Source organism: Paenibacillus sp. AK002, assembly GCF_053903045.1.
Genome location: NZ_CP096377.1, coordinates 2,379,216 through 2,494,558, shown reverse-complemented (window position 1 = coordinate 2,494,558; position 115,343 = coordinate 2,379,216). Strand labels below are relative to the sequence as shown.

Annotated in this window: 111 protein-coding genes and 1 other annotated feature (1 of these 112 only partly in view); of the genes, 17 read left to right on the top strand and 94 right to left on the bottom strand. The window is 52.0% G+C overall.

The window, feature by feature from the left end; all coding sequences use genetic code 11:
* Position 1: 1 nt before the first annotated feature.
* The gene (locus M1D70_RS10965; protein WP_009595101.1) at positions 2 to 583 is read right to left on the bottom strand and encodes an NUDIX domain-containing protein; all 582 of its coding nucleotides are present in this window, start codon (positions 581 to 583) and stop codon (positions 2 to 4) included.
* A gap of 94 nt (positions 584 to 677) precedes the next feature.
* On the opposite strand from M1D70_RS10965, the gene mciZ reads away from it, so the two are divergent.
* Positions 678 to 842 carry a Z-ring formation inhibitor MciZ gene (gene mciZ, locus M1D70_RS10960; RefSeq protein WP_090910954.1) on the top strand — a complete coding sequence of 55 codons (165 nt, stop codon included), beginning with the start codon at positions 678 to 680 and terminating at the stop codon, positions 840 to 842.
* A 99-nt stretch (positions 843 to 941) separates the two neighbouring features.
* Positions 942 to 2,153, top strand: coding sequence for a tetratricopeptide repeat protein (locus tag M1D70_RS10955; RefSeq protein ID WP_456289859.1), 1,212 nt, complete (start codon positions 942 to 944; stop codon positions 2,151 to 2,153).
* A gap of 70 nt (positions 2,154 to 2,223) precedes the next feature.
* Here M1D70_RS10955 and M1D70_RS10950 read toward each other — a convergent pair whose 3' ends face one another.
* Positions 2,224 to 3,354 carry a tripeptidase T gene (locus M1D70_RS10950; protein WP_456289858.1) on the bottom strand — a complete coding sequence of 377 codons (1,131 nt, stop codon included), beginning with the start codon at positions 3,352 to 3,354 and terminating at the stop codon, positions 2,224 to 2,226.
* A gap of 113 nt (positions 3,355 to 3,467) precedes the next feature.
* Here M1D70_RS10950 and prli42 point away from each other — a divergent pair, with 113 nt between their 5' ends.
* Entirely contained in the window at positions 3,468 to 3,569 is a 102-nt protein-coding gene (prli42, locus tag M1D70_RS10945) for a stressosome-associated protein Prli42 (protein ID WP_015734477.1), read from the top strand.
* A 28-nt stretch (positions 3,570 to 3,597) separates the two neighbouring features.
* Here the strand turns inward: prli42 and lipB are convergent, their stop codons facing one another.
* From lipB to lpdA, 5 genes are all read right to left on the bottom strand, one after another.
* A complete protein-coding gene (gene lipB, locus M1D70_RS10940) occupies positions 3,598 to 4,281 on the bottom strand; it encodes a lipoyl(octanoyl) transferase LipB (RefSeq protein WP_456289857.1) in 684 nt (227 codons plus the stop codon).
* A gap of 127 nt (positions 4,282 to 4,408) precedes the next feature.
* Complete coding sequence (locus tag M1D70_RS10935; RefSeq protein ID WP_456289856.1) at positions 4,409 to 5,821, bottom strand: dihydrolipoamide acetyltransferase family protein; 1,413 nt, start codon at positions 5,819 to 5,821, stop codon at positions 4,409 to 4,411.
* Between the two features lie 18 nt (positions 5,822 to 5,839).
* Positions 5,840 to 6,826: an alpha-ketoacid dehydrogenase subunit beta gene (locus tag M1D70_RS10930; protein WP_456289855.1), complete on the bottom strand. Its 987-nt coding sequence runs from the start codon at positions 6,824 to 6,826 to the stop codon at positions 5,840 to 5,842.
* Positions 6,827 to 6,829: 3 nt separating this feature from the next.
* Positions 6,830 to 7,858 carry a thiamine pyrophosphate-dependent dehydrogenase E1 component subunit alpha gene (locus M1D70_RS10925; RefSeq protein WP_009595196.1) on the bottom strand — a complete coding sequence of 343 codons (1,029 nt, stop codon included), beginning with the start codon at positions 7,856 to 7,858 and terminating at the stop codon, positions 6,830 to 6,832.
* Between the two features lie 174 nt (positions 7,859 to 8,032).
* Positions 8,033 to 9,454, bottom strand: coding sequence for a dihydrolipoyl dehydrogenase (lpdA, locus tag M1D70_RS10920; RefSeq protein WP_456289854.1), 1,422 nt, complete (start codon positions 9,452 to 9,454; stop codon positions 8,033 to 8,035).
* Positions 9,455 to 9,611: 157 nt separating this feature from the next.
* Between lpdA and M1D70_RS10915 the strand changes: the two genes are divergently transcribed.
* Complete coding sequence (locus M1D70_RS10915) at positions 9,612 to 9,917, top strand: DUF2627 domain-containing protein (protein ID WP_009595214.1); 306 nt, start codon at positions 9,612 to 9,614, stop codon at positions 9,915 to 9,917.
* A gap of 64 nt (positions 9,918 to 9,981) precedes the next feature.
* On the opposite strand, the gene M1D70_RS10910 is transcribed toward M1D70_RS10915, so the two are convergent.
* The 6 genes from M1D70_RS10910 to M1D70_RS10885 form a co-directional block, all read right to left on the bottom strand.
* Positions 9,982 to 10,194, bottom strand: coding sequence for a hypothetical protein (locus tag M1D70_RS10910; RefSeq protein WP_009595096.1), 213 nt, complete (start codon positions 10,192 to 10,194; stop codon positions 9,982 to 9,984).
* A 68-nt stretch (positions 10,195 to 10,262) separates the two neighbouring features.
* Positions 10,263 to 11,150, bottom strand: coding sequence for an NAD-dependent epimerase/dehydratase family protein (locus tag M1D70_RS10905; RefSeq protein WP_456289853.1), 888 nt, complete (start codon positions 11,148 to 11,150; stop codon positions 10,263 to 10,265).
* Between the two features lie 202 nt (positions 11,151 to 11,352).
* On the bottom strand, positions 11,353 to 12,327 hold the full coding sequence (locus M1D70_RS10900) for a glycoside hydrolase family 43 protein (RefSeq protein ID WP_456289852.1): 975 nt from the start codon (positions 12,325 to 12,327) through the stop codon (positions 11,353 to 11,355).
* Positions 12,328 to 12,405: 78 nt separating this feature from the next.
* Entirely contained in the window at positions 12,406 to 13,317 is a 912-nt protein-coding gene (locus M1D70_RS10895) for a carbohydrate ABC transporter permease (RefSeq protein WP_009591243.1), read from the bottom strand.
* Positions 13,318 to 13,371: 54 nt separating this feature from the next.
* Positions 13,372 to 14,247, bottom strand: coding sequence for a carbohydrate ABC transporter permease (locus M1D70_RS10890; RefSeq protein WP_009591261.1), 876 nt, complete (start codon positions 14,245 to 14,247; stop codon positions 13,372 to 13,374).
* 81 nt (positions 14,248 to 14,328) lie between these two features.
* Entirely contained in the window at positions 14,329 to 15,570 is a 1,242-nt protein-coding gene (locus M1D70_RS10885) for an extracellular solute-binding protein (RefSeq protein ID WP_009591260.1), read from the bottom strand.
* Positions 15,571 to 15,845: 275 nt separating this feature from the next.
* Between M1D70_RS10885 and M1D70_RS10880 the strand changes: the two genes are divergently transcribed.
* Entirely contained in the window at positions 15,846 to 16,748 is a 903-nt protein-coding gene (locus M1D70_RS10880) for an ArsR/SmtB family transcription factor (protein ID WP_456289851.1), read from the top strand.
* Positions 16,749 to 16,998: 250 nt separating this feature from the next.
* Here M1D70_RS10880 and spo0A read toward each other — a convergent pair whose 3' ends face one another.
* From spo0A to M1D70_RS10725, 31 genes are all read right to left on the bottom strand, one after another.
* Positions 16,999 to 17,802 carry a sporulation transcription factor Spo0A gene (gene spo0A / locus M1D70_RS10875; RefSeq protein ID WP_009591253.1) on the bottom strand — a complete coding sequence of 268 codons (804 nt, stop codon included), beginning with the start codon at positions 17,800 to 17,802 and terminating at the stop codon, positions 16,999 to 17,001.
* A 195-nt stretch (positions 17,803 to 17,997) separates the two neighbouring features.
* On the bottom strand, positions 17,998 to 19,332 hold the full coding sequence (spoIVB, locus tag M1D70_RS10870) for a SpoIVB peptidase (protein WP_009591266.1): 1,335 nt from the start codon (positions 19,330 to 19,332) through the stop codon (positions 17,998 to 18,000).
* Positions 19,333 to 19,432: 100 nt separating this feature from the next.
* Positions 19,433 to 21,172 carry a DNA repair protein RecN gene (gene recN, locus M1D70_RS10865; protein ID WP_015734463.1) on the bottom strand — a complete coding sequence of 580 codons (1,740 nt, stop codon included), beginning with the start codon at positions 21,170 to 21,172 and terminating at the stop codon, positions 19,433 to 19,435.
* 52 nt (positions 21,173 to 21,224) lie between these two features.
* Entirely contained in the window at positions 21,225 to 21,674 is a 450-nt protein-coding gene (gene ahrC / locus M1D70_RS10860; protein WP_009591236.1) for a transcriptional regulator AhrC/ArgR, read from the bottom strand.
* 17 nt (positions 21,675 to 21,691) lie between these two features.
* A complete protein-coding gene (locus tag M1D70_RS10855; RefSeq protein WP_009591238.1) occupies positions 21,692 to 22,183 on the bottom strand; it encodes a hypothetical protein in 492 nt (163 codons plus the stop codon).
* A 68-nt stretch (positions 22,184 to 22,251) separates the two neighbouring features.
* Positions 22,252 to 23,124: a TlyA family RNA methyltransferase gene (locus M1D70_RS10850; RefSeq protein WP_456289850.1), complete on the bottom strand. Its 873-nt coding sequence runs from the start codon at positions 23,122 to 23,124 to the stop codon at positions 22,252 to 22,254.
* A 19-nt stretch (positions 23,125 to 23,143) separates the two neighbouring features.
* Positions 23,144 to 25,051 (bottom strand): 1-deoxy-D-xylulose-5-phosphate synthase, encoded by a 1,908-nt coding sequence (dxs, locus tag M1D70_RS10845; RefSeq protein ID WP_009591234.1) that lies wholly within the window; start codon positions 25,049 to 25,051, stop codon positions 23,144 to 23,146.
* A gap of 108 nt (positions 25,052 to 25,159) precedes the next feature.
* Positions 25,160 to 26,035 (bottom strand): farnesyl diphosphate synthase, encoded by an 876-nt coding sequence (locus tag M1D70_RS10840; RefSeq protein ID WP_433939214.1) that lies wholly within the window; start codon positions 26,033 to 26,035, stop codon positions 25,160 to 25,162.
* A 22-nt stretch (positions 26,036 to 26,057) separates the two neighbouring features.
* Entirely contained in the window at positions 26,058 to 26,318 is a 261-nt protein-coding gene (gene xseB, locus M1D70_RS10835; protein ID WP_009591232.1) for an exodeoxyribonuclease VII small subunit, read from the bottom strand.
* Positions 26,308 to 27,678, bottom strand: coding sequence for an exodeoxyribonuclease VII large subunit (gene xseA, locus M1D70_RS10830; protein ID WP_456290414.1), 1,371 nt, complete (start codon positions 27,676 to 27,678; stop codon positions 26,308 to 26,310). Before xseA ends, xseB begins: the two co-directional genes overlap by 11 nt.
* A 1-nt stretch (position 27,679) precedes the next feature.
* The gene (gene folD, locus M1D70_RS10825; protein ID WP_015734456.1) at positions 27,680 to 28,540 is read right to left on the bottom strand and encodes a bifunctional methylenetetrahydrofolate dehydrogenase/methenyltetrahydrofolate cyclohydrolase FolD; all 861 of its coding nucleotides are present in this window, start codon (positions 28,538 to 28,540) and stop codon (positions 27,680 to 27,682) included.
* 66 nt (positions 28,541 to 28,606) lie between these two features.
* A complete protein-coding gene (nusB, locus tag M1D70_RS10820; protein ID WP_009591251.1) occupies positions 28,607 to 29,065 on the bottom strand; it encodes a transcription antitermination factor NusB in 459 nt (152 codons plus the stop codon).
* Positions 29,066 to 29,240: 175 nt separating this feature from the next.
* A complete protein-coding gene (locus tag M1D70_RS10815; protein ID WP_009591264.1) occupies positions 29,241 to 29,474 on the bottom strand; it encodes a DUF2273 domain-containing protein in 234 nt (77 codons plus the stop codon).
* Between the two features lie 15 nt (positions 29,475 to 29,489).
* On the bottom strand, positions 29,490 to 30,029 hold the full coding sequence (gene amaP, locus M1D70_RS10810; RefSeq protein WP_100536239.1) for an alkaline shock response membrane anchor protein AmaP: 540 nt from the start codon (positions 30,027 to 30,029) through the stop codon (positions 29,490 to 29,492).
* Positions 30,030 to 30,100: 71 nt separating this feature from the next.
* Positions 30,101 to 30,514, bottom strand: a complete 414-nt coding sequence (locus M1D70_RS10805; RefSeq protein WP_009591235.1) for an Asp23/Gls24 family envelope stress response protein — start codon at positions 30,512 to 30,514, stop codon at positions 30,101 to 30,103.
* 118 nt (positions 30,515 to 30,632) lie between these two features.
* Positions 30,633 to 31,976, bottom strand: coding sequence for an acetyl-CoA carboxylase biotin carboxylase subunit (gene accC / locus M1D70_RS10800; RefSeq protein WP_009591252.1), 1,344 nt, complete (start codon positions 31,974 to 31,976; stop codon positions 30,633 to 30,635).
* A 54-nt stretch (positions 31,977 to 32,030) separates the two neighbouring features.
* The gene (gene accB, locus M1D70_RS10795) at positions 32,031 to 32,534 is read right to left on the bottom strand and encodes an acetyl-CoA carboxylase biotin carboxyl carrier protein (protein WP_009591273.1); all 504 of its coding nucleotides are present in this window, start codon (positions 32,532 to 32,534) and stop codon (positions 32,031 to 32,033) included.
* A gap of 169 nt (positions 32,535 to 32,703) precedes the next feature.
* On the bottom strand, positions 32,704 to 33,567 hold the full coding sequence (locus M1D70_RS10790) for a SpoIIIAH-like family protein (RefSeq protein WP_456289849.1): 864 nt from the start codon (positions 33,565 to 33,567) through the stop codon (positions 32,704 to 32,706).
* A gap of 67 nt (positions 33,568 to 33,634) precedes the next feature.
* Positions 33,635 to 34,279, bottom strand: a complete 645-nt coding sequence (gene spoIIIAG, locus M1D70_RS10785; RefSeq protein WP_090910975.1) for a stage III sporulation protein AG — start codon at positions 34,277 to 34,279, stop codon at positions 33,635 to 33,637.
* A gap of 14 nt (positions 34,280 to 34,293) precedes the next feature.
* Complete coding sequence (spoIIIAF, locus tag M1D70_RS10780; protein ID WP_456289848.1) at positions 34,294 to 35,013, bottom strand: stage III sporulation protein AF; 720 nt, start codon at positions 35,011 to 35,013, stop codon at positions 34,294 to 34,296.
* 41 nt (positions 35,014 to 35,054) lie between these two features.
* Entirely contained in the window at positions 35,055 to 36,263 is a 1,209-nt protein-coding gene (gene spoIIIAE / locus M1D70_RS10775; protein ID WP_456289847.1) for a stage III sporulation protein AE, read from the bottom strand.
* Between the two features lie 15 nt (positions 36,264 to 36,278).
* Complete coding sequence (gene spoIIIAD, locus M1D70_RS10770; RefSeq protein ID WP_009591272.1) at positions 36,279 to 36,668, bottom strand: stage III sporulation protein AD; 390 nt, start codon at positions 36,666 to 36,668, stop codon at positions 36,279 to 36,281.
* 10 nt (positions 36,669 to 36,678) lie between these two features.
* Complete coding sequence (gene spoIIIAC / locus M1D70_RS10765) at positions 36,679 to 36,882, bottom strand: stage III sporulation protein AC (RefSeq protein ID WP_007129715.1); 204 nt, start codon at positions 36,880 to 36,882, stop codon at positions 36,679 to 36,681.
* A 16-nt stretch (positions 36,883 to 36,898) separates the two neighbouring features.
* Positions 36,899 to 37,417, bottom strand: coding sequence for a stage III sporulation protein SpoIIIAB (gene spoIIIAB / locus M1D70_RS10760; RefSeq protein ID WP_009591254.1), 519 nt, complete (start codon positions 37,415 to 37,417; stop codon positions 36,899 to 36,901).
* A complete protein-coding gene (spoIIIAA, locus tag M1D70_RS10755; RefSeq protein WP_009591247.1) occupies positions 37,410 to 38,408 on the bottom strand; it encodes a stage III sporulation protein AA in 999 nt (332 codons plus the stop codon). Before spoIIIAA ends, spoIIIAB begins: the two co-directional genes overlap by 8 nt.
* Before the next feature lie 98 nt (positions 38,409 to 38,506).
* The gene (locus M1D70_RS10750; protein ID WP_015734448.1) at positions 38,507 to 38,773 is read right to left on the bottom strand and encodes a YqhV family protein; all 267 of its coding nucleotides are present in this window, start codon (positions 38,771 to 38,773) and stop codon (positions 38,507 to 38,509) included.
* A gap of 187 nt (positions 38,774 to 38,960) precedes the next feature.
* On the bottom strand, positions 38,961 to 40,214 hold the full coding sequence (locus M1D70_RS10745) for an aspartate kinase (RefSeq protein WP_015734447.1): 1,254 nt from the start codon (positions 40,212 to 40,214) through the stop codon (positions 38,961 to 38,963).
* Positions 40,215 to 40,453: 239 nt separating this feature from the next.
* Positions 40,454 to 41,011, bottom strand: a complete 558-nt coding sequence (gene efp / locus M1D70_RS10740; RefSeq protein ID WP_009591242.1) for an elongation factor P — start codon at positions 41,009 to 41,011, stop codon at positions 40,454 to 40,456.
* An 89-nt stretch (positions 41,012 to 41,100) separates the two neighbouring features.
* Positions 41,101 to 42,171 (bottom strand): M24 family metallopeptidase, encoded by a 1,071-nt coding sequence (locus M1D70_RS10735; RefSeq protein ID WP_456289846.1) that lies wholly within the window; start codon positions 42,169 to 42,171, stop codon positions 41,101 to 41,103.
* A gap of 39 nt (positions 42,172 to 42,210) precedes the next feature.
* Positions 42,211 to 42,657: a type II 3-dehydroquinate dehydratase gene (gene aroQ / locus M1D70_RS10730; RefSeq protein WP_119849077.1), complete on the bottom strand. Its 447-nt coding sequence runs from the start codon at positions 42,655 to 42,657 to the stop codon at positions 42,211 to 42,213.
* 77 nt (positions 42,658 to 42,734) lie between these two features.
* Positions 42,735 to 43,232, bottom strand: a complete 498-nt coding sequence (locus M1D70_RS10725; protein WP_009591249.1) for a YqhR family membrane protein — start codon at positions 43,230 to 43,232, stop codon at positions 42,735 to 42,737.
* 167 nt (positions 43,233 to 43,399) lie between these two features.
* Here M1D70_RS10725 and M1D70_RS10720 point away from each other — a divergent pair, with 167 nt between their 5' ends.
* Together M1D70_RS10720 and M1D70_RS10715 are read left to right on the top strand one after the other, a co-directional pair.
* A complete protein-coding gene (locus M1D70_RS10720) occupies positions 43,400 to 44,392 on the top strand; it encodes a DUF1385 domain-containing protein (RefSeq protein WP_009591233.1) in 993 nt (330 codons plus the stop codon).
* Between the two features lie 6 nt (positions 44,393 to 44,398).
* A complete protein-coding gene (locus tag M1D70_RS10715) occupies positions 44,399 to 44,734 on the top strand; it encodes a hypothetical protein (protein ID WP_009591231.1) in 336 nt (111 codons plus the stop codon).
* Between the two features lie 49 nt (positions 44,735 to 44,783).
* On the opposite strand, the gene M1D70_RS10710 is transcribed toward M1D70_RS10715, so the two are convergent.
* From M1D70_RS10710 to adhE, 20 genes are all read right to left on the bottom strand, one after another.
* Entirely contained in the window at positions 44,784 to 45,707 is a 924-nt protein-coding gene (locus M1D70_RS10710; protein ID WP_433939202.1) for a patatin-like phospholipase family protein, read from the bottom strand.
* 79 nt (positions 45,708 to 45,786) lie between these two features.
* The gene (locus M1D70_RS10705; RefSeq protein ID WP_456289845.1) at positions 45,787 to 47,343 is read right to left on the bottom strand and encodes a family 10 glycosylhydrolase; all 1,557 of its coding nucleotides are present in this window, start codon (positions 47,341 to 47,343) and stop codon (positions 45,787 to 45,789) included.
* A gap of 115 nt (positions 47,344 to 47,458) precedes the next feature.
* Positions 47,459 to 47,884, bottom strand: coding sequence for a transcriptional regulator MntR (gene mntR / locus M1D70_RS10700; RefSeq protein ID WP_009591262.1), 426 nt, complete (start codon positions 47,882 to 47,884; stop codon positions 47,459 to 47,461).
* Positions 47,885 to 48,055: 171 nt separating this feature from the next.
* Positions 48,056 to 48,769 carry a cytochrome c biogenesis CcdA family protein gene (locus M1D70_RS10695; protein WP_009591263.1) on the bottom strand — a complete coding sequence of 238 codons (714 nt, stop codon included), beginning with the start codon at positions 48,767 to 48,769 and terminating at the stop codon, positions 48,056 to 48,058.
* 17 nt (positions 48,770 to 48,786) lie between these two features.
* Positions 48,787 to 49,617, bottom strand: a complete 831-nt coding sequence (locus M1D70_RS10690; RefSeq protein ID WP_175495141.1) for a metal ABC transporter permease — start codon at positions 49,615 to 49,617, stop codon at positions 48,787 to 48,789.
* A 20-nt stretch (positions 49,618 to 49,637) separates the two neighbouring features.
* Positions 49,638 to 50,387, bottom strand: coding sequence for a metal ABC transporter ATP-binding protein (locus M1D70_RS10685; protein WP_119849082.1), 750 nt, complete (start codon positions 50,385 to 50,387; stop codon positions 49,638 to 49,640).
* Between the two features lie 101 nt (positions 50,388 to 50,488).
* A complete protein-coding gene (locus M1D70_RS10680; protein ID WP_456289844.1) occupies positions 50,489 to 51,580 on the bottom strand; it encodes a metal ABC transporter solute-binding protein, Zn/Mn family in 1,092 nt (363 codons plus the stop codon).
* 212 nt (positions 51,581 to 51,792) lie between these two features.
* On the bottom strand, positions 51,793 to 53,781 hold the full coding sequence (metG, locus tag M1D70_RS10675) for a methionine--tRNA ligase (RefSeq protein ID WP_456289843.1): 1,989 nt from the start codon (positions 53,779 to 53,781) through the stop codon (positions 51,793 to 51,795).
* Between the two features lie 86 nt (positions 53,782 to 53,867).
* Positions 53,868 to 54,119, bottom strand: a binding site (T-box leader).
* A 127-nt stretch (positions 54,120 to 54,246) separates the two neighbouring features.
* Positions 54,247 to 54,504, bottom strand: a complete 258-nt coding sequence (gene yidD, locus M1D70_RS10670) for a membrane protein insertion efficiency factor YidD (protein WP_009595020.1) — start codon at positions 54,502 to 54,504, stop codon at positions 54,247 to 54,249.
* Positions 54,501 to 54,971 carry a Fur family transcriptional regulator gene (locus tag M1D70_RS10665; RefSeq protein ID WP_009595022.1) on the bottom strand — a complete coding sequence of 157 codons (471 nt, stop codon included), beginning with the start codon at positions 54,969 to 54,971 and terminating at the stop codon, positions 54,501 to 54,503. Before M1D70_RS10665 ends, yidD begins: the two co-directional genes overlap by 4 nt.
* Before the next feature lie 234 nt (positions 54,972 to 55,205).
* Complete coding sequence (locus tag M1D70_RS10660) at positions 55,206 to 57,938, bottom strand: stalk domain-containing protein (protein WP_456289842.1); 2,733 nt, start codon at positions 57,936 to 57,938, stop codon at positions 55,206 to 55,208.
* A gap of 155 nt (positions 57,939 to 58,093) precedes the next feature.
* Positions 58,094 to 59,734 carry a glycoside hydrolase family 3 protein gene (locus tag M1D70_RS10655; protein WP_456289841.1) on the bottom strand — a complete coding sequence of 547 codons (1,641 nt, stop codon included), beginning with the start codon at positions 59,732 to 59,734 and terminating at the stop codon, positions 58,094 to 58,096.
* Between the two features lie 96 nt (positions 59,735 to 59,830).
* Positions 59,831 to 60,616 carry a response regulator transcription factor gene (locus tag M1D70_RS10650; RefSeq protein ID WP_009595006.1) on the bottom strand — a complete coding sequence of 262 codons (786 nt, stop codon included), beginning with the start codon at positions 60,614 to 60,616 and terminating at the stop codon, positions 59,831 to 59,833.
* Positions 60,594 to 62,450, bottom strand: coding sequence for a cache domain-containing sensor histidine kinase (locus M1D70_RS10645; protein WP_009595018.1), 1,857 nt, complete (start codon positions 62,448 to 62,450; stop codon positions 60,594 to 60,596). The genes M1D70_RS10650 and M1D70_RS10645 overlap by 23 nt, the downstream gene beginning before the upstream one ends.
* Before the next feature lie 22 nt (positions 62,451 to 62,472).
* A complete protein-coding gene (locus M1D70_RS10640; RefSeq protein ID WP_015734433.1) occupies positions 62,473 to 63,300 on the bottom strand; it encodes a carbohydrate ABC transporter permease in 828 nt (275 codons plus the stop codon).
* Complete coding sequence (locus tag M1D70_RS10635) at positions 63,300 to 64,184, bottom strand: carbohydrate ABC transporter permease (protein WP_456289840.1); 885 nt, start codon at positions 64,182 to 64,184, stop codon at positions 63,300 to 63,302. The genes M1D70_RS10640 and M1D70_RS10635 overlap by 1 nt, the downstream gene beginning before the upstream one ends.
* Positions 64,185 to 64,276: 92 nt before the next feature.
* On the bottom strand, positions 64,277 to 65,635 hold the full coding sequence (locus M1D70_RS10630) for an ABC transporter substrate-binding protein (RefSeq protein ID WP_015734431.1): 1,359 nt from the start codon (positions 65,633 to 65,635) through the stop codon (positions 64,277 to 64,279).
* Positions 65,636 to 65,858: 223 nt separating this feature from the next.
* Entirely contained in the window at positions 65,859 to 66,584 is a 726-nt protein-coding gene (pflA, locus tag M1D70_RS10625) for a pyruvate formate-lyase-activating protein (RefSeq protein ID WP_009595005.1), read from the bottom strand.
* Positions 66,585 to 66,627: 43 nt separating this feature from the next.
* Positions 66,628 to 68,874: a formate C-acetyltransferase gene (gene pflB, locus M1D70_RS10620; protein ID WP_456289839.1), complete on the bottom strand. Its 2,247-nt coding sequence runs from the start codon at positions 68,872 to 68,874 to the stop codon at positions 66,628 to 66,630.
* A 319-nt stretch (positions 68,875 to 69,193) separates the two neighbouring features.
* Positions 69,194 to 71,806, bottom strand: a complete 2,613-nt coding sequence (adhE, locus tag M1D70_RS10615; RefSeq protein WP_456289838.1) for a bifunctional acetaldehyde-CoA/alcohol dehydrogenase — start codon at positions 71,804 to 71,806, stop codon at positions 69,194 to 69,196.
* Positions 71,807 to 72,080: 274 nt separating this feature from the next.
* Between adhE and M1D70_RS10610 the strand changes: the two genes are divergently transcribed.
* The gene (locus tag M1D70_RS10610; protein WP_456289837.1) at positions 72,081 to 72,806 is read left to right on the top strand and encodes a Crp/Fnr family transcriptional regulator; all 726 of its coding nucleotides are present in this window, start codon (positions 72,081 to 72,083) and stop codon (positions 72,804 to 72,806) included.
* Between the two features lie 90 nt (positions 72,807 to 72,896).
* Positions 72,897 to 73,055, top strand: coding sequence for a hypothetical protein (locus M1D70_RS10605; protein ID WP_009595014.1), 159 nt, complete (start codon positions 72,897 to 72,899; stop codon positions 73,053 to 73,055).
* Positions 73,056 to 73,293: 238 nt separating this feature from the next.
* Here the strand turns inward: M1D70_RS10605 and M1D70_RS10600 are convergent, their stop codons facing one another.
* The 10 genes from M1D70_RS10600 to M1D70_RS10555 all read right to left on the bottom strand — a co-directional run bounded on the left by M1D70_RS10600 (position 73,294) and on the right by M1D70_RS10555 (position 83,468).
* Positions 73,294 to 74,082 carry a formate/nitrite transporter family protein gene (locus M1D70_RS10600; RefSeq protein WP_009595013.1) on the bottom strand — a complete coding sequence of 263 codons (789 nt, stop codon included), beginning with the start codon at positions 74,080 to 74,082 and terminating at the stop codon, positions 73,294 to 73,296.
* 44 nt (positions 74,083 to 74,126) lie between these two features.
* Entirely contained in the window at positions 74,127 to 74,444 is a 318-nt protein-coding gene (nirD, locus tag M1D70_RS10595; protein WP_009595012.1) for a nitrite reductase small subunit NirD, read from the bottom strand.
* A gap of 94 nt (positions 74,445 to 74,538) precedes the next feature.
* Entirely contained in the window at positions 74,539 to 76,977 is a 2,439-nt protein-coding gene (gene nirB, locus M1D70_RS10590) for a nitrite reductase large subunit NirB (protein WP_456289836.1), read from the bottom strand.
* Positions 76,978 to 77,156: 179 nt separating this feature from the next.
* Positions 77,157 to 77,834: a hypothetical protein gene (locus tag M1D70_RS10585; protein WP_009592828.1), complete on the bottom strand. Its 678-nt coding sequence runs from the start codon at positions 77,832 to 77,834 to the stop codon at positions 77,157 to 77,159.
* Positions 77,835 to 78,017: 183 nt separating this feature from the next.
* Positions 78,018 to 78,338 carry a winged helix-turn-helix transcriptional regulator gene (locus M1D70_RS10580; RefSeq protein WP_009592832.1) on the bottom strand — a complete coding sequence of 107 codons (321 nt, stop codon included), beginning with the start codon at positions 78,336 to 78,338 and terminating at the stop codon, positions 78,018 to 78,020.
* Positions 78,339 to 78,492: 154 nt separating this feature from the next.
* Entirely contained in the window at positions 78,493 to 79,155 is a 663-nt protein-coding gene (locus M1D70_RS10575) for a uracil-DNA glycosylase (protein WP_015734424.1), read from the bottom strand.
* A 177-nt stretch (positions 79,156 to 79,332) separates the two neighbouring features.
* Positions 79,333 to 80,055 (bottom strand): ThuA domain-containing protein, encoded by a 723-nt coding sequence (locus tag M1D70_RS10570; protein WP_009592827.1) that lies wholly within the window; start codon positions 80,053 to 80,055, stop codon positions 79,333 to 79,335.
* 43 nt (positions 80,056 to 80,098) lie between these two features.
* Positions 80,099 to 81,067 carry a sugar phosphate isomerase/epimerase family protein gene (locus M1D70_RS10565; protein ID WP_009592834.1) on the bottom strand — a complete coding sequence of 323 codons (969 nt, stop codon included), beginning with the start codon at positions 81,065 to 81,067 and terminating at the stop codon, positions 80,099 to 80,101.
* A 44-nt stretch (positions 81,068 to 81,111) separates the two neighbouring features.
* The gene (locus tag M1D70_RS10560; protein WP_015734422.1) at positions 81,112 to 82,197 is read right to left on the bottom strand and encodes a Gfo/Idh/MocA family protein; all 1,086 of its coding nucleotides are present in this window, start codon (positions 82,195 to 82,197) and stop codon (positions 81,112 to 81,114) included.
* Between the two features lie 170 nt (positions 82,198 to 82,367).
* Entirely contained in the window at positions 82,368 to 83,468 is a 1,101-nt protein-coding gene (locus tag M1D70_RS10555) for a Gfo/Idh/MocA family protein (RefSeq protein ID WP_456289835.1), read from the bottom strand.
* Positions 83,469 to 83,608: 140 nt separating this feature from the next.
* Here M1D70_RS10555 and M1D70_RS10550 point away from each other — a divergent pair, with 140 nt between their 5' ends.
* Entirely contained in the window at positions 83,609 to 84,427 is an 819-nt protein-coding gene (locus M1D70_RS10550; RefSeq protein WP_009592826.1) for an AraC family transcriptional regulator, read from the top strand.
* A 98-nt stretch (positions 84,428 to 84,525) separates the two neighbouring features.
* Here the strand turns inward: M1D70_RS10550 and M1D70_RS10545 are convergent, their stop codons facing one another.
* A complete protein-coding gene (locus M1D70_RS10545; protein WP_009592829.1) occupies positions 84,526 to 84,840 on the bottom strand; it encodes a hypothetical protein in 315 nt (104 codons plus the stop codon).
* A 95-nt stretch (positions 84,841 to 84,935) separates the two neighbouring features.
* Positions 84,936 to 85,637, bottom strand: coding sequence for a TerC family protein (locus M1D70_RS10540; protein WP_015734420.1), 702 nt, complete (start codon positions 85,635 to 85,637; stop codon positions 84,936 to 84,938).
* 515 nt (positions 85,638 to 86,152) lie between these two features.
* Here M1D70_RS10540 and M1D70_RS10535 point away from each other — a divergent pair.
* The 3 genes from M1D70_RS10535 to M1D70_RS10525 all read left to right on the top strand — a co-directional run bounded on the left by M1D70_RS10535 (position 86,153) and on the right by M1D70_RS10525 (position 88,142).
* Positions 86,153 to 86,764, top strand: coding sequence for a TVP38/TMEM64 family protein (locus M1D70_RS10535; RefSeq protein WP_456289834.1), 612 nt, complete (start codon positions 86,153 to 86,155; stop codon positions 86,762 to 86,764).
* A gap of 91 nt (positions 86,765 to 86,855) precedes the next feature.
* Complete coding sequence (gene msrA, locus M1D70_RS10530; protein ID WP_456289833.1) at positions 86,856 to 87,821, top strand: peptide-methionine (S)-S-oxide reductase MsrA; 966 nt, start codon at positions 86,856 to 86,858, stop codon at positions 87,819 to 87,821.
* A 138-nt stretch (positions 87,822 to 87,959) separates the two neighbouring features.
* Positions 87,960 to 88,142, top strand: coding sequence for a DUF2188 domain-containing protein (locus M1D70_RS10525; RefSeq protein ID WP_009592922.1), 183 nt, complete (start codon positions 87,960 to 87,962; stop codon positions 88,140 to 88,142).
* 66 nt (positions 88,143 to 88,208) lie between these two features.
* On the opposite strand, the gene M1D70_RS10520 is transcribed toward M1D70_RS10525, so the two are convergent.
* The gene (locus tag M1D70_RS10520) at positions 88,209 to 88,901 is read right to left on the bottom strand and encodes a YitT family protein (protein ID WP_009592920.1); all 693 of its coding nucleotides are present in this window, start codon (positions 88,899 to 88,901) and stop codon (positions 88,209 to 88,211) included.
* Positions 88,902 to 89,392: 491 nt separating this feature from the next.
* Here M1D70_RS10520 and hmpA point away from each other — a divergent pair, with 491 nt between their 5' ends.
* Positions 89,393 to 90,598, top strand: a complete 1,206-nt coding sequence (hmpA, locus tag M1D70_RS10515; RefSeq protein WP_456289832.1) for an NO-inducible flavohemoprotein — start codon at positions 89,393 to 89,395, stop codon at positions 90,596 to 90,598.
* Between the two features lie 140 nt (positions 90,599 to 90,738).
* Here hmpA and M1D70_RS10510 read toward each other — a convergent pair whose 3' ends face one another.
* Entirely contained in the window at positions 90,739 to 91,248 is a 510-nt protein-coding gene (locus M1D70_RS10510) for a cyclic nucleotide-binding domain-containing protein (RefSeq protein ID WP_433939185.1), read from the bottom strand.
* A 181-nt stretch (positions 91,249 to 91,429) separates the two neighbouring features.
* Here M1D70_RS10510 and M1D70_RS10505 point away from each other — a divergent pair, with 181 nt between their 5' ends.
* Complete coding sequence (locus M1D70_RS10505) at positions 91,430 to 91,816, top strand: hypothetical protein (protein ID WP_009592061.1); 387 nt, start codon at positions 91,430 to 91,432, stop codon at positions 91,814 to 91,816.
* A gap of 29 nt (positions 91,817 to 91,845) precedes the next feature.
* A complete protein-coding gene (locus M1D70_RS10500; protein ID WP_456289830.1) occupies positions 91,846 to 93,993 on the top strand; it encodes a YhgE/Pip family protein in 2,148 nt (715 codons plus the stop codon).
* Positions 93,994 to 94,118: 125 nt separating this feature from the next.
* Here the strand turns inward: M1D70_RS10500 and M1D70_RS10495 are convergent, their stop codons facing one another.
* The 12 genes from M1D70_RS10495 to M1D70_RS10440 form a co-directional block, all read right to left on the bottom strand.
* Entirely contained in the window at positions 94,119 to 95,204 is a 1,086-nt protein-coding gene (locus tag M1D70_RS10495; protein WP_456289829.1) for a glycosyl hydrolase family 18 protein, read from the bottom strand.
* Between the two features lie 30 nt (positions 95,205 to 95,234).
* On the bottom strand, positions 95,235 to 96,992 hold the full coding sequence (locus M1D70_RS10490) for a polysaccharide deacetylase (protein ID WP_456289828.1): 1,758 nt from the start codon (positions 96,990 to 96,992) through the stop codon (positions 95,235 to 95,237).
* Between the two features lie 44 nt (positions 96,993 to 97,036).
* Positions 97,037 to 98,908, bottom strand: a complete 1,872-nt coding sequence (locus M1D70_RS10485) for a glycosyltransferase (RefSeq protein WP_456289827.1) — start codon at positions 98,906 to 98,908, stop codon at positions 97,037 to 97,039.
* A 20-nt stretch (positions 98,909 to 98,928) separates the two neighbouring features.
* Positions 98,929 to 100,242, bottom strand: coding sequence for a nucleotide sugar dehydrogenase (locus tag M1D70_RS10480; protein ID WP_456289826.1), 1,314 nt, complete (start codon positions 100,240 to 100,242; stop codon positions 98,929 to 98,931).
* A 22-nt stretch (positions 100,243 to 100,264) separates the two neighbouring features.
* A complete protein-coding gene (locus M1D70_RS10475) occupies positions 100,265 to 101,683 on the bottom strand; it encodes a polysaccharide deacetylase family protein (protein WP_456289825.1) in 1,419 nt (472 codons plus the stop codon).
* Positions 101,684 to 102,152: 469 nt separating this feature from the next.
* Positions 102,153 to 103,079, bottom strand: coding sequence for a hypothetical protein (locus M1D70_RS10470; protein WP_456289824.1), 927 nt, complete (start codon positions 103,077 to 103,079; stop codon positions 102,153 to 102,155).
* The gene (locus tag M1D70_RS10465; RefSeq protein ID WP_009592070.1) at positions 103,079 to 104,440 is read right to left on the bottom strand and encodes a nucleotide sugar dehydrogenase; all 1,362 of its coding nucleotides are present in this window, start codon (positions 104,438 to 104,440) and stop codon (positions 103,079 to 103,081) included. The genes M1D70_RS10470 and M1D70_RS10465 overlap by 1 nt, the downstream gene beginning before the upstream one ends.
* A 175-nt stretch (positions 104,441 to 104,615) precedes the next feature.
* Positions 104,616 to 105,422 (bottom strand): response regulator transcription factor, encoded by an 807-nt coding sequence (locus M1D70_RS10460; RefSeq protein ID WP_009592069.1) that lies wholly within the window; start codon positions 105,420 to 105,422, stop codon positions 104,616 to 104,618.
* A gap of 58 nt (positions 105,423 to 105,480) precedes the next feature.
* Positions 105,481 to 106,869: a glycosyltransferase family 2 protein gene (locus M1D70_RS10455; RefSeq protein WP_015734403.1), complete on the bottom strand. Its 1,389-nt coding sequence runs from the start codon at positions 106,867 to 106,869 to the stop codon at positions 105,481 to 105,483.
* Between the two features lie 22 nt (positions 106,870 to 106,891).
* Complete coding sequence (locus tag M1D70_RS10450; protein ID WP_009593076.1) at positions 106,892 to 108,085, bottom strand: HEAT repeat domain-containing protein; 1,194 nt, start codon at positions 108,083 to 108,085, stop codon at positions 106,892 to 106,894.
* An 18-nt stretch (positions 108,086 to 108,103) separates the two neighbouring features.
* Positions 108,104 to 110,362, bottom strand: coding sequence for a hypothetical protein (locus M1D70_RS10445; protein WP_456289823.1), 2,259 nt, complete (start codon positions 110,360 to 110,362; stop codon positions 108,104 to 108,106).
* A gap of 771 nt (positions 110,363 to 111,133) precedes the next feature.
* On the bottom strand, positions 111,134 to 111,655 hold the full coding sequence (locus M1D70_RS10440) for an HPP family protein (protein WP_009593077.1): 522 nt from the start codon (positions 111,653 to 111,655) through the stop codon (positions 111,134 to 111,136).
* 148 nt (positions 111,656 to 111,803) lie between these two features.
* On the opposite strand from M1D70_RS10440, the gene M1D70_RS10435 reads away from it, so the two are divergent.
* Complete coding sequence (locus M1D70_RS10435) at positions 111,804 to 112,760, top strand: GntR family transcriptional regulator (RefSeq protein ID WP_456289822.1); 957 nt, start codon at positions 111,804 to 111,806, stop codon at positions 112,758 to 112,760.
* Positions 112,761 to 113,098: 338 nt separating this feature from the next.
* Here M1D70_RS10435 and M1D70_RS10430 read toward each other — a convergent pair whose 3' ends face one another.
* The 4 genes in view from M1D70_RS10430 to M1D70_RS10415 are tightly spaced (at most 34 nt apart) and all read right to left on the bottom strand, a layout consistent with a single transcriptional unit that may run on beyond the window.
* Entirely contained in the window at positions 113,099 to 114,121 is a 1,023-nt protein-coding gene (locus tag M1D70_RS10430) for an ion channel (protein ID WP_456289821.1), read from the bottom strand.
* Between the two features lie 34 nt (positions 114,122 to 114,155).
* Entirely contained in the window at positions 114,156 to 114,548 is a 393-nt protein-coding gene (locus M1D70_RS10425) for a DUF350 domain-containing protein (protein ID WP_009592598.1), read from the bottom strand.
* Positions 114,545 to 115,219, bottom strand: a complete 675-nt coding sequence (locus tag M1D70_RS10420) for a signal peptide protein (RefSeq protein WP_456289820.1) — start codon at positions 115,217 to 115,219, stop codon at positions 114,545 to 114,547. The genes M1D70_RS10425 and M1D70_RS10420 overlap by 4 nt, the downstream gene beginning before the upstream one ends.
* A protein-coding gene (locus M1D70_RS10415) for a glutathionylspermidine synthase family protein (protein WP_456289819.1) crosses the window boundary here: on the bottom strand, positions 115,220 to 115,343 show its 3' end. 1,076 nt of this gene lie beyond the right edge of the window; the window shows 124 of its 1,200 coding nt (coding positions 1,077–1,200); its start codon lies beyond the right edge, outside the window; it ends in the stop codon at positions 115,220 to 115,222.

Here is a 115,343-nt window from a genome sequence, read left to right as displayed (position 1 = left end):
GTCAGATCTTACCCGTCAGGCTGTACATATTCCAAGCATAGACGGCGAGAATGGTTTTGGCATCGCTGATTCTCTCCTCTTGGATGAGTGAGTACGCTTCTTCCAGCGAAATTTCCATCATCTCTATGAACTCGTCCTCATCGGGATTCATGTCGCCTCCGACCAGATCCTCTGCCAGGTACAAGTGAATGATCTCATCGGCAAACCCCGGAGATGTATAGAAGGAATGCAGTTTTCGGATCGAACCGCATGTATAACCGGTTTCCTCCTGCAGTTCACGCTTGGCCGCTTCAAGCGGATCTTCCCCCCGCTCCAGCTTGCCGGCAGGGATTTCAACCTCACAGCGCCCAAGGGGCTGACGAAATTGATTGACGGCCAGCATTTTATCGTCTTTTAACGCAAGCACCGCTACGGCGCCGGGATGTCTGACAACCTCACGGGTTGCCGTCTGCCCATCGGGCAGTGTCACCGTATCGACCTGCAGCGATATGATTTTCCCTTCAAAAATAGATTGGGTGGACAAGGTGGTTTCTTCCAGCAATTTATCCGATGCTTCACGGGTCTTACTGCCGATATCGCTCACAAAATGACCTCCTTTGTTTAAAAACGGCATGGCGGACCATGCTAGTGCATAAGGTGTATTATATCAAAATTACCAAGAAAGAAGGAAGCCGCCCATGAAAAGCTACAAAGGTGACCATTCGATACATTTGGTAGGACAGGCCTGGCAGATCCGGATTATGCTGAAGCAATGGCAGCAGCAATGGGGATCGGAAACGAAGATTATGGATATTATTTCTAAGTCTTCTAAAAATATTTACGAAAACAGATCGGAAAATTAGTTCTTGAGACCTGTTTTTCGACTTTTTTCTATTTTTTTCGAATACGGACCATGACCTTTTCGCCTATTAGGGTGTTATATATCATTGGGAGGCTTCGACATGCGACATATACCTATTATTGAAACCGATCCGATTACAAATCCACCTTCAACTGAATATGAGCGCGGAAAATGGTACAAAAAACGCGGGTATCTTGAGAAGGCTCTGAAGAGCTTCAAGGATGCTGCACAATCCGCAACAACCGATACGACGAGCTCGGGATGGAAGGAAGTAGATTTAAGCTGGCTTGAGTACGGGCTATTAAGCATGCGAATGCGTTCCTACGGCAAAGCCGAGGAGGCTTTCAGAACCGTCGTGCTACATTCCGGTGCCCACGCCCAAGAGGCGCTGAATCAATGGGCCGCACTCCTGCTTCTGCAAGGAATCCCGGATCAAACCATATGCGAACGGCTCTTGAACGAAACAAGCAGCTTTCCGGCATCCAATATCATGGTTGGCAGGTCTTTATATTATATCGGGGCTTACCCGTTTGCCTCCCGCTGCTTTGCTGAGCAGGGAAGTTTATATTCCGATACCTGTATCATGTACGTGACTTGCCTCATCATGACAGGTCAAACCTCTGAAGCCATGCACTTCATTGACAGTTACCTTCGGGATTCCATCCGTCAGCCGCGGGAACTGCCGCGTCCGCAAGGATCCGAGATGGCTCAGCTAAGCCGAATCCGGCAGCTCTGCGAGTGGAGCGTCCAACATTCGCTGCCTGACCGATTCATCGCCATGTCGGAGGCTTTGGAATTAGCTCGCACCGCCATATCGCTCAAAATGATCTCCATCGCCGAACATCTGCTTGCCGATAGCGGCGAACGTGCTTATTATGCTCTTATCTGTTTTCTTTATGAGGAAGGCTACAGGGGGCAGGCAATTTCAAAGTTGCATCAATTGGAAGCGCTGCCTCTCCAGGATCAAGACAGCTACAGCTTCAAGGTATGTTTCATAGCGGCTGAGCATTTGTATGATCTGGGTAATTATGACGAGGCCGCATCCATGCTTGAGCAGCTCAGGCTTGCTTCTCCCGGGCATACGGAGGCTCGCTTCGGCGAAGCCGCTTGTTATTTGCAGTCCGCGTTGATTTCCCTTTCCGCCCGTCTGGAGGAGAGTTATTCCTCTGCATCGGCAAGGAAGGAAATCGAGTTATACCTTGACAACATTAATGCCGCATTGCATGTTGTCGAGAGTACGAACTGGCATACCACCTGGACGCCTGCCCAAAAAAGGGTAGAGACCTCCCCGACGATGTCATTCCTGAATTAGCTGCATATAAAAAAAGCCCGCTGCGGACATCCAGCATCCGCAGCGGGCTTTATTTCATCCTCATCATCGACTACGCTTTGGCCGTTTCCTGGATAATTCCAACCACGATCTGCGCCGCCTTTACCAAATCAGAAGCTTGAATGCGCTCCTGCGTGGTATGAATGTCTTGATATCCAATCGCCAGATTGACGGTTGGAATGCCGAGGCCGTTAAAAATATTGGCATCACTGCCGCCGCCGGACCGGAATGTGCGGGTCGGCAAACCCAATCCGCCGATGGCCCGCTGCGCAAGCTGAACGACCTCGTCATGCTCATTGAAGCTGAAGGCCGGATAAACGATCTCGCTAATGAACTCGCAATTGGCATTGTATTCACGAACCGTGGTTTCAAGCGCTTCACGCATATCATTCACTTGCTTATCGACCTTTTCCTGAACGATGCTGCGTGCTTCGGCATCGATCTGAACAAAGTCGCACACGATATTCGTAGCGCCTCCGCCCTGGAATTTGCCGATGTTAGCCGTGGTCTCCTTATCGATGCGTCCGAGCTTCATTTTGGCGATGGCTTTGGACGCGACTTGAATGGCACTGATGCCGTCCTCCGGATTTACGCCGGCATGGGCAGACTTGCCTTTAATAATCATTTTGATCTTCGCCTGGGTCGGGGCGGCAACTGCGATCGAACCCAGCTCCCCGTTGGAATCCAGCGCAAAGCCGATATCCGCATCCAAAACATCCGGATTCAACGCCCGCGCTCCGACCAGCCCCGATTCCTCGCCTACCGTAATGACAAACTGGACTTGCCCGTGCGGAATGTTATTTTCCTGAATGACCCGAATGCCTTCCAGCAAAGCGGCGATGCCGGCTTTGTCGTCCGCCCCGAGGATGGTCGTTCCGTCGCTTCGGATCCAACCGTCATCGCCTAGAGTCGGCTTGATGCCTTTCCCGGGTGTTACGGTATCCATATGGCAGGTAAAAAGCAGCTTAGGCGCATGCTGGGCCGCCTCGTCCGCTTTCCAGGTAATAATCAGATTGCCTGCTCCGTGCCCCGTCTTTTCCTTGGCATCGTCTTCTATGATTTCGAAGCCGAGACCGGAAAATTTGTGCTGGAGAACTTTCGAGATCTCTTCTTCATGTTGGGTTTCGCTATCCACTTGAACCAGTTCCATAAACTCTTGAATGATACGCTCTTCTGAGATCACTGGACTTCCCTCTCTTTCGCAGATACGATACAATGTCTGTATATCCATATCTCAACTAAATGATGCTGCTGCATGTATGTTCATCATTAAACTTATTCTAAAGGAGTTACACAATGCAACGTAAAAAGTGGTTTCGAATTGTGATCTATCTCATGCTGATTGCCATGGTAGGATCAACGCTTCTGGTTATCCTGGAGCCTTTGTTCCTTCGCTAACGCCAATACGCTACGCTAGTCAGCGAAGTTATGACAGCCAGTGAGCCTCATATGGAAATACCCGGGTGAAGTAAGGCACGATCTCCCGGGCTACTTCCTCTACCTCGAACTTCCGCCCCGTGCAATCCTCCAGTGAAGTGACGCCGAATTCCTGAATGCCGCATGGAATAATGCCCGAGAATCCCGCATCCGCGATCCCGGATTTAATGTTAAACGCAAAGCCGTGGCTTGTCACAAACCCGCGATGCCGGCGGCATTTGTTGAATTTCACGCCGATGGCGCAGATCTTCGAATCGCCTACCCATACACCGGTGTACTCGGGTTTTCGGCCTGCTTCGATGTCGTAGGATGCCAAGTAATCGATGATGACCTGCTCCACGTCGCGCAGAAACCCGTGGAGGTTCAAATTCTTGCCGCCATCCAGCAGCAACAGCGGATACCCGACAAGCTGTCCGGGACCGTGATATGTAATATCTCCGCCGCGATCGATTTCAAACAGTCCGATGCCCTGTTTCTCCAATTCCTCTTTGCTTAGCAGCAGGTGCTCCGGATGCCGCTGTGACCCCATCGTATAGGTCGGAGGATGTTGGAGGAGCATCAGACTCTCGTGACGCTCTCCCTGATCGATGGCGGAAACATGGTTTTTTTGAAGCTCCCAAGCCATGCCGTAATCCACAATCGGCGTATACGATACATCTAACGGTTTTTTCATGTGCTAACGCCTTCTTTCATAGGGTTCAAAGCCAACCGATGAATCCCCTTCGATTGACTTGATATGAATAACGTCTGCGAACTTCTTCGAAAAGAAACAGTCCGCAGATCATGCTAGCAGACGTTGATTAATAGAGCTTCGTATCCAGGGTGTAGCCTTCCAGATTGTCTTTGACGCGCTGGAGGAATCGCCCGCAGATCACCCCGTCCAAAATCCGATGATCCAGGGACAAACACAGGTTTGCCATGGAGCGAACCGCGATCATGTCATTGATGACCACCGGCTTTTTCACGATGGATTCAAATGTCAGAATCGCAGCCTGCGGATAATTGATGATCGGATAGGACAGTATCGAGCCGAAGGACCCCGTATTGTTAACCGTAAAGGTACCGCCCTGCATATCGTCCAGCTTCAGCTTGCCTTCACGTGTCTTGCGCGCTAGATCCTCGATCTCTCTCGCAAGGCCCGCAATATTCTTTTGATCGGCACGATGGATGACCGGCGTCAACACGGAATCCTCCGTTCCGACGGCCAAGGACAGATTGATATCCCGCTTCACCACGATTTTATCCACGGCCCAGAACGAATTCATGATCGGATAATCTTTAATGGCGTTCACAACGGCTTTTAGCAAAAAGGCCAGATAGGTTAAATTAACCCCTTCCTTGCGCTTGAACTCATCCTTCAATTGATTGCGCAGCAGCACGATGTTGGTCACGTCGACTTCGATCATCGTCCAGGCATGCGGTATTTCCGTAACGCTTTGACGCATGTTTCGGGCAATGGCATTCCGCATCGGCGTTACATCAATGAAGTATTCCGATCTTCCGCCTTCCATGCCCTCCACTTCAATGGTCGGAATTTTCGGCGATTCCGTCAAATGCAGCCCCGAATGGCGCACATCCGGAATGGCTGTGCCCAGAGGAGGCGACGGTTCCGCAGGCGTCTGATGCTGCAGACCTTGAAACGGCGAAGTCCCGCTCGGCTGCACTGCTTCTCTTTGCGCTTGCGCGCTAGGGAAAGACGCCGATCCGGCAGGAGCGCCTTGGCCTTGGCCTTGGGCTGCTCCCCCTTTTTCGATATAAGCCAATACGTCCTTACGGGTTATTCTTCCGCCCATGCCAGATCCCTGCACCTTCGAAAGATCGATCTGATGTTCCGCAGCCAGCGTCTGCACGGCAGGCGAGTAACGGAAACGCATCGAGCCTTCCTCGCTGCCTGCACCCTGCTGCGGACTCGCCGAAGCTGCTGCAGCCGGCTGTGGCGAAGGCGCAGTCCCTTCTCCTGAAGCGACCGCGATCCGGCAAATAATATCGCCAACATTGACGGTTTGGCCTTCCTGGGCAAGAATATCGCCCATGACGCCGTCCAGGGTGGATGGAATCTCGGCATTGACTTTATCGGTGATCACTTCACAGATCGGTTCGTATTGCTCAATGAAATCCCCGGGCTTCTTCAGCCACTTGGCAATGGTCGCCGAAACAAGGGATTCTGCCAGCTGAGGCATCGTAACATCGGTCAATTTCTGATTTTCGGACATGCTCACAACTCCCTGTTCTTAATAAAGCGCCAATTGACGCATGGATTCTTTGACTTTGTCCTTGTTAAGCATAAAGAATTTCTCCATCGGCGGACTGATTGGCATAGCCGGCACGTCCGGACCGCATAGGCGCATGATCGGAGCATCCAAATCGTACAAGCAGTGCTCCGCTATGATCGCGGATACTTCCCCGCCAACCCCGCCGGTCTTGTTATCCTCGTGCACGATCAGCACTTTCCCCGTTGCCCGGGCTGCGGCGATAATCGCGTCCCGGTCCAGCGGCTGTATGGTACGCAGGTCCAGCACATGCGCGCTGATGCCTTCTTCCTTCTCAAGCTCTTCAGCAGCCTGCATGACGAAATGCAGCGGCAGGCTGTAGCTGATCACCGTAATATCCGAGCCTTCGCGCAGCAGGTTCGCTTTACCGATCGGGACAACGTAATCGTCGTCCGGCACATCGCCGGTAATCAGCTTATAGCATTTCTTGTTCTCGAAGAACAGAACCGGATCCGGGTCGCGGATCGCCGCTTTCAGCAGCCCTTTTGCATCATAGGCCGAGTACGGCGCAACGATTTTCAATCCCGGCGTTCCGAAGAACACCGATTCCGGGCACTGGGAATGATACAAGCCTCCGAATATTCCGCCTCCGATCGGCGCGCGGATCACGACGGGGCAGCTCCAATCGTTATTGGAACGATAGCGGATTTTCGCCGCTTCGCTAATAATCTGGTTGGTTGCCGGGAACATGAAGTCCGAATATTGCATCTCGGCAATCGGCTTCATGCCGTACATGGCTGCACCAATAGCCACGCCGGCAATCGCGGATTCCGCGAGCGGGGTATCGAGCACCCTCATTTCGCCGAATTGATCCATCAAGCCCTTGGTGGTAGTAAACACGCCGCCTTTGACGCCCACGTCCTCGCCTAACACGAATACGGAGTCGTCACGCTCCATTTCTTCCTTCATGGCCAGGCGTATTGCATCGATATATTCCATTACCGCCATCTCTTACGCGCCTCCTTCAGCATCGGCATATACGTGAAGAAGCGTATCTTCAGGCTTCGGAAACGGAGCCAAGTCTGCAGATTCCGTCGCTTCTTTGATCTCCAGGTTTAACTGCGCGATCAAATCCTGATCGCGTGCTTCGTCCCAGAGCCCGCAGTCGATCAAATAGTTCTTGAAACGGGCGACGCCGTCTTTCTTCCAGTTCTCTTCAACCTCTTCTTTGGTCCGGTACGCCAAATCGTTATCCGATGTGGAATGCGGAGACAAACGGTACATCATAGATTCGATCAACGTTGGTCCTTCCCCTCGGATCGCACGTTCCCGGGCTTCCTTCACGGCCGCGTAAACTTCCAGAGCGTCGTTGCCGTCCACTCGAACACCCGGAAAACCGTACCCGAGCGCGCGGTCGCTGACCTTCCCGCTAATCTGTTTATGAAGCGGAACCGAAATGGCATATTGGTTATTCTCGCACATGATAATGACGGGGAGCTTGTGAACGCCGGCAAAGTTGCAGCCTTCATGAAAATCGCCCTGATTGCTCGAGCCTTCGCCAAACGTAACAAACGATACAAAATCCTTCTTCTGCATCTTCGCAGCAAGCGCGAAACCTACGGCATGCGGAACCTGGGTCGTTACAGGGCTGGAGCCGGTCACGATCCGCAGGCGTTTACTGCCGAAGTGGCCCGGCATCTGCCGTCCGCCGCTGTTCGGATCCTCGGCCTTGGCAAAAGCCGACAGCATTAATTCGCGAGGCGTCATGCCAACCGCCAATACGAATCCGTAGTCGCGGTAATAAGGTAGAAAATAATCTTTCTCCCGGTCGAGGGCAAAGGCAGCAGCAACCTGACATGCCTCCTGCCCGATTCCGGAAACGTGAAAATTAATTTTGCCCGCACGCTGCAGCAGCAGATTGCGCTCATCGAATTTTCGCGCCAGCACCATATATTTGTACATGTCCAGCACTTGTCCGTCGGTCAGTCCAAGCTGCTCATGCCTATTGTTGTTTGCCGTAACCGTTTCATGTTCTTTCATGGAGATCCCTCCTTTATGTGAGCCATGACTTCAGGCTTGATCCGCCTCGCAACCTGAGTTTGAGGCATATTAGATCAAGTATTAAAACCTGGTACTAAGACTTGGCTTAATGATATTATAATCCCTTTCTCGGCAAAAAGAAATGAGGGATTCCACAAAAGAATATCCTCATTCCTACAAACCGATCGCTCGTCCATCCACGGCAAGCATCGCTTCGCCGATGATTTCGGATAATGACGGATGGGCGTGGACCGCCGTGCCGACTTCCCATGGGGTCGCATCCAGCACTTGTGCAAGAGCCGCTTCGCCAATGAGCTCGGTTACGTGCGGACCGATCATATGCACGCCCAGAATATCCTGCGTCTTCTGATCGGCAATGACTTTTACGAACCCTTCCTTTGTTCCGTGGATCAAAGATTTGCCGATCGCCGAAAACGGGAATCTGCCGATCTTGATCTCATGTCCGCGTTCTTTCGCCTGCTTCTCCGTCAACCCGACGCTGGCTACCTCATGACGGGTGTAAATACAGCGCGGGATCCATTCGCTTCGGTAGACCTCCGTATTCTCGCCTGCCAAATGGTTCACGGCAGCAATCCCTTCATGGCTGGCCGCATGCGCAAGCTGAAGTCCCCCGATGCAATCGCCGATCGCGTAAATATGGGGCTCCGTTGTTTGCATATTCCCGTTCACGGCAATGAAGCCGTTCTCCACGCGAACATCCGTATTCTCAAGTCCGATATTCTCGGTATTGCCCACTCTTCCGACAGAGAGCAGCAGCTTGTCCGCTGACAACGTTCTTGTGTCATCCTTATGCTCGATTGCGATGGACACGCTTTGATTCCCGATCTCACAGCTGTCGGTTAATAGCTTTATGTTCGTGATAACCTCTACGCCCCTGGCGCTGAGCATCTTCGACAGCTCGCGTCCGATCTCCTCATCCTCCGAAGGCAGCAAATGGGATGAAGCTTCCACAATCGTGACCTGAACTCCGAAATCATTCAGCATCGAGGCCCATTCCACGCCGATTACGCCACCCCCCACGATAATAATGGATGAGGGAAGCTCATCCAGCTGAAGCGCATGGTCGCTAGTCAATATATGTATGCCGTCAGGCTCTAATCCCGGTAAGTGACGCGGACGCGATCCGGTCGCAATGATCAGGTGGGTGGGAACCACGGTTTCCATCTCGCCATCCGGAAGCTCAACCGCTACGGCCCCGCTGCGCGGAGAGAAAATGGACGGGCCGATAACTCTCCCTTTGCCCTGCACGACGGTGATTTTATTTTTACGCATCAAATATTGGACGCCCTGGTGCAGTTTCTCCACGATGCCGTCCTTCCGTTTCTGCACTTTGTTAAACGATAGCCGGACTCCGTCCGTCTCGATTCCATAGCTCTCGCTATCCTTCATTTCCGCATAAAGCTCGGCGCTTCGAAGCAATGCTTTGCTCGGAATGCACCCGCGGTGCAAGCAGGTCCCTCCCAATTTGTCCTGCTCGATGATAACCACATGTTTACCGAGCTGGGCTGCACGGATGGCTGCAACATATCCACCGGTACCTCCGCCAAGAATTGCTACATCACATGTTATAGCCACAAACGGCACCTCCATCATAAGTCCAGTTATACACTTTCATTGTACTCTCTTTTTTTCGGATTACAAAATCGTCATCCATAATCGAAATAGACATCCCCTTATGAAAAAGGTATGATAAACGGTAGTTTAATACATCAGTCGCAGGAAGGAATCTTCTATGAAAATGTTAATTTCCCGCTTTATTGCCATCTTGATTTTGGTTATTCCGGGTTTTATGGCAATGAAGGGTTTCTTGATGATGAAGGATGCGGTTTTTCTATATATTGCCGTGCATGGGGACGACAACGTGGCGAACCCCGCTTTCGGTTGGCTTTCTTTTCTTGGCGGACTGGCCCTGTTCGTCATCGGCATCGGTTTCCTGGGCGGCTGGATTCTGTTCCGCGACCGCAAACGGAATTACGTCGGTCCGAGATTCAAAAAGAAGCGCCCGGCAACAAAATCAGGAACCCCGTCCAAAAGCTGATTCACCCATACAAAACAAACACCGGGGAGCGCTCCCCGGTGTTTGTTTGTTTTGGCCCAAGTTGTTATTCCATGAGGGCGTCCTTCAATTTACTCGACATCCTTGTTTCTTTGGAGGCCGCTTTTAAGGCGGTTCTCCGCAGATTGACATTCTGTCTCGTTAAAGCTTCGATTTCTTCATACATCGCATGGATTAACGTCAGGGCATCCGGAGGTAAACCTCCCTTGGATTCCGCTTCCTGTATACGCTCTTTCCATGCTTCCATCTTGTCGCTCATGCTGATCTTCCTTTCAGGGCATTTCCCTATTTTCCGTCTTCAACCCCATGCTTCTTACGCCTGTATCATTAACGAACCTTCAAATCGGCGGACAATTCGGCAATCAATTTCGGCATCCAGTCGTGCAGATCCCAAAATGTAAATCCGGCGGCTGCCGCTTTGGCATGATCCATCGTCCAATCTCCCGGAATGCCGAACGGAGACATGTGATCCGGTGCCGCCGATGACTGGAGCGGTGCCGTCCTTCCGATTTCCTGCTGGATCAAGCCCATCATTTCCCGTACCGAAATCGTGCCGCTCGAACATGCATTAACCGGGCCATCTAATTGGACTCGGCCTGCCCACTCCAGAAATTCTGCCGCTTCCTCGGCATGCACAAACGAGATTTGCGCGTCGGGATCCGGCAAACCAATGGCTTCCCCGCTCGCAGCATGTTCAATATGGAAAAGCAGCCTTCGCGTGTAATCATCCGGTCCAAGCACAATCGGGAGCCGGACGGCGGTTACATTGAGATTATGGCGACCGAACAAAACCGCCTCCGCCTGGCGCTTGCCTTCCTTGTAGCTGTAGTCCCTGCTTTCATTCATCATAACCGGATATCTGTATGGATCAAAGTCCTCTTCCCTTACCGGATGATCCGCAAAATCATATACTGACAACGTGGAGGTCAGCACATATTGTCCTACGCGTCCAGCAAATAAGTCCGCTGCTTGTCCCGCTTCTTCCGGCGTATAACATATATTATCATATACGATATCAAAATCCTGGCTCCCTACTGCCTGCTTTAAGCTCTCCGGATCTTTCCGATCCGCGGCAAGCCGCGAAACGGCACCCCCGAATGGATCCTGGTGTTGTCCGCGCGTCAAAATCGTAACGGCATCGCCGTTAGCCACCAGCCGGTTAACCAGCCTTTTGCCAAAAAAGCGGGTTCCGCCCAATACTAATATCTTTGCCATTTATAATTCCTCCCTACCAGGAAATAAGTATATCGTTAATAAAAACGATTCTTACTACACCTTAACCATTCAAACAGGTTTCCTGTCCTTTTTTCTCCATCCGTATCGCAGACTCCTTCTTTTCTCCTATTTAATATTATGTACACCCTGCCTCGGAATTTAAAAAAACCGACCCAGCATGTAAGCTGGGTCGGTTTCAAGGTCATGACTCGGATATCATTGCATGATCCGCTCTCGGCACACCGAAATTCGGCGTACCGTCTTCATTCCACCGGATGATCTGTACGCGCGCATGGCGGTTCGGATCATATAGCGGATCACCCGCCATCACCTTGTAACTTCGGGCATGGTAAACCAGGATGTCCACCAGGCCGTCCTCGGATACCGTGAAGCTGTTGTGTCCCGGCCCGTATTGGCCATTGGCTTCCGATGTCGTAAATACGGGCAAGGGTGATTTCACCCAGGAGCTCGGATCCAGCAAATCGCTGTCCTCATCGGCCGTCAGCAGGCCCATCGCATAGTTATGGTCCGTGGCGCTTGCGGAATAGGTCATGAATATGCGACCGTTTCGCTTCAGGACAGCGGCTCCTTCATTCACCAGATAGCCGATCTTCTCCCAATCATATTCGGGAACCGATATGCAAACCTGTTCCCCTGTCAGGGTCCAGGGATTTTCCATCAAGGAGATATAGAGATTCGAGTTGCCCGGAATGGCCGGATCTTTCTGGGCCCACACATAATACCGCCTTCCCTTATGCTCAAACGTGGTTGCGTCCAGTGCAAAAGACTCCCACTTCGTGATCACTTGTCCCTTCTCCACCCATTCCCCTTCCAGCGGGTTCGCCGAAGCATTCTCCAGCACGAACATGCGGTGATCAAACAACCCGTCCCTCGTTTCGGACGTATGGGCCGCTGCGTAATACACGTACCATTTGCCCTCTATGTGATGAAGCTCGGGCGCCCAAATATTGGCGCTCATCAAACCCGAATCATGCTTGCGCCAAATCGTTATGCCTTCCGCAGCCGCAAGCCCTTGGATCGTTTCCGAGCGTCTAAGCTCGATCCGGTCATATTCCGGCACGGAACCGGTAAAGTAATAAAAACCATCGCTATGTTTATAGATCCAGGGATCTGCCCTCTGCTCGATCAGGGGATTTTTTATATATAATTCAGTCATGGTGACGACTCCTATACCTTGTAGTTTGACTTCGTTAGCTTTCGGTTTACTTGCTCTTCATTTCCACTCTTCAAAAAACTATCCTTTGATACCCGCGTTTAAGTTGATCGACTGCACAAAATATTTCTGGGCAAACAGGAACAACAGCAGCGTCGGAATGATGGCCAGGATAGCGGAACCCATCAATTGTCCGATCATGCGATAATTGCCGTAGATGTCCTGCAGCAACAGCAGTCCTGCCGTAACCGGCATCTTCTCCACGTCGGTATACACGATGACCGGCCAGAGGAAATCATTCCAGGAACCCGTAAATGAAAACAGGCCGCATACAATCAACACAGGCTTCATGAGCGGCAAAATGATAGAATAATAGATTCTAAAGTCACCCGCGCCGTCCACGCGTGCCGATTCGTCCAGATCCTTGGGAACGCCCATCATGAATTGTCTGACCAAGAATATGTTCCCCATGCCTGCCAAACCTGGAATAATCATTGCCCATGAGGTGTTTACCCACCCCAGCGCATCTATGATTTTGTAGGATGGAATCAGGTTCACGACTCCGGGAAAGAAAGAAATCCCCAGCAAAGTAAAGAACAAGGTGTCCCTTCCTTTAAAGTTCATGCGGGAGTACCCGTAGCCGGTGATGGAAATGACCACGATCACCAGCAGCGTATGCATCGTTGCGATAAAGACGGAGTTCATCAACCAGCGCAGGATCGGGGCCGTCGACGTATTTTGCAGGATCGTGACATAATTATCGAATATCCAGTTTTCGGGCAGCAGACTGAAACCGCTGGATACGACCTCCGCCTGGGACCGGAACGATGTGGTAATACCAAAGATGACCGGAATCGCCCATATCACGCACAGCAGGATGAGAAAAGTATAAGCAATATATTTGGACACGCTAATGTTGGTTGAAGCCTTCTTCGGACCGGAGCGGGCAAGCTTAGTATCCGCGTTCGCTTCATGTACTACCGGGTTCGACATTGCACAGTACACCTACCTTTTATCGTTTCCGTCGTTTGCAAGCAGAACATGCCGCTAGGACGCGTTTCGGTTCATCACATAATATTGAAGGGCTGAAATGACCAGAATGACCAGTCCGAGCAGCACCGCCATCGCGGATGCCATGCCGGCAATGGATTCCCCGTGGCCGAAGGCCAGCTGGCGAATATACATCATCAATACCGTCGTGCTCTGTCTGGGTCCTCCGTCCGTCATCATTAATGGCTGACCGAATACGTTGAAAGCTCCGGCGGTCGTCATGACAAAGGTATAAATCAGCGGGAAACGGATGGAGGGCAGCGTAATGCTCGAAAATCTGCGGACGGGCCCCGCTCCGTCCATCTCGGCCGATTCGTACAAATCCTTGGATACTCCACTGATAGAAGCCCGGTAGATGATCATGTTTCCACCGACCCCGCCCCAAACCGTAATGACAATAATGATCAGCCAGGCATAAGGCTGGTTGGCGGCCCAGACCGTTTCGGAGCCGAAGACGTTGTTCGTGATCCCAAGCTGCTTGTTAAATATCAATGACCAAATCAGTGCCGCTGCGGAGATCGAAATTAATCCGGGAATATAGAGAATGGATTGAATGACGTTTTTCATTTTCACTTTTTTGTGTTCGAGCGACACCGCGATCATTAACGGGATAACGATTAATATCGGTACGCTCAGAACTACGAAGATCAACGTATTTTTTAATCCGTTCATAAATTGGGTATAGAAGGTGGACTCCGCATCAAACAGAATCGTTTTATAGTTGGCCAGGCCGACCCACACCGGGTCATTGATCAGATTCCATTGCGTAAACGAAGCATAGATCCCGTATAGGGTCGGTAATAGAATAAACACGATGAATAGAATCAGATGGGGACCTACAAAGAAATAAGGTGTCAGCGACTTCTTTTTCATACCCTTTCATTTCTCCTTTGGAAAAGAAAAGCGTCATGAGGTTTGGACGCTTTTCTTTTTTTCAATCGGCTCTGCTTTCATTTACTTTGCGGCACTGTTGCCTTCTGCGATTTTATCCTCTACGAACTTCTGCATCGTCGCCAGGGTTTCGTCGATATCGACGTTGCCCCGCACAATATCCGCTGCATATGTATCTACAGCCTCGGCAACATATGGATAGTACTCGTAAGTGTAAATGTACAAGGATTCAATTTCTTTTTCATTGGACGTGAAGAATGATTGAATATAGTTATTGTAGTCCGGACTTTCAATGACTTGTTTACTCGCTACGATCTGACCCGCTTTTGCCCACTCGATCGAGTGTTGGCGAATGAACTCCAGGAACTGGCCGATGGCCTGCTCCTTTTCATCCGTTCTCTTCTCGTTCTTCAGCATGGAGAACAGGTGGGAAGATGCTCGGTTTGTATATTTATCCGCACTCGTCGAATAAATGTTGGTTACGCCAAAGTCCAGGCCGTCAACCGCGGCATGGGCCGTAGAGCTCCATGTGCCGTCTGTGGAGAATAAAACGTTTCCAGCTTGGAACATCAGGTAGCCGTCTTCGCCAAATGGTGTCATTAAACCCGCATCGGCTATTTTCTTAATCTCCGTAAATGCCTGCTTCATGGCTTCCGTATTGACTGCAGGCTTGCCGTCTTGCTGGATGTCTCCGCCCAGATTCTGTATTTGAGCCAACACAACCCAGCCCAACAGCGCATCATTGACCACGTAATCACCCTCATCCAGTTTGCCTTGCAGCGACAACATTTCATCGATGGTCACGACATCGTCATCCAGGAAACTTTCAACATTGTATTTCTTGAGCAGATTTTTGTTGTAGTACATCGCGTTGCTGTGGATATCAAGCGGTACCGTATATTGGGTGCCTTCCACGTTTCCGGTTGCCCAGGCCTGCGGCAGATAATTGTCCTCTTTCAATTCTGGCTGCGCTTGCATGACTGCCGTCATCGGCTCCAATACGCCTTGCTTAACGAAGCTTGGAACGCGGTCCGCGTGGATGATGGAAAGATCGGGAACGCCTTTGCCGGAATTAAGAACGGTGGATATCTTCGTATACATGTCCGAAGTGATGACATGCTTCACTTTATACTCGGGATTGGTGGCATTGTAATCCTTAACGAGCTGATCCATGTAAGCCCCGTCATCACCCGTCAATGGCGTCCAGAAGGTAATGGTGTTCTTGTCGCCGTTTCCGCATCCTCCCAGTACCGCTACCGCTAACAATGCAAGTATCAGTGAAACCCCCATTTTTTTCTTCAACAAACTCTCCTCCTATTACTAATCATTTGGTTAATCATTCACCCGCCAGAATCATGAAAACGATTAACTTTGGTTCAGTATACACTCGCTCTGAAAGCGGTGTCAATAACTTATATATAAATCTTGATTATTAATTTTATGTTTAATTAACTTTTTTGTTAATTATAATGTTGAAAAAATGTTAGTTTAAATGCCAAGATTTATATACAGGTTAATAAAGCCTGTGTTATGATGCATATTAGTTAATAATTGAAAAACTTGTTGAAAGAAGTGGTCATATGCAATTGGAAATAGACAAGTCATCGCTTGTGGTTTACGAGGCTTTGGCCAGCGAAGTTCGCATCAAGATTATTCAGATGCTCTCCAAAAACAAAATGAACATCAAAGATTTAGCGCAGGAGCTTCAAATCAGCAGTCCGATCGTGACGAAGCATATTAAAAAACTTGAAGATGCCGGCATTATCCGGACAGAGAAGGTGCCGGGAAAATCGGGGCAGCAGAAAATTTCGATCCTGAAGGTGGATCACATTGAAATCAACTTCCCCAAAAAAATCTTCCATTCCTTTGCTTCTTATGAAGCCTCGGTGCCGATCGGGCATTACACCGATTATGACCTGAAGCCTACTTGCGGCCTTGCTACCGAGAAGGAGTTCATCGGACGGGTTGACGAACCCAAGTACTTTATGGATCCCAAGCGCGTGGATGCGGAAATCCTGTGGTTTACCGAGGGGTTCATCCAATACAACATCGCCAACTTTCTGCAAAAGGATGAGAAGCTGCAGCAATTCGAAATCAGTTTGGAGATATCGTCCGAGTTTCCTTTTTCCAATGATGTGTGGCCATCGGACATTACGTTTTCCTTGAACGGAATGGAGCTCGGCACGTGGACGAGCCCAGGGGATTTTGCGGATACGCGGGGGAAATATACGCCTGAATGGTGGCCGCACAACATCAACCAATACGGACTGCTGAAAACGATTCGGATTACCAGCCACGGCACGTATATCGATGGCGATCCTCTCTCAACCGTCTCCGTGGACGACCTGGATTCGGCATGTGATCGCTGGACCTTTCGTATCGAAGTCAAGGAAGACGCGAAGCATGTTGGAGGCGCTACGTTATTCGGCAAGAAATTCGGAAACCATGCCCAGGATATCCAGTTCAAAATGTATTATCTGTGAGGAAATCGATGGTACGCAGCACCGGAAGGAGATTACCGGGTGGTGATGTAACCTTAGTAAAACAAAACAAACCAGCCGCTGATCCGGCTGGTTTATTGCTGATGAGTCCCGTCCTGAAACATAAAATCACTCCTTCACAGGTTACGATAGCCGCAACCAATAAAGGAGTGATTTCAATAAATCGCTCAAGTAGACATTTAGGTGTGCATCGTCCATGTCCCTAAATCCCTTCCTCTTAGTCCTTACCCTTTCAAGAGACCTTATGCTCGATCCGAAGCTTGTCTGCCACCATGGCAATGAACTCGCTGTTGGTCGGCTTGGATTTGCTGATGTTAATGGTGTAGCCGAACAAGTGGCTGATGGAATCGATGTTACCGCGAGTCCAAGCCACTTCAATGGCATGCCGGATCGCCCGCTCCACTCGGGATGGCGTTGTTTTGAACTTCTCAGCGATGGCCGGATACAGCGTTTTGGTAATCGCTCCAAGAATTTCGATATTGTTGTACACCATGGTAATGGCTTCGCGGAGATATTGATATCCCTTGATATGAGCGGGAACGCCGATTTCATGGATAATGGAAGTGATATTCGCGTCCAAATTCTTGCCCTTGCCCATAGGAACCACATTGGATTTCATGCTTGTAAACGGAGTGCCGGAGGAAATGCTGCTCGGCGAACCCACGAGCTGTCGAATGCGGCTGGCGAGCACCTCCATGTCAAACGGCTTTAAAATATAATAGGAAGCACCCAACTGCACCGCGCGCTGCGTTATATTCTCTTGGCCGAACGCCGTGAGCATAATGACTTTCGGCTGCGGAGACAGATTCATATCGCGTAAACGCTCGAGTACCCCAAGCCCGTCCAAATGAGGCATAATAATATCAAGGATCAGTACGTCCGGTACCTTTCCGGATTCCTCAATCATGCTCAGTACTTCTTCGCCATTATAAGCGATTCCGGATACCACCATATCTTGTTGATCCGAAATGTATTCGCCGAGCAGGTTTGTAAATTCACGGTTGTCGTCTGCCAATAATACCTCAATCTTTTGCAATTCGTGCTCCTCCTTTATCAGATCAGTTGTTATTTTAGAACATTTTTCTGTTTATAAAGTTTTCGACATGCTTATTTAAATTCCTTCTGTCGAAAATTATTTTTCTTTATTTTTTTTTGAAGTTGATTTATAATTAAATATTTTGTTTCAAATTAATCTCTATTTCGTTCTTTTACGACAAAAAATCTCAAGGCATTAACCTGCCTTAAGATTTTGAGGTGTTGATTCTGTAGATTGTAGTACGCCGGAATCTTGAAGCATCCACTCGATAAAGCACCCATATCCCGACTTAGGGTCGTTTACAAATACATGGGTTACCGCTCCAATCAGCTTGCCATCCTGAACGATGGGACTGCCGCTCATGCCCTGCACGATCCCGCCGGTCTTCTTAAGCAGTCTCGGATCGGTAATGCGCAGCACCATTCCTTTGGTCGCTGGAGCGTCCTGTTTGGAGACGTGAACGATCTCCACCGTAAAGCGTTCGACTTCCTGACCTTCAACGACGGTTAAAATTTCAGCGGGACCTTCCTTCACCTCATGGGAAAAGGCAACGGGAATCGGCTCCTGATACAGCCCGTGTTCCGGAAGCTGATTCATTTTACCGAAAATGCCGAAATGGGTATTGCGCTCGACATTGCCTAAAATCTTGCCGTCTTTGGTGAAGGTTGCCCTTTTCTCTCCGGGCTCGCCTTCTTCGCTACGGCTAATCGAGGTGACGTTGGATTGAACGATCTGGCCGCTTCCAACATCAATGGGGGTCTGAGTATTCATGTCGGTGATGACATGACCGAGCGCTCCGTAGACCTTCTGGTGAGGCGCATAAAAGGTAAGCGTCCCTACGCCTGCTGCGGAATCACGGATATACAGGCCAAGGCGCCAGCTTTGATCCTCTTGGTCATAGGCGGGACTCAGCTTTGTTTTCATTACCTTGCCGTCCCGTTTAAAGGATATATCCAGCGGCCGATTCGCTTTACCAGCCTTCTCGACGATCTCGGCAACCTTCGTGACATCGTTAAGCGGCTTTCCATCCATCGTTGTAAGCAGGTCGCCAAGCTTTAGGCCGGCAGCTTCGCCGGGAGACACTTTGGCCCCGTTTTGAACCCGTACCAGATGATGTCCAACCACCAGTATACCGGAGGATTTCACCTTGACGCCGATGGTTTGGCCTCCCGGTATGACTTTAAGTTCCGGCATCACTTTGACATGGACAGTCTTCAGAGGAATTGTACCGAATAATTTCAGGGTCACTTCTGCGTTTCCGCTTTGCTGGGGATTGAGCTGCAGCGGCTGTTTTAACGATACTTGAAGTTTCGATTCCCGGGAGCCGTTTAGCTGCAGGACATCCGGTCGATCAACTGAAGCGAGGGCTTGCACAGGCATGGCAACATCAAGACGGGACTGCTGACCGGTAATCAATCTCAGCTCATCGGGCAATGAGGCAAAAGATTGGACAGGATCAGCAGTTCCAATGAAACAAAGAAGGAAAGCAAGAACGAAACCGAGCAGTTTTCTCCTGAGGTTGGGCTTCAATGGCTGTCACGCTCCCTTTTTCTTCTTTCGCTTGACGAAAAGGTGGTCGCCAATTGCGTACCTTTAAGTTACCCTGCCCTTATGGTTTTATAACTGTCAATCATTGACCCAAAGCCTTTCTGGAAGCCTTTTGCGCTGCCGCCAGATTGAGCATTTCTTGGGCATGATGAAGCGTCTTTTCGGTAATTTCGACTCCGCCAAGCATCCGGGCAAGCTCTTTTACACGCCCTTCTTCATTCAGGTTTTCTACTTGCGTCATCGTTCTGGAGGCTTCAAGCTTCTTCTCGATTAAATATTGATGATCCGCCATGCAAGCCACCTGCGGCAAATGCGTAATGGAGAATACCTGACAGGTTTTGGCCAGCAAAAACAGCTTCTCGGCAATCGATTGGGCAGCCCTTCCGCTGACACCCGTGTCGACTTCATCAAAGATTAAGACCGGTATTTGATCATGACGGGCAAATATACTCTTCATCGCCAGCATAATTCTGGACATTTCCCCACCCGAAGCAATTTTGGCAAGCGGTCGGAGCGGCTCGCCCGGATTCGCGGAGATAAGGAATTCCGCCGTATCCATGCCTTGTCTTGTCAACCGGACTTTTTGGCCTTCATACTCGTAGCCGTTCGGATCCAGCTGCAATTCCAGGCGGACTTCCAGCGAGGTGCGTTCCATTTGAAGATCCTTCAGTTCTCCCTCGACTTGCCTAGCCAAGTCTTGCGCGCATTGCTTGCGGGCGTGACTCAGCTCTTTCGCGCTTACGAGCAGCACGCTTAACAACTCGTCACGGCGCTGTTCCAACGCTTGAATAAATTCGTCCTTATTCTCCAGCATATCGGTTTCCTGCTGAATTCTCACGTAGTATTCCAGAATTTGCTCCACATTATCCCCATATTTTCGGCGCAAACCGGAGATCATATCTAAACGGAGCTCAATTTCATTGAGCCGTTCGGGATTGAATTCGATGCCGTCACGATAATCCCTTAACTGGAATACCGCATCCTCAAGCTGATAATAAGCGGATTGAAGCTGCTCGACAAGCGGCTTTAAACCCTTCTCGTCGTATCCGGATACATCCTCAAGTCTAGACAAAGCCCTGCTGACGGACTCAAGGCCCGATGATCCGTACAACAGGTCGTAGGCTCCCGCTACGGAATCCATCATCTTCTCGCTGTGGGAGAGTTTGGTTCTTTCTTCGGACAATGCCTCGTCTTCGCCGGTTTTCAGCCCGGCAGCCGCGATTTCCTCCAGCTGGAAACGGTACATATCCAGCATTTGATATGCTTTCTGGCTGGTTTCCTGCAGGTCCTTAAGCTCTTTCTCCACTTTGCTGAATTCGCCGTACAGCTCCTGGTATTTGCGCTTGGCAGGCCCTATGGTCTTATCTCCGTAAGTATCCAGGAGGCTCATATGCTGCTCTGAACGCAGCAGGCTTTGATGCTCATGCTGTCCATGGATATTAATCAGCTTTTCCCCGACTTCACGCAGCATGCTGAGGTTCAGCAGCTGTCCGTTAATACGCGACGTGCTTTTTCCTTGAGACGTCAGCTCTCTTCGAATTAGTAAGTGCTCTTCCGGATCCGCTTCAACCCCCAGCTTCTTGAGCGTGCTCCATACCGGATGCTCCGCAGGCAGCTCAAACAGAGCCTCGATCTCCGCTTTGTCGCACCCGTATCGAATCAGCTCTGCCGAGCCGCGGCCGCCGGCAATTAAACCCAGCGCATCAATGATGATGGACTTACCGGCCCCGGTTTCCCCTGTCAGGACGTGAAATCCGGGATAAAAGTGTACATCCACGCTTTCTACAACAGCCAGGTTCCGAATGGATAGCGTGTTTAACATGTTTACCACCTCCGCTACTGCAAAAAAATGATCGATATGTCACTACATTTGATTAGGAAATGAAATTTTTGATTTGGGACACCACATGTTCGCCGTCTACTTCCGTACGGCAAATCAGCAAGATCGTGTCATCCCCGCAGATGGTCCCCATGATCTGTGACCATTCCATGTTATCGAGCAGCACGGCAACCGAGTTGGCTGTTCCGGGCAAGCATTTCATGACCACAAGATTGCCGGTTCGGTCAATGTAAACAAAATTGTCGACGAGCGCTCTTTTGAGCTTCTGAACAGGGTTGTACCGCTGATCTGTCGGCATGGAGTATTTATATCGCCCATCATCTGTAGGCACTTTTATGAGCAGCAATTCTTTAATATCCCGTGATATCGTAGCCTGAGTAACCTGAAAGCCTTCCGCGCGCAATGCGTCCACAAGCTCATCCTGCGTTTCAATATCCTGGTGGGTAATGATATCCCTGATTTTAATATGGCGTTGTCCCTTCATAAAGAGCCTCCTGAGTATTAACTGTTGTATTCATCATGACCAATCCATTCTTCGTCCGTCCAATCCATGCTTAAACGGTTAATGGTCCCCTCATTCACGTCGATGTAGAGGAGGCCCGCACACTCGGGATACAGCAGCAAAAACGGCATCAACCGATCGCGAATGCCGGAGCCTGTCCACTCCACCGGCATTCGTTCCCGGGCCAGCTTCACCATGTACAGTTCGCCGCTGTCGTCGGATGCAACATAATCTATGAACAACCGACTTAAGATGGGCTTATGTCCCGTTTCAAACGACAAGTTTATTTTTACTTTACCCCCAACCACATCATATCCTTCTTGTTCAAGCATCCCAATGACTGGGTGATCTGGAATGTGCTCATTGATCGGGATGCCCGGCAGCCGGTCCGGTGATGGTGACATCAGCCAACGATTCAGCCTATAGCCGATAAGCAAGGCAATGACGACACCAAGCAATATCATTAATAACCAATCATAACGCTCATTCATCCTCTCACCTCGAATTTTGTATTCGCGGATGAGAACATAAATTCCTCTTTTTCAGCAAAAGAAACCCATCATTTCGATGAGTTTCCTGTGAATGTATGAGCCGCTTGCGTGACGACGGTGTCAATCCATTGACTCAATGGGACAGAAGCTTGTCCATCTTCCTGAGTCGGTTCTTCCGAGCTTTCAGATACCTCCGGCTCTAATCGCCAGTGGGCCAGGAATTCAATATTTCCTTCTCCTCCCGTTATCGGAGAGAACGTAAGGTTTTTCAGCTTGAATCCAAGGCCGTCCGCAAAAGTCAGCACCTGCGTTAAAACTTCCTTATGGACCTTCGGATCCCGAACCACCCCGGATTTACCGACCTTCTCCCGCCCCGCCTCGAATTGAGGTTTGATCAGGGCGGCTACATCTCCCGGTTTAGCGAGCAGCATCTTCAGAGGCGGCAGTATAATGCGAAGTGAAATAAACGAAACATCGATGCTGGCAAAATCAGGCGGAGGACCGTTCAGATCCTCCGGCGTCATATAGCGAAAATTCGTTCGCTCCATGACGCATACGCGTTCATCGTTACGCAGCGACCAATCCAGCTGGTTATAACCAACGTCGATCGCGTACACATAACTGGCCCCATGCTGGAGCGCGCAATCCGTAAAACCGCCTGTCGATGATCCGATATCCAGCATCGTGCGCCCCTTCATGTCGAGGCCGAACGTACGAATCGCTTTCTCCAGCTTTAGTCCGCCTCGGCTGACATAAGGATGAACCGAGCCCTTGACCTTCAGTTCGGACGTTCTCGGAATTTTCATGCCGGCTTTCTCGATCCGTTCGGTTCCGGCATAGACCAGACCCGCCATAATCGCGGCTTTTGCTTTTTCGCGACTCTCATAATATCCCTGCTCCACGAGCAGGACATCAATTCGTTCCTTCTGAGATGAATCCATATTATACTCCCGATCGTTACTAAGACATAAAACTTCTTTTGCCGAGTACGGCGGTCCGGGCATTCTTCAGGCTCCGGATTTCCTGGCAAACCCCTTCCAGCGTGAGACCTACTTCCTCCCGTTGCTGCGGAATGCTTCCATGCTCGATGAACCGGTCTTCGATCCCCATCAAGGATACGACGGCATCATGGATTCCCTGCTCTGCAAAATATTCCAGAACCGCGCTCCCCAAACTGCCTGCTTGCGAGGTTTCCTCCAGAACCAGCATCGACGTTCCCGTCTTCGCCAAATTCCCCAGCATATCTCCGTCAAGCGGTTTAAGGAAACGGGCATTCACGACTTCTACCGCAATGCCTTCCCGCTTGAGCTGCTCCGCTGCTTCTTCGGCCAGCTGAACCATCGGACCGGAAGCCAGGATGGCATACCCTTCGCCGGGACGGACGACTTCCCAGGTTCCGATTGGAATGGGCACCAGCTCAGTGTCCATCGGAACGCCGCGCACATTGTTCCGAGGGTAACGGTAAGCAATCGGTCCTTCATTATAATCAAGCGCCGTCTTCATCATGTGACGAAGCTCATTCTCGTCTTTTGGCATCATGATGACGATATTCGGGATATGACGCATGAAGGCCACATCGTATACCCCTTGATGCGTTTCGCCGTCTGCACCGACAAAGCCGGCACGGTCAATCGCAAACATCACGTTGGCGTTATGGCGGCAAATATCATGCACGATTTGGTCGTACGCACGCTGCATGAACGTGGAATAGACCGCGAATACGGGTTTCATGCCTTCCATGGCCAGAGCCGCGCACAGCGTTGCCGCGTGCTGCTCGGCAATCCCGACATCGATCATGCGGTCCGGGAATTTCTTGCTGAACGGGATCAAGCCGGAGCCGCCCGGCATCGCCGGCGTAACGGCAACGATGCGTTTGTCCTGTTCCCCCAGCTCCACCAAGGTCTGTCCGAACACTTCCGTGTACATCGGATTGCCTACTGCCTTGAGCACTTGGCCGGATTCAATCTTATAAGGGGTGATTCCATGCCATTTATGCGAATCCGATTCGGCCGGACGGTATCCCTTGCCCTTGGTTGTTACGGCATGGATCAGCACGGGACCATCCACATTGTCCGCCTGCTTCAATGTATCGATCAGTTTATTCAGATCATGTCCGTCCACAGGCCCGAGATACGTAAATCCAAGTTCCTCGAATAAAACACCCGGAACCATCATATATTTAAGGCTGTCCTTCATCTTCTCTGCCGTCTTCGCGAGTTTGCCGCCGATGGCAGGGATTTTCTTCAAGACCATTTCCACTTCGTCTTTGGCACGAAGATAAAAACGGTCCGAACGGATCTTGCTTAAGTAGTTATGCATAGCACCGACATTCGGCGCGATCGACATTTCATTGTCATTCAGGATGACCATGAGCTTCTTCTGCTCGTGGCCGATATGGTTTAGCGCTTCAAACGCCATGCCGCCTGTAAGGGCTCCGTCCCCGATCATGGCGATAACCCGATTGTCTTCGCCTTTCAGGTCCCGGGCCATGGCCATACCCATTGCGGCAGACAGCGAGGTGCTGCTGTGACCTGCTTCCCATACATCATGCTCGCTCTCGGACCGCTTGACGAAGCCGCACAAGCCTTTATATTTGCGGAGCGTATCGAATTTATCCATCCGTCCGGTCAAGATCTTGTGTACATAGGCTTGATGGCCCACATCGAAAATCATCTTGTCACGAGGGCTGTCAAAGCAATAGTGCAAGGCCAGCGTGAGTTCAACCACTCCCAGATTCGGTGCAAGATGGCCACCGGTAACGGACAGCTTTTCGATTAGAAAATGACGGATTTGTCCCGCTAAATCCTCGAGTTCGTCCACCGATAGATTTTTAAGTTGTTCTGGTTGTTTGATATTTGGAAGAAGCACGAAGAATCTCCCCGCTTTCCTTGATTAAGTTTACGTTACTAAGCCGATAGTAATTCAGCCATTAACAGACATTATATCACAAAAAAACCGTTTGCATGTAGCGCGCGCTTAGTGGTCCCGGGCCATCAAGAAATCCGCGATCTCCAGCAGCCTTGCAGGGTCGGCGAAGTTCCCTTCGGAAATGACCCGCTTGGCTTCTGCCGTCAGTCGCTCGACTTCATGCCTCGATGCGTCCAAACCGATGAAGTACGGGTAGGTCACCTTTTCCTGTTTCACATCGCTTTGTACCGGCTTCCCGAGCTTGGACTCATCCCCCACGAGATCCAGAATATCATCTTGAATCTGAAAAGCAAGGCCGATATGATGCCCGAAGGTACGCAAGGATTCGATCTGGGCGTCGGAGCACCCGGCAACATGGCCGCCCGCCATCAGCGAGAACATGATCAGATCACTGGTCTTGTGCAGGTGTATATACTCAAGCTGCTCTAACGTCGTGATCCCTTGCTCCCCCTCCATGTCGGCCACCTGTCCGCCTACCATCCCCCGCGGACCTGCATACTCCGCAAGATCCTCCACGATCGACAGCACGCGTTCTGCTGGAACCCCATGCTTTCTGGCAGCCTGGATGACGCTGTAAAAGGCATGCGTCAGCAAGGCATCCCCGGCCAAAATGGCGCTGGCCTCGCCAAACACCTTATGATTCGTCGGCTTGCCGCGGCGGTAATCATCATCGTCCATCGCCGGCAGATCATCGTGGATAAGGGAATATGTATGGACCATTTCCACCGCGCAGGCAACCGGAACGGCTGCTTCACGGCTGCCGCCGCCCGCCTCGCATGCCGCAATGACAAGCAGCGGACGCATTCGCTTGCCGCCTGCCATTAAAGAATACGACATGGACCGCGAAAGGGTTTCAGGAACTTTCCAGCCTGACGGAAAAAGATTCGTGAACTCGCTGTCCAGCCTGTCACAAATTTCATTCATATATTGATGGATCGTAAGTCTGTTATTCACCCAGTTCACCTGTCTCATCCAGCGTCCCGCCGAATGGCTTCCGCTTCAATTCTCCGCCCTCTTCCACGATCATTTCGATTTTCTGCTCGACCTGCTCCAGCTTTTTGCTGCACATCTGCGACAGCTTCATGCCCTGTTGAAATAAATCGATGGCTTTTTCAAGCGGCACATCTCCGTCTTCCAGCTGCTCAACGATCGTCTCCAGCTGAGCCATCGCTTCTTCGAAGCTGATCTCCAGTGTTTCATTCGCCAATCTCTTCATCCTCCTTCATTCCCCACACTTGACATTGCAGCTGTCCATCGTTGACCCTTACGTTCACCAAATCACCTAATTGCACGTCTTCTATCGACTTTACAAGCTTTTGCTCTTTCTCGTCATACACAAGACTGTATCCTCTCGACATGATCTTCAGCGGGCTGAGCGCATCGAGATGTCGCATCTCGGTTTGCAGCTGCGACATCTTGGACTTCATGATTGACTGCATCGCGTTCATTAACTGCCGGTTGGCCTGCTCTTTCCTTTTGGCGGCGAACTCCGCTTGAGTCCGCGGATTATATCGGATCAGGCCCTGGTGCAGCGATTTTTGACGCTGGCGGACCAGGGAAAGCCTGGATTTCAGGTGGCCCTGCAGCCGTTGGGACAGCATGTCCAGCCGTTCGGCATGCTGAAGCATATACCGGCGGGGATGCACCAGGACCGGGGACCGCTGAAGCGATATCAAACGTTCACGGCTCCGCTGAAGGCGTTGCTGCAGCCCTTGATTCAGCTGGCGCTGTCTTTGGGCAAGCTGCCCTCTCAGTTCTGCGCTGCTCGGAACCGCTAGTTCCGCTGCGGCCGTTGGTGTGGCGGCTCGAAGATCCGCGACAAAATCGGCGATCGTAAAATCCGTTTCGTGCCCGACGGCCGAAACAACCGGAATATGGGATTGATAAATGGCTCTTGCAACGATCTCCTCATTAAACGCCCAGAGTTCTTCCAGTGATCCGCCACCGCGCCCAACGATTAGCACATCAGCCTCTGCCATGTCGTTCATCGTCCGAATGGCTTTGACGATCGAAGGCGCAGCCCCTTTGCCTTGAACCAGCACCGGATACAAAATGGCGTTCGCCTGAGGATAGCGCCTCCGGATCGTAATCATGATATCCCGCACGGCAGCCCCCGTTGGCGACGTGATCACACCTATCGTCTTGGGATAGCGCGGCAGCGGCCGCTTGCGATCGGCTGCAAACAAGCCCTCTTCCTCCAGCTTCGACTTCAGCTGTTCATAAGCGAGGTACAAGCTGCCGATGCCGTCCGGCTGCATTTGGACGGCATAGAATTGGTATTGTCCATCCCGTTCATACACCGACACATTGCCCCGCGCTATGACACGCGACCCTTCCTTGGGGATAAAAGGCAGCCTCTGGTTATGAGTCGCAAACATGATCGCACGAATCCGGCTGCCTTCATCCTTTAAGGTAAAATACATATGTCCGCTGGAATGATGGGTAAAATTTGATATTTCGCCTCGGATCCATACGTCGGATAGCCTGGAGTCGCCTTCCATCTTCATGCGAATATATCGGTTTAAATCCTTAACGGATAATACTCGTCCTGGATCGGCCGTCTTCATGTCAGGCCAGCCCATTCAGCCTTTTGGCGGCTATCAGCGTATTCTGCATGAGCATCGTGATGGTCATCGGTCCCACCCCTCCGGGTACCGGAGTAATCGGGCCGGACACTGCCTTCACGCTCTCAAAGTCAACGTCCCCGGCAAGCTTTCCGTTCTCCAGGCGGTTCATGCCGACATCGATAACGACGGCGCCGGGTTTCACGTAGCTGGCATCAATCATGTTCGCTCGGCCGATCGCCACGACCAGGATGTCCGCTTGACGCGCGATTTCCGCCATATTCCCCGTTTTGGAGTGGCACATCGTAACGGTCGCGTTCTCGCGCTGAAGAAGAAGAGATACCGGTTTGCCGACGATATTGGATCTCCCGATCACGACCGCATGTTTGCCTGCAATCTCAATGCCTGTCCGCTTGATCATTTCAATCACGCCGGCCGGCGTGCATGGCAGGAGACTGTCATCGCCTATTACGAGGTTACCCACATTAACCGGGTGGAAACCGTCCACGTCCTTCTCCACCGCAATCGCATCGATGACGGCCTTTTCCTCGATGTGTTTAGGCAAAGGTAGCTGGACCAGGATCCCATGGATGGATTCCTGGGCATTGAGCTTGTCCACCAGTGCGAGCACTTCGTTCTGGCTGGAATCCGCGGGCAGACGATGCACCTCGGAATAAAAGCCCAGATCGTGGCATGCTTTCTCCTTGTTGCGAACGTAAACATGCGAAGCCGGATCATCTCCTACAAGTACAACAGCCAAACCAGGACGTACATTCTGCTTGGACAATTGTTCTACTTCTAACGCAATCCCCTTGCGAATTTCTTCCGATATCTGTTTTCCGCTAATAATCGTTGCTTCTGTCATCCTGATCTCTCCTCCATTATGATTGAATCATTACGTTTCAAGCTGGCCATGAACATGCGTGTAGATTTAGGACTGACGGAGCTTCACCTTGACTTGATCCAGCTCTTGAATCATCCGGCCCAATACGCCGTTGACGAACTTGCCCGATTCCTCGGTTCCGAAATGCTTGGACAGTTCGATCGCTTCGTTAACCGCCACTTTCCCGGGCACGTCATCGCGATAAGTCAGCTCGTACACGGCCAGTCGCAGGATTTGACGATCCACGCGGGAAAGACGGCTTACCTGCCAGCCTTTCAAATAATGAGCAAGGAGTTCATCAATCGAATCCTTGGATTCCCATGTTCCGTTGACCAGCTGCAGCACATATTCCTTCATTTGAACCTCGTCGCCGATGACCCGCTCGGTCTCATTCTCTTCTGCCGCTTCGGAGAGCAGCATCGACACGGCTTCCATGCTGTCGACTTCGTTCATCTCCATCTGGTAAAGGCTCTGAACGACAATCTCTCTAGCTACACGTCTTTTCATTATGTTCCTCCTGTGGACCCTGCCGAATCCATTTTTCTAATTAGTATGATCCATTTGCCGTCAAGACTTGACAACAATTAAACGCCAAAAAAAAACCTGTGAATATCTCTCTCCGCAAAAAAGGCGCACTACACCTGTCCTCAGCATTTTTTCCGGAGAAAGCATATCACAGGGTTCATTTAAACGGCCGCCAGCGCTCGGAAAGCCAGCGTCCCCATTCCTGAAAGTGGAAGATGGAGCCCTGGTTCAGATCCTTGCGCTTGCCAAATATATAGCCGATAAATACCACTAATGCAAAGAACAGCATATCCCAAAAACCGGATAATAAATAAATCAGTCCGCACACAAGCCCGCCGGCCACCCCGGCAATTCTTCCTCTGTGACTCTCCCATATTTCTTTCCAAGGCATTTGGGAAGCTCACCTCTATTCCACGCGGCTCTTGAAGCTTGGTGCCTGAACCACGTTAGCAATATATACGGATACGGATGATACGGGTATTCCTGTTGTATCTTCAACGAAGTCGTGCACCTGCTTCTGCACTTCGGTAGTCAGTGTAGGAATGGATTCCTCGCCATCAACCACGGCGCGAATCGCAATATCAAGACCCGACTGGGATACCTTGATCCGCGATTTCAGATCCTTCACTCCGCGGACGCGCGAAGCCGCCTTCAAGCAGAGATTCTCGATCGTCTCCACGGAGATTTGGATATCGCCGAATTCCGTTCGCTGATCGATGGAGTTTAGGTTCGAGCGATCGCGCCTGACGGAGATGTAGAAGAAACGGATGCTCAGCAAAAACAAAACCGCAGCTACGATAATTCCAGCCCAGAAAAGGCGTTGTTCCTGAACACTCGTTAATTCGTAAGGAACAGCGCCACTCAACAGGAGGATGGCAACTACGGATATAACACCGATACTTAAGCTGTAGATAAACAGCAAAAGTCTGTCCATGATTTTGGCCACGATTCAGCACAGCCTCCTTAAATTAGATTAAAACCCTCGACATCGCTGCCCAGGGCTAGCCTGAAACTATTCTATTTGACGCGTTGAGCCAAATCCAATTCTTCCGTCTTCTCCACGGATTTCATGAAATGGACGTCATGAATATGTACATTGACTTCAATCACCGTAAGCCCTGTCATATTCTCAATCGAACGTTTCACATTGCGCTGGATTTCCCCGGCAACTTCCGGCAGTCGATGGCCATATTCCACGATGACGGATACGTCAACGGCAGCTTCCCGTTGTCCGACTTCAACTTTAACGCCCTTGGATAAATTCTTGCGTCCGAGCAGCTCCGCAATGCCGCCTGCAAAGCCTCCGCTCATCCCCGCAACACCGCGTACCTCGACCGTAGCGAGCCCGGCGATGACTTCAATTACTTCCGGTGCAATCTGAATCTCACCGATATCTGTACGTTCAAATTCTGTAGGCAAAGTTTCCGCCATTGTCTCAACACACCTTTCAGAATAAGTTAGCGGATGCACCCGAACTGCATAACGCATGCGCTCTTATTACTCATACTATACCATTTGGCCAAGTTTATGACAAACTTGGCCAAAGGTTTTAAATCTCATTTTCTTCCAAAAACTTAATATCGAAGTCGCCCTTCAAGAAGGTAGGATGCTTCAGCAGTTTCTGATGGAACGGGATGGTCGAATAGATCCCTTCAATCTCGAATTCAGCCAAAGCGCGTTTCATCTTCGCGATCGCTTCATCGCGGGTCGGCGCCCATACAATGAGCTTGGCAATCATCGAATCGTAATAAGGCGAAATCGTGTAACCGGGATATGCCGCGCTGTCCACCCGCACGCCGGGCCCCCCCGGAGGCAAATAGAATTGAATGGTTCCCGGTGCAGGCATGAAGCCCTTGTCCGGATTCTCGGCATTGATCCGGCACTCGATAGACCAGCCGTTAATGACAACATCCTCTTGACTGAAGGAAAGTGTGTTGCCTTCAGCAACGGAGATCATTTCCTGAATCAGATCCACGCCGGTTACCATCTCCGTTACCGGATGCTCCACCTGAATCCGCGTGTTCATCTCCATGAAGTAGAACTGTCCGTCCTGGCCCAGCAAAAATTCAAGCGTGCCGGCACCGGAGTAGTTTACCGCTTTTGCCGCGCGAACGGCGGCTTCACCCATTCGGCTGCGTACCTCTTCACTTAGCACCGGACAAGGAGCTTCTTCAACCAGCTTCTGTCTCCGGCGCTGCACGGAACAGTCACGCTCCCCGAGATGCACGGCGTTGCCGTGTTTATCGGCGATAATCTGAATCTCCACGTGCTTCATGCCGGTGAGATATTTTTCAAGATACACGCCAGCATTGCCAAAAGCCTTTTGGGCTTCCTGCTGGGCGTTCGTAATCTGTTTGATCAGCGATTCCTCATCCTCGGCGATTCGAATCCCCTTACCTCCGCCGCCTGCGGTCGCTTTGATAATGACCGGATAACCGATGTCGCGTGCGAGCATGACGGCCTCGTCCAGATCCTCGACCAATCCGTCGGACCCGGGAATAACCGGAACCCCCGCATCCTTCATCGTTTGCTTCGCCACCGCCTTGTCGCCCATACGGTTGATCGCGTCGGCGGAAGGGCCGATAAAGGTAATGTTGCAGGATTCACAGATCTCCGCGAAATCCGCGTTCTCGGCCAAAAAGCCGTAACCGGGGTGAATCGCGTCACACTCGGTCAGCGTAGCCACGCTCATGATATTCGTGAAATTCAAATAGCTGTCTTTCGATAATGTAGGGCCGATGCAATAGGCCTCGTCCGCCAAGCGAACGTGCAGAGATTCCCGGTCCGGCTCCGAGTATACGGCAACGGTTGCGATGCCAAGCTCCCGGCAAGCCCGGATGATACGGACTGCTATCTCTCCGCGGTTCGCGATAAGCACTTTTTGAATTGTCATGCAGTAACCTCCTTCGGACTCATACGACTCTCGTTCTTGGCGAGTCCCTCCATATTACTCCGGCTTCACCAGGAACAGAGGCTGCCCGAATTCTACAAGCTGACCGTTCTGCGCGAGAACCTCAACGATTTCGCCCTTGATCTCTGCTTCCAGTTCATTCATCAGCTTCATGGCCTCGATGATGCAGACCGTCGATTTCTCCGTCACCTTGTCCCCCGGGCTTACAAACGGCCCAGCCTCAGGCGATGGGGAACGGTAGAAGGTTCCTACCATCGGTGATACGATTTTATGTAATGAGCTGTTGCTATCCTCCGCTGAATCCTGCTGGGGTGCCGCTGCAGGTGCTTGATTCCCCGTATTCGGCTGTACGATCTGCGGTGCCATCACTTGCTGAGCCGGTATGTACGCTTGCGGCGCGGCCTGATAGTTGTTAACGACCTCGGCTGCATTGGGTTTCTTAATGGATAAGCGTGTACCCTCGCTCTCAATCTCCAGTTCATGCACGGAAGTTTGATCCACCAGCTTAATAAGTTCCTTAATTTCGTTTAATTTAAACATGATCGACGTTCACTCCTTCACTTTCTTGGAAGCCCTTGCTTAGGACAGTCAGTCAATAGCTTAGAGTATTATATCACAATCGAGCGAAATAGAAAGAGCCCAAGGCAATCCTTAGACTCTTTCGGGTTTATCGTATATCCGTGGTTTATGTTGAAATCTGCGGACAAGCTTATGGCGCAACATATTGGACGGTTACTTTATCCGGCGAAACCTTCAATTCCTTCATCACAAGACTGACGATGTCCGCCGCGCCTTTGGCATCGAGTTTCTCGCTCAGAACGACCACATTATATTTCTCGCTCTCTTCCTTTACTACGGCGTTGCCGAATTGCTGCTGCAGCGTTTCCTCGATGCTGAGAATGACTTCCTCTTTCGCTTCCGCCGCTTTCAGCTGCTGGGTAGCTTGTGCTGTTTCCTCCGGTTTATTTTCATGGTTGTCGATTTTTGTCATTAATTCATCGTATAATTTATTATTTTTTTGTGCGCGGTCCAGTTTATAGGAATCCAGCTGTGCGACTGCAGAGGTTGCGTTGGCTGCCACTTCCTCCAGCACTTCTTTATCCGATTTTTCGCCGCTCGTGCTGCTGGTGTCCTTGGAAGTCTCTGCTTCCTCCTTGCCGGTGCTGCTGGCGTCTTTGGATTTATCGGCTCCGTCCGTGGATTCCTTCACTTCCGGTTCTTGCGGCTTATCCGCTTCTCCGGCCGCTTTCCCTTGGTCATCCTGCTCACCTTGCGTTGCCTCTGCAGGATCCTCCGTGCCGGTTACGCCCGTATCCGTCGTTCCTGTCCCTTGCTCGTTGGCTCCGGAATCTCCGTCCGTGCCTTCTTCGAGAACTTCGTTCACAACCAGCTCGTCGCCTGCGGTTCCATTGGCTTCCTGTCCTGCGCCGGGCTTCTGACCGTCCACCTGCGTGCTCTCGGCAACCGGCGGCGCTTTCGTTCCCGAATCGTCCGTGAACAAGTAGTAAGCGGACAGGATGACCATTAAACTAAGCATGGATACTAACCATATGGTTTGTCTTTTGTTATTCATTTGAACTTTTCCTCCTTTAATTGAAAACCTGTGGCACGAATGATCGGATCATCCGCAGGACTTTACGTTATTCCTGTTTGCGAGGGACGACGGATATACGATAAGATGGAACGTTCAGACCCCGCTGGATCGCATCCACGATCAAGCTCTTTACGACTTCATTCTCGGCCCCCTTGGCTACGACGAGCACGCCGCGGACCTGAGGTTTGATCTTCTTGGTGACGATCGGCGTCTCTTCGCCCGAAGAATCATAAGTGACGATCTGGCCGTCGCGCTGGTAACTCGTAACATGGCGTTTCCCTCCGTTGGCATCGGTTTCTTCCGTGAGTTCCTGCGTATCCTTCATATTTCGCTGCACCACCAGTTCTTCCGTAGACTCCACGGTCACCATGACATCCACGGACCCGACGCCGACGATCTGTTCCAGCATCGTCTTGGTGCGCATTTCGAAATCTTGCTCGATGCTTTCGAATTCACCGCCGCCGCTGCTGCTCGCAGCCCCCTGGGTCGTTGAGACCGCGGCGGTATCCGGCGGCGGTTCGCGGCCGATATTCTCATGATCCAGCTTCTTGACATTGACGAAGGAGTTGAACAGCATGATCGCGACGCCGATCAGGCCAAGTATGATCAGCCACCTGAAGGTCTGCATCTTCCTTGCTCCGCCGGCTCCTCCGCCAAGCCACTGCTCCAACCGCTTCAACCAATTTCCCATCATCCTCACCTCCGCTACAGCTTGTTATCCTGATCCTGCCCCGGCGTATATATCGTGATCAGCTCCGGCTCCAAATCCCACCGGCGGCTGATGTAGTCCCGAACCGGTTCTGCTCTGGCTTCCTCGGCTTTGCTGACTGCCTCTGCGTTTTCTTTTACTGCTGCCTTCCCATCCTTCTCCTCTGCCATGGAATCCACGTTCACCTGAACGGAATCCACTGGCGTTACGCCGATGGGACTTCTATCGTCTTCCCCAAGCTCTGCATTCGCCGGCTCATCTCCAGCCAGCCTTACGTCAACGGAGCGTATCGCAGCGCCGGCATATTCCTTGCCCTGCCCGGCAACCGCGGCCAGCACCACCTTGACCTCTTGAACGGCTTCCCCCGTTTCAGCCGCGATCTCTTCTTTCATCACCTTGGCTAACTCATTGCCAGCCCATTGCAGGCTTTGACTCTGCTGCGTATCCTTGAGCTTTTCAGCCTGGGCCATGATATGCTCCAGCTGAATTTCCTCCGGCAGCCCCTTCTCCTGCCGCTCCAGTTCCATCGCCAGCTGGTTCTCCGGCGGATCCGTGATTAATGTAATGATGGGACTGAGCAGCGTAAGCAGAATCAACAAGCTCAGGACTAGCCTGGCGTAGCGTTCAAGCGCCTTCCCGGGCAGGATCAAATCAACGAAGGCCGCAAAGAGAACCACCATGATGACGCTTTTCAGCCAATCTCCAAGCCAGTCCATTCGTCATACCTCCTAAGCTTTGGCGCCGCGTATCATCTGCCTCACCTCATCATGACGGTGATGTTGGCAGCCGTGAGCAGTATCGTTATGGCGAGAAAGAACATCAAGCTCACCGCGGCCAAGGCCGCGAAAACGTACAGCATCGTCTTACCGATCGTCTGGAGGCAGGTGCCGATCGGGGTATCGCCGAGCGGCTGCATGACGGCCGCCGCGACGTTATATATCAAGGCAAGCGTCAAGATCTTGATCGCAGGAAATGCGCAAAGGAACAAAATGATGATGACCCCCGCCAGCCCGATGGAATTCTTAACTAGCAGCGAAGCCGAGATTACGGTATCCGTCGCATCTGCGAACATCTTGCCGACTACCGGAACGAAATTGCCGGTTACGTATTTGGCTGCCCGGATGGTTACGCCGTCCGTAACCGAGCTGGTCAGCCCTTGAACGGAGATAACTCCCAGGAACACGGTAAGCAGCACACCCAGGACGCCCATCGAGATCCCTCGCAGCAGATTCCCAAGCTGGGTCAGCTTGTACTTTTCGGATAAGGAGCTAACCAGATGCAGCAGAGCCGAGAAGAATAAAAGCGGGAACACAATCGTGCTGATCAGCGTGCCTACCGTATGTACCATGAATATGACCAGCGGATGGGCCACCGAGACGGTGACGACATTGCCCATCGAGGCCATCAGCGCAAAGAGCAAAGGAAGCATGGCCATCATGAAATCGATCATTTGGGTGATGGCGTCCCGCGCATATCCGATCGCGATGCTGAAGCTGTTGACCGCGATGACCAGGACAACCATGTAACAGATCGTATAGGCTACCCGGCTCACGGTGCTTTTTTCGAAGGCCGTCTGTAGATTCTCTAGAATCAAGCTCATAATGCTCAGCATGACGATGGTCGCCAGCAGCTTGCCGTTATAGAGCACCTCGTGCCACAGATATTTTCCGATACCGGACATAACCCCTTTGAAGCTCAGCCCGTCGCCGCCCGGCAGCAGCATATCCATCAGGGAGGGCGTCCTGCCATCCGGGAAGAACCCGCCGTAATCCTTCATGAGCCGGTCCCAGTATTTCTCGACCTGATCCGTTGGCAGCTGCTGCGTCTGCTGCTCGACCCACTCATCGGCCGGATTGGCGGCTGCAGCCGCATCGATCGTCCCGCAGAACCATCCGGACAGCAACAGCATCGGGATCAGTAGGCAAAACACGGCCAAGCCTCTTCGAAGTGTTGCTCCTGTCACCATGTCCCCCACCTTTTTTCAAGCCGGGAGGAGCTTCAGGACCGTCTCGATGATGATCCCGATAATCGGTACAGCGAGCACCAATATGAGCACTTTTCCCGCCAATTCTATTTTGGATGCGATCGATTCCTGTCCGGCATCTCGAACGATCTGTGCCCCCATTTCCGCGATATAGGCGATTCCGATGATTTTCAGAACCGTCTTCAGATAGATGATCTGAACGCCGGAATTCTCCGCCAGATCTTCCAGCATGGATATGACATTACCGATCTTTCCGATCAGGAACAGGAAGATGAGGAGCGATGTCGCCACGGCGAGAAGAAAGGCAAAGAGCGGTTTCTGTTCCTTGACAATCAAGATCAGCACGGTAGCGATGATGCCGAGTCCTACCACCTGGATAATTTCCATAAATGTCCACCTACTGGAATAGAAAAATACTTTTGATTTCCTTCAGCAAATCGTCTAGCAGCCTTACGACCATAAACAATACAACCACGAATCCGATGAGGGTCACCCAATGCGCCATATCCTCTTTCCCCATCTGTTTCAGGACGGTATGAATCATGGCAATGATGATGCCAATACCGGCAATCTGGAAGATCGCGTTCACTTCAATGTTCATTTCCCTTGGCACCTCGCTAAAAGATCAATATGACGATCAATGCTCCGATGAGCAGTCCCAGACTTTTGCTCATTTTTTCATATTTGACCTGGTCATCCCTTGCCGCTGCTTCTTCATGCTTGAGCTGTCCCACGGCCAGAGCGATATGTTTGATCTGGTCCTGTCTGTCACTGGTGCCAAGTACGCCGCTTAGCTGTTCCAATACCTCACGTTCGGCACTTTTCATCGATGTTCGCCTCCAATGTTCGCCAAGCGCCTTGCGGATGCTGTCTTGTGCGGATAACCCGTAATCGGGTCTCATGTAAAGCGCTGCGGAGGCCAACAGGGATTTGAGCGGTTCACGAAGGGAAACGCCGATTCGCTCCAGCGCGTCGGGCAGCGGCGTAAAGCCGTAGCTGATTTCCGTCTCCAGCCGTTGAAGCGCGAGAATAAGTTCTCGCAGCTGTCTGGGTCTTGCTGCGAATTGCTGGGCTTGGTAGAATCCGGCTAAGGTTCCTGCACCCAGCACGAGCACGGCCCCGACCAGTTTAAGCATAGGCATCACCTCCCGGCTGGCCGCTGATAGCCGTCTGAAGCGTTCGCTGGCCTCCGTCATACAGCTTGTATGATCGGTGGTCGCCCGTTCGGCTAAGAACCGCATACATTTCAAACATCCGGTTCTCCAGAAGTCCCGAGAGGGCGGGCCGGCCCCGCATGTCCTGAACGGATGAGCCATGCGCCGTTGCAATCACGCTGATGCCGGCATGCAAAGCCTCAATCACCGCTTCCGCATCCTCCGGCCGGCCGATCTCGTCCACAATGAGCACGTCCGGAGACATCGAACGGATCATCATCATCATCCCTTCGGCTTTCGGACAACCATCCATTACGTCCGTGCGAGGGCCGACATCGAATCCGGGTACGCCGCGCAAACAACCCGCGATCTCGGAACGCTCGTCGATGATGCCCACCTTCATTCCCGGCCAATGCACGGAAGAGTTTCCCCACTTGCCGTAGCTGATCTGTCTAGCCAGGTCTCTGAGCAGCGTCGTTTTGCCTTGCTGGGGCGGAGATAAGATCAGCGAGTGCATCACCCTTTTCCGTTTCCGGTCAAGCAGATGAGGAAGGATGTCGTCCGCCGCTCCCTGTATTTCCTTGGCAATCCGGACATTAAATCCGCTGATATCCCGGATGTGCTCCACCCTGCCGCCGCTCAGCACCGTCCGGCCCGTAAGCCCGACCCGATGGCCCCCTGGTATGGTGATAAACCCCTTTCGGAGCTCTTCTTCCATGGTGTAGAGGGAATGATTGCTGATAAGGTCCAGCAGCCTATGGGTATCTTCACGCGTCGGCTTATACGCTTCTTCAGGCCGCAAGGTGAGTCCGCCTCGCCTGTCCAGGAAATGATGCTTGCCCGCCGAATTGATCTCCAGCGGACGCTCCTCCCGGATCCGTACCTCCTCCACATGTTCGAGAAGCTCTTTCGATAGGTTCAGCAGCATGCGTTTGACGGTTTCGGGAAACAGGTCTAACCAATTCAATGTCATATCAATTTCCCCCAGGTTGTCCTTTGTGATCATCTTCTAATAAGAGAACTTCATATCCCATGTGTATGCTTGTACCTGAAAAATATGCAGCGAATCTATCATTTTTTTAAAACCCCGTATAAGAGACAGGAGACGCCGCACAATATCCAGCCGATCTTCCCCCATGACAATTTATCTGCCATTCCCACCAGGCCGATGGTTGTGGTCAGAATCAAAATAAGCGGACCCGTAAACGCCAATGCCGAATTCACGGCAAGCGCTTTATCGACTTGGTTCAGGCGCAGCATGATGATGGCCGCGACGATCTCAAGGCTGCCTGAGAAAATCCGAAGCGTTGCCATACTAGCGACAAACTTGTCCAGCATGCGATATATCCTCCTTCTTCCTTCTTCACATGTGTGATGATTAAAAATATGCGGGGCCCTCTCGTTTTATCTCTATTTTTTCAATTTCATAGAAGGGAACTTCGAATCTTTCGAACAGCACAAAAAATCCCGGCCATAAATGACCGGGATTAACTCTATTAATATCGATGATGACGGTTGAATCCTGTTATCGGCGTACCTGCGGTCCGCCTACGGAAGCCTGCTGATCCGTATCCAGTCCGTACGCGGTATGAAGCGCCTGCACGACCCCTTCGAGATTGCTTCCCTCGATGACGCAGGATACTTTGATCTCGGACGTGCTGACCATTTTGATGCTGACTCCCTGCCGGGAGATCACGTCAAACATTTGTGCCGCCACGCCGGGATGGCTGACCATGCCCGCGCCGACAATCGATACTTTCACAAGATGGTCTTCCGAGGTAACGTCGCGATACGGCAGCTTGCCGCGAATGTGTTCGATCACGGACAACGCACGCTCCCGATCCGCCAGGGACACCGTAAAGGAAAAGTCCGCTTCGCCGTTCTGAACGCCGCTCTGCACGATGATATCAACGTCAATCGATTCTTTTGCAAGCTCTCCGAACACTTGGGCCAGAACGCCCGGCGTATCGGCTACGCCCAGAATACTGATTCTCGCTACATTCTTGTCGAATGCAATTCCGCTGACAACCACACCTTGTTCCATGCTTGTTTCCTCCTTAACAACCGTACCCTCGTTATGATTAAAGCTGGATCTGACGACAAGCTTGACTTGATTATGCTTCGCATACTCGACCGCACGCGGGTGAAGAACAGCCGCGCCCAGATTGGCAAGCTCGAGCATCTCGTCATAGGAAATCTCCTTCAGTTTCCGCGCGCATTTGACAACCCGCGGATCCGTGGAGTATATCCCGTCCACATCCGTATATATTTCACATACATCCGCTTGAATGGCAGCCGCAAGAGCTACCGCGGTGGTATCTGAGCCCCCGCGTCCAAGCGTTGTAATCTCTCCGTCTTCGGACATGCCCTGGAATCCCGCGACAATGACGACATTTCCTTCGCCAAGCGCTTTGTGCACGCGCTCAGGCTTTATATCTGTAATGCGGGCTTTACCATGGACGGCTTCCGTGCGAAATCCCGCCTGCCAGCCGGTCAAGGACACTGCCTTGCGTCCAAGCCCGTGAATCGCCATGGATAGCAGCGAGATGGATATCTGCTCCCCCGTGGTCATCAGCATATCCATTTCCCGCGCCGGTGGATTCTCATTTAACAGCTTTGCCTGGTCAATCAAATCGTCCGTCGTATCCCCCATGGCAGACACCACGACTACACATTGATGACCTTCATCTTGTTTCTCTACAATTCTTCTGGCAACGCGCTTCATGCGTTCTGTATCCCCTACAGAGCTGCCTCCGAATTTCATGACGTACAGTGACAATGCTTCTTTCACTCCCCACTAATATCGGTATGTAACAGTACTCAGGTGGTTTCTCACTTTAAAACAGTATAATACGAAAGTGAGTCACCCCGTCAAGGCTTTTCAAGGCAAAAAGAAAACAGACTTAGGCTTCCGGGCCCGCTTATCGCAAAAAACTCCCGTACATTCGTACAGGAGTCGCGTTGGTTTAGAAGATATTGGCACCCCGTCCATCGTTGAAGGGTCCCGCTTATAGCATGTTACGCACGGGAAATGTATTTACCTTCGCGTGTATCGATCAGAAGCACATCGTCTTCGTTAATGAACAGCGGTACTTGTACATTCAGGCCGGTTTCCACTTTGGCGTTCTTCGTAGCGCCGGTAGCCGTGTTGCCTTTGATGCCAGGCTCGGTTTCAACGACCTTCAGCTCGACGCTGTTAGGCAGGTTGATCCCGAGGATCTCGCCTTGGTAGCTGATGATGTTAACGTTCATGTTCTCTCTCAGAAAGTTAAGCTCCCATTCCAGCTGCTCGCTGGTCAAGCTGAACTGGTCGTAAGTTTCGTTGTCCATGAAAACATGCTCTTGACCGCTGGCATAGAGATACTGAACGCCACGGTTGTCGATGATGGCGCGGCCAATCGTTTCGCCTGCACGGAACGTCTTCTCAACGGTGTTGCCGTTGCGAAGGTTTTTCAATTTGGAACGTACGAAAGCTGCGCCTTTACCCGGCTTAACATGCTGAAAATCCAATACGGTGAAAATATCGCCATCAACTTCTACGGTCAAACCTGTTTTAAAATCGTTAACTGAAATCACTAAGATTCCCTCCTAAGGATGCGGTCTATTTAATATAGTACACATTTTTCTTAAATCACAAGCTCAAAAAGGCGATTTTTGAACCATTATTACAATATGGTGTAATCTTTGGACGAGCTTGTCAGTATGCGAATGCCCGTTTCCGTGATGACGATATCATCTTCGATGCGGACACCGCCAAGTCCAGGCAGGTAAATGCCCGGCTCCACCGTTACGACCATGCCGGGCTGCAGCACGTCATCGCTCAGCTTGGAAAGCCGCGGCGATTCATGAACCTCCATGCCCAATCCGTGCCCCGTGCTGTGGCCGAAATATTCCCCGTATCCGTAACGCGAAATAATATCGCGAGCCAAAGCGTCTGCCTCGCGTCCCGTCATGCCTGGTTTAATATGATCCAGTGCGTGAAGCTGCGCTTCAAGCACGATATCATAGATCTCCTTCAGCTTCGGATCAGGACGGCCGAGCGCCACGGTTCTCGTGAGATCGGAGCAGTACCCGTCCAGCAGAGCGCCGAAATCAAACGTAACGAATTCGTTCCCTTGAATGACCCGCTCGCTGGCTACGCCGTGAGGAAGCGCCGAACGCTCGCCGGAAGCAACGATCGTGTCGAAGGAAGACGCGGTTGCGCCATGCTTGCGCATGAACATTTCCATCTCGAGATCGATTTCCCGTTCCGTTTTGCCGGCAGCCAGAATCGTCAGGACATGGCTGAACGTCTGATCAGCCAAATCCGCTGCCCGCTGCATAATGCTCAACTCTTCGGCATCCTTGAATATACGCAAGTCTTCTACAAGGCCCGAAACCGGCATCAGGCTGATGGGCGCGAGCTGTTCCGAATATGCGGAAAACACGCCGTATGTAACATGGTCCTGTTCGAATCCGAGCGATGTGATGCCTTCGGAAGACAACAGACCCCTGACCGTCTCCATCACTTTCGGCCCGTGCTCGACCACTTTAAAACCGGCGGCTTGCTGCGGTGCTTGCGTCATATAGCGGAAATCCGTCAACAGATAGGCCTCATCGCGTGTGATCAGCACATAACCGGCTGAACCGGTAAAGCCCGTTAAATATCTGCGGTTGATCGGACTTGCAATCAGCATAGCCGTCAAACCTTTGGCTTGAAGCTGTTCGCGCAATTTAACCACTCGTTTGTTACTCATTCTAACCACTCTCCTCTCACCCTTATCCCGAAATAGGAGCTACCCTTCTTGGTCGACCAGGACTTGCAGCAGTGCCGACAAGCCCAATGTGTAACTCGCCGCGCCAAAACCCGCGATTTGTCCGACAGCCACAGGCGCTATGACGGAGGTATGACGAAATTCCTCTCTGGCGTGAATATTAGAGAGATGAACCTCGACTGTCGGAATGCGGGCAGAACTGATGGCATCACGCACAGCGTAGCTGTAGTGAGTCAGTGCTCCCGGATTCAGGAGTATGCCGTCAGCCTGTCCGATCGCTTCATGAATACGGTCAATGATAGCACCCTCATGATTAGACTGAAAGAAGGTAATACCGATACCGGCGAGATCCGCCTGTTTACGCAAATTATCTTCGATCGCCTGCAGGCTGAGCGAACCATAAATGCCCGGTTCCCGGAAGCCGAGCAGGTTTAAGTTCGGTCCGTTTATCACCCATATGGATTTCATAGGGCTTCCCACCTTTTCGTCAAATAACCAAAAGCTATTTTACCATAGGCGGCATCGGGTTGAGAAGTTTTTCTTGGCTAACCCGTCAGCTTCTTCGGTTCACGCAGTTTCTCGTCGGTGAATTCCTGCGCAATCGTATAACCGATAAAGAGGCCCCATAATATAAAAATACAAACCTCCGAAATGTTTGTATCCCAGGACAGCTTCTTCACCGGGTCCGTCAGCCGAAGCCAGGGATTGAGCGCAACAAACAGCACCGCCCACCACACGATTCCGTAAGCTATCCCGGGCCATGGGCCCTTCAGCTTCCTGAACAGGGCTACATAAATGAGGGAAGCGATGACGGAAAAAGCGATGAAGGACAGCCACCCGGCGATTTGCCCGGCTGTGGTCTTGAGGAATTCATGTTTGAAAAATGGCTCCAGCAAAAAACCGGGTACAACCTTCGTGAATCTCAACCAGTAAAAGATCCAAAGCACGCCCCCCCAGATCAGGCCGGCATAATAGCCTAGCTCCAGCGCAAACGTAAACGGATTGGTTATCTGGTTCTGCTTACGAAATTGATGTTCATGCATGGACTGATTCTCCTCTTCTTCGGTTATCGAAAAGCCCCGCTGTTTCTCCATTTCATCTCTGAAAGTAGTATGCACCGCTTCCCCTGCCCTAATCCAACTAGAAATTACTTTCAAAATTCGATACAATAGTTCATAGAACGAATAACATGTCAGGGAGGGTGAACTGGTTGTCCGATAAGTCAACCCCGATCAGCTATGGAGGCCAAGCTGTAATCGAAGGCGTTATGTTCGGCGGCAAGCATGTGAATGTGACGGCCGTGCGGCGTAAAAATAATGAAATCAAGTTTCTCGAGGTGCCTCGCGAAGACAAGGCATGGGTTCGGAAGCTGCGGAAGATCCCGCTTCTTCGCGGCATCGTCAGTCTCATAGATTCTACTATCAAAGGCTCCAAACATTTGAATTACTCTGCCGATGCTTATGCTGACGATACGCTGGAGCCCGAAGAACGCGAGAAGCAGAAAGAGAAAGAAGACTCCGGCTGGAGTTTAAGCATGATTATCGGTGTGGCCGCCGTCAGCGTGCTTTCCTTTGTTTTCGGCAAGCTGCTGTTTACACTCGTTCCTGTTTTCGTAGAGGATTTCTTTTTTGGCGATACATTTGATCACTATATCGTGCATAACCTGATTGAAGGCGTTATTAAATTAATACTGCTTCTCGTGTATTTATGGGCGATCTCGCAAACACCCGTCATTAAAAGGCTCTTTCAGTACCACGGCGCCGAACACAAAGTCATCAGCGCATTTGAAGCCGGCGAAGAGTTGACGGTGAAGAACGTTCAGAAATATACGCGGCTGCATTATCGCTGCGGCAGCAGCTTCATGATGCTGACCATTGTGCTCGGCGTCGTTGTCTACTCGGTGGTGCCATGGGATACCATGACGCAGCGGGTCATTCAAAGAATTGCGCTTCTTCCGGTCGTGCTTGGCGTTTCCTTTGAATTCCTGAAATTGACCAATGCCATGCGGGACCTGCCGGTACTCCGTTTCCTCGGATATCCCGGTCTGTGGCTGCAGCTTTTGACGACGAAGGAACCTACTGATGATCAAGTTGAAGTATCCATCGCATCCTTTAACAGAATGCGTGAGTTAGATGCTCAATACGAGAATGTTACAGTTCACCAATCTGTGACAGGAAGTGTGCTGGATCCCGCGAAAGGGTGATAATCCATGAGAAGGCATGCGATCATTTTTTGGACGGCGATTACGTTGGCCGCCATAGGGCTACTGGTATTCCTGTTAGACCCTGGATCAAGAATGAGAATATTGATTCCTCTAATTATTGTTGCTGTCGTGTATGTGCTTTACAAGTTCCCGCCACGCCGTTTTAACAAACGGCCCAAGGTGAAGCCTTCCAAGCGGACGGCGGCGAAACTGGCGGCGGCTAAGAACAGCACCGTACGCAAAAGCAACCCCACTGCTAAACGTAAACAGTATCCGTTTCAAGTGATCGATGGGCACAAAGGAAAATCCGACCCATCCGATGATGTTCCTAAATACCATTAACCGGAAAAACCGCCCGCCCGCGCATGCATATGCCGGGTGGACGGTTTTTTTAATGTTCGGCATTCCAGCGGGTGAAAAACATCGTGCCGGCCGTCAGACCGGAATTGTACAAATTCTCGCTTTCCTCTTTGGTCAGATTAAAATGGGTGGTGCCGATGCCGAGCGTCGGAATTTTGATCGTGCGATTTCGGTTTTGCTGCTCGATATAACGTTCATCGTGTGCGGACAGCATCGTCTCGAACATGGCGGTTAACATGCCGATCGGGCCTTCGATCAGATGAGGCAGGTTGCTGTTCTTCCCGACCATTTGAAAGCCAAGCACCGGCAGGGGCTTAGGCCCACCCTTCGATTCGCGATCAAAAAGCCATAAGGGGAAGTTGCTGAGCAATCCCCCATCCACGATATAAACAAATTGTTCGCCGAACGATTTGCCTTTAGCGGCCCTGCCCAACAAACGAAGAATGACGGGGTCAAAAAAATAGGGGATGCTGCAGCTCATGCGCACAGCCTTGGCTACGGGAAAGGTAGCAGGGTTGATCCCGTATTGGCGGAGATCATCCGGAAGCACCAGCAGCCTGCCATTGGTGATATCCGATGCCACGATATAAAGCTTGCCTGCCGGGATGTCCGAGAAGGTAAATATCCCTTTCGCCAGCAGGATTTCCCTTATCCAATTCTCCAGGGCTTCTCCGGAATAGAGCCCCTTCTTAATCAACACCCGCAAGGCAGGACCGATAAACTTCGTATTAAATATGGGTGCCCGCTGGAGAAACGAATGAAAGGGCGTTTCCTCGATAATACGTTTGATTTCGTCAGCTCGGTAACCTGCTGCCAGCACGGATGCCACGATGGAGCCCGAGGAGGTTCCGGCAACGCGGCTGAATACCATGCCGGCATTCTCCGCCGCCTTGACAGCCCCGGCAAGCGAGATGCCCTTGACCCCCCCGCCTTCAAAAACCGCATTGATGTGCATATAAAAATCCCCCGCCTCACATGGTCTAATGACTATGTATGAGCGCGGGGGATGTTTCATACCTATAGGACGTGCAGATTTATCTATAATATGATTGCAATTGATCTTTAATGCCTAACGGATTGCTTAAAATATTCTCTGCTCTAAAGAAAATGCTGCCTTTCACTTCGGCATGGTTTTGATTGTACTTCAATTGATTGATGATTTCCGATGCGCTCTGCCAGCCGATTTCGCTGGTTCCCAGTTTGTAGGGGGCATGACCGATCAGAAGATCTACGCCGGTTCCTTGTACTTCGCTGGCCCACCAGTCCACCAGCTTATCATAGTCGGCTGCCGGATTACTCATGCTCCAGTAGATCTGCGGTGCGACGTAATCGATCCAGCCGTTCTGGATCCAGGACCGCACATCGGCATACATGCTGTCATACGCCGTTACACCGGCTTTCGTATCCGATCCCGTCTTATCCACGGACTGGTTACGCCATACGCCGAAAGGGCTGATTCCGTATTCGACGTCCGGTTTCACGCGATGAATGCTCTCTCCAAGCGATTGGACAAAGGCATTGATATTTCCGCGGCGCCAATCCGCAAGATTGGCGTAGGCTCCATGATTGAACTCGCGGTATGCCGCGTCATCGTTAAAGACCGTATTGGACGGATAGAAGTAGTCGTCCAGATGGATGCCGTCAATATCGTATCCGTTAACGACCTCCATGATCGTATCGATGATATGCTGCCTGGCTTCTGGAATTCCAGGATTAATATACAGCTGCTTGCCTGTATTCACGATCCAATCCGGATGGCTTAGCGCAACATGGGACGGATGGAGCGATGCCGTCAAAATATCGGTGTTCGCCCGGAATGGATTAAACCAAGCGTGAAATTCCATGTTCCGTTTGTGCGTTTCCTCTACCATGAAAGCAACCGGGTCGTAACCCGGATCGGCACCTTGAATGCCCGTCAGCACCTTCGACCACGGTACCATGGTGGAAGGATACAATGCATCACCGGCCGGACGCACCTGCACGTATACGGTATTGATGCCAACATCCTGGAGCGAATCCAGCAAGGCGATGTAAGAGGCTTGCTGCTGTTCCGCGCTGGTCTTCGTTTTCGGCCAGTCCAGATTGAACACGGTGGATATCCAGGCCCCTCTGACTTCATCCCCGGTTGATACCGGCGGAGGAACGACGACCGAACCCGTGGACAGCGAGATGCGCTGTGCCGCCTGATTCCACTCAACTTGAACGCCCAGATTCTCGCTGATGAAACGCAGCGGAACCATGACCCGGCCGTTCTTGATTTCAACGGAAGCATCCAGCGCTACCGATGATCCATTCACGAGGGCGGTTTTTTTGCCGGATGTCAATTGCAGGCTCGAACCGTCCTTTCCGATTGTTACCGTCTTCGACTTCTGATTCCAAGCGACCGAAGCGCCAAGTCCTTCACTGATGATCCGCGTAGGAACCATGGTCACGTTAACCTTTGGCAATATGTAAGGAGATACGTCACTGTTCAGGTTTACACCGTCCAGCTGAATGCTGATACGAGCCGCCTTCGCTTGCGCGGTTGGGACCACCGACGGGAGACACAATAGCAGCATGATCAGCACCAACAACCATCTACGAAGCTTCATTTCTATTAATCCTCCGAAAATATGAAATTTGCAGGTAATCTAACCTATTACTATAACCATGTAAATATGACGGTTCAGTTAAAAAAGCATCTGTCACAAGCGGACAGATGCCACATTACGATTCGTTGACTAATTCGTTATGAACGTCACGCAAATCCTGAAGTCGATTCTCATCACGCTTGAAATATTCCACAAGCGTCTCAATTCTCGTAATGGAATCCCAGCTCAAGTGATGCTCGATTCCTTCAACGTCCCTGTAAATGTTTTCATCCTGTACACCGATCATCTCAAGGAATTCCTCAAGCAAATGATGACGTTCCATGAGCCGCTTGCCCATTTTTTTGCCTTTGCTGGTCAGAACCAAACCACGATATTTTTCATAAATCAAATATTCGTCTTTGTCCAGCTTTTGAATCATTTTCGTGACGGATGAGGGGTGAACCTCCAAGCCTTCGGCAATATCCGAAACGCGCGCATATCCTTTTTCGTCGATCAACTTGTAGATGCGCTCCAAATAATCCTCCATGCTAGGTGTCGGCATCTTATTCCCTCTTTTCTATAATTACATAACCCGTACCTTAAAACTGTTTTACCTGCATTAGTAATGATACATGTTTTTGAGACCCGTTGGCAAGTCCTGGTCCAATCCTCATGTCAATATGGGCCTATGTCAATATGGACCTATGAATTGAACCAGCCTTACCCAACATCATTAGAATTTAAGCCATTCCGGCGTAATGCCTTGCAGCCAAATCGTAATTTTGTACATTTGATCCGTGAAGAGCAGAACCCCCATCAGAATCATCAAGACGCCGCCGACCTTCATCAGCGTGCTTGAATATTTAAGAATCCAGCGGGTGGAGCCGATGAAAAAGGCCAGGATGAAAAACGGTACCGCAAACCCGAGCGAATATGAAGTGATCAGCGGGAACCATGTTCCCGGATCGGAAGCTGCAAGCGCGATGATCGCCGTCAAAATCGGTCCTACGCAAGGCGACCAGCCTGCGGCGAAGCCGATACCAAATAGAAATGTTCCTATGTATCCGGTCGGTTTGGATTTAAAATTGAATTTCCGGTCTTTCATGAGAAATTTAGGCTGGAAAATGCCGATAAGCATAAGTCCCATCACAATGATCAGCAGCGCGGATAACTGACGAATCAGATCCTGGTATTCCGTGAAGAACTCCCCGAACAGGCCTGCCCCCCAACCGAGAGTGTAATAAACAGCAGAAAACCCAAGGATGAACGCGAGTGTGTGCGTCATGGTCCGGAAACGGACCTCCTTGCGGTTCTGTTCGTTCTTTAAGTCATTGACCGACATGCCTGTAATAATGGATAAATAGGACGGGTACAGCGGCAGGCAGCATGGAGATATAAATGAAGCGAAACCGGCCGCAAACGCGATGCCGATATTAATATCAGCCATTTGATTTTAGAACCCCCTTATGTCGTAAAGCCCTTTTTGCCGACAAGCGTAATGATGAGCAGGCTGATCAGCAGCAGCACGATGGTGGCGCCGGGTGCCAAATTAAATACGCCGGCAAGCATCAGTCCCCCGATAACGGCAATTTCGGAGATGATTACCGATAATACGATGGAGCTTCGAAAGCTTCTCGCCAGCAATAAACTGATCGCTACCGGAATGGTCAGCAATGCGGAGACCAGAAGCGCGCCCACAATCTTGATGGCGGTGCTTACGACAAGCGCCGTCAGCACCGTAATGATCATGTTCATCCACTTGACGGGCAGGCCGCTGACGCTGGCCGCATCCTCCTCGAAGCTGAGCAGAAAAAATTCCTTGAAGAACATAACCACCACCGCAATGACAACGACGGTTACGCCGCCTACCATATAAATATCCGTGGAATCCAGCGTATAGATGCTGCCGAACAAATAACTCATGACATCCGTATTATAGCCCATTCCCAGCGTGAAAAACAGCGAGGCCAGCGCAACGCCGCCCGACATGATAATGGCGATTGACAGCTCGGCATAACTTTTGTAGGCCTTTCTCAGCTTCTCAATCGCAAAAGAGGCCAGCACCGCAAATACCAATCCTGCGGCAAGCGGGTAGACTTCGATCAAAAATCCGAGGGCCACGCCCGCTATCGTGACGTGCGACAACGTATCGCCGATCATCGACAGCCTGCGCAGCACGAGGAATATCCCGATAAGCGGGGCCGTAATCCCGATCAGAACCCCTCCGATCAGAGCCCGCTGGAAAAAATCGCTAAGCAAAATATCAAGCAATGACAACGTCTCCTTCTCCTGCATCCATAAGTTTGTTTCTATGATTAAACGAGCGAATGCTGCAAGTCCACTTCCGCGCAGTTTTCGATTTCATGGGAATGCCGGACGAAAAACTGAATCTTCCCGTTCTGCGATACCGGCGATTCGCCCAGGTAGTCTTTGACCATGTCCAAATCATGGGTGACCATCAGGAACGTCATATGATGATGGGCATGCATATGGGTGATCAATTCAAAGAATCCGGCCTGGGTCTCCGCATCAATGCCGATTGTCGGCTCGTCCAGTATAAGCAGATCCGGACGATTGATCAGCGCGCGAGCAAGGAATACGCGCTGCTGCTGGCCTCCGGACAGGGCGCCGATCCGTTTATCGGCAATATCCTGAATGCGCATCACTTCCAGCGCGTCCTCGCATTTCTGATGGTCCAGGCGGCTCAAACGGCGAAACATTTTTTTTCGATTATATAGACCGGACATGACGACTTCGCGCACGGTGGCAGGGAACAGCGGGTTGAAAGCATTTTTTTGCGGGACATAGCCCATTCGCTCCCAGTCCTGGAATTTACGGATCGGCTGGCCGAACAGTTCAATCGTCCCTTCCGCGGCAGGAAGCAAGCCGACGATCATGCGGAGCAGGGTGGTTTTTCCCGCGCCGTTAGACCCGACAATGCCAACGAAATCCCGCTCTTTTATGGTGAAATTAAGATCCTTGATCACCTGTTGATCCCGGTAATGAAAGGATACGTCCTTGATTTGTACGATAGGTTGGTGGCAATCCTGCGCTGCCGGCTCCATAAACAGGCCGCCTTTCTCTTTGTAGTCTCTCTATAATAAATATATGAGTCCATATATGTTCATAACACGAAAGAAGAGGGGGATATGCTCCCCCTTCTTCCTTATTGTAAAGCCTTCGTTAGATTTTGCAAATTTTTCTCCATCAGCGTGAAATAATTTTCGCCGCTGCTTGCCTGCTCCTTGGTCAGCCCCTCCACCGGATTCAGCACCAAGGTTTCCACGCCCGCTTCGTTCGCCAGCGTTTTGGCCAGTTTATCCGATACGAGTTCTTCGAAGAAAATATATTTCACTTCCTTCTCTTTCACCGTCTTGGTCAGGTTCAAGATATCCTGCGCTCTCGGCTCGGCGTCTGGCGACAGCCCCATAATCGCATGCTGCGTTAAACCGTAGTCCCGGCATAGATAGCCGAACGCCTGGTGGGATACGACGATATCTTTTTTCGGCAGTTTGGACAGCTCGTTCGTAAAGTCGTTATCCAGTTTGACCAGCTTCTCTTTTAACGCTTCATAGCGCTGTTCATAGCCGTCCTTATGTTCCGGATCGACCTCGGCCAGGCTGTTCTTGATATTCTCAGCCATGACCAGTGCGGATTTCGGGCTTACCCAAGTATGTGGATCCGTATGATGGGTGTCCGTGTTTGTCTCAGCCGCCTCTTTCTCGTGATCATGGTCTGCATGATCTTCTTCGGTGCCTTCCTCATGGCTGTGGTCGTGCGCTTCAGCGCCTTCTTCATGACTGTGGTCGTGTTCCTCTTCATGGGCTGCTTCACCATGCCCGTGGCCATCATCCCCCACGGCATCGATCAGTTGGATCCCTTGGGAAACGATGACTGGTTTCACTTGCGTATCTTTATCGAGACCCTTTAAGAATCCCGGCGCCCAGCCTTCCAGCCCTGCACCATTATAGAGAAACAGCTGGGCCTTGGAGGTATTGACGATATCCTGGCTGCGCGGCGTCCAATCATGAGGTTCCACGCCCGTTGGCAGAAGATTCACGACATTGACTTCGTCTCCGCCGATTTCCTTCGTAAATTCATATATTGGATAGAAGGTCGTAATGACGTTAACCTTGCCTTCAACAATGCTTCCGCCGGATTTGCTTCCGCAGCCCGACAGGATGAGCATCGCCAGCAACATCGAAGTAACGCTCCAGGTCCACCCGTTCAGTTTGTTCTTGCTCTTTCTCTTGTTCATGTTCATCTCCCCCACATTCGCTCCGCTCAACTAATCGTAAACTTTACTAAAAAGATTATAAGAGCAGTTCGATGTGATTGTCAACCAAATCGTAAAAGTTACTATTAGTTTTTCATATAGAACTCATGTCCTCCGTATTAGAGGAAAAAAATAACGGCGTACCCTTAACAGGGTACACCGTCTGATCCAACTTAATTCAACGTGAGCATCATTTATTTCACGATGGCGCCGTTTGGCATGCCCTCCGGCACGGTTGCCAGCGTGAGCTGATCCCCGTAGGAAGCGGCCAAAATCATGCCTTGCGACATTTCGCCTCTAAGCTTCACCGGCTTCAGGTTTGTCACGCAAATCACTTTGCGTCCCACCAATTCCTCCGGCGTATAAAACTTCGCAATGCCGGACACCACCTGCCGCTGCTCAAACCCGAGATCCAGCTGCAGCTTCAGCAGCTTGTCCGCTTTCTTGACCGGCTCGGCCGCGATGACCTGCGCTACGCGCAGCTCGACCTTGGCGAAATCCTCGATGCCGATTTCCTCTTTGAGCTCCACAGGCTCTGCTCCGCTGTCGGTAGACGGAGCTGCTGCCGAAGTCGAAGGCTCTGCCTCGGCCGCCTTCTTGCCGCCAGTCATCGCCTCAGCGATGTAGGCCACTTCCAGCTCCGCATCCAGGCGAGGGAAGATCGGCTCGCCCTTTTGAAGCTTCGTTCCAGCCGGTATCGCTCCGAGCTGGCGTCCGCTTTCCCAAGTTGTCAATTCCCCTTCCGCCAAGCCGAGCTGTTCCCACATTTTCTTCGGCGTCCGGGTCAGGAACGGCTGCAGCAGGATCGATGCAATCCGCAGCGTCTCGACCAAATGGCTCATGACGGAAGCAAGCTCATGCCGTTTGCTCTCGTCTTTGGCCAGCGTCCACGGCTGGGTCTCATCGATGTATTTGTTGCTGCGGCTGACAAACTGGCTGATCGCGGTCAGCGCAACCGAGAACTCCATATTCTCCATGGCGGTTTCGACTTTGTCATAAACGGACTTGGCGGCTTCCTCGATCGCGGCATCAAAAGGCGTTACGCCTGCCGAGAAAGCCGGAACCTCCCCGTCGAAGTATTTATCGACCATGGCCACGGTGCGGTTCAGCAGGTTGCCCAAATCATTGGCCAGGTCGGAGTTCACCCGCTCCACGAAGCTTTCCGGCGTAAACGTCCCGTCCGCCCCGAACGGAACTTCGCGCAGCAAGTAATAACGAAGCGCGTCGAGACCATACCGGTCGATCATCGTGACCGGATCGACCACATTCCCTTTGGATTTGGACATTTTGCCGTCCTTCATGAGCAGCCAGCCGTGGGCAAACACTTTTTTCGGAAGCGGCACATCGAGCGCCATCAAAATGATCGGCCAATAGATCGTATGGAAACGCACGATTTCCTTGCTCATCAGGTGAACGTCCGCCGGCCAGTATTTGTCATACAGGCTGGTGTCCTCCGTACCGTAACCGAGTGCCGTGATGTAGTTCAGGAGTGCATCAATCCACACGTAGATGACGTGTTTCGGATCGCTCTTGACCTTAACCCCCCACTCATAGGTTGTACGGGACACCGCCAGATCCTCAAGACCCGGTTTAATGAAGTTGTTGATCATCTCGTTCTTGCGGGATACCGGCTGTATGAAATCCGGATTCTCCTCGTAATACTGAAGCAGGCGGTCCACATACTTGCTCATGCGGAAGAAGTAGCTCTCCTCCTTCACGAGCTCCACCGGCCGTCCGCAGTCCGGACAATTGCCGTTGACCAGCTGACGTTCCAGGAAGAACGACTCGCAAGGCGTACAATACCAGCCTTCGTATTCGCCCTTGTAGATGTCGTCCTGCTTCAGCAGACGTTCGAATACTTCCTGCACCACCGTGGTGTGGCGCTTCTCCGTGGTACGAATGAAGTCTTCGTTCGATATATCCAGCTTTTTCCACAGATCCTTGATGCCTGCCACGATGTCGTCAACGAACTGCTGCGGGGTTTTTCCGGCCTCTGCCGCTTTGCGTTCGATCTTCTGCCCATGCTCATCGGTCCCCGTCAAATAACGGACATCGTATCCGCGAAGCCGTTTGTAGCGGGCCATGGCGTCGCCGGCCACCGTTGTGTAAGCATGTCCGATATGCAGCTTGTCGCTCGGATAATAGATCGGCGTCGTAATATAAAACGTCTTTTTGTCTGCCATTGTAACCTTCCTTTACCGTGAAATTGATGGTCGCATCAAGCGATTCCTTAGGAAAACCAGCAGTAAACAGCAAAAAACCCCCGCCCCTATGGGACGAGAGTTATTCTCACGTGTTACCACCCAAATTCCCCGTACCCTTGCGGGCAACAGGCTCATCTGCCGTCATGCGGCGTCCATTAACGCTGGCTCACGCCGCTTCTTTACGGCAGCCACTGGCTGCAGCGCTCAAAAGCGGATCCTCCAAGACCATTTTCCGAAATTCGCCAAGACCGGTTTCCAGCTCCTCCGGCTCTCTGTTCAAGGCAAGCTTTTCGTACTTATCTCTTCCTCGGATATACCTATAATTTCTTACATTTTAATCAAACGAGCCGCAGCGTGTCAAGGTGTGCATCGATCCAAGGCATCCCCCTTGCTGCGGGCGGCATGCTTTCGGTTATCATCCATTATGATACCCCAAAAAAATCGCTATTCCTCTGTCAATGAAGACGACACCTTATCCTTGCGCGGCGGCACCAAATCGATGCCCCCAGGATGAAACGGATGACATCTCGCGATCCGCTTAGCAGCCAGCCAGGAGCCCTTCAGCGCACCATGCACCTCAATCGCTTCCAGCGCATATGCCGAACAGGTTGGATAGAAGCGGCAAGTCGCCGGTTTCAGAGGAGAAATGAATTTCCGATAGAAGTGTATCGGCACCTTCACTACCCTGCGCGCCGTGCTCATGCCCGGCTGTCCCGATTTCCTCCACCGGCCTGCGAGGTTTCCTTATCGTTATTGTCCTTGCCGCAGTCCCGGCAGTATCCGAACACTTCGAATTTATGCTGGACCACCTGGAAATCGTCCGGTGCATCGGTCAGCTGCATCGGGCAGAAGGTAATCGGATAGGTCTTCTGGCACTGCAGGCAGATCATGTGATGATGATGGTGTTCTTCGCTGCAGCGACCCCTGAACTTGACGCCTTCCTCGAACACGACTTGCTCCAATACGCCAAGCTCGTACAATACCCGAAGATTTCGGTATACCGTATCAAAGCTCAAACCGCTGTACTTCCGGCCCATATATTCGTATACATCCTTGGCCGTCAAATATCCAGGATGTTCCCCAAACAATTTGGCAAGCGTCTTGCGCTGATCGGTAATGCGCAGCCCGTGTTCCGACATGGCGTCGATGATCTGTTCCGTCGTAAGCATACGCAATAACCTCCTCTACTTGAAGATACTCTCTCCTTATAATGCCTGAAAAAAATGACAGCGTCAATGAAAGCGGTTGTGAACAGGCAACCGCCTGCCATGCAGGCAGGAGCTTGAATGGCTAACGGACGGCATAAACCTGCCCTTTCCCCACGGCATAAACCAACAAAAAGGACAGCCCGGGCCGTGTTTCGGCTGATGGGCTGTCCGCTTGTTGTTTATGAATATATAGGATTAGTTCTTCACTTGCGGCAGCGGCTGGAGCAGAATGTTGATCGGAAGGCTGCTTCCCGGTGCTGCCGTAAACAGGATTTCCACCGTCTGCTCGTAATTCCCCGTACGATAGAGAACGGCGGCTTCATTCGGCGCAGATACCGCGCCACCGCTTGTGTTCGGCGTCTGAATGATGTTTCCGTTCACCATCATCGCGCCCATGTATTTGCCTCCGCGCGGATTCAGCGTGATCAGCGTATTGGGTGCTACGCGGTGCAGCTTGATTTTGTACAGAACGCCGAAGTTACCGGCGTTGGATTGATATGAACCGTTAATGCCGTCATACCCTTCCAGGTTCGGATCGTTTGTCTTATCACCAAGCGCAAGACGCGTAGGCGTGTTGCCTACCAAATCATAGGATTCAATGATTCGGGTCGAGTCCGGGTAGGTTCCCCGGTTATGAATGCCATCGGCCGGGTGGAGCTTCAGGTATGGCAGCTTCTGGATCGGATCCTTGGCTTCATCGATCATGATGACATCGTATCGAATCGGCGAATCCGAATACAGATCGGCAAACATGGACAGCACCTGCTGATTCTTCATGGTTTGCGCGCTCAAATCTTGCAGGATGATCCGGCTTTCGCCAGGGGCGAGCGAAATCGTCTTGAATGCATCCGCTGACTGCATGGACTCGAGATAGCGCTGCACAGCCGCTTTCCCCGTAGCGGTCGGAATGTTGATCGGACCGCCCAAACCGGTATACTCGGTGGTCAGACGCGCCGTCATGGTGTTGATGTTGGTCGCTACGACATACATCTTCATGTTCTTCCCGGTAGCATTCAAGTGGTGAATCATGAAGCGCGTGCTGGCATTGCCGATCTCGCGATATACGATACCTTCCTGATAGACGGTTTCCGGAGAGTTGCTGCGAATCAACAGGTACGGCTCGGAGCTTCTCGTAATCGGCATCAGATTCCATGTCGGCACGGCCGATCCGTCAAACGTGTATTTGTCGCCGATGCCCGTAAATAATTGATTGAATTGATCGCGCGTATACAACACTTCGCTTGTTACGTTGATGATTTTCTCGTATGAGCTGGTCGCCCCATGCTTATCGGTCACGATCAACAGCACTTTATGCGGCCCTGCCGTAAAGAAAGCCTGGTCGTTGTTTTCCCACTTAAACGTAATTTCGTCGCCGGGGTCGCTGTCATAACTCATGTTAATGTACGTAATTTTCTCGCCTATCTTGTATTCCTGTTTATCCGTATCGAACATGGCCACAGGCGGCGTATTCGGTGCGGATACATGAATGCTCAAAATATACGGATCGCTCCACTCCCCGCTGGCGTCCTGTACCGAATAGGAAACCGTATGCACGCCAGGCTCGTCAAACACATCTTCCCGGCCTTCCCAATGCTCGTCTACGATAGCCAGGCCTGTCGGCGAATAGGCATTCGTCTTGTACGTTACCTTGGTTTGTCCGGCAAAGATTTCACCAGGCTGCACCGTAAAGGATGCCACCGGCTTGGTGCTTAGGCTCAGGATGATCCGCTTGTTCGGCTGGTCGACCCGGTAGGTGATGTCCAGCGCCTGCGTGATGCTGGTCAGCGGCACCATAAACGTATTGTTGGACTGGTAAGCCGGTCCCTTCATCGATTTGCGAACGCCGTTCACGGTGTATACGCTGCTGTTCGTCTTAAAGCGAAGCTCATCGTTACCTCGGATAATAATCGTTTCCTTTGTCTTCCCGTCATAGATCAGCTTCAGGCCGACACGGTCGACGAGGGATCGAATCGCGACATAGGATACGCCATTCTTGACTGCCATGGGTTGTCCGGCGGTATACGCTTTTCCGTTCTGATACATCTTGTTGCTGTTCATCATCAGGATCAGATCATTCGGACCGAGGTTCGGTATGTTCGGAACCTCGCTGCCGGATCCGCCGCCGCTGCTGCCCCCCGGCTGTTCGCCGCTATTGCTGCCGCTGCCCATTCCGGACAGATCGAGAATCACTTTCTTCTCCGGCTGGTTCACCGTGTATGGAATATCAAGCGCTTGCGTGATCGCGGTCAGCGGAACCATAAATACGTTGTTGCTTTGGTAGGCAGGGCCTTTCATCGGACGCACCTGTCCGTTGACTTTATAATTGCTGCTTCCTGTCGTGAATCGCAGCTCATTGCCATCCTTAAGGATAATGGTTTCCTTCGTCTTATTATCGTAAGACAGCTTAAGTCCTGCGCGCTCAACCATGGCGCGAATGGCGACATAGGATACCCCTTGCTTCACGGCCATCGGCTGTCCCGCTTTGTACTGCTTGCCGTTATGGTACATCACGTTGCTGTTCATCAACAGCACCAGTTCATTAGCGGCTGCATTGGTAATGCCGACTTCGGGCTTGCCTTCGGCCGGACTTCCTTCTTCGTTCTCAGATACTTCATTATCGGAAGGATCGCTTGCCGAGTCCTCCTGCTGTTCATTGGGTGCAGAAGGGGTGGCATTCGGATCGCTGGTCGTGCCTTCGATTGAATCGGAAGGTGTTTCTGTTGGCGTTGCCGGCGTTTCCTCCGCTTGCTGCAAGTCCGTCTGTTGTTCTCTGTTTGCCTGGCCTTGTCCTTCCACCGGGGACTGCAGCGCTGGTTGCCCGTTTAGCGCCGGAGCTGTAACATCCGGTGATTCAGCTGCCACGGGAAATGCCATGGATACTTGGGCCGCGGCAAGGACTGTAATCATCGAGATTCGTTTGAAATTCATTCTCTACTCCTTTAAAACTCTCAGTATAGTCTGTCTGCCTCTATTGGACATACTATTAGACGCCGACTTTCCCGAAAAGTTGCTCAGAAATGGCTGGAAAATAGGAAAACCGGAGCATTCCTAGGCAGGAAGACTCCGGTTTGAGCAACCATTATTTAATTATTGACATAGTCCTGATTGCCGGTCCAGCCGAGAGGATAGGTCTTGCTGATCCCTACCGGAAGCTTACCCTCGGGCCTAACTTTGCCAACCAATACACCCGCAGCGGCATTCATGTAGTAAGGCGTATTCTCGTAGCTGCACAAATACGCGGGAACCGGCGGAAGATCATTGATATCGTACGGATTGCGGGTTGCGACGATAACGAGTGTCACATCCTCAAGCTCGCTCAGCCTGCTTACAAGCTTCTGCTGACCTTCGGGAAGACGGCTCTCGGAGGTGTACGTAGCCACCACGATCTGCTTATATCCCTCCGCCGCTTTAACGGCCTGCTCTACCTCTTCGTCGGACATATCCGTCCCGACGCGCAGATCGTCTGCCTGCACGCCGTAACTTCTCAGGGCATCCCCAAGCGTGTAGCTCTTGCTCCATGCTTCGTCGACCTGGGTCGCCTGAAGCAGCTCCGGCCAGATCACGGCAACCGCTTGCTCCGGCTTAAGAGGCAGCTGCCCTTCGTCTTTTACCAGCGTGATTCCCCTGCCTGCGATTTGAGCAAGCAGCTGCTTGGTCTCTGTGGCAACCTCGCCAATCGGGTGGACGGGAAGCTTTTCAGCGATTTTCGCATTACGCTGTTTGAGCGCCAAAATCCGATCAACGGCTTTGTCGATCAGCTCAACCGGGAGTCTCCCGCCGCGGACAGCCTCGATGACCGCCGTAATCGCCGCCGTCTGCTCCGACACCGTATGGCTGACCAGCACGCAGTCCGCCCCTGCTTCGATCGCGCGTATCGCGCCTTCCGGAATGCCGTACTCCTTGGAGATCGCATGCATCTCGAGGCAATCCGTCACGATCAAACCTTCGAAGCCCATTTCCTCCCTCAACAGCCCCGTTAATACAGCATGGGAAAGCGTTGCAGGCAGATCACTCGGCTCAATCGCCGGGAAACTGACGTGAGCCGTCATGATGGCATCGACGCCGTCCTTGATCGCTTGTGCGAAAGGGAGCAGTTCAACGCTGCGGAGCCGTTCCAAATCATGCGGTACCGATGCCCGCCCCAGATGGGAGTCGACGCTGGTGTCGCCATGTCCCGGGAAGTGCTTGGCCGTAGCGGACACTCCTTCTTCCTGATAACCCTTAATCGCCGCAGTCCCGAGCTCGGCAACGGCATGGGGATCTTCGCCGAAGGAGCGCACGCCGATAACCGGGTTGCGCGGATTGTTGTTGACGTCGAGGCAAGGCGCGAAGTTCATGTTCACGCCGAGCGAACGCAATTCGCGCGCCCCGATTTGCGCCACCCTGTAGGCATCCTCTGCGCTGCCCGCAGCTCCAAGCGCCATATTGCCCGGAATGCGGCTGATGCCTTCATGATCGATTCGTGCGACCATGCCGCCCTCCTGATCAATCGAGATCAGAAGCGGAAACGGTTGGCTTCCCGAAGCGAGCTGCTGCAGGGATGCTGACAGCTCGGCAAGCTGAGGCAGCGTCTTCACGTTCCGGCGGAAGTAGCAGATGCCCCCCACCTGAAATTGTTCGATCAGTATGTTGGCATGCTCATTCGGCGTCAATGCGTTGAAGCCGCATATAAACATTTGTCCTACCTTTTGCTCTAGCGTTAAATCTGCTGCCGTCCATTTCATTGATTCCAAACCTACTTTCTATCAATTTATAGGACGCCCGCAAGTCGGAAGTAGAAGACCTGATGATTATCTGCCTGCTTTCGTCCCATCAAAGACTCAGAGACTCGGCTCTCCGGACATTTCCCGGAATTCGGATGGCGTCATGCCGGTAGCCTTTTGAAATACCTTGGTAAAATACCGCCGCTCATGATAACCGACAAAGGAACCGATCTGTGCAATGTTCTTGTCGCTGTTCACTAACAGGAATTTGGCCGCCTCCATCCGCTGCCTCGTCAAATACTCCACGAAGGTAAGACCGACATGATTCTTGAACAGCAAGCAGAAATAACTGGAACTGATGCCCAGATGCTCCGAAAGCTCCTCGATGCCCAAATCCTGTCCCATGTGGGTGTTGATGTACTCCAGGGCAGACGATACCAATTGCTCGGGTGTTTTCTTAACGGCTTCGGGGTTCGGAGCCTCGTCGATCAGCGAAACGGTACTATAATACTTTTCTTTCGCCCTCTTCTTGCGGATTTCCTCCCCGATCTCCCGAATCTTCATCTCAAGCTCCCCGTAATGAATCGGCTTGCTGATATAATCCTTAACCCCCAGCTTGATCGCTTCACGGGCATATTCAAATTCCTGATAACCCGTCAGCAAAAAGATTTCCGCCCGGCTTCCTTTCTCCCGGATCTTCGTAATGAAGGTCAGCCCGTCCATGACGGGCATCCGGATATCGCACAGAATCAAATCCGGGTTATACTGATCCGCTACTTCAAGCGCTTCCATCCCGCTGCGGGCAAGTCCGACCACCTTCATGCCCATCTCTTCCCAAGGCAGAACCTTGCTGAGATTGTTCAGGATGGGTGCCTCATCATCAACCAATAATGCCTTCAGCATGATGCCCTTCCCCCCTGTCATAATTGGGTATGACGCATTGTATAACGGTGCCGCCGGGGCGGCTGGAGCATATGAACAGCCCATAATAAGGACCGTACTGAATTCTAAGCCGATCAGCCACGCTTCGCAGTCCAAGTCCCCGCCGTTCCTGGTTTACTTTCAGGTTCTGCATCGTCGTCTGTTCGGATACGCCATCCTCGGACACCATATACTCAAACATGGACAACTGCTCAGAGGTCATGCCGAGTCCGTTGTCCTCCACCCGGATTACGACATTGCCGAGCTCCTTCCAAGCAGAGATGCGTATCCATCCCGTATAGGAAATTCCCTCAAAGCCATGCTGGATGCTGTTTTCCACCAGGGGCTGCAGCGTCAGCTTCAGGATGCGGCTGTGCATAAGCTCTTTCGGCACGTCGATCTCGTATTCGAACAGATCCTCGAACCGAAACTTTTGGATTTCAAGATAACTTTGAAGATGCTTGATTTCTTCATCCAGCGTAATTTCTTCCTTGTCCTGTATGCTGATCCGCAAAATGCTGGCAAGCCGGTACACCATCTCGCTGACCTTGCGACCTTCATTCTGGACCGCAAGGACATTGATCGATTCCAATGTGTTAAACAGGAAGTGCGGCTTGATCTGTGCTTGCAGCACACGCATTTCCGCATCGGTCTTCTGCCTTTGCTCCTTCTTGATCTGCGCGAACAGATTGTTGATCCGGTTCATCAAATTGTTGAACCCTTTGGACAGCAGCAGAAGCTCATCCTCACCCTTCTCTTCCACTCTGGCATTCAAATCCCCATCCTCCACGCGGCGCATAAACCGCACGATGACGGCAATCGTGCCGGTAATCCGGTTCATGAACAGGCGGTTGAACACAATCGCGGTAACCAGACAGATGCCCATGATGACAAAAAACCACTTGGCAAAGGAAGTTACCTCTTGCGACAGCGAGTTCCAATCGGTCACCGAGACGATGTTCCAGCCATAATCGTTCAGATGATAGATGGAAACAATATTTTCTTTGCCGTTAAACTTGGCTTTAAAGCTTTGATAGCCTTGCTTAAACTCAACGTCACGCTTCATGTATTGACTGATATTTTGACCATCCATGCCGTTCTGCGGGTCAAACAGAATGAAGCCTTCATTGTTGACCAGCATGAAGGAGGTGTTCTGCAGGTTGTTAGGGAGCGTCAGATTGCGGAAAATCTCTTCGAACTCCCATCTCTTGATCTGGACGACGAGAATCCCCAGCTTGCGGAGCGTCGTGACGTCTTTAATCAGCCTGATCTGGGTAAACACCGGATCCGCCCCCGTCAATTCCGGAAATTCGTGCGGAGCCAGCCATTTGGGAATCCCGTTCAGCTTCACAACCTCTTCATATAAGGGACTGTTCTTAAACTGCTCATAAGGCAGTGTCCTGAAATCCTCTTTACTGAATATCGGAATGGGTGCTGATTCTTTGTTGAAATGATATAGAAAAGCATAACTGATGGCAGGGTGATTATAGAGAAGATTGCGAAAGCTTCGCTGCCTGTCGTTCAATTTCAGCTGATCCGCATTGGATTCCTTAATCAGGTTCTGCGCATCGGGATCCTTGGCATTCAGCGCCATTGCGAAGACGGAGGTGGCAATCCCGTTATCCGTAACGTACTCCATCTCCTTGAACACGTTCAAAATGCTGTAGCTGATCGCTTTTAGCGAATATTCGGCTTGCTGGCTGTACTTTTCCTCAATCGAGTTGTAGGTAATAAAGAATGTAAATAGGCCCAGCACAAATAACGGAATAATAATGAGCCCCAAAAAGGCCGTGAATAGTTTGTTCCGCAAGTTCATACGCATGCTCCTGCTCCTTGTATTACCCCTTGACGCTTCCTGCGGTGACGCCTTCTATGATTTTCTCTTGCAGAACGGCATAGATGATAAGGACCGGCAGCACGCTGAATACGATCCCCGCCGACATCTGGGCGTAGTTCATATTGTAAGCGTCCCTGAAACCGACCATTCCGACAGGCAGCGTTCTCAGTTCATCATTCGATAGGAAGTAGTTAGCAAGCAAGAATTCGTTCCAGTTACCCAGAAAATTAATGATGAAAACGGTAACGATAGCCGGAACGGTCAGAGGTAAGATAATTCTAGCAAACAAGCCTCCGGACCTCAATCCGTCTATGACCGCGGCTTCCTCGATTTCACCGGGCAGCGACCGCATGAAGGCGGCCAAAATAATCACAGAAAACGGGATGGCATTGGCAACATAGGGCAGAATCAGGGCCATATGCGTATTCAGAATATCCAGCTGCCTCATGATGCCGTATATCGGCAGCAAGAGAGAGTTATTCGGGATCAGCATCCCGATCAAAATACATTGAAAGATGATCGCGCTGATCCGGTTGTATCTCATCCGCGTCACGGCAAAAGCCAGCATTGCCGCAAACAGGATCGATAGACAGGCCGACAGGACGCCGATGTATAAGCTGTTCCAGAAATACGTGCTGATCTTGGCGCTCACCCAAGCGTTTACGTAGTTATCAAACACCAACGTGCTTGGCAATCCAAACGGGTTCGTTGCAATGGACTGGTTATCCACCTTCACGGATGAGAACAGGACGAACAGGAATGGATACAGGATGACGAGCAAATAAGCCATCAGGAAAATGTGCGGAATCAGTTTCTTTAGTGCCCTCATCAGTATTCAATCCTTTCGTTGCGTCTGGCGATCAGCACCTGGTAGAGCACCGTTACGATAATCGTGAAGAGGAAAATCAACACGGCGATCGAATTGCCGAAGCCATGCTTGAAACTCGTGATCGCGTATCGAATCATATATGTTGCCATAACGTCGGTGGAGCCGGCCGGCCCTCCCTTGGTCATAACCAGGATAATGTCCGCGGCTTTCATGGCTCCCGCAATCGAAAGCATGATCACAACGGAGATAATTGGCATTATTAATGGAAGCGTGATTTTGGTAGCCCTTTGGACGCCTGTCGCTCCGTCAATCGCCGCAGCCTCGTCAAGCTCCTTGGGAATGGACAGAATGGCGGCAAGCACCATCACAATGTAAAAGCCGGTCCATTGCCAAGCGTTCGTAATCAGGATGGCGATCATGGCCCATTTGCGATCCGACAGCCAATAGATCGGCTCGATGCCAACCAATCCCAACATTTCATTCATCAGGCCAAAGTCCGGATTGTAGATGAATCCCCACAAAATGCCGATGACAGCCGTCGACATGATGGAAGGTGCGAAAACCGCTGTTTTATACAGCCCCTTCAAACGCTTGACGTTGGCGATAAGCAGGGAGAAAACCACGATGATCGGAACCTGGATCAAGCAGGAAAAAAGTATGAAATAGACATTGTTTCGGACCGCCTTCCAGAAGGCACCGTCATTCAGGGCGGTCACATAGTTATCGAGCCCGATGTACTTCACGTCTTTGGAGATGCCGTTCCAGCTCGTAATGCTGTTGTCAAACGCAGTGAAGATGGGATATATGAAAAAAGCCAGAAACAGCAAGAATGCCGGCAGCACAAAAACGATGTAAATCAGAGGATTTCTCAGCGCTCTGTTCATGGTAACCTCCGTATTGATGTCTGATGTTGTTTAGGCGAAAGGGCACCCCCATATGCCTTTAGCGGGTGGTGCCCTTTCGTCTGGAATTCTAGTTATTCCTCTGAAGCATTAGCCGCTTCCTGTGCTGCTTGAACATTCTCCAGCATCTTCTCGGCATCGAGCTCGCCGCCGATCACCTGCTGGATTCCCATGCTCAGCGCCGTGTTTACGTCGGCTTGAACAAGCGCATCGAAGGCAGGGAAGGATTTGTTGATTTCGCTGACGCCTTTGAAAATATCCTGCATCAGCGGATCATCCGACGTGGAATTCATCGTTTCCAGATCCATCTTCATCGCCGGCAGGACTCCGTCTTCCTTAAGCCCGCGCAGCTGCATTTCATCCGTCCACATATTTTTGATGAATTCTTTAACCGCTTGAAGCTTGCGAGGATCCTCTGCTACCGCCGCCGAGAAGCCGTATCCGTTGTTCGCGTCCTGCATGACGATGACAGGGTCGCCTTCATTCACCGGAGGCAAATTGAAATATCCGATCTTGCCGACCATGTCGCCCGCTTGGGCCGGATCTCTAAATACGGAGTTCGCCCATGATCCGTCCATCATCATGACGGCTTCCCCGGTGATGATTTGATTTCTCATGTCCGCGTATTCAAAGCCGAGCTCGCCTTTTTTGAAGTACCCTTTCTCCACCCATTCCTGATGTTTCTTCACGCCTTCCACGACTTTCGGATCGGTCCATTTGGTTTCCCCGGTCTTGAAGCCGTAAGTTACCTCCGCCCCTGCATAATAACTCCACAGGTTATTCGTGGTCATGAGCGGAATCCATGCATCCTTGGAAGATTGCGCGAACGGAATTTTGCCATCGGCCTTGATGGCTTCGGCGATCTGCTCAAGTTCCGCCAACGTTTTCGGTACGCTGAGGCCTTTCTGGGCGAAGTAATCCTTGTTATAGAAAATACCTTCGATGGAACCGCCGATCGGCAATCCATAGATCTTGCCGTCATGCGTGAACGGGTCCAGTGTCGTAAATTTGTCCTTTATGCCGAGCTCATCCAAGATCGGGGTCAAATCGAGCATCAAGCCTTCTTTGGAATATACGCCTGCATCCGGGCTTCCGAATACGTCGAATACTTCCGGCGGCTTGCCGGCAGCCATCTCGCCTCTCAGCTTCTCTTTACGATTCACTTCAGAGTCTACAGCGTCCAGCTTGATTTTAAGCCCGGGCACCGCTTCTTCGGTTTTGCTGACCACATCGTTCAGCAATGCGAGACGGAACTTCTTGGATTCGCCTACTTGCGTATGGCGAATGGTGATTTCAAACGGCTCATTGCTCACCGTTCCTTCCGAGCCGCCTGACGGCTTTTCTGCCGCCTTGTCACCGCCGCCGCATGCAGACAAAAGCGTGGATGAGACGAACAAAAGCGACATGAATAATGCCAGACCCTTTTTCTTCATTGTCTTTGACCCTCCCGAAGTGTTTGTATATTGATAGGCGCTTTCCTTACATCTTCATTATAGAAAGCGATTCCACTTTACGATAGGTCGATATTTTTCTATCCAAGGGATAATATCCTCTACAAAAAACAATAACCCTTCCATAATGAGGAAAGGTTATTGTTATTAATAATAACATATTGTGTTTCATATCATACAACTAAACGGAGTTCAGAACCGACGGCTATTTCTCGGAAATTTCGCCAATCAACCGATAGGCGCGTGCGACTTCTTCCTCGGACGGTGAAGGTACGCCCTCCAACGGGTATGCCATGCCGAGCTCCTTCCATTTGTACACGCCCATCTGATGGTATGGCAGGATCTCGAACTTTTCCACGCCGCGCAGCGTGCGGATGAATTGACCGAGCGCCGCCAAATCGTCCTCGCTGTCATGGATGCCCGGCACGTAGACGTGCCGGATCCACATGTTCCGACCATGGTCGGACAGCCAGCGGGCGGTCTTCAGCGTCCTTTCATTGGACTTGCCTGTCAGCTTGATGTGCTTCTCGTCGTTGATATGCTTCAGATCAAGGAGGACCAAGTCGGTATGCTCCAGCAATTCCGATATTTTATCCGGCTCGTTATACCCGTTGCTGTCCAGGGTCGTATGCAAATTCCAGCGGCGCTTCACTTCCTTGAACAGCTCCGTGACAAAAGGATACTGCAGCGTCGGCTCACCGCCCGAAACAGTGAGTCCTCCACCCGATGAGCGGTAGTAGCTCAGATAAGGCTCAATCTCTCGCAGCACGTCATCCACCGTCATTTCATGTCCTTCATGAAGTCCCCAGGTATCCGGGTTGTGGCAGTATTGACACTTCAGGAGGCAGCCCTGCATGAAGAGCACAAAGCGGATACCCGGACCGTCCACCGTTCCGAACGTTTCTATGGAGTGTACATGACCTTTTAGCATGGTGCGTCATCCTTTCTGTATCCGCTATGGTTGTCTTCCATCCTTACATCGATCCGTGGAAGGTACGGTTAATGACATCGAGCTGCTGTTCGCGCGTCAGTTTGACGAAGTTGACCGCATAGCCGGATACCCGGATGGTTAACTGCGGATAATTCTCCGGATGCTCCATCGCATCGATCAGCTGCTCACGGTCAAACACGTTCACGTTCAAATGGTGGGCCTTGCTGCCAAAGTAGCCGTCCAGCATGGCAACCAGATTGTTTACCCGAATGTCGCTTTCTTTGCCCAGGGCTTTCGGGACGATCGAGAACGTATTCGAGATGCCGTCCAGACTGTCCTCATAAGGCAGCTTGGCCACGGAAGTCAGCGAAGCGAGGGCTCCCTTCTTATCGCGTCCGTGCATCGGGTTTGCGCCCGGTGCAAACGGCTCGCCTGCTTTGCGTCCATCCGGCGTGGTTCCTGTCTTCTTGCCGTATACCACGTTCGACGTAATCGTGAGCACCGACTGGGTCGGCATGGCATCGCGGTAGGCTTTGTGCTTGCGGATCATGCTCATGAAGGCCTCGACCAGTTCAACGGCGATGCCGTCCACGCGGTCGTCGTTGTTGCCGTAGCATGGGAAATCGCCCTCGATTTCAAAATCCACCGCAATCCCTTGCTCATTGCGTACCGGCTTCACCTTCGCATATTTAATCGCGCTCAGCGAATCCGCTGCTACCGACAGGCCCGCTATGCCGCATGCCATCGTCCGCAGGATATCGCGGTCGTGAAGCGCCATTTCAATCCGCTCGTAGCTGTATTTGTCATGCATGTAGTGAATCACGTTGAGGGTATTCATGTAGAGCTTCGCGAGCCATTCCATCATCGGCTTGAAGCGCTTCATGACCTCATCATAACTCAGAACCTCAGCGGTGATCGCCGGATATTCCGGTCCGACCTGGGCGCCGGATTTCTCATCCTTCCCGCCGTTGATTGCATACAGCAGCGCTTTGGCCAGGTTCGCTCTGGCTCCGAAGAACTGCATCTGCTTCCCGATGCGCATGGCGGATACGCAGCAGGCGATGCCGTAATCGTCCCCGTAGATCGGACGCATGAGATCGTCATTCTCATATTGGATCGAGCTCGTTTCGATCGATACCTTCGAACAGTATTTTTTGAAGGCCTCCGGCAGCTTCTCCGACCACAGTACCGTCAAGTTCGGTTCCGGCGCAGGTCCCAGATTGTACAGGGTGTGCAGGAAACGGAAGCTGTTCTTCGTTACCCTCGTTTCACCGTTCAACGACATGCCGCCGATGGATTCGGTCACCCACGTCGGATCGCCGCTGAACAGCTCGTTGTAATCCGGCGTACGCAGGAACTTCACGATCCGCAGCTTCATGACAAAATGGTCCACCAGCTCCTGGGCCGTCTCTTCCGTCAGCACGCCTTCGGCCAAATCCCGCTGGATATAAATATCAAGGAAAGAGGATACCCGGCCAAGCGACATGGCAGCCCCGTTTTGCTCCTTGATCGCGGCCAAATAACCGAAATACAGCCATTGGAATGCTTCCTTTGCCGTATTCGCCGGTTTGGAAATGTCAAAGCCGTGCATGCCGGCCATTTCTTTCAGTTCCTTGAGGGCGCGCATTTGTTCGGACAGCTCTTCCCGCAGACGGATCACCGGCTCGTCCATGGCGTCCACTTCAAGCTCGCCGAGTTCTCTCAGTTTGTCCTGGATCAGCGCGTCCACCCCGTATAACGATACTCTGCGGTAGTCGCCGATGATGCGGCCGCGGCCGTATGCATCGGGAAGACCCGTAATAATCCCGGCCTTGCGCGCTGCTCTCATCTCCGGAGTATAGGCATCAAATACGCCCTGGTTATGCGTTTTGCGGATGCCGTTGAAGATATCCACTACCGCCTGCGGCATTTCGAAGCCGTATGCGTTGCACGCATCAATCATCATCCGGATGCCCCCGAAAGGCTGAATCGAGCGTTTGAACGGCTCATCGGTCTGCACGCCGACGATCTGTTCTTTATCTTTATCCAAGTAGCCAGGCTGGTGGGAGGTGATGGTGGAAGGCGTATGGACATCCACGTCCAAAACCCCGCCGTTATCCCGTTCCTTCTTGGTTAAATCCGATACGATATCCCACAGTGCCTTGGTGTTGTCCGTAGGTCCCGCCAAAAAATCATCAGAGCCATAATAAGGGGTAATATTCTCTGCAATAAAATCGTTAACGTCAATGCGCTTGGTCCATTTACCTGATTTAAAACCTTTCCAGCCAACTTCTTTTTCAATCACCGACATATTGAATCCCTCCTAGATTATGCTGCAGCTTGCAGGGACTGGCGGGGCCACACATTGATCTATCTCAGATCTTAAATGTGATTATTTTCACGATCAATGGCATCTCTGCCCCGCCATGTGCCTTCAAGCTTCTATATCAAAGATCTGAGATTCAGCTTTCTGCTACACCTTTATTGTAGTCCTGTTGATCCGCAGCATCTGTGATAATAATCACAAAGTTGTGGTTATCCGTGATTTTTATCACTCTGATTCCGGGCTCCCCTGGCTTCTACCACCATTTATAATGGAATTTAGGATCAGCCTTCTGCCCCTTTCCTGTTTAGAAACGTCCATAGAAGGCGTTGCGATATACTTCTGCTAGCTCTGTCACCAGCGGCAGCTTCGGATTGCTGGTCGTGCACTGATCTTCGAAAGCCCGGTCCGCCAAATGCTCGACGTTTCTCTCGAAGTCCTGAGGATCGATGCCAAGCTGCTGGAACGATTCCTCGATGCCGAGCTTGCTGTTCAGCTCGCGGATGGCGGCGATCAGGCTGTTTACGCCCTCCTCCGTCGTTCTTGCCGGCAGTCCAAGAATCCGTGCGATCTCGGCATATCTTTCATCGGCCACAAAGTGGGTGTATTTCGGCCATGCCGCGAATTTCGTTGGCTTCTTGGCATTGTAGCGAATGACGTGCGGCATCAGTATGGCATTGGTCCGTCCGTGCGCCGTATGGTACTGTCCGCCCCATTTATGCGCCAGACTGTGGTTGATGCCCAGGAACGCGTTCGCAAAGGCCATGCCTGCAAGCGTCGAAGCATTATGCATTTTCTCGCGGGCGAGTTTGTTGCCGGTCAGCGCCGATTGCTCAAGATATTGGAACACCAGCTGGATGGCTTTGATGGCAAGCCCATCCGTGTAATCGCTAGCCATCACCGATACGTAGGCTTCAATCGCATGCGTCAGGACGTCCATGCCGGTATCGGCCACCGCCGTTTTAGGCAAGGTGTACACGAATTCCGGATCGATGATCGCCACGTCCGGCGTCAGCTCATAGTCTGCCAGCGGGTATTTGGTATTTCCCTGCACTTTGTCCGTGATGACGGCGAACGAAGTTACTTCCGAGCCCGTTCCCGACGTTGTCGGAATGGCTACGAATTTCGCCTTCCGTCCCAGCTTCGGATATTTATAGACCCGTTTGCGGATATCCATGAATTTTTGCTTCAGGTTGTTGAAGTCCGTATCCGGATATTCATAGAACAGCCACATCGCTTTTGCGGCATCCATCGGCGATCCGCCGCCGAGGGCGATGATGCAGTCCGGCTGGAACCGTTCCAGCATCTCCGTACCCCGTTCTACTGTCGTTGTCGAAGGATCCGGCTCGACTTCCGAGAACACCTCGATGGCTACCGGCAGTCTGCGCTGACGCAGGTAATGCTCTACCCGCTCCACATATCCCAGCTTCACCATCATGGGGTCGGTTACGATCGCGACGCGGGTGATGTCAGGCATTTTGGCGAGATACTGCGTCGAGCCTTTTTCAAAGTATATTTTGTCCGGTACTTTAAACCACTGCATATTCACGGTTCTGCGGTTCACCCTTTTCACGTTGATGAGATTGACGGCCGTCACGTTCGACGACGTGGAATTCCGGCCATACGAACCGCAGCCGAGCGTCAGCGACGGCAGGTTCGTGTTGTAGATATCCCCGATGCCGCCTTGCGAGGAAGGCTGGTTGACCAGGATGCGGCAGGTCTTCATGCGATCCGAGAATTTCAGAATGACGTCCTCATTGTGCGAGTGGATGACCGACGAGTGGCCCATGCCGCCAAAAGCAACCATCTCTTCGGCGCGCGTGATGCCCTCTTCCGCGTCTTTCACTTTATAGCAAGCCAGCACCGGGCTCAGCTTCTCGGCGGACAACGGATAAGCGGGACCGACTCCCTCTAGCTCGGCGACTAGGATCTTGGTGCTTTCCGGCACCTCAAAGCCGCAAGCCTCGGCAATCTTGGCTGCCGGCTGTCCGACGATGGTAGGATTGACGGCGCATTTATCCGCTACCATGGCATGCGCGGTCAGCTTCGCCAGCTCTTCCTTGTTCACGAAATAACAGCCGCTGGCGATCATTTTTTTCTTCACGGTATGATAGATCGGCTCTTCGATAATGACGGCTTGCTCGGATGCGCAGATCATGCCGTTATCAAACGTCTTGGATAGAATCAAGTCGTTCACCGCTTGATCGAGGTCCGCGCTCTTCTCGATGAAGCACGGCACGTTGCCGGGACCTACGCCGAGGGCTGGCTTGCCGCAGCTGTATGCTGCTTTGACCATCGCCGATCCGCCCGTAGCCAGAATGCAGGCAACGTCAGGATGGTTCATGAGTGTATTGGTTTTATCCATGGAAGGAGCCTCGATCCACTGGATGCAGTCGGCCGGAGCGCCTTGTTTCACGGCGGCGTCCCGCAGGATGAGCGCGGCTTCCCTGCTGCATGCCTGCGCGGATGGATGGAAACCGAAGATGATCGGGTTTCTTGTTTTGATGGAGATCAGCGCCTTGAATATGGTAGTCGAGGTCGGATTGGTTACCGGTGTGATCCCCATGATGATCCCGATCGGCTCCGCAATTTTTTGGAAGCTGTCATAGGCATTGTCTTCGATGATACCTACCGTTTTGTCGTACTTGATGCTGTTGTGGATATACTCCGTGGCAAACAGGTTTTTGATGATTTTGTCTTCATACACGCCGCGACCCGTTTCTTCAACCGCCATTTTCGCCAGCTGCATGTGCTTCTCAAGTCCGGCCATGGCCATGGCCTGCACAATTCCGTCGACTTGCTCCTGATCGAGTTTCATAAACTTTTCTTTTGCCCGATTCGCCTTGTCGATCAGACCTTGAATGTACTCTGCTGCCGTTTGTCCCTTCACTTCAACCGTTGTTCCTTTGCTCACAGCCATATCTCTCATCCTCCCATGGTTCATGTTCTTTCTGTCTACGCTTCGATCGTAACACAGACGCTTCTTAAATCATGTGAAATATTTCACAATATTAAAATTTATCTTTTCTGTGTGATTTATACCTGTCTTTTCCCTCTTTCAAGTGAAAGAGATCACAATGTTTGAAAATTCGCCATGATTTCCCTCTTGTTCCGCCCCACAAGTGAATGTTTTCACGTTATAATGTATTTAAAGATTAAACAGATCAAATTTTAGGATGTTGGGGGATACCACCATGAAAACTGTAGACCATGTAATGGAAATCGAAAACTTAGGGAACACGCAGTGCTTCTCGGAACAAAACCGCAACCGTCTGCTGGTTACCATGAAGGAAAGGGTACTCCCTGAAGGATCGCATTTGTTCTGGGAAGGCGACTTCGCCGACAAGCTGTACTTCGTTAAACAAGGAAGAATTAAATTAACCAAATCGACGGATGAAGGCAAAGAGCTTATTCTATATATGTACCATCCAGGAGACATGGTCGGGCAAGCCGATCCATTCTTCAGCAACAACCACAGTTTTTCGGCAGAGGTGCTTGAGGACAGCGTAGTCGGGGTCATCGAGCACAAGGAACTGGAGCTGTTGATCTGCCAGCATTGCGACTTCGCGATTGATTTCATGAAGTGGATGGGTATACACCACCGCATCACGCAGACCAAATTCCGTGATCTCATGATGTACGGCAAGCCCGGCGCATTAACGTCGACGCTGATTCGTCTGGGCAATACCTACGGGCAGCATCAAGAGGATGGCACCATTCTCATCAACAAAAAGATTACCCATACCGATCTTTCGAACATGATCGGGGCCACCCGCGAAAGCGTGAACCGGATGCTGAGCGACCTTCGCAAAAAGGACGCCATCGAATATGCCGGCGGCATGATTGTTATCAAAGATCTGCCGATGCTGCAGGAAATATGCCACTGCGAGCTGTGTCCGAACGAAATCTGCCGGATTTGATCCGCCTAAAGCCCCTTCGGTGCATAATATACGGGCATCTGCTTACAATAAACCTTGTCTTTCCAAACCAAATCAAAGGGAGTGCTCAGCATGCGTGAAGGTTTGATTCCTGCTGTTCTTGGAACCGTGGTTTCTGCTTCGGGTGCCGCTCTGCTTTGCAGCAGGTATAAATTCGCTGCAACCGGTATTCTAGGCTTCGGACTGGCTCATATGGTGCTTGGTGCGATTGACCTGGTGGAACATCGGTAAACGATTTGGAAGGCAAGATTCTCACGGCTGTCCTTTCAGTTCAATGACTGAGGAGGACAGCTTATTTGTGCTATTGCCCTCCTATTTGTATACAAAAAAAAGAAACCGTTGCTTGGCAAATGGACGAATGACAGACCATTAACCAAGAACGGTTTCTTTAAGTTTATTCACCAGGTTGGACTTCATCCGACAATGAACTAGGAGGATGGAATTCCTCCGCAACACCGCCTATCATAGCCTACTTTTGCTTGTTCCCTTTTCCCGAAGAGATAAACCAGTAAGCCATGCCTACAAACAACCCGCCGCCAATGATATTCCCCAGCGTGACCGGCACCATGTTGCTGATCCAGCCGCCGATGGATACCGTCTCGGGATGTCCCGGCAATATCGTCGCCAGCGTCAGAAGCGACATGTTCGCTACGCTATGCTCATACCCTGTCGCAATGAAGGCAAACAGGCACCACCATATTAAAATCAGTTTCGTTGTTTCTCCTTTGGCCCGAATTCCCATCCACAGGGCCAGACATACAAGCCAGTTACATAATATGCCTCTAAAAAACAGCTCCATGAACGGATCGTTCATTTTCTTGGCCGCTGCCGTGAAGATGAGATGATCGGGCGGCAGCCCTTTGAACAGGCCGGAAGCATAAACCAGATAGCTGAGCAGGATCGCTCCCGCCAAATTGCCGATAAACACAAAGCCCCAGTTCTTCAGCGTGTCCCCCATCGTCGTTCGTTTGGATAACGTGCTTATCGTAAAAAACATATGATTTCCGGTGAACAGCTCTGAACCGGCAAACACAACCAACGTGAGCGCAATCCCGAATGCGGCTCCCATGACGAGGGACTGGAAAGGCGAACCGGCGGCTGCCAGCGGCGCGCCCAGCTTAAAGATTAATACGATCCCAATGCCGACATAAGCACCGGCCAGCATGGCCGATACCATGTAGCGCAGCAAGTTGTTGTTCATCTGCTCTTTTTTCGCGACCGCGGCATTGACGACGGCTTCCACATCATTGTTAAACATGGGTTACCACCTCTTGGTTTCGTCTGTTGATGCTTATTACGGCCTTATACACCTACCTCAACCTTTCCATCCACGGCGCGAACCGGATATATCCGTACTTGGCCCTTATCCGGAGCCTGCACAAGCCCTGTCGAAAGCTCGATTTTCCAATCGTATAACGGATCGTAAATGTAATGCCCGGATACGATGGCTTCGGCTAACGGACCTCCTTTGGGGTGCGGGCTTTTATTCTCGAGAGCAAACCATTGATGATCCGAGGTTCGGAAGACGGCAATCTCCCGGTCACCGATCTGGACCACCCTTCCGAGTTGCGACAGAAATTCATGTTCATTCCCTACCGTGATATAAGTTCCGGTTTCCATAATGCGCAGCCTCCACTTCTCTTGTTCGATTCCTATCCAAGCAATAAGCTCTCTATAATCCGGCAGCCAAGGGGGGAATCGTTCTCCCCCTCGATTACTTGCTGCCGACCGGTCTTGCGTCCTGGAACAGCGTATTGCGCAGCTTATCGTCGTTCAGCACTTTCTTCCACGGATCTTCGACTTGCTGCAGGGCCAGCTCTATTCTTTCCACCAGCTCCTTACGCTGTTTAGCATCATCAAGGACTGCCGCACGGATTTGTTCCAGTCCCAGACGCTCTACCCATTCCGACGTTCTCTCGAGGTACTTGCCGGTTTCACGGTAGTACTGCATTAAGGCGCCGCAGATCTCGATCAGTTCCTCGTCCGTTTTCACTTTACAGAACGAATCGGCCAGGCGTGCCTTCGTTCCGCCGTTGCCTCCGACGAATATCTCCCATCCGCCGTCATTGCCGACGATCCCGATGTCCTTCGTGCACGATTCGGCACAATTTCGCGGGCATCCGTTGACCGCCATTTTAAACTTCGCCGGAAAGTCCAGCCGCTCGAATTTCTCCTCGAGGAATGCACCCATGCCCATCGAATCCTGCGTGCCGAAGCGGCAGAATTGGGAGCCTACGCAGGTCTTGACGGTCCGCAGCGATTTGGCATAAGCATAACCGGACGGCATATCCAGCTCTTCCCATACGCTTGGCAGATCTTCCTTCTTCACGCCGATCAGATCCAGTCGCTGTCCGCCGGTTACCTTAACGACCTTAACATTGTACTTAAGCGATACGTCCGCAATTTTCTTCAAATCCTCCGGCGTGGTAACGCCGCCGTACATTCTTGGCACTACCGTGTAAGTGCCGTCTTTCTGAATGTTGGCGTTCATCCGTTCGTTGACGAAGCGGGACTCCCTCTCCTCCTGATGGGTCACCGGATTCAGCATGGCCAGATAATAATGGATGGCGGGACGGCATTTGGAGCAGCCCTCAGGGTTGCTGAAGTTCAGCACATGCATGACTTCCTTCGTCGTGGTCAGCCCCTTGGCGCTGATTTCGGCGACGATTTCGTCCCGGTCGAGCGTGGTGCAAGGACATATGCCTTGTTTGCCTGCCGTCTTAAAGCCATCGCCCAGTACGCTCTGAAGGATTTGCTCCACGACTGGCTTGCAGCCTCCGCAAGAACGGGTCGCTCCCGTGCAAGCTTTGATTTCGTCCACCGTCGTGAGGCCTTGAAGCGTCACGGCATCCACAATGGCCTTTTTGGTTACGCCGTTGCAGCCGCAGACGATTTCATCGTCGGGCATCTTATCCAGCGAGAAGGCCTTGCCGTTTCCTTTCCCTGCACATTCGGTGCCCATGATCGAATGATAGATCTCCTCGGTCATGGCCGTCTTTTTTCGTATCATGGATTGAAGGCTGGCCGAATCGCTGACATCTCCGAACAATATCGCGCCGACGATGATATTGTCGCGCAGCAGGATTTTCTTATAAGTCTTGCGCCAATCGTCCTTCGCCACGATCACCGAGTGCTCAGCCTGCTCCATGAACTCTCCTGCGGAGAATACATCAACGCCGCTGATTTTCAGTTTCGTCGATACGATGCTGCCCTCGTAAGGCTGGCCGTCCAAGCCGCAGAGATGCTTGGCAAGAACCTGTCCCTGCTCGAACAACGGCGCAACCAGGCCGTAGCATGCCCCCCGATGCTCGCAGCATTCGCCAACCGCATACACATCCGGCCAGGAGGTCTGAAGATAATCGTTGACTACGATTCCCCGGTTCACTTCGATACCGCTCGCGTGGGCGGCTTCAACGTTCGCTCTGATACCCACGGCCATGACCACGAGTTCCGCTTCAAGCTCATCTCCATCTTTGAACCGCAGCCCCGTGACTCTCTCATCGCCCATGATTTCCGTGGTTTGTTTGCCTAATAAGAACCGGATCCCCTGCCGCTCCAGCTCCCTTTGCAGCATCCCCGATGCCATGGAATCCAGCTGGCTCTCCATCAAATCCTGCATGAGATGAACCACCGTCACCTCCATGCCCAGGCTGACCAATCCCTTCGCAGCTTCCAGACCCAGCAGCCCTCCTCCGATGACGGCCGCTTTCTTGTATGCCTTGGCGGCTTGAAGCATCTGCGTGCAGTCGGCGATGTTTCGAAATCCGATAACTCCCTCTTTGTCACTGCCCGGTACAGGCAATATAAAAGGCTTCGAACCTGTAGCTATAATCACTTTGTCATAAGGAACCGTCAATCCGTTATCGGCCGTTACAACCTTGCGCTCCCCGTCGATGGCGGTGACGGTCACACCCGTATGCAGGGTGATCTGATTGTCCTCGTACCATTTCCAGTCATTCAATACGATGTCGTCCAAGGTTTTACTGCCTTCCAGCACATAGGACAGCATAATGCGATTGTAGTTCGGGTGAGGCTCCTGTCCAATGACGGTGATGTCAAATTTCCCACCCAATTTAATGATTTGCTCGACCGTGCTTATGCCTGCGATACCGTTGCCAATGACAACCAACTTTTCTCTCTTTATATTGGACATCGTTTGATTCCTCCCCAACACGTGATCTGGTGCTCGTGTATTTCACTGCTTACAAGTAAATTATATCGTGTAAAGGCATATATTTTTGTGATTTATTTCACATTGATCTTTAAAATTTAAATAAAAATACCAAATAACCCTGTCCGATTGGAACAAGGTTATCCTAAAAAGACGGCCTGCTATATGATTTCGGCTTCCATATAGGCTCGTTCGCCGCCGGGCACTTTTAAATAGGGACGAATTCCGGCAAATCCCCCCGCATCCAGGTTCACCCCGGTCATCCAGTTCCCCTCCAAAAGGCCTCCTTCCGACTGCATGATGACGGCAGGCGCCTCGATATGCTCCTGGTACAGTACGATGCCGGCCTGAATGGTCTTATAGGCTTTTCCTTGCTGCACCAAAGGCACGGCACTAATATACGTAGGCACAAAATAATGGGCGATCACGTCCAGCTCCTCCCCGTCGAAGAACGCTTCGCTGCCAAGGAAGGGATGCAGCATCACGATTTTCTCGTAGAGCGACCAGATGATCATATGCAGGAATCTTCCCATCCGTCCCTTATTCTGCTCGGAAGACGAATTCAATGTTTCGGTTTCATAACCAATGAACTTCCATCCGCCGGGAGCCTTGACCCATTTCTGGAACATGTCGACCCGAGCGGTGCCGTCTTGGCTAACGGATGCTACAGCGTCTGGGCTTGTTCCACACACGGCCGACCACAGTGATTCCGGTACATACTGGCTCAGCACCCGCTTGGTTTTCTCAAATATATGAAGCACTTGTAATGAAGCGTTTTCAAGCTCTGAGATGTCCTCTTGTCCATAATGGAACCGGGAGATATTCGTTCGCTTGATCATGGGCTCGCCTCCTTGATATGCCGCCTGGATTATTACATCATATAGAAGGTGCGTCAGCTTGGTGCATGTCCGGATATTTTTGCAGGACGAAACGAAAAATCAGCCATTCTGGTTAGAAAAAAAACCCTGAAATGAGGATATCTCATGCCAGGGTTTAATCGTCAACGGGAGTCTTAAGATGACTCATCTGTCGACCCATTGTTCTGCCCAGGATGAAATTTGCTCCATCACCGGACGCAGTGCTTTGCCTTTTTCAGTCAGTTCATATTCAATACGTACCGGAGTTTCCGGATAGACATGACGAATCAGTATGCCTTCGCATTCCAAATCCTTCATCCGCTCGGAGAGCATTTTATCGCTCATGGACGGAATCAAATTCGAAATATCCTTAAAGCGCTTAGGTCCGCTCATCAGCGTTTGAATAATCAAGCCGTTCCACCGTTTGCCCAGAAAAGAAAAGGCCGATTCGAAACGGGGACACATCGTAACATTTGTAACTTCCATATCCCTTCACCTCTTTACGAAGTCACCTTGTTTATAGAAACTCATAAGCTTACCCAGAAATCTAGAAAACTTACGAATTGTAAGTATGTTTCATTTTAGCATATTTTCGAGAAGCTGAAAACCTCCTAGCCCCTTTTTCCCAGAAAATCAGCGCTTATCCCCCTAATATCCGAGCCAAAATATCCAAATCGTCCTCAATCAAAGTGGATAATTTCCTATTATACAGCACCGCCGCTGGATGGAACAGAGGGAATATCTTATAGGTCTCCGGTGAAAACACATAGCCTGCTCCGGGATTTTCCGGATCTGCCGCTTGCTGAACCGGTCCCTCCATCAGCTTGCCGTGCAGCGACGTCACCGTTTCATGGCTTCCGATTAACCGGTGCAGCGCGGTATTTCCCATTGGTGCCAGGATGTCCGGGCGCACCCATCGGATCTCTTCATCAAGCAAAGGCGCATGCGCCAAAATTTCCGCCTTGGTCGGCGTGCGATTCGATCGGCTGATGACATTCTCGCCCGAAGGCCTCACGAGCACTTTATCCTTGTAGGGCCTGCTTCGCATGGAACTGGTAATATATACCTGGTCCCTCGTCAGTTTCAGACGTTCCAGGTACGCGTTCATCTCTTGTCCGGCCTGCCCTACAAAAGGTTTGCCTTCCAAAACTTCATGAGCCCCGGGCGCTTCCCCGATGAACATAATTTTCGCAAAGCGGACTCCCCTTCCGAGCAGGAAGCCCTCAACGGGTTGATGGACGAGCCTCGCCCGGCATATGGCGATGGTTGCGGGATCTACAGGTGCGCTTTGTACTTCGTTCATGTGTACAGCCCCCCTCTCCTATATCATACAATACCCCATATTCACGTATATTCTATCCCCAGCTGAGCAAAAACATTTCGAAAAAGCAGCCCCAACATACCAAAAAAACGAGCCGAACAAGGACTGTACCTTGAACGGCTCGTTCGCTGATGCTTAGGATAACGCGCTGTTTATAGCTTAGACTAAAACGGGAAGCGCGCGAACCGGCTGACTGTTGCCGAACGTTTGCTTGCCTGCCGTAGAATGAGCCCAGTTAATCGCATTGGAGATCACTTTCAGCACTTCGGGGTTGTAGTAGGTTGGATAGGTCTCATGCCCCGGACGGAAGTAAAAAATGTTCCCATGCCCGCGTTTGAATGTGCATCCGCTGCGGAACACTTCCCCGCCCTCGAAATTGCTGACGAATACCAGCTCATCAGGGGCCGGAATGTCAAAGAACTCCCCGTACATTTCCTCGTGCTCGATGATGATCGGTCCCGTAATTCCCGCAGCAATCGGATGCGTCGGATTCACGCTCCAAATAATTTCCTGTTCTCCTGCTTCGCGCCACTTCAAATCGCAGCTCGTGCCCATCAAAGCTTTGAACGGTTTGGAAAAATGTCCGGAATGGAGAACGATCAGTCCCATACCATCCTGCACGCGTTTTACGACCTTGCTTACGATTTCGTCACTAACCTGGTCATGAGCCATATGCCCCCACCACAACAGCACATCGGTTGAATCCAGTACATCGTCCGTCAATCCATGCTCCGGCTGGTCGAGCGTTGCCGTTCTAATGATGAAATCCGGATTTTGCAGACCCTCCGCCAAAGCTGTGTGAATGCCCGTCGGATAAACGCTCCGAACCTCATCATGGATTTTCTCGTGCACGAATTCATTCCATATGGTTACGTTAAGCATGTTGCTGTTCCCCCTAATTGCTTATTCGTTATTCTCTACGCTGTTAGACCCACCACATTTCTCCGAGCGGCTCTTCGATCAGCACTTGCTGAAGGTTTTGCACCGCTTTGGAGAAGCCTTCTTCAACGGACATCAGTCCGTCTTCATGTTCAATGCTCACGACATAGTCATATCCAACCAGGCGAAGAGCACTCATCATATCCGCCCATTCCTTCACATCGTGTCCGTAACCTACGCTGCGGAACTGCCAAGCGCGATCCAGCATGTTCGCATACGACTGCATATCCGTGAGACCGTGTTTGTTCACGTTAATCGGATCAATGCTAGTATCCTTCGCATGGAAGTGGTGGATCGCTCCTTCGCGGCCCAAAATTTGAATCGCTTGAACAGGGTCAATCCCTTGCCACCACATGTGGCTCGGATCCAGGTTGGCACCGATCACTTCGCCTGCGGCTTCGCGCAAACGGAGCAGCGTGCCCGGCGTGTGAACGGAGAAGCCGCCGTGCAGTTCCAAACCGATTTTGACATTGCGGTCTGCCGCAAATTTACCCCACTCGGTCCAATAAGGAATGACCTTGTTATCCCACTGCCAAGTCAGGATCTCTTGGTAGTCGTTAGGCCAAGGCGCTACCGGCCAGTTCGGGTATTTGGCATCCTCGTGGTCGCCTGGGCAGCCGGAGAATGTGTTGACAACAGGTACTTCAAGCTTCTCGGCAAGCTCCACCGTTTTTACGTATGTGTCATGGAATTCTTTTGCGATTGCCTTTTGCGGATGAAGCGGATTGCCGTGGCAGCTCAGTGCGCTAATGATCAGCCCGCGGGATTCCACCGCGTTTTTGAAGTTTTTCAGCGCGGTTTCATTCTCAAGCAGCTCGACCGGGTTGCAATGTGCATTTCCGGGATAACCGCCTGTTCCGATTTCAACTGCTTTAAGGCCCTTGGATGCCACGTAGTCCAAAGCATCCTCCAGTTTACGTCCACTCAGCAATACCATAAATACGCCTAATTTCATTGTATAACCTCCTGGTTTAGCTTAGTCATCATTGATTGCAAGATTTAGTTGTCGAAATAAACCGCTTTACCCGTCTTCGCCGATTCATAGATCGCTTCCAGGATTTGCGTCACCACAAACGCCTGCTCCGGCTTAACGACCGGATCCTTATCCTCTATGATCGCTTCAAGCCACATTCTTGCTTCACGGTCCGAGTCGTTTTCCTTGGAGCCCGAATAGAACGCTACGCCGCCGGCGTTCAGATCCACTTTGGTTTCATACAGTCTGCTCATTTTCTCGCCGTTGATGCGCAAGCCGTCTTTCATGTCGGCTCCGCCTTCGGTTCCCGCCAGAACGGCTTTCGCTTCGCCGATCTCCAGGACGTTAAGCGCCCAGCTGGATTCCAGAACGATCGTAGCGCCGTTCTCCATGGTAATAAATCCGAATGCCGAATCCTCTACCGTGAATTCCTTCGGATCCCACGGACCGAACGCATTCGCCGCATTCTCGCGCTGACCCAGCTTATGGAACGTGGATCCCAGCACGCTTTTCGGCTTGTAATTGTCCATCAGCCACAAGGTCAAATCCAGCGCATGGGTTCCGATATCGATCAACGGACCTCCGCCTTGCTTCTCCTCGTCAAGGAATACGCCCCAGGTCGGAACGGCACGGCGGCGGATGGCCAGGGCTTTACCGTAGTAGATCTCGCCCAGCTCGCCTTCCTCGCAGATCCCCTTCAAATACATGCTGTCGTCCCGGAAACGGTTGTTATAACCGATGGTCAGTTTTTTGCCTGTGCGCTTTGCGGCGTCCAGCATGGCCTGTGCTTCGGAAACCGTTTTTGCCATCGGCTTCTCGCACATCACGTGCTTGCCGGCTTCCAGGGATGCTACCGTGATTTCGGAGTGCGAATCGTTCGGCGTACATACATGGATGACGTCAATGCTGCCGTCTTTCAGCAATTCCCTGAAATCCGTGTACACTTTTGCGCCTTCAACCCCGTATTCGGCTGCTGCCTTCTGCGCACGCTCTTCCACGATGTCGCAAAAAGCGACCAATTCGGCCTGCGCCTGCTTCTTCAAGCTCGGCATATGTTTGCCGTTGGCGATTCCCCCGCAGCCGATAATTCCGATTTTCAACGTGTTCGACATGTCCATTTCCTCCCCATACTGTTGATCTTATTGGAGCTGTCCCAATATTAGTGCAACGCTTTCATGCGGATCGCCGGGCTAGAGCCCATCATTCTGCCAGATCCGTCAGAAGCTGGTTTGCCTGTTCTTCATAACCAGTTTACAAGAATATGGACCAGGCTTCCAGTTCCCTATTCAGCCGATTCGGCCTGCTGAGGTGCCGGAAGTTTGCCATAACGGTACGTGCTTTGCAGAACGATATGCCTGCCCTCCAGCGAAGACTGCTGAAAGGACTGCATGATCTCCAGCACGTGATAAGCCAGGCGCCCGCTTACGCGGTGGTCCTTCTGCTCATGAATCGATTGGATCATATCATGGATGCCCAGACCCCGCTCGTTCTTCCCGCATTCGAAGGCGGGCTCAAGCAATTCCCATTCCTCGGAGCCGTGCTTGCGCAGCTTCACTTCTCCGTTGAAGTAGTTCGGATCGCCGAGACTCAGGCTGCCCTGCGTGCCGTAGATTTCGATCCAGGGCAGATTGGACCCGCCAAAGATATCGAAACTGGTAATCATGGTTGCAATGGCACCGTTCTCAAAATCCAGCGTCCCTGCCAAATGCGTCGGCGTCTGAACCGTGATCGGCTTTCCTTGAAGCGGGCCGGAGCCGACGGAACGGTCCGGGATCTGGATGCCTGTGGATGCGCTGATCCGGCTTGCGGGACCCAGCAGCTCTACCAGGGCCGACACATAATAAGGTCCCATGTCCATCATCGGACCTCCGCCCGACGCGTAAAAAAATTCGGGATTGGGATGCCATGCTTCCGGTCCTGCCCCCATCATAAACGCCGTTGCGGCAACAGGTCTGCCAATCAGCCCGGATTCAATGGCCGCTTTGGCCGTCTGTACGCCGGAGCCTAGGAACGTATCCGGTGCGCAGCCGACGCGAAGCCCCTTCTGATCGGCGATATTCAGGACGCGGCGGGCTTCGTCAAGGGTTATGGCCAGCGGTTTTTCACTGTAGACATGCTTGCCTGCTTCCAGGGAGGCGATATCGACATTGGCGTGGCTGGCCGGAATGGTCAAATTAATAATAAACTCAATATCCGTCTGTGCGAGCATCTCCTCAACCGTGTATACGTTCGGGATGTTGAACTCTTCCGCTTTCGCTTGGGCGTTGTCCGGAATGAGATCGGCACATGCCACGATTTCAACCCAAGGGCTGTTTTTCAAGTTCGTGAAGTATACGCCGCTGATGGTTCCGCAGCCAATTATACCTGCTCTCATTTTTTTCATCGATGTCACTCCTTGAACCAATAGATGTGCTCGGACTAGTACAATGGTATTCTTTTATGCTTTCGTTTAAAATGAAGAATATGATTAAAACATGAACAATCTGGTCATTATTTTCTTATTCTTCAAAGGGGACTTAAGCAATGGATTCAAATCTTTCCAACCAAGTCGTAGCAGCGGATTTCTCATTTCATCGCAAACCTTTCAAGATGTCCCTGGCGGACGGTTTCGACACCTATTTGATGCGTTGGCAGACCGACGGCAAATGCCGCGCCAAAATCGACGGCAAGCTGTCGCTCGTCGAGGCAGGGGATCTGTTGATCTTCACGCCCGGACAGCCTTATGAACTTCGAATCGATGACGAATACAACGCATTGGGTGAATTGACCATCGAAAGCGGCGATTATCATATTTTTTTCAAAGGGCCTTGGGCGGACGCGTGGTGGAATTCCAAGAAACGCCCGACCAAAATCAGGGTGCCGCTGGAGGAGCGTTACCTGAGCCTGTTTCGGCAAATTCTGCTCGAGCAGCGGCGCGTATCGGATCCTTATCCCGAGATTTCGGATTATACCGTGCGGATTCTGTGCCTAGAGGTGGACCGCCTGTTATCGGAGCAGCCGTCAACAACCCCCAAGACGTATCTCGCCTACCGCATGAAGAACTACATTGAGGAGAATGCCTCCTCCATGTTCAAGCTGGAGGATGTCGCCGGCCATGTCGGCATCAGCGTTTCCCGGGCAGTCCATCTGTTCAAGGAAGCGTTCGGCACCACCATCATGCAGTACACCATGGACGTGCGACTGAGCATGGCAAAGGAACGGATCGTTTTCAGCCCCCTCTCCCTGGAGGATGTCGCCGAAACCTCCGGCTTTGCGAACTACACTTATTTTCACCGCGTTTTCCGTTCCCGATTCGGCGTTTCGCCTAAGCAATTCCGCATGTCCAGCCGAACCTCCAATTAATGGTCATACCTCCACTGTAAAAAAGCGGGCCGACCAAGGTTTTTCCTTGATCGACCCGCTTCTTCTTTGAATCGGATGTAAGATATTCCATGATTCCGTTACTTCTTGTCAGGACCAAGGGTGGCCGCTGCCTCGGCAACAACGATAGCCAAGTCTTCATTACCGAACATCGACAGGACGCCAAGCAGGGTCTGATCCGGTATTTCCCCAGCCTCTTCTTTGGGCACCGTCAATTCAAGCACGCGCGTCAACCGCTCATTGTCCGGCTGATCCGGATAGGCTTTACGGTACAGCTCAGCCGGATCCAGACCGTGATTCACACACCACTGGGCAAACACGAGGATCATCATATCCTCATCCTGACGGTACGATTCCGCTATCCGTTCTTCTACGGACTTTCCCGCAGATTCCATGCATTTACTCCTCCTCATGCGAACAGGGCGTTATGTGCTCTGTTCGTTCATGAAGACATTATACCGCTTGGTTCCGGTTCAGACAAAGTCTTAAACTAGTCAACCATCTTTACCTGTACCGGGTTGCTCTTCGCTTTGTGCTCATTCTTCTTCTTCATCCAGGTTCCGATTCCGATGACGATGGCAATGACGATAACCTCAAACCCGTACTTCACGACGCCATTTGCGAACCAGCCGTGAATCATCGGCTCTTCCACCACCATCTTCGATGCGGTCCAGGCTAACACCGCAGCGCCGATCGTGATGATAATCGGGAAGCGATCCGTCAGCTTCAGGATAATGGTACTGCCCCACACCATGATCGGAACGGAAATCGCAAGTCCGACAATAACCAGCATGAAGCTTTCACCGGCAGCGCCTGCTACGGCAAGAACGTTATCCAGTCCCATCATGGCATCCGCGATGATGATCGTACGGATAGCAGCCCACATTTGGTTGCCCGCGGAAATTTCATGCTGCTTCTCATCGACCAGCAGCTTGTAGGCAATCCACAGCAGCGCGATACCGCCGATCAAGCGCAAGCCGGGGATCATCAAGAGCTGGACAACGAGCAGCGTGGCTACGATCCGTATGATGATCGCACCGACGGTTCCCCACAGGATAACCTTCTTCTGGTCCTCTTTCTGGACATTGCGAGCGGCGAGACCGATAACGATAGCATTATCGCCTGCCAGCACGAGGTCAATGAGGACAATCGACAGCAGCGCGGTCCAAAATTCCATCGATAGCAAATCCATGATTCCCCACCCTTTCTTCATGTTCTGATTAGGCTTTCGCCTACCGATGTCCTCCACCAAAAAAAACGCTGTTCCCTTCATCGGTAGGGTCTACAGCGTTTTTTGGGCGCAAAAATAGACCTCCACCTCATCATGAAACAATCAGGCAAAGGTCTCGCTAAACAACTCATCGTTGCCAATAAAGCCGGGGATGGTTAGTCCCGTAATGACGACTTTACTTACGATATAGAATTTATAAGTCATCGGCAGAGCCCATGAAATTCTATATCGCAAGAAAACCTACCGTTGAAGTCGCGGTTGTTCATCCTTGATAAGGCCACGACCGAGGTTTTCTTATGAAGCTACTCCCCTTTGGGAACTATTCGGTTGGACATATTATAACATACGAAAAATCGCTTGTATATTCAAATTTTTCCATAGTATCGATTGCGAGAGTCTTCGAAAGACGGGCAGCATGCCTGTTTTTTTGCTATCATGGTGCTATTCAGGTCAACGATGCAAAGTGAGGATTCTACATGAAGAGATGGATCATCCCCATCCTATATGCGGCAGTACTGGCACTTGCTTTTTCATACAGGCATGATATCACGGAGTGGCTGGAGAGCGATCCCCCGCTCTTCCTCATGATCCTGCTGGCAGCCCTGCTTGCCTTATTTCCCATTGCCCCCTACAAAGTGGTCATCGCTATTCTCGGGTATGCATACGGCACCGTCTGGGCGGCCGCCATATCGTGGTTCGGAACGACGATCGCCGCCGTCATCCTGTATGCGGCTGTGCGGTCTTTATATCAGGAGTCCGGCAGACGGCTGCTTGGGAAATACACGGCCATACACAGGTTTACGAACGCGGTCGAACGGCGCCCCTTTCAGTCGATCCTGCTCGCCCGCCTGCTGCCCGTGATACCGCAAATGGCCGTCAATCTATATGCCGGCGTCGCCTCGATCCCATTCTGGACGTACACCGCCGCTTCCGCCATCGGCAAAATTCCAGCCATCCTCCTGTACGCCTGGCTTGGCAGCGGATTGGCCGATCATCCGGTCATCTTCGCGGCTGTTGCGGCAGGACTTATGCTGCTAACCGCTTTGTTCATGGCCGCTTTCCGGTGGTATAAGGGGAGAACGACATAATCGGAGCAATATTTTGGTTTCCTTGACCAAAATGATTATAATAACAATAAGACTTACATTTTATATTGTTAAAACGATGGAGGGATAATAGATGAATAATCGTTCAACCCCAAGCGAATTGGCTACCTTTGCGGGAGGCTGCTTTTGGTGTATGGTCTCTCCCTTTGACGAGCTGCCGGGCATTCTGAAGGTCGTTTCCGGTTATACTGGCGGCCACAAGGAAAATCCGACCTATGAAGAGGTGTGCTCCGATACCACAGGCCATTATGAGGCCGTTCAAATCACCTATAACCCGGAAGTTTTCCCATATGAGAAGCTGCTCGAGCTTTTCTGGCAGCAAATCGATCCTACGGATGAGGGCGGACAATTCCATGACCGCGGGACATCCTACCGGACCGCTATTTTTTACCATACGGAGGAGCAGCGCGAGCTTGCGGAGCAATCCAAGCAGGCGGTGGCTGCCAGCGGACGTTTCGACGGACCGATCGTGACGCCGATCATCCCGGCGAGCACCTTCTATGAGGCCGAGGAATACCATCAGGATTACCACAAGAAAAATCCGGGCCATTACAAACGCTATCGCAAAGGCTCCGGTCGAGAGGATTTCATTGAACAGCACTGGTCGGAGCCGGTGGATACCGCCGAGCTTAAGCAGCGCCTGACGCCGATCCAATATGAAGTGACGCAGAACAACGCAACCGAACCCCCGTTCCACAATGAGTATTGGGACCATCATGGGGAAGGCATTTACGTCGATATCGTGTCCGGCGAGCCGCTCTTCAGTTCTACGGACAAATACGACGCCGGCTGCGGATGGCCAAGCTTCACCCGTCCGATTCGCGAATACAACATCAAGGAAAAAATGGATCTCACCCACATGATGGTCCGCACCGAGGTACGAAGCAAAAAAGGCGACTCTCACCTCGGCCATGTGTTCGACGACGGACCCGGACCGAACGGGCTCCGTTACTGCATCAATTCCGCTGCGCTCCGGTTTGTGCCGAAGGAAGAGATGCAGAAGGAAGGCTACGGCGAGTATTTGCAGCTGTTCGAATAAATCCAAGTTTCCAAGTGCATTGCCCTTGAAGGGGCAATGCACTTTTTATGGGGTGCGGTTGAACCCGTTTATTCAATTTGGTTGCACGGGGTAATATACAGTACATGCAATGAACAGTTGAATTGGAGGGAGCGTACCATGCCTTGGAGCAAAAATGATTATCCGCCATCCATGAAAAATCTGGAGCCGCGGGTGAGGAATAAAGCCGTGGAAATTGCCAATGCCTTGCTGGAGGAGGACTACGACGAGGGACGTGCCATCGCCATCGCCACCGCCAAGGCACAGGAGTGGGACGAGAACCACCCCAAGGACGAGAAGTAAAGCGTATAAAGCACATGAAAGAAGCTCACCCTACCATGCGGGTGAGCTTCTCTTATTGGGACCGCATTATGAACGGCCGCTAACGGTATGCTGCGCTGTTTTCGGAGTAACCGGAGTGCTTGGGGCACGGACCGCCTTCCGAACCGGTTTCTTTTCCGCTTTCTCGGTACCGTACGTCACTGTGATGGTGATCACTTGCCCGGCAATCGATACGGCTAATATAGTATATAAGGTTTCAACCAATGGCATATAAAATAGCGATAATAGCAGTACTACGGCATCCATCAGGAAAAACACCGTCCCTACCTTAAGCCCGCTCCACTCGCTGAACAGCACGGAGATTACGTCGTCGCCGCCTGTCGCCCCGCCATAGCGGAGCACGATGCCGGCTCCAAAGCCCGTCAATAATCCGGACAGCAGCGCGGCTGCCAGCAAGTTATGATTCAGATCGATAACCAGCGTTGAATACCGCTCGATCAATGCGTAGAACAAGGTAAACATGCTCGCCGCAACAACGGTATTGAATATGAATTTCCGACCCTTGATGAACAAGGCAATCAGCAGTACCGGTATGTCCATAAGGACCATACTCAATGCTGGCGGAATATCAAGCGCATATTTGCCAAGCAGCGCAAGGCCGACAAAGCCGCCTTCGGTCAAATGATTGTGAAAATTAATGTGATAATACGTAAAAGCCATTAAAAACGTTCCGAACAACATCGCCGACATGGTGATAAATGTGTTTTGTCTTTTCCTCATACAGGATCCCTCTTGTCGTAGTAGATTGGTCAGACATAGGCCAATCTCTACCTTGAGGCAACCTGGAGGAGTTCATCCTTCGAACCATAGTTCCCATCCTTTCGTAGAGACCGTCCTTGTCTTCAGACGTCCGACTTCGCTCTACAAAGGAAGCTATGTGTATGAGAGATCATAACGTTTCCAAATCGTCCTTTGGGGATTCGTCCTTCGGGGACACATGGTATCCTGATCCTTTCTCGTTTTAGTTAGAGTGCTAACATTATTATAACACAGTTGGCATACAAGCTAAACAGCTTACTAGAATGAATTGGAATCTCTATATGGAATATGTAAAAAATCCAGCTTTAAGAACCTCCTTCGCGTAAAAATGTTGTTCACATATTCGCTAAATCCGATGTGATCTAAATCACAAGAGCTGCTCCATCGCCTGTCTATACTTAAAGGGAACACCAACTCGACTAAGGTATCATATGAATCAAGGGGGAGTCTGCATGTTAAGCCAACGTACGATCGAGGTCGTTAAATCGACCGTGCCGGTTCTGGAAACCCACGGCACGGCAATCACAAGCGCATTTTATCAAAAATTGTTTCATCATCATCCGGAACTTCTTAACATATTCAACCATGCGAATCAAAGGGAAGGAAAACAGCCCTTTGCCCTAGCCAATGCCGTATACGCAGCTGCGGCCCATATCGACCGTCTTGAAGCCATCGTCCCGGTTGTTAAACAAATCGGACACAAGCACCGGGCATTAAACATCTTGCCGGAACACTATCCGATCGTCGGCGAAACGCTGCTCGGCGCCATGAAGGATGTGCTTGGCGATGCCGCAACGCCCGAAATTATCGAGGCTTGGGCCGAAGCTTATGGCGTCATTGCCGATGTCTTTATCGGCATCGAGGCGGATATGTACCAGCAAGCCGCAAACAAAGCCGGCGGCTGGAGCGGATACCGTAATTTCGTCATTGACCGGAAGGTGGAGGAAAGCTCCGTCATTACTTCCTTTTATCTGGTACCGCAGGACGGCGGGGAAATTTCCGATTATCTACCCGGCCAATACATCACGCTCCGGGTAAAACCTGAGGGCGAAGCCTATTATCATAATCGTCATTACAGCCTCTCTTCCGCACCCGGACATCCTTACTACAGAATTACGGTGAAACGCGAAGACGAGCTGGATGGAAAGCCTGCCGGCATCGTCTCCAACTGGCTGCACCGTCATGCAGAGGTCGGGACCGTTCTCGAGGTCACGGCTCCGGCCGGTACCTTTACGCTGGATACGGACTCCGATCTTCCGCTTGCCTTGATCAGCGGCGGCGTCGGTTTGACTCCGATGGTGGCTATGCTGGAATGCGTGCTGCTGAATCAGCCTGACCGGAAAGTAACCTTTATCCATGCGGCGAAATGCGGCAGTCAGCATGCAATGAAGCTGCATATCGATGAACTCGCCTCGAAGCATCCGCAGCTAAGCACGTACGTCATTTATGAACAGCCGGAAACGGAAGACACTTGCCACCAAACCGGCTACATCGATCTGGAGTTCCTTCGCAAAACGGTCGATCCGAAAGCCGACTTCTATTTCTGCGGGCCGGTTCCGTTCATGCGTGCCGTGAACGGCCATTTGAAAGCGATGGAGGTGCCTGCTGACCGGATCCACTATGAATTCTTTGGTCCGGCCGGTACGCTGGAAAGTTAATATTAGGTTAACCGTATCTCCTTCCGGCGGCATCGATCAGCCGCGAAGGGTGCCTCGACTCATTTCTCTGTCCATGCATGCTCGTACAGGGTTTTATAAACCTATGTATAAAGCCAGTTCAGGCGTCGAGGGGGTAGGGGCTAAACGTGCTTGCCCTGCTCCCTCAGCAGCCGGTTTACCGTTTCTCTTCTTACCCCGATCAGCTGTCCGATCTCTTCCTGAGTCAAATATTCGGTCAGATGTATCCCTTGGGAATACTCATCCAGCCACTGAATCAGCAGCTCCAGCCGCTCCGCCGGGCCGCCCACGGTTAAGTGATCCAGCCTCATCTGCATGAACCTCACCTTTTCCTGCAGCAATCTGGCAACCTCGAGCGGTTTTTGCGGATCCTCCTCAAGCTGTCGATACCAAGCTTCAGCCGATATCACATCCACTTCGCTCTGAATCAGCGCGATCGCGGTTCCATGCGTTTCCTTCGGGCTGATCAGCGAGTGATGGGGTACCGTTTCGCCTGGATATAGAATATTGAAAAGCACCATATTGCCATTGGCATGCAGACGGGTCACCTTAAACAATCCGCTCCGAATGTGATATAAATGATCCCCGCTATCCCCTTGCCGGAACAATATTTCGCCTTTATGCAGTATCATGGTTAATCTCCTCCCGAAAAAATGCAGTTATCAGGAGTGTAAACGATATGCCGCCATGATTCCACCTGAGGTGATCACAAATGCCAGAAATTAATGGTTGCAGGCCGAATAAGGATGGCATACCATGTATACAATAGAACATGCGTTCTTATATTTTTTCATGTTCGGGGATGTGTCTCTTATGATGAAACCTTCCACTCCTCCTCCGCCTTCGGTCGAAGACGAAGCCCTGGTCAAGGATTATCTGCTGCATGACCTGCTTCAGTCTGTTCTCGAACGGGATATTGGAATCCTCAAGACCCTCAAGCTCAAAATGGCCGATATCTATATTTTAAATCTGCAGTATCTCCAAAAAAGGATTTCGGCACACGCCTGGTCCATTCAACAGCAGATGAAGCGGCGCGGCATCCGGATTCAAAGTCAGGGCCGTACCCCCGAGGAAGGGCTGCAGGTGCATTATCTGTGCCGCGGGTATGAAGGCAGCCTGCTCTGCGATCGGCCCTCTCTTAAGGAAGAGATAAAGGCTCGGCTCGTTTCGTATCTTGGCACGGATTTGGCGGCATACTAGCTCCAACTACGTACAAGACAGGAGCGCTCATGAAGAATATCTTCCATATATATTCTGCCGATATCCGTAGAATCGTCCGCAATTGGGCTGCAGCCGTCATCATCGGGGGTCTTGCCCTCCTACCTTCTCTATATGCCTGGTTTAACATCGAAGCTTCCTGGGATCCCTACGGCCAAACCTCAGGTGTATCGATTGCCGTTGCCAACCTGGATAAAGGCACCACCCTTCGCGACCAGCCCATTAACCTGGGCAAAGAAATCGTAGAGTCCCTGCATCACAATGAGAAGCTGGGGTGGCGGTTTACGGAGGACAGCGAGAATGCGATACAGGGGGTGCGGCGCGGCACCGATTATGCCGCTATCGTCATTCCGGAGAACTTCTCCGCCCGGATCGGCACCGTGCTGACCAATGAGCCCGTCAAGGCTCAGATCCTCTATTACACGAACGAGAAAATCAACGCCATTTCGCCCAAGGTGACAGCCCAGGGGGCATCTGCCGTCGTGGAGGAAGTCAGCAAAAATTTCATCAAAACCGCCAACGGCACCATCTTCGAGATTTTCAACACGCTCGGGATCGAGATCGAGAACCAGCTCCCTGCGATCAACAAAGTACGAAGCTTGCTGTTCCGGCTCGAAAAAAGCTTTCCCGAGCTCAACGAGGCGGTGAGCACGGCCCAGCAGGATATCAAGCTGGCCAACCGGTTGGTTGAGCAGGCCAATGCCGCTCTGCCCCGCCTTGAAGGGATTGCCACGGACGGCAAGGAAATGGCCGGTGCGCTGGCGGAGTTCGCAAATCAGGCCGCAGGGGCCTCAAAATCGCTGGAGCCTGCGCTGCGGCAGGACTTGGAGGTGCTGGGTGCAGCCACCGGAGCGCTTTCGCAAGTGCTGGACGCGCTAGGGCAAAAAGGCATCGACCCGAAGGAGCTGGCCAGCCGCCTGAACGCTGCGAAGGAGCGCGCTGAGACCGCAGCGCAAGCTGCGGCCCGGCTGGGGCAATTGTTCAAGCGGCTGGGCTCGATCTCCCCGGCGGCGGCTTCCGCGGCGGCTAAGCTCGAGGACATTGCCGCACGATGGACCTCGGCTCAAGCCGTGCTCCAAACCATCGCCCAAGCCGTGGAACGGGGGGAGGAAGCACCTGCGGATTCCATCGACAAGCTGAAGAAGCTGACCGATGACATGACGGGGCTGACCGACGCGCTGCTAAGCCGGTACGACAGCGAAATCGGCCCGGCGATAAGCAAGGCCTTCACCAAGGGCGCAGGTACGGCCAAGCGCGTTCAGAAGGAATTGACCCAGGCGCTTGCCGGCGTCCCCGACATCCAGCGTTTGCTCCAAGATGCCCGAAAAGGGCTCAAAGTGGGAGGCGAAGAAGTGCAGCTCGCCCAAAATCGTCTGCCGGAGGCGGAGCTTCGGATTACGCAGCTGGCCAACCGGCTGCGCGAGATGGAAGCGGAAGGGGATATTCAAGAGATCATCGATCTTCTCCAAAACAATTTCGAGCTCGAGAGCCAGTTTTTTGCCGAGCCGGTTACGCTGGAAGAGAATCGCCTGTACCCCATCCCGAACTACGGCTCCGCGATGTCGCCCTTCTTCACGACCTTGTCCTTGTGGGTAGGCGCACTGCTGCTCGTTTCCCTGCTCTCCGTTGACGTACATGATGAGGAGAGAAGCTTCCGCAGCTTCGAGGTTTACTTCGGACGCTATCTCACCTTTCTGACCATTGCCCTGTTCCAGGCGCTGTTCGTTACCCTGGGCGATATTTATTTGCTGGGAACCTATGTGGTGAACCCCGGCTGGTTCATTCTGTTTGCGCTGCTGATCAGCTGCGTTTTCATGCTGATCGTCTACACGCTGGTGTCCGTATTCGGCAATGTCGGAAAAGCGATGGCGATCGTTCTGCTCGTGCTGCAGCTGGCGGGCGCTGGCGGGACCTTTCCGATCCAGATGACGCCGCCGTTCTTCCAGGCATTGCATCCGTATTTGCCGTTCACCTATGCCATCAGCATGATGCGGGAAGCCGTCGGCGGCATCCTGTGGGATATCGTCATCCGCGATATGCTGCTCATGCTGGTCTTCGCGGCGATCGCGCTTGTGATCGGGATCGCGCTCAAGAAGCCGATCAACCGGGCCAGCAGCGGGCTGATCCGCAAAGCGAGAGCTTCGAAGCTCATTCATTGACCCCCTCCGCTGGGGACGGACAGAATGACGAGCGGACTGCCCCCGAATGTTCCTATACGTGAAAGGACACCCCGAGCGGCCTCTTATTGAAGCCGCTCGGGGTGTCCTTTTGGATTATACCGAAATCATTCATGATGGGATTGCTGTCGAAACTCGCTCAACTTCTGCAGTGAATTTGCTTCCATTTCGCCGAGCCGCCAGATCGCAATCTTCGAAATGCCCGCCTCCCCCGCCGCATCCATCCATCCGGCAAGGGTCGTTCCGTCCGCATACCATACGGTATGCCCGATGCCTTCGTCGTCCGTGTACTTGAAGTGCAGTGCCCCGCTGTCCGGATCCCGCTTCGGTTCGTCCGGGCTGGCACGCTCCAGCTCTACCGCACGCTTCTCCGTTAAAGAGACCGCCTTGCCATTCTCCGCCCAGTCAAACCCGCCAACCGACAGCGCGATGGCATGGTCTCCCGGCAGCTGCCGCAGTTTGCCCCCCAGCTCCTTGATCATGGCATAATCCGCCTTCGGTCCGGGTCCGCTATGCCCCCCGTACAGGTTGTATGCCATCAGGACATAATCCGGCCCCTCCGGCAGCTTAAGCGATGACAGGGATACGCCCGGCTCCAGCACGATTCGAAGCGAGAGGCCTTCCGCCCGGAGACGCTCATACAGCTCCTCGTACAGTGCGGAGAGGTTGGCCCCATCCTCCTTGCGGACTTTCTCGTAATCCAATTCCACGCCGTCGAAGCCGTGCTGGGATGCCATGTCCAAAATCTGCCTGATATGTTGGCTGCGGCTTTCGGGAGTAGCGACGAGCCGGGATATCAGGTCCGGATCCTTCTGTTTGGCCGTTCCATCGGGATGGAAACGATCGTTGACGATCGTCAGGACTGCGCGAGCCGCCTCCCCTTCCTTGGACGCCTCCAGGAACGCTGGCAGCCCCTCCCGAAAATCCGACGTCAAGTAAAGCTCGTCTTTATGATTGAAATAGGCTGCAAACAGCTTGATTTCTTCAAGCTCACCACCCAGCTGCTTCCAATCTGTCATGCCCGTCTCCCACTGCCAATCCGTAATCCAGGCAGACAGCTTGACTTGCGCCTGCAGCGGCTGAGGCAGCATCGATGGCTCCTTCTTTTGATCCTCCAACCACCAGAAGGAGACGGCGGCACACAATACCGCAACCCCCGCTGCTGCCGCCCATTTCTTCCTGCGATTCTTCATTCGTTGTTCACGCCCTACGCTACCCAATTTTTAGAAAGTCTCGACAGCCCAGTCGACCGCGCGGTTCATGCTTCGCTGTACGCCGGTCAGGACACCGGCAAGCCCGGACGGCTTGTTCGTGAACAGCAGCTTACGTTCGGCACCCGGTGGCTCCGACACAATCGTGACATCTTCGAAGACGGCGTCGTAAATATCATCCTTTTCGTTCTGCTCATGATACTCCGATTCAAGCGCCACGCCTCCTGCGCCGATCGATGCATCCACAGGCTGCCGGTCCAGAAGCAACTGCCGATCAACGCTCACGGACAGGGCATCGCCTTTCACCGAAATCTCCAGCCACCGATTTCCGATTATGTTGACAGGGTACTCATTCTCATCATCCCGGTCTCCGGACAGCGTCTGCTCCTTTGTATAGACCGAAGCCTTATCGAATTGCAGATCCTCTTCGCCCCATGCTACCTTCGGCAAGGCGTACGAGAACAGCTCCTCGGGAGCTTGGCCCGCTACCTTCTGTTCCACCACCACGTGGTTGTTCTCCAGCAGAAGCCTGATATAAGAACCCTTCGTCCGGTCGTAACGGACATAAACCGACTGCCGTCCCACCACATTGCCGAGCGCTTTGGCCGAGACGGTGACGTCTTGCTCCCCGCTGCCCTTCAAATACACGCTTCCTGCCTGGGACGGGGGCGATGTGACCACCATCCGGTTATCCGTAAATTCTGCCGCTCCGCCAAGCAGCTCCCACTTGTCAGCCTGCTCCGTGTCGCCCCGTACAAACTGCATAGGCTGCCCTTGGTCCTTACGCAGCTTCATTAACAGGTGATTGGTAGACCAATACGGCGCGGGCTGGACCCGGGTCAGATTATACAGATCGCTATCCTTCGAATTGAAGGCAACGCCTTCCCGGTTGAAATTCATCCCGAACAGCTTCCGAATCTGATCCGTATTGGCATTCGCCACAAGCTGATTCATTCCTCCGCCGAGCGCATTGGCGTGCATGATCATATACGTGATCGGAACGTAACCGAGCGATTCCGTGTAAACCTTGTCCATTGCCGCATAGTCGGCCCGGATCCGTTCTTCCATCTCGGCGCGGTTCTCGAGCGGAATCATGTTCTCGTCGCGGATGAAATCCATCAAATAGTGGTTGTAATATTCCACGTTGGATTTGACCGTCAGCTCACGCTCGTCTTTAACGCCGACATAACGGCCCTCATCATCGAAAATATTGATATAGGTCAGCCGGTTGCCGTTAGTCCCAAGCTCCCAATACCCGGTGCGGGTCATCTTCAGCATGTCCTTCGGCTGCAGAAATTTCCGTTCGCTGTTGCCCATTTTATTGGCATAGGACAGAAAGGTAGCCTTATAATTATATTTTTCAAGCAGCGGCTGCGCGAACAGCGCGGAATCATTCCGCCCGTCTTCAAAGGACAGGTACAGCGCCTTGTCGGGCAGCTTCTTGCCATGGCTGTAATAATCGATGATATCCTGCTGCGAAATCGTCGTATAGCCCTGTTCGTATAAGGCCTTCAGCTGGGAATCCAGCTGGGCCTTGGATACGAGCTTGGACGTCCCGGAGCGGCCGACCCCGAAATAGGACAGGGCAATAAAGCCCTGATCCTGACGCCAGGCGGATCTGTCCGGCTCCTTATATGTTCGAAAATCGAAAATCGCATTGGCCAACAGGACGGCTGCAACGGCCAATACCATGACCTGTGCCGTTACTTTGATGATTTTCCTGCGATTTTTTCGCCGAACATTGAGGGCTGTTTTTTGTTTTTTAGCCATATGTCATCCTCGCTTCAATCCTTACTTCAACCGCTTTGACACGATCAGAACGGTAATCCGAATTTTTTGCCTTTGCGCTTGCGGGCTTCCTTCTTCTCCCTGGCTTCGATATCCTGCGGCGTTTCCCGCGTCCCCCACGTCGATTTCCAGAAGGTAAACCAAGCCACCGGCATCTGCCATAACAGGACGAATTCATAGAAGAGGCAGAATACGAAGCCGAACACCCATAATCTGCTCTTCCGGAACAGCAGGTGGGCCAGGCTCATCAGCAGCGCCATCAGCAGCAATCCCATCAGGAAGGTCCCCGGGAAAATGCCGTGAACGATCGGCACGTACATGAGGTTGTAGGCAACCACGACAGGCGCGGCAATCGGCACGATCAGGCCTATGTAAAAAAACAACGCCATAAACGGCTCTTTGCGCCATATGAAACTTCCAGCCCGCAGCGATTCGCGCAGCCAGGAGCGCTTCCACCGCATCTGCTGCTTCAGAAACACCTTCATCTGCGAAGGCACGATCGTCGAGCAAATGGCAGAATCCTGGTAAGCGGTACGATGCGTTTTCAAAATAAAGTTCGTCATGCTCCGGTCGTCTCCGAAGGTGGCGGGCCTGCCCAGAAACTTCTGGTTCAGCCAAGCGTCCGCATGCTGCACGATCAGCTCTTTCCGATAGCAGGATAAGGGACCCGACAGGCAGGTCACGCTGTCAAACCAGGACTCTGCCGCTTTCATGATCCGAAAGGCGATATAATAACGGACGGTCTGCAGCTTCGTCATGTTATTGGTATATTTGTTCTCGACGTCCGTCCTTCCGGCAACGCCGCCCATCTTGGGATCCTGAAAGGGCTGGACGAGGTGACGAATCGCCGTCGGATCCAGGAAGCTGTCCGAATCCACGAAGACCACCAAATCATGCTTGGCCATCTCGACGCCTTTGACCAGAGCGGCCCGTTTGCCCGCATTCTCGGGCAGCACCATATAGGACAAGCGCTCCCGGGTAGCGTAACGCTCCGCCTCGGAATGAATCAACTCGATCATGTCTTGGATCTGCTGTACCGACTGGTCCGTCGATCGGTCATCCACCACAATGACCTCCAGCTTGTCTACGGGATAGTCCTGGTTCATGCAGCTGAGTATCGTGCGTTTGATCCATTCCGCTTCATTGAAACAGGGGATGATAATGGATACTCCCGGCGTATAATCCGGATTGATCGGCACATCGCGGTACAATGCTCCGAACAGGTAGCGCGTCAGCAGAAACAGGGCCGCGATCAGGCTGTACAAATACAGCACCATGTTGTATTTGAAATAAATGATGCTCTCCGCCCGCATCAGCATGATGAAGAGCACCGCCATGAACAGCAAGGCGCTGGCGGAATATACGGAATACCCCCACCGTTTGCGCTGAAAATAATCCGTGAGCGGTTTCTCGAACTCCAAGGCAAGCAGATGCTCTTCGCCGGCTTCGGTCGAATTCGAGGCTCTGCGAACAACGGCTGCATCGATCCTGACGGCCGATTCGAAGCCCTCGGGCATAGCCCCCGGCGGGATGCGGAATCGTGCCTTCACTTTGTCGCCGACTTCGAGGCTTGAAGAGGCTTCCGGCAGCCTGAGCAGAAGGCCCGTGGCCGAAATATCGGCAGCCACGCCCTTAATCCCGGCTTTTTTCTTTTTCCCGTTCGGGACAAGCAAAACTTCAAAATCCGCCTCGTAACGCAGGCTGAGCATCCGCAGCTTGTTGACGTAGTCAGAGCTGGACAAATCCTCCCCGGGCTTCTGCGCCCGGTTGCCTCTTCGGTCCGCATTCATCCGGATCTGCTCCGGATCGGGCACATAGGAAAGAGTCCGTCTGTCCGTGCGCGGAAGCGTTAGAACTTCCTTGGTGCTCTTCGGTTGCTTTCTTTTTATAATCCTCATTGCCTTCTCCCATCGTTATCTTACAAACTCCAATAATGAAAGCCATGGGCTTCGCATTCGGTTTTTGGATAAGCTCCCTTCACGTCGATCAGAAGCTTCGCCTGTTCAGAACTGAACATGTCCTTGAATGCCGCAATCCCGAGCTGCTTGAACTCCCGGTGAGCGACCGCCACAACCGCAATCTGGATTCCGTTCAGCTCGCTCATGTCCGACAGCTCGATGCCGTATTCCTCATAAGCCTGCTTCGGGTCTACGTGCGGGTCAGCCACCATCGGCCGGATCCCGTAATCCTGCAGCTCCCGAATAATATCGATGACCTTGGAATTGCGGATATCCCGGCAATCCTCCTTGAACGAAAGGCCCATGACGGCCACCTTCGCCTTCATCAGATCTATCCCTTGGCGAATCGCAAGTTTAATGACGTGCTGGGCGACGTATTTTCCCATTCCGTCATTGATATGCCGTCCTGCCAAAATAATCTTGGAATGATACCCCGTATCCTCGGCCTTATACGTCAGATAATACGGGTCGATTCCGATGCAATGCCCGCCGACGAGACCCGGGCGGAACGGGAGGAAGTTCCATTTCGTTCCCGCTGCGCGCAGCACGGCATTCGTATCGATGTCCATCTGGTTGAACAGCATCGAAAGCTCGTTCATAAAGGCAATGTTAATGTCGCGCTGTGCGTTCTCGATGACCTTTGCCGCTTCCGCCACCCTAATGGTTTCCGCCCGGTGAACGCCTGCCTCGATAATCAGCTCATACAGTCTGGCAACCGTCTCCAGCGCCTCCGGATCATTGCCGGATACGATTTTCACGATGGTCTCCAGCCGGTGGACCTGGTCTCCGGGGTTAATCCGTTCCGGGGAATACCCCACCTTGAAATCCTCGCCCAGGCGCAGGCCCGACTCCTCTTCGAGAATCGGAATGCAGACTTCCTCCGTAACCCCCGGATAGACCGTTGACTCATAGACAACCACCGCTCCCCGCTTCAAGGCGCGGCCGACCAAGCGGCTGGCATTCCGCACGAATTTCAGGTCCGGCACATTGCCGCTTTTTACGGGTGTCGGAACGGCCACGATAAAGCAGCTAGCCTCCTTCAGCTTGTCCGGATCCGAGGTGAAATCGGCCGCACTGCCCGCAAGCAAAGCATCTCCGATCTCACCGGTAGCATCGAATCCGCTGCGATACTGAGACACCTTCGCCTCGCTCAGATCAAAGCCGATGACATCCAGCCTTTTCGAGAACGCGACCGCCAGCGGCAGTCCGACATAACCCAGTCCGACGACCGCCAATTTATCCACGCGGTCCAGCATGTTTTCAAATAATTCCATTTTACTCCATCTCCATTGCGGCCTAGTCCTGCAACTGCATCATGTCCGCCATTTTTACAAACGTGTATCCCTTATCCTTGAGGCCTTCCAGCACGCGGGGCAGCGCCTCAATGGTATGAATGTCATCCAGCATATGCAGCAAGATGACGCTTCCCGGCCGCGTCTTGGTCATAACCCCGTTCACAATATCGTCGGCACTATTGGAAATGTCCCAATCCAGCGTCGTCACGTCGTACATGGCAATCACCGGGTAACCGACTGCCGCCAACGCTTTGGCCCGTTTATCGTCGACCACGCCGGTCGGCGGACGAAACAGCATGACAGGCTGCTGCTGGATGGCTTCGGTAATGACCTGATGCGCCTTGACGACATCCTGCTGAAGCTCTTCGGGCGTCAGCGATGTAACGACGGGATGGCTGTAGGAATGGTTGGCCACGTCATGCCCGCCCTCCACCATCGCCCGCGCCAAATTCGGATTGCTTTCCACGCCTTTGGCCCGCAGGAAGAAGGTCGCTTTGACATCATGCTCGGCCAAAATATCGAGTATGCGGGTCACCGTTTTGTCGCTTCCGAAATCGTCAAACGTCAGGGCGACTTCTTTTTTGTCGGTATCGACTTGATAAACCAGCTCATACTTCGCCCGTTGATAATCCGGATTGATGCGGGCTGCGTCATATCCCGGAATTTGCTCGAGCGGCTTTCGCTCGCCCCCGTTCTGCACCAGCTCATCCAGCGTAACCAGCCGATATCCGATATCGTCCACGGCCTTGGCAATGTATTTTATGGAAGAGACCACTTCCGGATTGACGTCGGTGTTCATGGAGATGATGCCCCCTCTGGAGACGAACCTCGCCACGTATTCTCCGATAGCTTCGGCACTCTGCATATCGCGGTCCTTCGGATTGATGTTATAGCTGACAACAGCCTTCATTCCAAGATGCGCTGCCGCCAGCGGCACATCTTCCGGGTAATCGCCCGAACGCGTCCGGACATAACGGGGCTGGGCGCCGGTCTCCCGTTCAATAACGTCGTTTGCCAGCTTGATCTCCTTATAGATCTGATCGTAATCCAGCTTGTTCATATCCAGCTGATTGAGCGTATTGTTCTCGATTTCATGGCCTCCGGCCAAGATCGCGCCCGCAATGTCCGGCTCCTCCGCCACTCGGATGCCCGGAAGAAAGAAGGTCGCCTTGATTCCGTATGTTTCCAATTCATCGATCAGTGCCGTCATGGTGGCTTTATCGCCCATGCCGTTAAAGGTAAGCGCCAATTCCTTCCTGGCCGTGTACACGTACGGAATTTCCCTGCTCTTCTCCCCCGTATACCGCTCCACCTTTTGAGCAGGCGCTATCGGACCTCCCGCCTCATCGCTGGAGGCTGCTTTACCGCCAAAAAAACCGCAGCCGCCCATCAACGCCAGGATCGCCAGCAAAGCGGTCATTCGGGTAAACATGCAAAACACTCGGTTACTACTAGAAACTCTCTTCATTTGAATACTCCTTTAATATTTCAAACAGGGCTTATTCTAGAGCCCCTCCTGAACAAACCATTAGAATTTAACACCAACCTGACGTAATTGCTATGCTTTTTTGAAAAAATTCATAAAATTCCACCTTTTTTCAAAAATCAATGATTTAAGAGCTTAGGAATCGTCACCCATCTTATGTCAATATTCGCCTTTTGTCTCAAAGCATGTTCCTCTGCCTGCCGCTCAATGTTTCCCATTATAGAATTCGGTTCTCTACAATTTCTAGACAATACTGCGCAGGCCCGATTCCTCTTCCCTTCCTTGGACAAAAAAATACCCCCGAAAGTCTCTTGGAGACCTTCGGAGGTACGTTGAATGAGTGAATGATATGAAGTTGTTTCCTTGTAACACGGAGCAGAGGCGGCAGGCCATCATGGCAATATCACCGCTCTTCCCCGCCCATCGCGGTTCGTTTGTGGACCCAGGCCTGATAATGATGGACGGCCAATCCCGCGAAGGAGGAATGGTCGCTGCCAAGCTTGGCGGCGCGCAGGGCTTCATCCTCCATCTCCTGCTCGCTCTTGGAATAAAAGGTCAAATGCTCGCCTTCGTCCGTATCCCCGAGCTCCATGCCGATCCACACGGATTTGCCGAGTTCGTCGGCCTGCTCCAGCTCCTCCTTGGACAATTCATACATCTGCTCCCCGCTGTCGCGGTATGCCATAACGGCAATCGCATCCGTATTTTGGATCATCCAGCGGCTGAACGAATCGGTATCCGCTCGGCTCGGTCCAGGTATCGAATCAAGCCAGAACGGAACCGCGGCACTGAACGGGAGACCCTGACGCTTGGCCTCCTGGACCCAGACTTCCGTGTTGGCGCTCCATTCTTCCACCACCTGTTCCTGTTCGCGATCCCACCTGCGAAGCACGTAAGGCTCCACATCGAACTGCACGCCCTCGAATTTCTCCTCGGGGGCGGAAGCCTGGTTGTACTCTTCCAGCCAGGCCAGCAGGTCCATCCCTTTTTGCCGGCCTTCCTCATAAGCCCAGTCGGGGTGGCCGTTCAAAGCATGGACGCTGATGCCCTGCCGATGTGCCGCAGCCACGAAATGGCGGTACTCCTCGTCCGTAACCTCTTGTTGAATTTGCAAAAAGATCGTTGTAATGCCTTCCCTGCGGCTAAAGGCTACAATCTCCTCCGTTTCACTCCGGATCAGACTTGCATCCCACAGCCAGGTAGCTTTGTTTTGATTCACCTTGCCTGACGGAAGAAGAATAAGGATCAGCAGCAAAAGACAGATGCCGGCAGCCAGGATGATCCACTTCGCTTTTGCATCGATATGCCTCAGTCTTCTCGTCCATTTCATCAGATCAAGACAGCCTCGCCCGGCTCAGGCACATGCTGAACGGAATGGCCGATCTTGTAAATATGAGGCTCGGCATACGCTTTAAATGCATTCCGCGTGTCCAAGATCGGCACGCCGGCGGAAGCGATCGAATGATAATCCAGATTGCTGTGGTTCGTAATGAGGACGATGCAATCGTACCGGCTGAATTTCGCGAGATCATACTCCACGCTGCGAATCGTCCCGCCTTGCTTATCCACGAAACTGTTGGCATACGGATCGTAGTAATCCACATAAGCGCCGTTCTCCTTGAACTGTTCGTAAACTTCAAGGCCCGGGGATTCGCGCAAATCGCTGATGTCCGGTTTGTAGGCCATGCCTAGCAGCAGGATATTGGAGCGCTTGATCGATTTGGCATATTCATTCAGAATCGTCGCGGTTTTGTTGATCACGTAGTAAGGCATATTGTCATTGGTGGATTGTGCCAGCTCAATGAATTTGCTGTAAAAGCGGAAGCCCTTGGCCTTCCACGATAAGTACATGGGATCCAGCGGGATGCAGTGGCCGCCGATGCCTGGCCCCGGATAGAACGGCATGAAACCGAACGGCTTGGTGGCCGCCGCATTGATCACTTCCCATACATCGATGCCCATACGGTCGCACATCATCGCCATCTCGTTGACGAAGGCGATATTCACGCTGCGGAACGTATTCTCCAGCAGCTTGGACATTTCCGCAACTTTCGGATTGCTGACGGGTACAACCGTCTCCACGTACTGCTTGTACAGCGCTTCGCCCAGCTTCAGGCAGGCATCCGTCGTTCCGCCGATCACCTTCGGCGTGTTCCGCGTATTAAAGCGGCTGTTGGACGGATCGACCCGTTCCGGCGAGAAGCACAGATAGAAGTCCTGGCCGACCTTGTAACCGAGCTTCTCGATCGGGTGTTGAATCAGTTCCTCCGTGGTTCCCGGATACGTCGTGCTCTCCAGCGTAATTAACAGATTAGGCTTCATGAACCGTTTGAGCTGATCGACTACCATTGTAATGTAGGAAGTATCCGGGTCCTGATTCTCGCTGAGCGGCGTCGGCACACAGATACTGACCGCGTCAATGACGGCGATCATGCTGTAATCCGTTGTCGGCTTAAAGCGTCCGGTCTCCATGCATGCCGCAAGCTCTTCGGACGAGATGTCCGTAATATAGGACTCGCCGCGGTAAATGCGGTCGATTTTGTCGGAATCCAGATCGATGCCGATAACCGTAAATCCTTGTTTCACCATTTCCACAGCCAGCGGCAAGCCTACATAACCTAGTCCCACAACACCCAGTACAGCTTTCTTATTTTCAATGGCACTCAATAAAGTTTCATATTCCTCATTCACAAGTATTCAACCTCCATCGGATGTATAGTCTATTCGTCTATTTCTTTTGTTCGTCGGCCAAAAGACAGACTTGTTTGTTGAACTCTCTCCTTGCGATTAAAGAACCTCTTCAGCTCAACTAATCACGTATCAATCCACAATTCTCATCTAACTAAAAGCTTTAATAACCATGTGTTTAATGAAGGCAGCGGCGGATGCGGGCATCCAGCTCCACCGGCGAGAACGGTTTGGTTACGTAGTCATCGACCCCGTTTTGGAAACATTGGCTGATGGTTTGCTCAACCCGCTTCTCGGTTAACACGACAATTTTCGGCGGCTCCTTCACGTCCAGCTGCTGGATATGATGAATGAACGGCAGGCCGTCGATGCCATGCAGGTTCAGCTCGGTCAGGACAAGATCCGGCTCCCATTTCGGGATGAGCTCCAGTGCCTCCAAGCCATCCACCGCTTCCAGCGTTTCGTAACCCTGCATGGCCAAGCGAATCTGTAAAAATTCCCTCACCGTGGCATCTTGGTCCACGATGAGAATGCGGTTTTGGCCGCTATCCGCTTCCTCCTGCGTGAATATATGAATATCCGAAGAGGTGCTGAGCCTGGCGGTTTCCGCCATCTGCTTCAACGTCTGCCGAGGCGGCGCTTCCGTAAGCGCTGCAAGCGTAATACGCGGGTCCGCTTGCTCGAAACGGCCCTGCAGATGCTGCTTCAGGAGCAGTGCCTGATAATGGGCGGCATCCAGCGTGTAGCCAGGCAGGGTAACGGCCGATACGCCGGTATTGGCGTCGTGCAGAACCTCGCCGTTTACGCCGGACAGCTGGTCCACAAAGCTTTGGACCTCCGCCAGCTCAGCCTCCGTCCCGGACGGATTGCCAGCACAGTACAGAAACAGCAATGCTGTTCCATTGGGATGTTCTCTCACTTCCTCCTCCACGCGGCCGTAAAAATCGACGGCCTGCACGCGTTGCAATGTTGCCGATTGAGACATAACAGTAAGTCCCACCTCTCTTTATATTTTGGTGCTGCATTTGAACCGGGCCTTGAAGTCAAGCCGCCTCGTTCTTATCTTTCCAGCTCTGCCGGGTCATGGTGCCCCATGAATTGTTGTTTTGCAAATATTGAATATGTCCCTGTACTCTCCACAGCACGCCCAGCTGATGGTAACCCACGAACTTGAGCGCAGAGAAGAGGAGCATTTTCACCAGATCGGACAATTTGGTATACCGGCGGAAGGCCATCTCCTCCAGGATAAGGGCTCCCACGCTGAGCAGGTACCCGCTTAAGAAATTGACGAGCCCGAACACGACCAGCACATGCCAATTTGTCATATCCAGCAAAACATATCCAAGCAGAGCCAGAAGGCCCGTAATTCTGAAGTAAGGGTTTAGCGCTTCGAAAATAACGTTGTAGGGCATTGTCAACAAGCCCATGACTTTATATTTCGGATTGAACACCATATCCCGGTTCTCGATCATGTTCTTCAAGTTTCCGCGTCCCCAGCGCTTGCGCTGATTGGACAAAATGTTGTAGCTGTCCGGCGCCTGCGTCCAGCACACCGCTTCAGGACAAAAGGAAACGCGGTATTTGATTTTATTTTCCAGCATATAGCGGTGCAGCTTGATAATGATGTTCATATCTTCACCGGGGTAACCGCCGCGATAGCCGCCAACCGCAATGACATAGTCTTTCCGGAACAAGCCGAAGGCCCCGGAGACGATGATGAGCCCGTTGAAATGGCTCCACCCGATTCGGCCCCCCAGAAAAGCTTTCAAATATTCAATCGATTGAAACATCGGCCACATCCGGCGCGGCAAGGATACGTCCTTAACCTCACCGTTCTCAATCACGCAGCCATTGGCAATCCGGACGTCGCCGCCGATCGCCACCGTCTCCTCGGGATTCTCCATGTACATCCGGGCCATCCGGATCAGCGCATCCTTCTCCAGCAATGAATCCGCATCGATGGAAGAAATCAGCGGATAACGGGACAAGTTGATGCCCGCGTTCAAGGAATCCGCCTTACCGCCGTTCTCCTTGTCAATGAGGTATAGCTGCGGGTACTGCGGATTATAATAAATGCCCCGCACCTTGTTCGTGCTGATGTTGCCGCGGATCTCCGGATTGGGCAGCAGTGTCAACCCATACTCCTCAATCAGCACCTTCAGCGTTTCGTCGGAGGATCCGTCATTGATGACGATGACCTCGTAGGTTGGATAGTTCAGCGTCATGAGGCAGCGGACATTCTCCGCGATCGTCAGCTCTTCGTTATAGGCCGGGACCAGCAAGGATACCGATGGTACCAATTCCGAGCCCGAAAGCGTATTGTATTTCGAATACGTCGCGCGTCTGAAAATATCCTTAATATTTCTGAAAGAAAACATCAGAATTACAAAATAAAGCGCGCTAACGATCATGACGTAATAAATCGCCACCATCCCGTAAGTGAGCAGGATATCTCTAAGCAGTGTAATCTCCTCCTACTCCTGCAACCGTGCCGATCCGTTTGTTCGTTTGAACGCCGAAATAACGATCGTACACCAGTTTTCTTTTATTAAATGCCACCATTTGCTCGACCTGCTCGTATTCGCCTTCGTTGGACATGATCCGTTCGATCCGGTACAGGGCCGTTTCCCTGGCTGGACCTTCTCCTGTGAGCGCGGCTTGGCACAAGGTCTCGAAGCCTTGTTCTCCCAACATGGCAAGACTCTCCGCGCTGTTGTTCCGCACATGCCAATTCTCGTCCTTCAGGGCTGAAGCCAGGAGCGGAATGCTGCCTGCGGCATGAAGCCGTCCGAGCGCTTTCGCCGCTGCCGCCCGCACTTCCCACTCATGATCATTCATGAGCGCCGCAATGGTGTCATCCTTCAGGGCCGGGTTCGAGCCAAGATACAGCTTGACGGCCTCGGCACGCACGTCCTTCTCCTCGGATCCGACCAATCGGTCGAGTGCCGGCACGACTGCCGGAATGGCCTGTCCCCACATGGCAACAAGCGAAACCTTGACTAGCCCGGGATCGGGATCGTCCAGTAGCTTGCGCATGAGGCTGGCCGAATCCAGCCGGGTCTCCAGCAAAATATCGGCAGCCATATGGTGAATGGCTTTATCGTAAGACAGCAGCTTGGACAACATTTCCCGAATCTGCTGGGACGAAACCGCGCTCTTGGCAATTGCCCGCGCAATGATGATGGTCATCGGACCGTATTTCGTCCGGTTCATCAGCTGCTGGAGCTGCGGAACGGCCTCTTCCGCCCGCATCCCGCCGAGGCGGTAGACCGCTTCAATACGGCGGTCTTTCCTCATGCTGGATAATGCCCGAATTTCCTGTTCCACAAACCCGGCGTCCCGGCACAAACGCAGGAGCTTCTCTCTGGCGTCGCCTTTGAATTGCTCGATCCACTCCATAAACTTGGCTTGAATGACCCGGCGTTCGGCCGACGTCAATTTGCCTGGCGGCAGCTCCAGCGTCGTATCATCATGCAGATGACTCTGCACATACACAAAGTAATCATGGTGTTTTTCCGTAAATCGTTCCGTTTCTCTTTGTATGGCATTATGCTTGATCTTCATTTGGAACAACAGGATAATGCCGGCTGCAATCAGGCCGAGGCATACATAGACAAAGACGTATGCCATTTCTAAATTTGAAAACATCTCCGATGGCTCCTCCTTTTATTTAGCATCTGGCTGCCGCCCCGTTTCAGGGAGACGCGTGAATATTTCCTGCATATCGTAATAGCTTTGCTTCAAGCGTTCGCTGTATTGGGTTGCTTCCCACAGCTCCCATGTATAAGGCTCGATGTCCGACAGATTAATGGACTGCTCCGATCCTGAAGCTGGTTTGCCGGTGTTCTCGGATCTTTCAGTAATCCATGGAACCAGCCGGATACCGTCCGCCGTGGTCGTGCTGAACGTGCGCTTGTCTTGAAGCGGACTGTAGTCCAGCACCTGCAGCGAGCTCGGATCTCCGAATCCCAGCAGCATCCACGGAATCCTCATCTCGACGAAGCGGTCTTGATACTGCCATGCCGTAAGAGAGTTGAAATCCGGAGATTCCGGATCGCTGGTTCCCCGTTTCAGCGTTCCCACCGTTTCATCCACGAACGGATGGGAGAATCGGGTGTCCGGCGGATTCATCAGCAGGCTGATGGCCAGCTTCCAGGAATGGAACGAGCCGCCCGGTACGACGGGATCGTCCTTCGTTCCCTTGGCTTCCTCTCCCGGCAGCATCCAATAGCCTTCCTTGCCGTACAGCCGGCTGTGGAAATCGTAAGATGGCGCTATGGTTACCTGGGATTCGTCCTCTTGGCCTACCTGAATCAACGTTTCCAAAGCCCCGCCGGTGAGCGTTCGTCCCGCCAGCTCTTTCTTCGGTATATCGCCGCCAGGGATGGTGTCCGCTCCGATGAAGAGTTTGGAACGTTCGGGATCGAATGCCTCGTCCAGCTCCATGCCGATATACAGATAAGCCTCGTCATGCGTCAATTTCATGTTTTTTACGCCCGGAGCCGTACCGGACCAGGTTTTGACTTCCCCTTCAGGAACCTTATCCCAGTCGGTCAAATCCCCGTCGATCGTAATTTGTTCCGCTTTACCCGGCTGCATTGCCAGAACGCCGAACATCTTTTCGTTGGTCAGCACATTCAACCAGAATGCCCGGCGGTCTGCCGGTATTTCAAAAGGCATCGTATTCCATGTTTTCTTGAACCATTCGTCCTGCCACATGAACAAAATCGCTCCGGAATAGCCTTCGTCGTAAATATCCTGAGTCAGCGAGACATTCACTTGGCCTTGCTCCGCTTCGTCATGTCCCCCTTGGTCCTTTCCTCCAGGACCGTGGTGGGAAATACCGATGGAGGAGGGCACGCCGTACTCGGTAACCATGATCGGCATATCCTCGAATTCTGCCTTCAATTTTCGCAAATAAGCTTTGTACGTGTTGTAGCCCCCGTCCCCGTCGGGGAGGGTCTGCAATGTTTTGTCCGTCCGGAAAAAATCCGGATAGTACGGGTACACATGGTATGCCGCAAAATATCCCGCATCCCAGTTCACCGGTTCGACGTGCCTTGCATCGACGGACACCAGGTCTTCTTCAAACAGCGGTTCCCCCGGATGCTCAAGCACATCCGTCGTGACCCAATTGGTAAATGTCATCGGATGCTGCCACCCGTACTTCTGCTCTTCGGCAGCCGTGTAGTCCAATAAAGATGCCAGCCAATTCTCGAAGGGACTTGCGTCCTCCGTCCCCGAGAAATAGGACCCCTTATACTGAGGGACACCCTTATGTACCTTGTTGGTGTTATCAACCATGGCTGGGTCCCATTCCGTACCCACATGCCAGGCCATGAGGTACTTGCCCGCATTGACCTTATACTTGCCGCTCGACTGTCCATGTTTGGGCTCAACGTTGATATCCCCGTAAACTGCTGCGACAGCCTTCGAGATCTCCGCTTTAAACGTTTGGACGATTTCTTCGTCATACGCATCCCGACGCTCGATTAGCTGCTCCTCCGGCGACCAAATGCCCTGCATGAAGTACAGGGGATCATCGCCCTTATCCCGGTTGTATTTCACCAGCGCGGAATAAAAGACCGGATTATGCACCGTGTAGACCCTAATGACGTTTGCTCCCATTTCATCGATCTGTTTGAACCAGCGCAGATAATCTTCCTCGGAGGCCGGCAGCTCGCCGGGAAAATGCCCGGGTACGGTTGCGCCCAGGTTCACGCCCTTGGCAAAAACCTCTTTCCAAACCTCTTCATCCTCATATACCAGAAAGGAGGTTCCCTCTGTTTTGAATTTCATTTTCACGCCGTCCGCATCCGCATACGTTTTTAATGACGGCCGTAGATATCCTAAGATTACAGCGGCACCGCAGAGAAGCACTATAGTGCAAAATGCTGCGACCACCCACCATTTTCGCCTGCTCATCGTCTTCGTTGCTCACCTGCCCTTTCTTTGACATGCTTGTTGCTGCACCGACATATGACGACTGAGCCATACTCGTCATTCTATAGCCGATGCGCTCCCGATACCATATTCCTTCTTTACCAACTTTTCCGATCTCGATAGTAGTCAAAAAGAAGTAAAACAAACTTCTTCCATAATTTTCCCCCGATAAATCAAATCGCTGCTCCTTCCTGCCTGTTCGTTGACAACTTCACAGCCTGATGCTAGTTGTGTGAAACCAACGTGCGTTTGCCCTGACAAGGCTGGAACCGAACGACTTCATCCCATCCGTGAGATACAGCGAGATTTACGAATATTTTCAGAAAATTTTCGCGAATCGTAATGTTAAACGCAAAAAAATTGCTAAAGTTCCGGTCATTTTTACATCATTATCCATAGTTATGACAAATTTGATACCAAAGTCGTATAAAAAAACGGCTGAGAACCGCATTCTGTAAAGGTTTGGCAATATTAACCTTTTATACAAAATGAGAATAGAGTCCTGTACCGGGATTGTGTAATATTCTATAGATTTGATAACCAGGATCAAGTGGTAAGTATCGCCTATTTTTCGGGATTTCGGTTTGGATTTCCCCTCATTGCGTTATATAAATTAGTTTGGCTAATGTTCAAATCTGCGGTGCGACAACATAAATCAGACCCGGTCCATTGTCGGTCCGGGTCTGTTGTTGACGATATGAGCTTGAAGAACTTGCCATGATTACCGTTTATTCATCAAAGAAAAAACTGCCTTCACCACCAAAAAGTCGGATATCTTCGTTCCTTTACCGCATTATTGACAAGCAGAGCCACCACCACGATCATGACCGAGCCGACGAGCACAGGCGTGAACAGGAATGACCAGCCGCTGCCAGCCATAATAACGACCAAGGGGTCTGCGCCGGCGGGAGGATGGGTCGTCTTGGTCATTCCCATCAGGCTGATCGCGGCCCCCACCCCGATCGCCATGGCCCATATTCCGTCACCCAGGACCTCCAGCGTTACAAGTCCCGTAAGCGTGGAAATAAGATGCCCTCCGACCAGGTTTCTTGGTTGTGATAACGGCGCATCCCAGACTGCAAACGCCAGCACGCAGCTCGCCCCAAAAGGCGCCATGATCCATGGACTTCCTGCAAGCGCGGAGAGAAGGGCCAGTAAGCCGATCGAAACGGCACCCCCGATAAAGCCAACGGCGAGATTCATGGGACGAACGGTCAACGGACTTCTAGCCCCCCCTTTCATTTTCTGCAAATAAGAATCAGCTTGATCCTTCATAACAAATCCTCCATATTCATAATTAACTAGTTATTTAGTTATATATAAAATAACGATTTAAAACTATACATGTCAATACCTTTGTTGTACATTTACAGTTTATTGTGTAAAGTTAAATTACTAGTTGACTAGGAAAGAAGGTCTCGATATGTCGCACAAGCTCATGCTTCGAGTCGACCCGCACGCTCCCATGAATGTCAGCACGCAAGTCAAGGAACAGTTAAAGTGGCTGATTGGTATTGGACAGATCGAACCATTCGATATGCTGCCCCCGGCGGGCGCGCTCGCGGACAACCTCGGGCTGAACCGCAACACCGTAAACTTGGTGTACAATCAGCTGAAGGACGAGGGGATCGTCTCCATGCATAAAGGCAAAGGAACGCAGGTTCTGAACAACCCTCAGGTAGAAGAGCTTCGAAATCGCAGAAAGCTGATGCATGAGCTCGCAGAGCGAACGACGGAGGAGCTAGGCTCCCTTCATATCCCGGCGAGCGAGTTCTTTGCCGCATCCCTTGCCTATACGCTGCTGCAGGAGCCTGTCCTGAACGCAGAGCGGCGAATTCTGTTCATCGAATGTAAAGGGCATGATTTTCCCTTCTATCAGAAAGCGATTGAGGAAATTACGGGCGCGGAAGTCAAAACGGTGTTTCTGGAGGATTTGTTGGCGGGAGAACAAGCGCTGATCGAAGCTTTCGACTATTCGAGCCTCATTGTCACGACGCTTAATCATGATTCCGAAGTCAAGGCCCTATGCAGCAAATACGACAAAAAAGCATTCGTTATTGGAGCGAATGCGGAAACGTCGGTCCTGCTTGATATTGCCCGGCTGACACCGGGCAGCCATCTCAGTTTTGTCTGCCTTGGGAAGGCAGGTGCGCAGTGGATGGCCAGCCGTGTTCAAGAAGCGGGTATCGATGGGGTCCGGGCCAGCATGGCCGGCCTGGATCATCGGGAAGACCTGCTGCAGCGGATCGAGCAATCCGATCAGGTTTATGCCTCTGATGCCGTATATGAAGCGGTTCGATCGTTAGCTCCCGGCAAGGTGAAGCTGTTTCCCATGGCACTGGAGAAGAGTAGTGTGAACATGCTAAGAGACATGATCTGAAGCCCATAGGAAAAAACGCCCACTGTTTAAACAGGGGCGTTTTTACTTTGGAATATGTCCATCCATCCGCGACGGATGTCCCACACTTTGGCTGCCGACAGCCCTCAAACGAGGAGTCAATTGCTGTTACCCTCGACATCCGACCGCTGACCCAAGTGTCATTTCCGAGAATTCAGCAGGTCAAGCAGTCGATTTACCCCGACCACCTGGATCAAGCAGCCATATAAACCCATATGATTTCGAAACGTCAATTCGTAATTGGCAGCTTCGCAATAAAAATGCTGCCTCACCCGTTCATGTGAGACAGCATGGTCTTTAAATGAAATGTTCGCAGCCCCTCAAGCCAGCTTACCGGAAATCCGGTCAATGGTCTCTTCGTCCGAAACCACATACAGCCTCGCATCCCGCGGAATCGGCAAATCGAGCTTGCGGTTGATGCTGAGGTCACTGCGATCGGAGATCAGCGTCGCTCCTTGCCGCAGCAGATCCTGAAATGCATCCCCGTAGGTCTTCCATGCGGGGTTTAATGCCACTTCGTAAATATCGTCGCCGTGCTGGCGGCTGAGCAGCTGCATCAGCACATCCGAGTTTCCTTCCTGCAGCGCCGCCCGCACCGCCAATCGGGAAACGGCATCGTGCGAGAGGACAAACTCGTTTACTTGATTGTGGCGGAAATTCTGCACATGCTTCTCCTGCATGATCTCCACCGTGGTATGTACGTCCGGCGCAATCCGCTCGATGCTGGAAACAATCAGGAGCGACTTGCCGTCCACCAGCGCCGATTCGTCGATCCGGGCGTCCGCGAAGACAATGGCCGACTTGGCCTCCAAAATGTTGGCTCTCATCAGCACGTCATCCGATGCAGGATCGCCGCTTACAAAATGCACCTGTTCGAGATGCTCCACGGGATGCCGGCTGGAATCGTCGATGACCACGATCTCGGACTGCGGCGAATACGACAGAATCTCGTCGATCGCGGACATCGCTTTTTTGCTCCAATTGATAATGATGACATGGCCGCTGCCCTTAAAATTCAACCTGCCCGCTCCTCTCTGCCGCTGCATGCTTCCAAACGATTCGATCACTTTACCGATCACTAAACTGAGCAGCCCGATACCGAAGATATAGATGAATATCGTTAAGATCTTGCCCGGCACGGTAGCTGCATAATAATCGCCATAACCAACGGTGGCCATCGTGGTAAGCACCCAGTAAAGGGCGTTAAACCAATGGTGAAACGTTTCCGGCTCCAGCAGGAATGCCAGGGTCGAGCAAAGCACCACAAACAGCACCACGATCACGCTGATCGTTGTTTTACGCAGACGCATCATTTTCAAAGATAATCTCAGAAAAAAGTGCACGCTCCTGCTCCTCTCCCCATTGGTGCAAATCGGCCTAAATGATCAGGCTGCTGATCGCAAAAGCTGTGCCGATGAACACCATGGCCAGCAGGATGCCGATCGCTACGTTGCCCTTTTGCAGGTGCTCGGAAATTCGAAGACCCGGCGTCGCCAGCTCGAATACCCAATAGGCAACGATCAAGCATACATATCCAACGGCAAACCACAGTATCATATGCCATATCGATGAATTCGTATATGCCGATATGCCCAAAATAATGGCCGTTGCCATAAACTTGCCGCCAAATGCCAGACCAACCGCGACATTGCCTTTCTTCAGCTCTTCCATGTCGTTAAACCGGGTCATCCAGCTGAAAATCAGCATGCCCAGCAATTGAAGCACGATAATACAGATCACACTTATAACAATATTAATGACGACCGTCAATCCGCCCACCCCCGAAATTTTGCATAGGCCAAGTCGTAATCGGCGAAATCATGCACTTCCTCCAATACAACATCAACCGTGTCCTTCTTCTCCAATGCGGCATAACGCTTCTCGTCGATCGGCTGCTTGATCCGGTTGCCCGTCGGCAGCTCAACAACGGCAAAATGCCTGGTGTCTTTTTTGTACGTTGTTTTATATACCCCAACCAGCTTCACGTCGGTTTTGACGGTCACTTTCAGGTTGGCCAAATCCGATTCCGCCGTCTTTTTATCCTTGAACGACTTAATGGTCTGCCAGGACGATAACCGGATATCGTTGCGCTGATTCGCATCCGTGGTCAGCTCGGCGTCCATGAATTGCAGCGTCCAAACTTTGTCCCCTGTAGCATAGTTGTTATCGTTAGGCAGGAGCTCGTTATCCGGCAGGACGGTCATGTCGCCGCCAATCAAATCGCCGACGGTCCCTTCAATGATGCGATAGTCCCAAGGCACGCGACTAGAGGCCGAAGATACTTCCTCCGATCCGGTATGGAACACGGTGGAGCTGCCGCCGGAGCATGCGCTCAGCGCTAAAACCATAAGGGATAAGATAAGCACCGCCAGGACGACCGGAGGTTTCCTCTTTCCCTTCGGAGCACCGCTTTGCTGCCTTTTCTCTTGTTTCAACTGCATTTATTTCACTCCCATTGCGATAAAATGGCTCGAATTGCCCGTAATCAAACCGCCCGCCCGTCCCAGCAATCCGCATGGGATACCATTAAGGACGAACAACCCCGTCAGCAAATGAAATTCCCCT

Coding starts and splice junctions, on each gene's coding strand:
- M1D70_RS10450 (WP_009593076.1), bottom strand. CDS start 108,085: ATGTTTTCAAATTTAGAAATGGCATACGTCTTTGTCTATGTATGCCTC.
- M1D70_RS10565 (WP_009592834.1), bottom strand. CDS start 81,067: ATGAAATTAGGCGTATTTATGGTATTGCTGAGTGGACGTAAACTGGAG.
- M1D70_RS10510 (WP_433939185.1), bottom strand. CDS start 91,248: ATGATACTGCATAAAGGCGAAATATTGTTCCGGCAAGGGGATAGCGGG.
- M1D70_RS10445 (WP_456289823.1), bottom strand. CDS start 110,362: ATGAGCAGGCGAAAATGGTGGGTGGTCGCAGCATTTTGCACTATAGTG.
- M1D70_RS10475 (WP_456289825.1), bottom strand. CDS start 101,683: ATGACCGCTTTGCTGGCGATCCTGGCGTTGATGGGCGGCTGCGGTTTT.
- M1D70_RS10880 (WP_456289851.1), top strand. CDS start 15,846: ATGCAATTGGAAATAGACAAGTCATCGCTTGTGGTTTACGAGGCTTTG.
- M1D70_RS10660 (WP_456289842.1), bottom strand. CDS start 57,938: ATGAATTTCAAACGAATCTCGATGATTACAGTCCTTGCCGCGGCCCAA.
- M1D70_RS10545 (WP_009592829.1), bottom strand. CDS start 84,840: ATGGAATCTGCGGGAAAGTCCGTAGAAGAACGGATAGCGGAATCGTAC.
- hmpA (WP_456289832.1), top strand. CDS start 89,393: ATGTTAAGCCAACGTACGATCGAGGTCGTTAAATCGACCGTGCCGGTT.
- M1D70_RS10575 (WP_015734424.1), bottom strand. CDS start 79,155: ATGAACGAAGTACAAAGCGCACCTGTAGATCCCGCAACCATCGCCATA.
- M1D70_RS10930 (WP_456289855.1), bottom strand. CDS start 6,826: ATGGCGGTAATGGAATATATCGATGCAATACGCCTGGCCATGAAGGAA.
- M1D70_RS10535 (WP_456289834.1), top strand. CDS start 86,153: ATGAAGAGATGGATCATCCCCATCCTATATGCGGCAGTACTGGCACTT.
- M1D70_RS10710 (WP_433939202.1), bottom strand. CDS start 45,707: ATGCACATCAATGCGGTTTTTGAAGGCGGGGGGGTCAAGGGCATCTCG.
- pflA (WP_009595005.1), bottom strand. CDS start 66,584: ATGCTAAAAGGTCATGTACACTCCATAGAAACGTTCGGAACGGTGGAC.
- ahrC (WP_009591236.1), bottom strand. CDS start 21,674: ATGAAGGGACAACGCCATATTAAAATCAGGGATATCATTACCCACCAG.
- M1D70_RS10560 (WP_015734422.1), bottom strand. CDS start 82,197: ATGTCGAACACGTTGAAAATCGGAATTATCGGCTGCGGGGGAATCGCC.
- M1D70_RS10910 (WP_009595096.1), bottom strand. CDS start 10,194: ATGAGCGACAAGATGGAAGCATGGAAAGAGCGTATACAGGAAGCGGAA.
- mciZ (WP_090910954.1), top strand. CDS start 678: ATGAAAAGCTACAAAGGTGACCATTCGATACATTTGGTAGGACAGGCC.
- M1D70_RS10855 (WP_009591238.1), bottom strand. CDS start 22,183: ATGAATGAGCGTTATGATTGGTTATTAATGATATTGCTTGGTGTCGTC.
- recN (WP_015734463.1), bottom strand. CDS start 21,172: ATGTTAAACACGCTATCCATTCGGAACCTGGCTGTTGTAGAAAGCGTG.
- spoIIIAG (WP_090910975.1), bottom strand. CDS start 34,279: ATGGGAAATTGGTTGAAGCGGTTGGAGCAGTGGCTTGGCGGAGGAGCC.
- spoIIIAE (WP_456289847.1), bottom strand. CDS start 36,263: ATGGTGACAGGAGCAACACTTCGAAGAGGCTTGGCCGTGTTTTGCCTA.
- msrA (WP_456289833.1), top strand. CDS start 86,856: ATGAATAATCGTTCAACCCCAAGCGAATTGGCTACCTTTGCGGGAGGC.
- M1D70_RS10925 (WP_009595196.1), bottom strand. CDS start 7,858: ATGAAAGAACATGAAACGGTTACGGCAAACAACAATAGGCATGAGCAG.
- M1D70_RS10915 (WP_009595214.1), top strand. CDS start 9,612: ATGAAAATGTTAATTTCCCGCTTTATTGCCATCTTGATTTTGGTTATT.
- M1D70_RS10640 (WP_015734433.1), bottom strand. CDS start 63,300: ATGAGGGCACTAAAGAAACTGATTCCGCACATTTTCCTGATGGCTTAT.
- nusB (WP_009591251.1), bottom strand. CDS start 29,065: ATGAAAAGACGTGTAGCTAGAGAGATTGTCGTTCAGAGCCTTTACCAG.
- M1D70_RS10690 (WP_175495141.1), bottom strand. CDS start 49,617: ATGCAGGAGAAGGAGACGTTGTCATTGCTTGATATTTTGCTTAGCGAT.
- M1D70_RS10585 (WP_009592828.1), bottom strand. CDS start 77,834: ATGATCAAGCGAACGAATATCTCCCGGTTCCATTATGGACAAGAGGAC.
- M1D70_RS10895 (WP_009591243.1), bottom strand. CDS start 13,317: ATGTCGAACCCGGTAGTACATGAAGCGAACGCGGATACTAAGCTTGCC.
- M1D70_RS10735 (WP_456289846.1), bottom strand. CDS start 42,171: ATGAGTAACAAACGAGTGGTTAAATTGCGCGAACAGCTTCAAGCCAAA.
- M1D70_RS10750 (WP_015734448.1), bottom strand. CDS start 38,773: ATGCTGGACAAGTTTGTCGCTAGTATGGCAACGCTTCGGATTTTCTCA.
- M1D70_RS10555 (WP_456289835.1), bottom strand. CDS start 83,468: ATGAAAAAAATGAGAGCAGGTATAATTGGCTGCGGAACCATCAGCGGC.
- M1D70_RS10650 (WP_009595006.1), bottom strand. CDS start 60,616: ATGCTGAAGGCATTATTGGTTGATGATGAGGCACCCATCCTGAACAAT.
- M1D70_RS10815 (WP_009591264.1), bottom strand. CDS start 29,474: ATGCCTTGGAAAGAAATATGGGAGAGTCACAGAGGAAGAATTGCCGGG.
- M1D70_RS10605 (WP_009595014.1), top strand. CDS start 72,897: ATGCGTGAAGGTTTGATTCCTGCTGTTCTTGGAACCGTGGTTTCTGCT.
- M1D70_RS10495 (WP_456289829.1), bottom strand. CDS start 95,204: ATGAAGAATCGCAGGAAGAAATGGGCGGCAGCAGCGGGGGTTGCGGTA.
- M1D70_RS10715 (WP_009591231.1), top strand. CDS start 44,399: ATGAGAAGGCATGCGATCATTTTTTGGACGGCGATTACGTTGGCCGCC.
- M1D70_RS10485 (WP_456289827.1), bottom strand. CDS start 98,908: ATGAGGATTATAAAAAGAAAGCAACCGAAGAGCACCAAGGAAGTTCTA.
- M1D70_RS10680 (WP_456289844.1), bottom strand. CDS start 51,580: ATGAACAAGAGAAAGAGCAAGAACAAACTGAACGGGTGGACCTGGAGC.
- M1D70_RS10440 (WP_009593077.1), bottom strand. CDS start 111,655: ATGAAGGATCAAGCTGATTCTTATTTGCAGAAAATGAAAGGGGGGGCT.
- M1D70_RS10645 (WP_009595018.1), bottom strand. CDS start 62,450: ATGAACTTGCGGAACAAACTATTCACGGCCTTTTTGGGGCTCATTATT.
- accB (WP_009591273.1), bottom strand. CDS start 32,534: ATGTTTAAATTAAACGAAATTAAGGAACTTATTAAGCTGGTGGATCAA.
- M1D70_RS10805 (WP_009591235.1), bottom strand. CDS start 30,514: ATGGCGGAAACTTTGCCTACAGAATTTGAACGTACAGATATCGGTGAG.
- M1D70_RS10470 (WP_456289824.1), bottom strand. CDS start 103,079: ATGAAATGGACGAGAAGACTGAGGCATATCGATGCAAAAGCGAAGTGG.
- M1D70_RS10635 (WP_456289840.1), bottom strand. CDS start 64,184: ATGAACAGAGCGCTGAGAAATCCTCTGATTTACATCGTTTTTGTGCTG.
- M1D70_RS10695 (WP_009591263.1), bottom strand. CDS start 48,769: ATGGCTGATATTAATATCGGCATCGCGTTTGCGGCCGGTTTCGCTTCA.
- M1D70_RS10655 (WP_456289841.1), bottom strand. CDS start 59,734: ATGAAATGGACGGCAGCAGATTTAACGCTAGAGCAAAAGGTAGGACAA.
- M1D70_RS10580 (WP_009592832.1), bottom strand. CDS start 78,338: ATGGAAGTTACAAATGTTACGATGTGTCCCCGTTTCGAATCGGCCTTT.
- metG (WP_456289843.1), bottom strand. CDS start 53,781: ATGGCAGACAAAAAGACGTTTTATATTACGACGCCGATCTATTATCCG.
- pflB (WP_456289839.1), bottom strand. CDS start 68,874: ATGTCGGTGATTGAAAAAGAAGTTGGCTGGAAAGGTTTTAAATCAGGT.
- M1D70_RS10525 (WP_009592922.1), top strand. CDS start 87,960: ATGCCTTGGAGCAAAAATGATTATCCGCCATCCATGAAAAATCTGGAG.
- M1D70_RS10685 (WP_119849082.1), bottom strand. CDS start 50,387: ATGGAGCCGGCAGCGCAGGATTGCCACCAACCTATCGTACAAATCAAG.
- spoIIIAC (WP_007129715.1), bottom strand. CDS start 36,882: ATGAACATTGAAGTGAACGCGATCTTCCAGATTGCCGGTATTGGCATC.
- mntR (WP_009591262.1), bottom strand. CDS start 47,884: ATGCCGACACCTAGCATGGAGGATTATTTGGAGCGCATCTACAAGTTG.
- aroQ (WP_119849077.1), bottom strand. CDS start 42,657: ATGAAATCCATATGGGTGATAAACGGACCGAACTTAAACCTGCTCGGC.
- M1D70_RS10435 (WP_456289822.1), top strand. CDS start 111,804: ATGTCGCACAAGCTCATGCTTCGAGTCGACCCGCACGCTCCCATGAAT.
- M1D70_RS10505 (WP_009592061.1), top strand. CDS start 91,430: ATGATGAAACCTTCCACTCCTCCTCCGCCTTCGGTCGAAGACGAAGCC.
- M1D70_RS10540 (WP_015734420.1), bottom strand. CDS start 85,637: ATGGATTTGCTATCGATGGAATTTTGGACCGCGCTGCTGTCGATTGTC.
- M1D70_RS10520 (WP_009592920.1), bottom strand. CDS start 88,901: ATGAGGAAAAGACAAAACACATTTATCACCATGTCGGCGATGTTGTTC.
- M1D70_RS10600 (WP_009595013.1), bottom strand. CDS start 74,082: ATGTTTAACAATGATGTGGAAGCCGTCGTCAATGCCGCGGTCGCGAAA.
- M1D70_RS10900 (WP_456289852.1), bottom strand. CDS start 12,327: ATGACTGAATTATATATAAAAAATCCCCTGATCGAGCAGAGGGCAGAT.
- M1D70_RS10460 (WP_009592069.1), bottom strand. CDS start 105,422: ATGTCTCAATCGGCAACATTGCAACGCGTGCAGGCCGTCGATTTTTAC.
- M1D70_RS10550 (WP_009592826.1), top strand. CDS start 83,609: ATGGATTCAAATCTTTCCAACCAAGTCGTAGCAGCGGATTTCTCATTT.
- spoIIIAD (WP_009591272.1), bottom strand. CDS start 36,668: ATGGAAATTATCCAGGTGGTAGGACTCGGCATCATCGCTACCGTGCTG.
- nirB (WP_456289836.1), bottom strand. CDS start 76,977: ATGTCCAATATAAAGAGAGAAAAGTTGGTTGTCATTGGCAACGGTATC.
- prli42 (WP_015734477.1), top strand. CDS start 3,468: ATGCAACGTAAAAAGTGGTTTCGAATTGTGATCTATCTCATGCTGATT.
- M1D70_RS10905 (WP_456289853.1), bottom strand. CDS start 11,150: ATGGCAAAGATATTAGTATTGGGCGGAACCCGCTTTTTTGGCAAAAGG.
- M1D70_RS10850 (WP_456289850.1), bottom strand. CDS start 23,124: ATGGATTCATCTCAGAAGGAACGAATTGATGTCCTGCTCGTGGAGCAG.
- M1D70_RS10570 (WP_009592827.1), bottom strand. CDS start 80,055: ATGCTTAACGTAACCATATGGAATGAATTCGTGCACGAGAAAATCCAT.
- M1D70_RS10725 (WP_009591249.1), bottom strand. CDS start 43,232: ATGCATGAACATCAATTTCGTAAGCAGAACCAGATAACCAATCCGTTT.
- M1D70_RS10790 (WP_456289849.1), bottom strand. CDS start 33,567: ATGAATAACAAAAGACAAACCATATGGTTAGTATCCATGCTTAGTTTA.
- M1D70_RS10935 (WP_456289856.1), bottom strand. CDS start 5,821: ATGTCCGAAAATCAGAAATTGACCGATGTTACGATGCCTCAGCTGGCA.
- xseA (WP_456290414.1), bottom strand. CDS start 27,678: ATGAAGACGGCCGATCCAGGACGAGTATTATCCGTTAAGGATTTAAAC.
- M1D70_RS10480 (WP_456289826.1), bottom strand. CDS start 100,242: ATGGAATTATTTGAAAACATGCTGGACCGCGTGGATAAATTGGCGGTC.
- spoIIIAF (WP_456289848.1), bottom strand. CDS start 35,013: ATGGACTGGCTTGGAGATTGGCTGAAAAGCGTCATCATGGTGGTTCTC.
- adhE (WP_456289838.1), bottom strand. CDS start 71,806: ATGGCTGTGAGCAAAGGAACAACGGTTGAAGTGAAGGGACAAACGGCA.
- accC (WP_009591252.1), bottom strand. CDS start 31,976: ATGACAATTCAAAAAGTGCTTATCGCGAACCGCGGAGAGATAGCAGTC.
- M1D70_RS10455 (WP_015734403.1), bottom strand. CDS start 106,869: ATGGTGGCGATTTATTACGTCATGATCGTTAGCGCGCTTTATTTTGTA.
- M1D70_RS10840 (WP_433939214.1), bottom strand. CDS start 26,035: ATGAATGAAATTTGTGACAGGCTGGACAGCGAGTTCACGAATCTTTTT.
- M1D70_RS10630 (WP_015734431.1), bottom strand. CDS start 65,635: ATGAAGAAAAAGGGTCTGGCATTATTCATGTCGCTTTTGTTCGTCTCA.
- folD (WP_015734456.1), bottom strand. CDS start 28,540: ATGACAGAAGCAACGATTATTAGCGGAAAACAGATATCGGAAGAAATT.
- M1D70_RS10610 (WP_456289837.1), top strand. CDS start 72,081: ATGAAAACTGTAGACCATGTAATGGAAATCGAAAACTTAGGGAACACG.
- M1D70_RS10490 (WP_456289828.1), bottom strand. CDS start 96,992: ATGGCTAAAAAACAAAAAACAGCCCTCAATGTTCGGCGAAAAAATCGC.
- yidD (WP_009595020.1), bottom strand. CDS start 54,504: ATGAGCACGGCGCGCAGGGTAGTGAAGGTGCCGATACACTTCTATCGG.
- M1D70_RS10665 (WP_009595022.1), bottom strand. CDS start 54,971: ATGCTTACGACGGAACAGATCATCGACGCCATGTCGGAACACGGGCTG.
- M1D70_RS10420 (WP_456289820.1), bottom strand. CDS start 115,219: ATGCAGTTGAAACAAGAGAAAAGGCAGCAAAGCGGTGCTCCGAAGGGA.
- M1D70_RS10890 (WP_009591261.1), bottom strand. CDS start 14,247: ATGAAAAAGAAGTCGCTGACACCTTATTTCTTTGTAGGTCCCCATCTG.
- spoIIIAA (WP_009591247.1), bottom strand. CDS start 38,408: ATGACATTGAATTGGTTAGACCTGTTTCCCGAAACCGTCAAACGCATG.
- nirD (WP_009595012.1), bottom strand. CDS start 74,444: ATGGAAACCGGAACTTATATCACGGTAGGGAATGAACATGAATTTCTG.
- M1D70_RS10705 (WP_456289845.1), bottom strand. CDS start 47,343: ATGAAGCTTCGTAGATGGTTGTTGGTGCTGATCATGCTGCTATTGTGT.
- M1D70_RS10955 (WP_456289859.1), top strand. CDS start 942: ATGCGACATATACCTATTATTGAAACCGATCCGATTACAAATCCACCT.
- M1D70_RS10500 (WP_456289830.1), top strand. CDS start 91,846: ATGAAGAATATCTTCCATATATATTCTGCCGATATCCGTAGAATCGTC.
- lipB (WP_456289857.1), bottom strand. CDS start 4,281: ATGAAAAAACCGTTAGATGTATCGTATACGCCGATTGTGGATTACGGC.
- spoIIIAB (WP_009591254.1), bottom strand. CDS start 37,417: ATGCTTAAACTGGTCGGGGCCGTGCTCGTGCTGGGTGCAGGAACCTTA.